The 115,343-nt window shown below is 69.2% G+C and carries 93 protein-coding genes and 6 pseudogenes (1 of these 99 running past the window's edge); 39 read left to right on the forward strand and 60 right to left on the reverse strand.

Annotated features, from left to right (window positions below; genetic code table 11):
* Positions 1-172 precede the first annotated feature (172 nt).
* From ABZ707_RS28505 to ABZ707_RS28520, 4 genes and pseudogenes are all read right to left on the reverse strand, one after another.
* A pseudogene (locus tag ABZ707_RS28505) lies at positions 173-1,492 on the reverse strand (site-specific integrase).
* On the reverse strand, positions 1,489-1,665 hold the full coding sequence (locus ABZ707_RS28510; protein ID WP_360180536.1) for a helix-turn-helix domain-containing protein: 177 nt from the start codon (positions 1,663-1,665) through the stop codon (positions 1,489-1,491). The pseudogene ABZ707_RS28505 and the gene ABZ707_RS28510 overlap by 4 nt, the downstream one beginning before the upstream one ends.
* 9 nt (positions 1,666-1,674) lie before the next feature.
* A pseudogene (locus tag ABZ707_RS28515) lies at positions 1,675-3,568 on the reverse strand (replication initiator).
* An 88-nt stretch (positions 3,569-3,656) separates the two neighbouring features.
* On the reverse strand, positions 3,657-3,977 hold the full coding sequence (locus ABZ707_RS28520) for a hypothetical protein (RefSeq protein ID WP_360180331.1): 321 nt from the start codon (positions 3,975-3,977) through the stop codon (positions 3,657-3,659).
* 583 nt (positions 3,978-4,560) lie between these two features.
* On the opposite strand from ABZ707_RS28520, the gene ABZ707_RS28525 reads away from it, so the two are divergent.
* Positions 4,561-4,887 carry a tyrosine-type recombinase/integrase gene (locus tag ABZ707_RS28525; protein ID WP_360180333.1) on the forward strand — a complete coding sequence of 109 codons (327 nt, stop codon included), beginning with the start codon at positions 4,561-4,563 and terminating at the stop codon, positions 4,885-4,887.
* A 134-nt stretch (positions 4,888-5,021) separates the two neighbouring features.
* On the opposite strand, the gene ABZ707_RS28530 is transcribed toward ABZ707_RS28525, so the two are convergent.
* From ABZ707_RS28530 to ABZ707_RS28550, 5 genes are all read right to left on the reverse strand, one after another.
* On the reverse strand, positions 5,022-5,462 hold the full coding sequence (locus ABZ707_RS28530; RefSeq protein ID WP_360180335.1) for a hypothetical protein: 441 nt from the start codon (positions 5,460-5,462) through the stop codon (positions 5,022-5,024).
* Between the two features lie 585 nt (positions 5,463-6,047).
* Positions 6,048-6,335, reverse strand: coding sequence for a hypothetical protein (locus ABZ707_RS28535; RefSeq protein WP_360180337.1), 288 nt, complete (start codon positions 6,333-6,335; stop codon positions 6,048-6,050).
* Positions 6,328-6,696: a hypothetical protein gene (locus ABZ707_RS28540; protein WP_360180339.1), complete on the reverse strand. Its 369-nt coding sequence runs from the start codon at positions 6,694-6,696 to the stop codon at positions 6,328-6,330. The genes ABZ707_RS28535 and ABZ707_RS28540 overlap by 8 nt, the downstream gene beginning before the upstream one ends.
* Before the next feature lie 127 nt (positions 6,697-6,823).
* A complete protein-coding gene (locus ABZ707_RS28545) occupies positions 6,824-8,071 on the reverse strand; it encodes a helix-turn-helix domain-containing protein (protein WP_360180341.1) in 1,248 nt (415 codons plus the stop codon).
* A gap of 577 nt (positions 8,072-8,648) precedes the next feature.
* Positions 8,649-9,500, reverse strand: a complete 852-nt coding sequence (locus ABZ707_RS28550) for a GntR family transcriptional regulator (protein ID WP_360180343.1) — start codon at positions 9,498-9,500, stop codon at positions 8,649-8,651.
* A gap of 155 nt (positions 9,501-9,655) precedes the next feature.
* On the opposite strand from ABZ707_RS28550, the gene ABZ707_RS28555 reads away from it, so the two are divergent.
* From ABZ707_RS28555 to ABZ707_RS28585, 7 genes are all read left to right on the forward strand, one after another.
* The gene (locus ABZ707_RS28555; RefSeq protein ID WP_360180345.1) at positions 9,656-10,009 is read left to right on the forward strand and encodes a hypothetical protein; all 354 of its coding nucleotides are present in this window, start codon (positions 9,656-9,658) and stop codon (positions 10,007-10,009) included.
* Positions 10,006-10,362, forward strand: coding sequence for a hypothetical protein (locus ABZ707_RS28560; RefSeq protein WP_360180347.1), 357 nt, complete (start codon positions 10,006-10,008; stop codon positions 10,360-10,362). The genes ABZ707_RS28555 and ABZ707_RS28560 overlap by 4 nt, the downstream gene beginning before the upstream one ends.
* Before the next feature lie 90 nt (positions 10,363-10,452).
* A complete protein-coding gene (locus tag ABZ707_RS28565; protein WP_360180349.1) occupies positions 10,453-11,409 on the forward strand; it encodes a hypothetical protein in 957 nt (318 codons plus the stop codon).
* A 35-nt stretch (positions 11,410-11,444) separates the two neighbouring features.
* Complete coding sequence (locus tag ABZ707_RS28570; protein WP_360180351.1) at positions 11,445-12,191, forward strand: DUF2637 domain-containing protein; 747 nt, start codon at positions 11,445-11,447, stop codon at positions 12,189-12,191.
* A gap of 149 nt (positions 12,192-12,340) precedes the next feature.
* The gene (locus ABZ707_RS28575) at positions 12,341-13,786 is read left to right on the forward strand and encodes a replication initiator (protein WP_360180353.1); all 1,446 of its coding nucleotides are present in this window, start codon (positions 12,341-12,343) and stop codon (positions 13,784-13,786) included.
* Entirely contained in the window at positions 13,786-14,010 is a 225-nt protein-coding gene (locus tag ABZ707_RS28580) for a helix-turn-helix domain-containing protein (protein WP_360180355.1), read from the forward strand. Before ABZ707_RS28575 ends, ABZ707_RS28580 begins: the two co-directional genes overlap by 1 nt.
* Positions 14,010-15,293, forward strand: a complete 1,284-nt coding sequence (locus tag ABZ707_RS28585) for a tyrosine-type recombinase/integrase (protein ID WP_360180356.1) — start codon at positions 14,010-14,012, stop codon at positions 15,291-15,293. The genes ABZ707_RS28580 and ABZ707_RS28585 overlap by 1 nt, the downstream gene beginning before the upstream one ends.
* Positions 15,294-15,829: 536 nt before the next feature.
* Here the strand turns inward: ABZ707_RS28585 and ABZ707_RS28590 are convergent.
* Entirely contained in the window at positions 15,830-23,632 is a 7,803-nt protein-coding gene (locus ABZ707_RS28590) for a ricin-type beta-trefoil lectin domain protein (RefSeq protein ID WP_360180358.1), read from the reverse strand.
* Positions 23,633-24,121: 489 nt separating this feature from the next.
* Here ABZ707_RS28590 and ABZ707_RS28595 point away from each other — a divergent pair, with 489 nt between their 5' ends.
* The 6 genes and pseudogenes from ABZ707_RS28595 (at position 24,122) to ABZ707_RS28620 (ending at position 31,568) form a co-directional block, all read left to right on the forward strand.
* The gene (locus tag ABZ707_RS28595) at positions 24,122-27,307 is read left to right on the forward strand and encodes an FG-GAP-like repeat-containing protein (RefSeq protein ID WP_360180360.1); all 3,186 of its coding nucleotides are present in this window, start codon (positions 24,122-24,124) and stop codon (positions 27,305-27,307) included.
* 379 nt (positions 27,308-27,686) lie between these two features.
* Positions 27,687-28,043: a DUF2637 domain-containing protein gene (locus ABZ707_RS28600; RefSeq protein WP_360180362.1), complete on the forward strand. Its 357-nt coding sequence runs from the start codon at positions 27,687-27,689 to the stop codon at positions 28,041-28,043.
* 164 nt (positions 28,044-28,207) lie between these two features.
* Positions 28,208-28,444, forward strand: a complete 237-nt coding sequence (locus ABZ707_RS28605) for a hypothetical protein (protein ID WP_360180364.1) — start codon at positions 28,208-28,210, stop codon at positions 28,442-28,444.
* A 149-nt stretch (positions 28,445-28,593) separates the two neighbouring features.
* A pseudogene (locus ABZ707_RS28610) lies at positions 28,594-30,039 on the forward strand (replication initiator).
* A complete protein-coding gene (locus ABZ707_RS28615) occupies positions 30,039-30,263 on the forward strand; it encodes a helix-turn-helix domain-containing protein (RefSeq protein WP_360180366.1) in 225 nt (74 codons plus the stop codon). The pseudogene ABZ707_RS28610 and the gene ABZ707_RS28615 overlap by 1 nt, the downstream one beginning before the upstream one ends.
* Positions 30,263-31,568, forward strand: a pseudogene (locus ABZ707_RS28620) (site-specific integrase). Before ABZ707_RS28615 ends, ABZ707_RS28620 begins: the two are co-directional and overlap by 1 nt.
* Before the next feature lie 95 nt (positions 31,569-31,663).
* On the opposite strand, the gene ABZ707_RS28625 reads toward ABZ707_RS28620, so the two are convergent.
* From ABZ707_RS28625 to ABZ707_RS28640, 4 genes and pseudogenes are all read right to left on the reverse strand, one after another.
* Positions 31,664-31,954 carry a barstar family protein gene (locus tag ABZ707_RS28625; RefSeq protein WP_360180368.1) on the reverse strand — a complete coding sequence of 97 codons (291 nt, stop codon included), beginning with the start codon at positions 31,952-31,954 and terminating at the stop codon, positions 31,664-31,666.
* Between the two features lie 4 nt (positions 31,955-31,958).
* Positions 31,959-32,372, reverse strand: coding sequence for a ribonuclease domain-containing protein (locus ABZ707_RS28630; protein ID WP_360180370.1), 414 nt, complete (start codon positions 32,370-32,372; stop codon positions 31,959-31,961).
* Positions 32,373-32,543: 171 nt separating this feature from the next.
* Positions 32,544-32,765 (reverse strand): annotated as a pseudogene (locus tag ABZ707_RS28635) (helix-turn-helix transcriptional regulator); the annotation flags it as partial.
* Entirely contained in the window at positions 32,672-33,091 is a 420-nt protein-coding gene (locus ABZ707_RS28640) for a hypothetical protein (protein ID WP_360180372.1), read from the reverse strand. The gene ABZ707_RS28640 and the pseudogene ABZ707_RS28635, both read right to left, overlap by 94 nt.
* Positions 33,092-33,344: 253 nt before the next feature.
* Here ABZ707_RS28640 and ABZ707_RS28645 point away from each other — a divergent pair, with 253 nt between their 5' ends.
* A complete protein-coding gene (locus tag ABZ707_RS28645) occupies positions 33,345-34,421 on the forward strand; it encodes a hypothetical protein (RefSeq protein WP_360180374.1) in 1,077 nt (358 codons plus the stop codon).
* Positions 34,418-35,146: an SDR family oxidoreductase gene (locus tag ABZ707_RS28650; protein WP_360180376.1), complete on the forward strand. Its 729-nt coding sequence runs from the start codon at positions 34,418-34,420 to the stop codon at positions 35,144-35,146. Before ABZ707_RS28645 ends, ABZ707_RS28650 begins: the two co-directional genes overlap by 4 nt.
* 347 nt (positions 35,147-35,493) lie before the next feature.
* On the opposite strand, the gene ABZ707_RS28655 is transcribed toward ABZ707_RS28650, so the two are convergent.
* The 4 genes from ABZ707_RS28655 to ABZ707_RS28670 form a co-directional block, all read right to left on the reverse strand.
* Complete coding sequence (locus tag ABZ707_RS28655; RefSeq protein ID WP_360180378.1) at positions 35,494-35,880, reverse strand: DUF5958 family protein; 387 nt, start codon at positions 35,878-35,880, stop codon at positions 35,494-35,496.
* A gap of 5 nt (positions 35,881-35,885) precedes the next feature.
* Entirely contained in the window at positions 35,886-42,656 is a 6,771-nt protein-coding gene (locus ABZ707_RS28660) for a polymorphic toxin-type HINT domain-containing protein (protein ID WP_360180380.1), read from the reverse strand.
* A gap of 262 nt (positions 42,657-42,918) precedes the next feature.
* Positions 42,919-47,217 (reverse strand): LamG domain-containing protein, encoded by a 4,299-nt coding sequence (locus tag ABZ707_RS28665; protein ID WP_360180382.1) that lies wholly within the window; start codon positions 47,215-47,217, stop codon positions 42,919-42,921.
* A gap of 487 nt (positions 47,218-47,704) precedes the next feature.
* Positions 47,705-48,175 (reverse strand): SseB family protein, encoded by a 471-nt coding sequence (locus tag ABZ707_RS28670; RefSeq protein WP_360180384.1) that lies wholly within the window; start codon positions 48,173-48,175, stop codon positions 47,705-47,707.
* A 457-nt stretch (positions 48,176-48,632) separates the two neighbouring features.
* On the opposite strand from ABZ707_RS28670, the gene ABZ707_RS28675 reads away from it, so the two are divergent.
* Positions 48,633-49,049, forward strand: a complete 417-nt coding sequence (locus ABZ707_RS28675) for a CBS domain-containing protein (RefSeq protein WP_360180386.1) — start codon at positions 48,633-48,635, stop codon at positions 49,047-49,049.
* A gap of 322 nt (positions 49,050-49,371) precedes the next feature.
* Entirely contained in the window at positions 49,372-49,764 is a 393-nt protein-coding gene (locus ABZ707_RS28680; RefSeq protein WP_360180388.1) for a hypothetical protein, read from the forward strand.
* 71 nt (positions 49,765-49,835) lie between these two features.
* Here the strand turns inward: ABZ707_RS28680 and ABZ707_RS28685 are convergent, their stop codons facing one another.
* From ABZ707_RS28685 to ABZ707_RS28695, 3 genes are all read right to left on the reverse strand, one after another.
* The gene (locus tag ABZ707_RS28685) at positions 49,836-50,384 is read right to left on the reverse strand and encodes a hypothetical protein (protein WP_360180390.1); all 549 of its coding nucleotides are present in this window, start codon (positions 50,382-50,384) and stop codon (positions 49,836-49,838) included.
* Between the two features lie 182 nt (positions 50,385-50,566).
* Positions 50,567-50,965: a RidA family protein gene (locus ABZ707_RS28690; RefSeq protein WP_360180392.1), complete on the reverse strand. Its 399-nt coding sequence runs from the start codon at positions 50,963-50,965 to the stop codon at positions 50,567-50,569.
* Positions 50,962-52,071 carry an acyl-CoA dehydrogenase family protein gene (locus ABZ707_RS28695; RefSeq protein WP_360180394.1) on the reverse strand — a complete coding sequence of 370 codons (1,110 nt, stop codon included), beginning with the start codon at positions 52,069-52,071 and terminating at the stop codon, positions 50,962-50,964. The genes ABZ707_RS28690 and ABZ707_RS28695 overlap by 4 nt, the downstream gene beginning before the upstream one ends.
* Positions 52,072-52,171: 100 nt before the next feature.
* Between ABZ707_RS28695 and ABZ707_RS28700 the strand changes: the two genes are divergently transcribed.
* Positions 52,172-53,794 carry an AMP-binding protein gene (locus ABZ707_RS28700; RefSeq protein WP_360180396.1) on the forward strand — a complete coding sequence of 541 codons (1,623 nt, stop codon included), beginning with the start codon at positions 52,172-52,174 and terminating at the stop codon, positions 53,792-53,794.
* 43 nt (positions 53,795-53,837) lie between these two features.
* Positions 53,838-54,662, forward strand: a complete 825-nt coding sequence (locus tag ABZ707_RS28705; RefSeq protein WP_360180398.1) for a PaaX family transcriptional regulator C-terminal domain-containing protein — start codon at positions 53,838-53,840, stop codon at positions 54,660-54,662.
* On the opposite strand, the gene ABZ707_RS28710 is transcribed toward ABZ707_RS28705, so the two are convergent.
* Both ABZ707_RS28710 and ABZ707_RS28715 read right to left on the reverse strand, forming a co-directional pair.
* Positions 54,637-56,967, reverse strand: coding sequence for a bifunctional salicylyl-CoA 5-hydroxylase/oxidoreductase (locus tag ABZ707_RS28710; protein ID WP_360180400.1), 2,331 nt, complete (start codon positions 56,965-56,967; stop codon positions 54,637-54,639). The genes ABZ707_RS28705 and ABZ707_RS28710 overlap by 26 nt on opposite strands.
* Before the next feature lie 2 nt (positions 56,968-56,969).
* A complete protein-coding gene (locus ABZ707_RS28715; protein ID WP_360180402.1) occupies positions 56,970-57,797 on the reverse strand; it encodes an enoyl-CoA hydratase family protein in 828 nt (275 codons plus the stop codon).
* A gap of 286 nt (positions 57,798-58,083) precedes the next feature.
* Between ABZ707_RS28715 and ABZ707_RS28720 the strand changes: the two genes are divergently transcribed.
* A complete protein-coding gene (locus ABZ707_RS28720; protein ID WP_360180404.1) occupies positions 58,084-58,551 on the forward strand; it encodes an ATP-binding protein in 468 nt (155 codons plus the stop codon).
* Positions 58,552-58,573: 22 nt separating this feature from the next.
* On the opposite strand, the gene argF is transcribed toward ABZ707_RS28720, so the two are convergent.
* The 11 genes from argF to ABZ707_RS28775 all read right to left on the reverse strand — a co-directional run bounded on the left by argF (position 58,574) and on the right by ABZ707_RS28775 (position 72,328).
* Positions 58,574-59,602, reverse strand: coding sequence for an ornithine carbamoyltransferase (gene argF, locus ABZ707_RS28725; protein ID WP_360180406.1), 1,029 nt, complete (start codon positions 59,600-59,602; stop codon positions 58,574-58,576).
* A gap of 109 nt (positions 59,603-59,711) precedes the next feature.
* Positions 59,712-60,944, reverse strand: coding sequence for an arginine deiminase (locus ABZ707_RS28730; RefSeq protein WP_360180408.1), 1,233 nt, complete (start codon positions 60,942-60,944; stop codon positions 59,712-59,714).
* Between the two features lie 96 nt (positions 60,945-61,040).
* Positions 61,041-63,668, reverse strand: coding sequence for a polynucleotide kinase-phosphatase (locus tag ABZ707_RS28735; RefSeq protein ID WP_360180410.1), 2,628 nt, complete (start codon positions 63,666-63,668; stop codon positions 61,041-61,043).
* Positions 63,665-65,290 (reverse strand): 3' terminal RNA ribose 2'-O-methyltransferase Hen1, encoded by a 1,626-nt coding sequence (locus tag ABZ707_RS28740; RefSeq protein WP_360180412.1) that lies wholly within the window; start codon positions 65,288-65,290, stop codon positions 63,665-63,667. The genes ABZ707_RS28735 and ABZ707_RS28740 overlap by 4 nt, the downstream gene beginning before the upstream one ends.
* 27 nt (positions 65,291-65,317) lie before the next feature.
* Positions 65,318-66,244, reverse strand: coding sequence for a homocysteine S-methyltransferase (gene mmuM / locus ABZ707_RS28745; RefSeq protein ID WP_360180414.1), 927 nt, complete (start codon positions 66,242-66,244; stop codon positions 65,318-65,320).
* A gap of 40 nt (positions 66,245-66,284) precedes the next feature.
* A complete protein-coding gene (locus ABZ707_RS28750) occupies positions 66,285-67,208 on the reverse strand; it encodes an LLM class F420-dependent oxidoreductase (protein ID WP_360180416.1) in 924 nt (307 codons plus the stop codon).
* Positions 67,209-67,361: 153 nt separating this feature from the next.
* A complete protein-coding gene (locus tag ABZ707_RS28755; RefSeq protein WP_360180538.1) occupies positions 67,362-67,895 on the reverse strand; it encodes a DUF6099 family protein in 534 nt (177 codons plus the stop codon).
* Positions 67,896-68,038: 143 nt separating this feature from the next.
* A complete protein-coding gene (locus ABZ707_RS28760; RefSeq protein WP_360180418.1) occupies positions 68,039-68,389 on the reverse strand; it encodes a nucleotide pyrophosphohydrolase in 351 nt (116 codons plus the stop codon).
* Complete coding sequence (locus ABZ707_RS28765) at positions 68,386-69,528, reverse strand: ATP-binding protein (protein ID WP_360180420.1); 1,143 nt, start codon at positions 69,526-69,528, stop codon at positions 68,386-68,388. Before ABZ707_RS28765 ends, ABZ707_RS28760 begins: the two co-directional genes overlap by 4 nt.
* Before the next feature lie 55 nt (positions 69,529-69,583).
* Positions 69,584-69,979 carry a cell division protein SepF gene (locus ABZ707_RS28770; protein WP_360180422.1) on the reverse strand — a complete coding sequence of 132 codons (396 nt, stop codon included), beginning with the start codon at positions 69,977-69,979 and terminating at the stop codon, positions 69,584-69,586.
* A gap of 225 nt (positions 69,980-70,204) precedes the next feature.
* On the reverse strand, positions 70,205-72,328 hold the full coding sequence (locus tag ABZ707_RS28775) for a glycogen debranching N-terminal domain-containing protein (RefSeq protein ID WP_360180424.1): 2,124 nt from the start codon (positions 72,326-72,328) through the stop codon (positions 70,205-70,207).
* Positions 72,329-72,453: 125 nt separating this feature from the next.
* On the opposite strand from ABZ707_RS28775, the gene ABZ707_RS28780 reads away from it, so the two are divergent.
* The 4 genes from ABZ707_RS28780 (at position 72,454) to ABZ707_RS28795 (ending at position 76,951) form a co-directional block, all read left to right on the forward strand.
* Positions 72,454-73,503, forward strand: a complete 1,050-nt coding sequence (locus ABZ707_RS28780) for a LacI family DNA-binding transcriptional regulator (RefSeq protein WP_360180426.1) — start codon at positions 72,454-72,456, stop codon at positions 73,501-73,503.
* A 117-nt stretch (positions 73,504-73,620) separates the two neighbouring features.
* On the forward strand, positions 73,621-74,865 hold the full coding sequence (locus ABZ707_RS28785) for an extracellular solute-binding protein (RefSeq protein WP_360180428.1): 1,245 nt from the start codon (positions 73,621-73,623) through the stop codon (positions 74,863-74,865).
* A 5-nt stretch (positions 74,866-74,870) separates the two neighbouring features.
* Positions 74,871-76,016, forward strand: a complete 1,146-nt coding sequence (locus ABZ707_RS28790) for a sugar ABC transporter permease (protein WP_360180430.1) — start codon at positions 74,871-74,873, stop codon at positions 76,014-76,016.
* On the forward strand, positions 76,013-76,951 hold the full coding sequence (locus tag ABZ707_RS28795) for a carbohydrate ABC transporter permease (RefSeq protein ID WP_360180432.1): 939 nt from the start codon (positions 76,013-76,015) through the stop codon (positions 76,949-76,951). The genes ABZ707_RS28790 and ABZ707_RS28795 overlap by 4 nt, the downstream gene beginning before the upstream one ends.
* Positions 76,952-77,037: 86 nt before the next feature.
* Here ABZ707_RS28795 and ABZ707_RS28800 read toward each other — a convergent pair whose 3' ends face one another.
* The 3 genes from ABZ707_RS28800 to ABZ707_RS28810 all read right to left on the reverse strand — a co-directional run bounded on the left by ABZ707_RS28800 (position 77,038) and on the right by ABZ707_RS28810 (position 79,398).
* Positions 77,038-77,463 (reverse strand): hypothetical protein, encoded by a 426-nt coding sequence (locus ABZ707_RS28800; RefSeq protein ID WP_360180434.1) that lies wholly within the window; start codon positions 77,461-77,463, stop codon positions 77,038-77,040.
* 103 nt (positions 77,464-77,566) lie between these two features.
* Positions 77,567-78,256 carry an HAD family phosphatase gene (locus tag ABZ707_RS28805; RefSeq protein ID WP_360180436.1) on the reverse strand — a complete coding sequence of 230 codons (690 nt, stop codon included), beginning with the start codon at positions 78,254-78,256 and terminating at the stop codon, positions 77,567-77,569.
* 224 nt (positions 78,257-78,480) lie between these two features.
* Positions 78,481-79,398, reverse strand: coding sequence for a ScbA/BarX family gamma-butyrolactone biosynthesis protein (locus tag ABZ707_RS28810; RefSeq protein WP_360180438.1), 918 nt, complete (start codon positions 79,396-79,398; stop codon positions 78,481-78,483).
* 107 nt (positions 79,399-79,505) lie between these two features.
* On the opposite strand from ABZ707_RS28810, the gene ABZ707_RS28815 reads away from it, so the two are divergent.
* Entirely contained in the window at positions 79,506-80,159 is a 654-nt protein-coding gene (locus tag ABZ707_RS28815) for a ScbR family autoregulator-binding transcription factor (protein ID WP_360180540.1), read from the forward strand.
* Positions 80,160-80,192: 33 nt separating this feature from the next.
* On the opposite strand, the gene kdpC is transcribed toward ABZ707_RS28815, so the two are convergent.
* The 6 genes from kdpC to ABZ707_RS28845 form a co-directional block, all read right to left on the reverse strand.
* Entirely contained in the window at positions 80,193-80,822 is a 630-nt protein-coding gene (kdpC, locus tag ABZ707_RS28820) for a potassium-transporting ATPase subunit KdpC (protein WP_360180440.1), read from the reverse strand.
* A gap of 96 nt (positions 80,823-80,918) precedes the next feature.
* Positions 80,919-83,051, reverse strand: coding sequence for a potassium-transporting ATPase subunit KdpB (gene kdpB / locus ABZ707_RS28825; RefSeq protein WP_360180442.1), 2,133 nt, complete (start codon positions 83,049-83,051; stop codon positions 80,919-80,921).
* Complete coding sequence (kdpA, locus tag ABZ707_RS28830; protein WP_360180444.1) at positions 83,051-84,715, reverse strand: potassium-transporting ATPase subunit KdpA; 1,665 nt, start codon at positions 84,713-84,715, stop codon at positions 83,051-83,053. Before kdpA ends, kdpB begins: the two co-directional genes overlap by 1 nt.
* Before the next feature lie 12 nt (positions 84,716-84,727).
* Positions 84,728-84,817, reverse strand: a complete 90-nt coding sequence (gene kdpF / locus ABZ707_RS28835; protein WP_360180446.1) for a K(+)-transporting ATPase subunit F — start codon at positions 84,815-84,817, stop codon at positions 84,728-84,730.
* Positions 84,814-84,978: a hypothetical protein gene (locus ABZ707_RS28840; protein WP_360180448.1), complete on the reverse strand. Its 165-nt coding sequence runs from the start codon at positions 84,976-84,978 to the stop codon at positions 84,814-84,816. Before ABZ707_RS28840 ends, kdpF begins: the two co-directional genes overlap by 4 nt.
* A 182-nt stretch (positions 84,979-85,160) precedes the next feature.
* The gene (locus tag ABZ707_RS28845) at positions 85,161-86,249 is read right to left on the reverse strand and encodes a glutamate--cysteine ligase (protein WP_360180450.1); all 1,089 of its coding nucleotides are present in this window, start codon (positions 86,247-86,249) and stop codon (positions 85,161-85,163) included.
* A gap of 311 nt (positions 86,250-86,560) precedes the next feature.
* On the opposite strand from ABZ707_RS28845, the gene ABZ707_RS28850 reads away from it, so the two are divergent.
* The gene (locus ABZ707_RS28850; protein WP_360180452.1) at positions 86,561-86,803 is read left to right on the forward strand and encodes a DUF6158 family protein; all 243 of its coding nucleotides are present in this window, start codon (positions 86,561-86,563) and stop codon (positions 86,801-86,803) included.
* 120 nt (positions 86,804-86,923) lie between these two features.
* On the opposite strand, the gene ABZ707_RS28855 is transcribed toward ABZ707_RS28850, so the two are convergent.
* Positions 86,924-87,421 (reverse strand): hypothetical protein, encoded by a 498-nt coding sequence (locus ABZ707_RS28855; protein ID WP_360180454.1) that lies wholly within the window; start codon positions 87,419-87,421, stop codon positions 86,924-86,926.
* A gap of 400 nt (positions 87,422-87,821) precedes the next feature.
* Between ABZ707_RS28855 and ABZ707_RS28860 the strand changes: the two genes are divergently transcribed.
* Complete coding sequence (locus ABZ707_RS28860) at positions 87,822-88,778, forward strand: SDR family NAD(P)-dependent oxidoreductase (RefSeq protein WP_360180456.1); 957 nt, start codon at positions 87,822-87,824, stop codon at positions 88,776-88,778.
* Between the two features lie 33 nt (positions 88,779-88,811).
* On the opposite strand, the gene ABZ707_RS28865 is transcribed toward ABZ707_RS28860, so the two are convergent.
* The 6 genes from ABZ707_RS28865 to ABZ707_RS28890 all read right to left on the reverse strand — a co-directional run bounded on the left by ABZ707_RS28865 (position 88,812) and on the right by ABZ707_RS28890 (position 94,346).
* Complete coding sequence (locus ABZ707_RS28865; protein ID WP_360180458.1) at positions 88,812-88,991, reverse strand: hypothetical protein; 180 nt, start codon at positions 88,989-88,991, stop codon at positions 88,812-88,814.
* Positions 88,992-89,151: 160 nt separating this feature from the next.
* On the reverse strand, positions 89,152-90,327 hold the full coding sequence (locus tag ABZ707_RS28870; protein WP_360180460.1) for a zinc-dependent alcohol dehydrogenase: 1,176 nt from the start codon (positions 90,325-90,327) through the stop codon (positions 89,152-89,154).
* Positions 90,328-90,391: 64 nt separating this feature from the next.
* Positions 90,392-91,318: an SRPBCC family protein gene (locus tag ABZ707_RS28875; protein WP_360180462.1), complete on the reverse strand. Its 927-nt coding sequence runs from the start codon at positions 91,316-91,318 to the stop codon at positions 90,392-90,394.
* Positions 91,319-91,591: 273 nt separating this feature from the next.
* Positions 91,592-92,470 carry a serine hydrolase gene (locus tag ABZ707_RS28880; RefSeq protein ID WP_360180464.1) on the reverse strand — a complete coding sequence of 293 codons (879 nt, stop codon included), beginning with the start codon at positions 92,468-92,470 and terminating at the stop codon, positions 91,592-91,594.
* A gap of 150 nt (positions 92,471-92,620) precedes the next feature.
* On the reverse strand, positions 92,621-93,340 hold the full coding sequence (locus ABZ707_RS28885) for an SDR family oxidoreductase (RefSeq protein WP_360180466.1): 720 nt from the start codon (positions 93,338-93,340) through the stop codon (positions 92,621-92,623).
* Positions 93,341-93,467: 127 nt separating this feature from the next.
* Positions 93,468-94,346: a LysR substrate-binding domain-containing protein gene (locus ABZ707_RS28890; RefSeq protein ID WP_360180468.1), complete on the reverse strand. Its 879-nt coding sequence runs from the start codon at positions 94,344-94,346 to the stop codon at positions 93,468-93,470.
* 274 nt (positions 94,347-94,620) lie between these two features.
* On the opposite strand from ABZ707_RS28890, the gene ABZ707_RS28895 reads away from it, so the two are divergent.
* The 3 genes and pseudogenes from ABZ707_RS28895 to ABZ707_RS28905 form a co-directional block, all read left to right on the forward strand.
* Complete coding sequence (locus tag ABZ707_RS28895) at positions 94,621-95,718, forward strand: hypothetical protein (RefSeq protein ID WP_360180470.1); 1,098 nt, start codon at positions 94,621-94,623, stop codon at positions 95,716-95,718.
* Between the two features lie 490 nt (positions 95,719-96,208).
* Entirely contained in the window at positions 96,209-99,685 is a 3,477-nt protein-coding gene (locus tag ABZ707_RS28900) for a phosphodiester glycosidase family protein (RefSeq protein WP_360180472.1), read from the forward strand.
* 123 nt (positions 99,686-99,808) lie between these two features.
* Positions 99,809-99,939 (forward strand): annotated as a pseudogene (locus ABZ707_RS28905) (zinc-binding dehydrogenase); the annotation flags it as partial.
* Positions 99,940-100,059: 120 nt separating this feature from the next.
* Here ABZ707_RS28905 and ABZ707_RS28910 read toward each other — a convergent pair.
* Entirely contained in the window at positions 100,060-100,698 is a 639-nt protein-coding gene (locus ABZ707_RS28910) for a helix-turn-helix domain-containing protein (RefSeq protein ID WP_360180474.1), read from the reverse strand.
* A 189-nt stretch (positions 100,699-100,887) separates the two neighbouring features.
* On the opposite strand from ABZ707_RS28910, the gene ABZ707_RS28915 reads away from it, so the two are divergent.
* Entirely contained in the window at positions 100,888-101,850 is a 963-nt protein-coding gene (locus tag ABZ707_RS28915; RefSeq protein WP_360180476.1) for a zinc-binding dehydrogenase, read from the forward strand.
* A 116-nt stretch (positions 101,851-101,966) separates the two neighbouring features.
* Here the strand turns inward: ABZ707_RS28915 and ABZ707_RS28920 are convergent, their stop codons facing one another.
* Positions 101,967-102,482: a MarR family winged helix-turn-helix transcriptional regulator gene (locus ABZ707_RS28920; protein ID WP_360180478.1), complete on the reverse strand. Its 516-nt coding sequence runs from the start codon at positions 102,480-102,482 to the stop codon at positions 101,967-101,969.
* A 153-nt stretch (positions 102,483-102,635) separates the two neighbouring features.
* On the opposite strand from ABZ707_RS28920, the gene ABZ707_RS28925 reads away from it, so the two are divergent.
* Both ABZ707_RS28925 and ABZ707_RS28930 read left to right on the forward strand, forming a co-directional pair.
* The gene (locus ABZ707_RS28925) at positions 102,636-103,571 is read left to right on the forward strand and encodes an alpha/beta hydrolase (protein WP_360180480.1); all 936 of its coding nucleotides are present in this window, start codon (positions 102,636-102,638) and stop codon (positions 103,569-103,571) included.
* A gap of 55 nt (positions 103,572-103,626) precedes the next feature.
* Positions 103,627-104,376, forward strand: coding sequence for an SDR family oxidoreductase (locus ABZ707_RS28930; protein WP_360180482.1), 750 nt, complete (start codon positions 103,627-103,629; stop codon positions 104,374-104,376).
* A gap of 89 nt (positions 104,377-104,465) precedes the next feature.
* Here ABZ707_RS28930 and ABZ707_RS28935 read toward each other — a convergent pair whose 3' ends face one another.
* The 3 genes from ABZ707_RS28935 to ABZ707_RS28945 all read right to left on the reverse strand — a co-directional run bounded on the left by ABZ707_RS28935 (position 104,466) and on the right by ABZ707_RS28945 (position 107,280).
* Positions 104,466-105,401 carry a sigma-70 family RNA polymerase sigma factor gene (locus ABZ707_RS28935; RefSeq protein WP_360180484.1) on the reverse strand — a complete coding sequence of 312 codons (936 nt, stop codon included), beginning with the start codon at positions 105,399-105,401 and terminating at the stop codon, positions 104,466-104,468.
* Positions 105,402-105,531: 130 nt separating this feature from the next.
* Positions 105,532-106,296, reverse strand: a complete 765-nt coding sequence (locus ABZ707_RS28940; RefSeq protein WP_360180486.1) for an enoyl-CoA hydratase/isomerase family protein — start codon at positions 106,294-106,296, stop codon at positions 105,532-105,534.
* 153 nt (positions 106,297-106,449) lie between these two features.
* Positions 106,450-107,280, reverse strand: coding sequence for a maleylpyruvate isomerase N-terminal domain-containing protein (locus ABZ707_RS28945; protein WP_360180488.1), 831 nt, complete (start codon positions 107,278-107,280; stop codon positions 106,450-106,452).
* Between the two features lie 188 nt (positions 107,281-107,468).
* On the opposite strand from ABZ707_RS28945, the gene ABZ707_RS28950 reads away from it, so the two are divergent.
* A complete protein-coding gene (locus ABZ707_RS28950) occupies positions 107,469-108,368 on the forward strand; it encodes a LysR family transcriptional regulator (RefSeq protein ID WP_360180490.1) in 900 nt (299 codons plus the stop codon).
* 61 nt (positions 108,369-108,429) lie between these two features.
* On the opposite strand, the gene ABZ707_RS28955 is transcribed toward ABZ707_RS28950, so the two are convergent.
* The gene (locus ABZ707_RS28955) at positions 108,430-109,029 is read right to left on the reverse strand and encodes a hypothetical protein (protein ID WP_360180492.1); all 600 of its coding nucleotides are present in this window, start codon (positions 109,027-109,029) and stop codon (positions 108,430-108,432) included.
* Positions 109,030-109,228: 199 nt separating this feature from the next.
* On the opposite strand from ABZ707_RS28955, the gene ABZ707_RS28960 reads away from it, so the two are divergent.
* The gene (locus ABZ707_RS28960) at positions 109,229-109,732 is read left to right on the forward strand and encodes a hypothetical protein (protein WP_360180494.1); all 504 of its coding nucleotides are present in this window, start codon (positions 109,229-109,231) and stop codon (positions 109,730-109,732) included.
* Between the two features lie 188 nt (positions 109,733-109,920).
* On the opposite strand, the gene ABZ707_RS28965 is transcribed toward ABZ707_RS28960, so the two are convergent.
* A complete protein-coding gene (locus tag ABZ707_RS28965; RefSeq protein ID WP_360180496.1) occupies positions 109,921-110,793 on the reverse strand; it encodes a 2-dehydropantoate 2-reductase N-terminal domain-containing protein in 873 nt (290 codons plus the stop codon).
* 70 nt (positions 110,794-110,863) lie between these two features.
* Here ABZ707_RS28965 and ABZ707_RS28970 point away from each other — a divergent pair, with 70 nt between their 5' ends.
* The gene (locus tag ABZ707_RS28970; RefSeq protein WP_360180498.1) at positions 110,864-111,493 is read left to right on the forward strand and encodes a TetR/AcrR family transcriptional regulator; all 630 of its coding nucleotides are present in this window, start codon (positions 110,864-110,866) and stop codon (positions 111,491-111,493) included.
* Positions 111,494-111,496: 3 nt separating this feature from the next.
* Here the strand turns inward: ABZ707_RS28970 and ABZ707_RS28975 are convergent, their stop codons facing one another.
* The gene (locus ABZ707_RS28975) at positions 111,497-112,345 is read right to left on the reverse strand and encodes an NAD(P)H-binding protein (RefSeq protein WP_360180500.1); all 849 of its coding nucleotides are present in this window, start codon (positions 112,343-112,345) and stop codon (positions 111,497-111,499) included.
* A gap of 310 nt (positions 112,346-112,655) precedes the next feature.
* The gene (locus tag ABZ707_RS28980) at positions 112,656-113,537 is read right to left on the reverse strand and encodes an SDR family oxidoreductase (RefSeq protein ID WP_360180502.1); all 882 of its coding nucleotides are present in this window, start codon (positions 113,535-113,537) and stop codon (positions 112,656-112,658) included.
* A gap of 87 nt (positions 113,538-113,624) precedes the next feature.
* Here ABZ707_RS28980 and ABZ707_RS28985 point away from each other — a divergent pair, with 87 nt between their 5' ends.
* Entirely contained in the window at positions 113,625-114,203 is a 579-nt protein-coding gene (locus tag ABZ707_RS28985) for a helix-turn-helix domain-containing protein (RefSeq protein ID WP_360180504.1), read from the forward strand.
* Positions 114,204-114,282: 79 nt separating this feature from the next.
* On the opposite strand, the gene ABZ707_RS28990 is transcribed toward ABZ707_RS28985, so the two are convergent.
* The gene (locus ABZ707_RS28990; RefSeq protein WP_360180506.1) at positions 114,283-114,576 is read right to left on the reverse strand and encodes a RidA family protein; all 294 of its coding nucleotides are present in this window, start codon (positions 114,574-114,576) and stop codon (positions 114,283-114,285) included.
* Between the two features lie 629 nt (positions 114,577-115,205).
* On the opposite strand from ABZ707_RS28990, the gene ABZ707_RS28995 reads away from it, so the two are divergent.
* Positions 115,206-115,343: the start of an alpha/beta hydrolase gene (locus tag ABZ707_RS28995; protein WP_360180508.1), read on the forward strand. 597 nt of this gene lie beyond the right edge of the window; only the first 138 of its 735 coding nucleotides appear in the window; its start codon is at positions 115,206-115,208; its stop codon lies beyond the right edge, outside the window.

The raw sequence follows: 115,343 nt of genomic DNA on the forward strand, positions 1-115,343 counted from the left end.
GAAAGGGCAGCCACTTCCTTGCCTTCCTCGGCCTCGCCGCAGCCCTCACCTGCTACAAAAGACTCGCGAAGCTCGCCACGTGAGACATCCTCTAATTGCATAGCGCGGCGCCCCGCCGGGGTCTCCTCCGGCGGGGCGCTGTCACGTCTGACGGCAGTAGTTGACGGCAACGTCAGCGGACGGGGGCTGCACAAGGCGGCGGTTCGTCGCCGTCGTCGCCTTCGGGCCGGTCGCCGAGGGCGCAGCCGAGGAGGTCGATGGCTTGGCGTTGGAGGCGGAGTCGGACGTGTGCGTACACCGTTGCTGTCACGCCGATGTGGGCATGTCCCAGCAGTTCCTTGATGACGACGAGTTCGACGCCCTGTTCCAGGAGCAGGGTCGCCGTCGAGTGGCGGAGGTCGTGAAACCGGATCGGCCGCAGGCGGGCTTCGCGGAGCAGGGCGTTGAAGTGCCGGGTGAGGGTGGCGGGCTCGATCGGGTGCCCGTTCGGTCGCGTGAAGACGTGCCCGCTGCCCTGTCAGCGCGAGGCCGCCTCCTCCTTCTCCTGCGCTTGCCGGGCGCGGTGCGCGCGAAGCGAGGCGACGCAGGAGACTGGCAGCGCGATGCGCCGCTCGGAGCTGATGGTCTTGGTCGGCAGGGTGGCCAGACCACGGCTGTGGGTGCGTTGGAGGGTGCGGCGGATGCTGGCCGTGCCGCTGTCGAGGTCGAGGTTTTCCCAGCGCAGGCCGAGGAGTTCGCCCTTGCGCAGTCCGGTGCGCAGGGCGAGTTCGAACAGCGCGGCGAGCCGGTGCCCGTGGGCAGCGGCGAGGAAGCGTCGGGCTTCGTCGGTGGTGAGGGGGTTGAAGCGGCGGGGGCGGGGTGTGCCGGTGCGGACGTTGCGGGCAACGTTGCGGGGGATCTCCTCCTCGCGCACGGCATGTTCCAGGGCGGATTTGAGTACGGAGTGGATGTAGGCGAGCGTCAGCGGTGAGAGGCGCTTGCGGCAGCACTGGCCGATGGCGCAGCAGCGCGGGCGTCGGCTGGCTTGCGCGTCGGGGTCGCGTCGGGCGTCGGTGTCGCGTGCGCAGCACTGGCAGACGGTCCGCAGATCGTTCAGCCAGGTCCGGACGTCCTTGGCGGTGAGTTTCGCGAGCTTCTTCCGGCCGAGGCCCGGTATGAGGTACTGCTCGACGACGGTGGTGTAGCGGGTGTGGGTGGTCTCGCGGAGGTGGTGGACGGCGACGTTCTCCAGCCAGTACGTCAGGTAGGCAGCAAGGCTGCCCTGGTTGCTGACGACGGGGACGCCGCGGTTGCTGGCGGCGATCTTCTCGGTGAGCTTGGCCAGCGCCTCGGTGCGTGTGCTCCCGTAGACGCGGACGCGGCGACGGGTGTTGCCGGGGGCGAGGACGTATCCGGCGGCTTCCCAGCGGCGGTCCTTGCGCTGGTAGACGGTTCCGTCGCCGTTGGCTCGGGTGCGGCGGGAGGCTGGGGTGTCGCGGGGTGTGGTCGTCATGCGGCTTCCTGGTCGAGGCGGGTGTGGATGAAGTTGGTGAGGGCGTGTGCGGGGATGCGGCGGGCGCGGCCGAGGGTGATGGAGGCGAGTTGGCGGGTGCGGATGAGGTCGTAGACGGCGGTGCGGCCGAGTTGGAGGCGTTCCATGACCTGGGGGACGGTGAGGAGTTCGATGCCGGGCGGTCACGCGACGGCCCCCGCCCGGACGGCGCTGGCCAGCGGATCAGTGGGGTGACCGACCGGGTGACCGGCGCGGTCACCTGGGTGCTCCGAGTGCCGGGTTCGGGTTGGTTGCTCCGGTCGGGTCTGCCGTGTTGTGGCCAGAAGGTCGGCGAGGTGTTCGAGTTCGGGCAGGAGGCCGGTTCCGGCGTACTGCCAGTGGGAGATGACCAGCGTGGTGTCCGAGTCCACGCGCTGACCGGCGGTGTTGCCGTGACCGGGACGGTGACCGGAGGCCAGGTCAGCGGAGTGTTCGGCGCGGTCACCGACCGGACTGCCGTCCGTCTGACCGGCCGGCGTCTGAGCCGATGCCGGGGCTGTGGTCTGGGTGTCGGGTCGACCAAGGCGCCAGGCGGTGCGTTCGGCTCGGAGGTGGGTGAGGGTGGTGGAGTAGTGGCGGGTGCGGGTGGAGAAGTGGCCTCGGAAGCCGAGCATGTGGGCCCATTGGCGCAGGCGGCGGTGGGCGTGCTGAGGTTTGGTGGCGAGGTGCCAGGCGGTGTGGATCATGTGGCGGGCGTGGTCGGTGATGTCGTGGCCGGCGAGTTCGGCGAGGAAGCGGAGTCGGCGGTCGAGGGTGCCGGTGGTGGTCTCGGCTCCCTTGGTGGCGTACTTGGCGATGTAGGCGGCGACGTGCCGGTCGGTGACGGGGCCGTCGCCGGTGAAGTCCGTGCTGCGGATCGCGCGGACGTCGATCTGCCGCCCGAACCGGAACACCAACCGCCCTGCCCGATCTGAGTCTTGGGGCGGGGAGGCGGGGACGTGTCCGGCGGGCTGCGGTTGCTTCGGCGGTTCGCCCTCGTGGTGGACGCGGGTGCGTCTGGCGGCGGCGCGGACGGCGTGGTCGAGGAGCTGGGTGGTGGCCCAGGCGGGCGGGGTGCTGGTGGGGCCGGTGGGTCCGTCGAGGCGGACGACGGCGTGGAAGTGGACCTGGCCCCGTTTCTGGTACTCGGCGACCTTGGCGTAGGAGAGCGTGGCGTGGTGCCGCAGGGCCCGCTGCGTGAGCCCTGCAGCCTTGGCGATCTCCCGACGCAGGTGGGTGGTGAAGCGGGCCCACAGGGCCGGGGCGTGCGCGTTCCACAGCACCGCGCCCGCGTAGTTGTACCGGTCGGGGGTCGATCGTGGTGCCGAGGATCGGGTCGTCGCCCGGGTGGGTGTGGCCGCAGTGGCAGCGGCCGGTGTCGGGCTGGTTGTGGACGGGCCCGAAGCCGGGTGCGGTGAGGGTGGCGAACACGCGCGGGTGCGCGGCGACGCTTGCCGGGACGGTCTTGCCGCCGCGCAGTCCGGCGGCGATGAGTTGGTAGGTGTCGTAGCGGTAGACGGTGGAGCAAGCGGGGCAGCGGGTGGCGCGGCGGTTGCCGCAGCGGACCAGCAGTTCGCCCGCCGGGAGCTGGCGGGTGTCGAAGTGGTCGAGGATCGCACCGGTAACGGTGTCCAGGCGCGTACGGTGCCCGGTCAGGCGGATCGGGTGCGCGCAGCCACCGAGCGTGTTGATCTGTCGTGCGAGGGGTGCGAGTCGGCCGGTGGCGGCGAGCTTCGCCAGCCTGGCGGTGAGCCGGGCGCGACGCTCCGGCGCCGACCCCCTGCCGCCGTCGAGGCTGTGGCGGTGGCGTCTGTCGGGCAGGTCGACGTCGTGAACGCCGACGACGGACGCGAGGCGGCTGGAACGGTCGCGGGATACGGGAGTTGAAGCTGTGCGGGCATGCGGAAAGCGGCCTTTCGGCGGGAGCGCGGAAGCGGTACAGCACGGGGCGACGTAGGCAGGCCGAAGTAATCGGCTCACAGAGGAACGGGAGCGCCTCGAAGTTGGGCGCGGGGGCCGGGCCAGGGGGCCTGGTCGGCGGGGCGCGGTGGTGATCACCGGCGGGTGTGGACCACTAGAACCAACGATCCCGGCGGGGCTTCACGTATGCCATCACGTGCTCGGCTGTGATCGAACCCGAACTGATTCAGCTCTGACCGCTGCTCCCAGAGGCCCAATCAACCAGCTTCTCGAACTCTGCCCTCAACTGGTCGGGATGCACGTCGGACAAGTACTTCTCGCAGGGAGAAAGGTCGACCTCATAGTCGATAGTCGACACCTGAACCTCGCCTGAATTCCAGACTGTCAGGTAGAATCCCCTCCCCTCTTTCTCCACATAAACCCCGAAGGACTGCTTCTCCGAATGCTCTGCGGAATCGAACACCTCAAGCGTAATTCCTGCTCCTTCAAGCCGCGGACGAGACTCATGGATTCTCACCCTGAGCAGGTCAGGCAGAGCTTCATTCATTTTCTGTCTACAATCCTGAGGTTCTCGAATGAAGGCATTTCCGGCGGCGGAAGGCCACGCTTGGCATTGAGTTTCGCGTAAATCGGATGCTGCGGTCCGGGTATCTGAGCCCACCCGGGTTCACCAGCAGGCTTCAGACAGGAACACGGCACATCGAACTCCGCGTAGATCGACCCTGGCGCAGCCTGCTTCCGGTAGGCATCAGAGTTAGCGGGATGCGCTACGTACGTGGAAGTGCCGCCACTTCCCGCTTGCACCTTTCCCGTGTCGCTCATCGCTTGATACTCATCTTCCGACATCCATCGACCCACGGTGGTCTTGCAATTGTGAACGAGGACCGGCGTGGCCCCGGCCAGCACATAGTACGTGTGTTACGCGACCCCTCTCTATCTGCGTATTCGCAGATCAGCGCCGGTTTCGGGTTCCGCTGGTGTCCGTGGTCGTACGGGGGGAATCCGCGGGTGTTGCCGTCGCTACTGCCGTCAGGGGTACGGGAATTATGTCGTGCTGGTGCTGGTGCTGGTGCTGGAGCGGCTGCGACGCACGAGGACCTTACTGCCATGCGCCAAGTTCGGCACGGAGTGTGGCGCGGGTGGTCTGCTCGTACAGCTCATGGCCGGTGCTGACACCACCGCACCCAGCGGAGGGCCCCGAACACCGCCCGATCGACCCCACCAACCTCACCCGCACCTTCCTCACGCTCCTCCGCAAGGCCAGCCTCCGCCGCATCCGCTTCCACGACCTCCGCCACTCGACCGCCACCCTCCTCCTGGAACAAGGCGTCGACCTCGTCGTCATCAAAGAACTCCTCGGCCACGCCCACATCGGCGTCTACGCCCACGTCCGACTCCGCCTCCAGCACAACGCCATCGACACCCTTGGCACTGGCTCGGCAGCCGGAGAGCGCTGAGACAGTCAGCTCCGACAGCAACGAACCGCCGCCCTGCACCGGTCTCGTCCGCTGACGTTGCCGTCAACTACTGCCGTCACCCCACGCTGAAGCCCCGCCAGGACACACCTGACGGGGCTTCAAATTCACTATGGCTACTGATCCGCCCGCACCCGGAAGACCTTGCCGCCCTTGATTGCGTCAGAACTAGGAGATTCCTGCATCAGGGGGCTTGGCTCTGTGGCGAGGATAAAAACTTCAGCCCAGAAGATATATCCCGCAACGATATAATCAAGCGGATTATCCTCGGAGACTCGAAAAAGTTTACTCTCTCGCCATCTACGCCGGGCCCTCCGCTCTTCAGTTCGCAAAACATCTGGGCCCGCATCCGACACGCTGAGGCCTGAATACTGATCGGCCAGCGAGATCCGGGAAACATCCTGGAATAGGACATCGAAAATCCTAGGGACGCCCCCTTCCTCGCCATCCAAGAATCCGCGAAGCAGGATCTTGCTGTGGCCTACCTCAATAGCCCACGGTTTGAAGATTCCCCGCAGCTCCAGAGGGAGATGACCATCTACCAGTTGGTATGTCACTTGAACTTGACCCCAGTCCAGTTTTCAGCACGTCGATTCCATCGATAGAAGTCCACTTTCCCCATGAGGCCGGCTGCATCAACCTGCATCAACTCCCACTGAGTATGCAAACGCTGCGCGGGGGCCGTCTCCTGTGCGAGTTTCAGAGCCTTTGCCGGTCCCTGACTCGCGCCGGGGAGACCGTCGAGCATGAAGGATATTCGCCCTTCACCCCTCCCCGTCCTAGCAGTTGCGCCCAGAACCTCATCGCGCCAAGTTGCATCCGTTGCTCCGAGGAGGTGACGAGCTTCAACGATCTCTGCGAATCCCTTCAGATCGTGAGCTCGCATACCAAGGGCGACATGATCAACTGGCCCTTCTGTGTTGCAGTTGTGAACCAGGACGGGCGTGGCCCCCGCCAGCACATAGTACGTGTGCTACGCGACCCTGCTCTACCTGCTTCTTTGCAGGTCAGCGCGTGTTTCGGGTTCCGCTGGTGTCCGTGGTTGTGCGGGGAAATCCGTGGGTGTTGCCGTCGCTACTGCCGTCAAGGGCTCGGGCCGCGCGGTCGCGTTGCTGCTGGCGTGCTGTCGGCGCAGGGGGACTCTACTGCCACGCACTGGGCTCGGCCCGGACGACGGCGCGGACGGTCTGTTCGTACAGTTCGTGGCCGCTCTGGGCGCAGTGCTCGGCGATCCAGCGGGTCAGCTCGTCCGGGGTGTGCAGCGTGCCTGACGTGGCGCCGCAGTTGTGCTCTTCGCCGGTGACGCAGACCGCCTCGAACTTTGGCAGCGCCAGAGGGTCGGGGACGGTGGTCACGTGGTACTCGCGGAAGCGGTAGCGCCCCCGAGGGGCATCGCGTACTGGTGCGCCGGCGTTCGGAGAGTCAGGCATCCTCGGTCGCCTCTTCCTGATCCGGGATGCGCTGTCCGCGCGAGTCCGCGACCCTGAGCGCGTCCGTCAGGGCTTCTGTCAACCGGCGGGCCAGCCAGCGGTATTCGGTCGCCGACAGGGTTTTCGCGCCGGGCGCCGTGGCGTCGCGGGCGTACTCCAACACTTCCTGGCCCATGCTGAGCTGTACCGTCTCGATGCTGTCGGCGAGGGCGGAGAGGTAGCCCCGGCCGTCGGTGCTCAGGTAGCAGGGCTTCCCCTCCGGGCTGGTCCACGGCAGTAAGCGGGGTCCTCCCGCACCCGACGCGGCCTCGTACAGCTCTCTGCCACATATGCGGTCGGCTTCGCTCCTGGGCTGGCTCACTGGGTACCCCCGGCCTGGGTCACTGATGGTGGACACAGTGACCGTAGGCACTGACTGATCGTCACCCCAGGCTGTAGCCATGGCAGTTCGCGACTCTTGGTTCACGAACTGCCACGCTGCGTGGCAGCTACCCGACAACGCCCAGGTAGTCGGCCATTTCGCGCATCTCTGTCGTGAGGGTGCGCTTGCGCTTACCCAGGATCTCCTGCATGGTCTCGGCGGCACCGTTCTGGTGCCGCAGCCACTGCGGGGCGGCTTCCCTGGCGCGGGTCAACTCGTCCATGGCGGCGGACAGGTCGCCGGTCCGGGTGTGGGCACGCGCCACATCGAGGGTGAAGCGGTTCCCGTCGTTGGTGCTGGGCCTGCCCAGGCGCTTCCACGCCTTGGGCGACAACTCCTCCTGCTCGCCTGCCTTGCGCACCACCGCGCGGGCGTCGCCGACGACCATGTCGTCTTCGAGTGCCTTGACCGCGACGGTGACCGGCCCGAAGACGGACCAGTGCCGGGAGACGTTGCGATGCGCCGTCCCGACCGCGGTTGCCGCGACCCGGGCGGCCTGACGGTACTCCTTCGCCTCGTCAGGACGGTTGTTCCTCGCGGCTGCGGCGGCGGCCTCCATCGCCAGGCCGCCCCACACCGCGTAGTGGTCCGGCTCGGCCCCGGTGATCTTCGGCTCCACCGCGTCCATGCTCCGGGCTGCGACCTGTTCCGCCTCGTCCAACCGGCCCTGGCGCACCAGCAGCCAGCACATGCAGCCGACACCGGAGCCCGCCGCAAGCATGTCTCCGGCCTGACGGGCGTCCATGATGGCGCCGCGCACAGCGGCATACGCGATGTCGTACTGCCGTACCTGGGTGAGGTAGGTGCCGGCCAGACGCAGCGCCTCTGCGCGGGCCAGCAGGGCCTGCCGGTGCTCGTCCCCGCTGTCGTAGTAGGCGACGGCCTGTGCGGCATCACGCAGCAGGCCCGGCAGTTGGGCCGCCACGCTCTTGTAGCTGTCGGAGAAGTACAGCACCCGTGCGTCTTGCAGCGTCCGCCGGAAGGTGCGCAGGTTCGGTTCTTCACCCACGGCTTCGGCGCCTTGGTCCACAAGTGCGACGGCCGGGGTGAGGACGGCGCGGAGCTGGATCAGATTGACGCGGTTCGGTTCCTCGCTCCGCCCGACGGGCTCCGGGGCATCGGACGCCATCAACGCGGCCGTGGTCACCCCCAGCGCGCGGGCGAGCGCATGCAAGGTCTCCATGCGGATGGTGCCGCCCTGCTCGGCCTTGCGTACCGTGCCCGGCGATACGCCTGCGGCATGGGCCAGTTCCTCCTGGCTCATCCCCGCGCGACGCCGGTACTTGCGGACGTTGTCGGCCAGCTCCGTAGTCATCAAGTCACCACCTCCCACTCCACGGTACGCCCAGCCGGCACATCAGCCGGGGGCGATCCGGCAGACACCAACCCTCATGAGTGCCCGACCACGTGGCGAGCTCCGGAGCACCGGCAGAATCGGGGCCTGAGCGGGTGGGGGTCCCTCGTCGGTCGGGCAGCTTCGCCGTGCCAGGGTTCCCCGGGGGCCGCCAAGGCTCACTTCGTGACGCGGGCGCTCGGCCTTGGCGGCCCCCGGGGGTTCCTGGTACGCCTCCGGTGACCGGGCGGCGAGGGACCCCTCTCGCGCCCCGACCTCACACCACGACGAAGCCGCACCCGTAAGTCGGCCCCCTGCCCCTCAGAGGGAAGGCCGGGGTCTGGGGCAGCGCCCCAGGTGGTTCGCTGTCCTGGCTGTTGCGCGCCCGGACCGGCGGGGTCGTCGCCCGCGGGGCGGAGACAGGAGCGGGCGGCGGCCCCGCAGGGCCGGAGCGCGCGCGGGCCGCGTCAGCGGGCCGCCTTGATCAAGTAAAGAAACTCTGAACAGCTCACCCACTGCGACGGCTGGACAGGGCCGCCTGATGGGATGTGGACGCTTGTCAGCGGCGCTTCTTCGCCTGGGAGAGCTTGTCTTCGAGTTCCTTGCGGGCTGCTGCGGGGTCGTCGTGGAGCGGTGGCGCGAGTTGGCCTCGGCGGGCCAGTTCTCTGGTGATTTTCCGCCCCTTCTCGACCGCCGCCTTGTAGGCGTCGCGGGTTCGGTTGAGCTCGTCGTGGAGTTGGCTGGCGAGCGCCTTGAGCTCGGCGTCGGAAAGGTGTGAGAACTCGCCGGCCGTACTCCGGGCCTGGCGTTCGAGCTCCTCGCGCTGGAGGTGCTGAACGACTTTGGAGCTGTAGTGCTTGCCCGGCGTGGGGGCGGTGCGGACGAAGACGCCACGTCCCTTGACTGCGTAGATCAGCCCCTCGCTCTTCAGGAGGCGGAGGGCGTTCTGCGCGGTGGAGTTGGCGATGCCGAACCGCTCTTGCAGCTCACGCGCCGAGGGAAGTTGACTGCCCGGAGGGAAGACCCCTTCTTCGATCTCTTCGCGCAGGGTGTCCGCTGTTCGGGCGAAAGGAGGACGGTTGTCCTCAGCTCGGGCCGAGCGCCACCCGGGCGGGAAGGGGCCATCCTCTTCTGCCTCCCCATCGGCCTCTCGCCCCTCGATGTCCTTCTCGTCGAGAGGCAGGCTGACGTAACTGCCCCGGCCGAGCACGGAGTAGACCAGCCCCTCCTGCCGCAGGACGCGCAGGGCGTTCTGAACCGTGGAACTGGCGACGCCGAACCGCTCTTGCAGGTCACGTGCCGACGGCAGGCGCTCGCCGGGCTGGAGTTCGCCGCTGAGGATGGCGGCCCGCAGCACTTCGGCAGCCTGGAGATAGGGGGGCCGCGGGTCCTCGTCCAAAGGCAGTGTCATGAGCCAACCGTAGCGGCCGTAGCGCCTACGACGCATGCCCGCGTGGCCGACCTGATCGACCGTCCCACCCAATCGAGCGTTGCGCCTGTATCGCCGTAGCGCTACGGTCAGGGCGAGTCGATCAAGCGACTCCATCGAACAAGGGGTGTGATGGCATGGCCATGACTCGAATTCGTGTTGCTCTGCTTGCGTCGGCGGTGTGCATCGCGGGCACCGACCCGACGCTGAAGATCAAGGACCAGCAGACCGGGGAGGTCGCCACCGACCGGGAGACCGGGGCGTCGCTGTACACGGTGACCGTGATGCTCATGGAGGACGGCCGGGCCGAGGTCCTGAAGATCACCGTCCCGGAAACCGGCCTGGCCGCCGGGCTCAAGCCGGGCGCGATGGTGCGGCCCGTCGAGCTGTTCGCGACCCCGTGGGCGCGGATCTTCAACGGTCAGCTCTCCGACGGCGTCGCCTACCGGGCCGCCCGTCTGGAGCTGGTGACGGTGGAGGCGTCCCAGTGATCCGCTTCGGAAATTCCGTGCCGGAATGCGCGCCGGACGCGCTGCTGGCCGTGGCCGTCCTGGTCGGTGTGTGGCTGCTGGTGACGGTGGTGCGCTACGTGCGGGCCGACCGGGGCACGCGGGTCAGCATGTGGCAGGCCGTGCGGGTGCGGTGGGGCTGGGTACGGCTCGCGCGGATGGCCGGGCTGACGGTCACCGACAAGACCCCGGGACTGCTCGCGCAGATCGCCGCGCAGAAGGACGGCCCCGCCCCCGCGCCCCGAGTCCTGACGCCGAAGATCAAGGTGAAGCCGGACCGGTTCGGGGTGATCGTGCGAGCCAAAACGCTGCCGGCGGTCGGCGTGGAGGAGTAGCAGAAGTCGGCGCGGTTCCTCGCCGACGCCTGGCGGTGCACGCGGGTCTCCGTGCTGCCGGACGGCCCCGGGCGGGTGGTGATCCGGGGCGTGCGCTCCGACCCGCTGACCACGCCGACGACGCACCGGCCCACCGGCCTCCCGCCCGTGGACCTGACGCGCTGGGAGCTGGGCATCGACGAGTACGCCGCGAAGGTGTGCGTGTCCTTGGCCAACGTGCCCGGGGTGACGGTGGCCGGCGTCCCCGGTGCGGGCAAGACCTCCGGGGTCAACAAGTTCGCCTGTGACTTCGCGCCGTCTCCGTCCGTGCAGATCGCGACTGCGGACGGCAAGGTGTCGCGGGCCTCGGAGGGCGACTACGCCGACCTGGTCAAGCGGATGTTCGCGTTCTGCGGAGACGACCTCGATGAAGCCAACGCGCTGTTCAAGCGCCTGGTGGAGCTGCGCAAGCGGCGCTCGGCGACCATCCGGGACGTGCTGGGCGTGAAGAACATGTGGCACGTCGGCCCCTCACCGCAGTGGCCGCTCACGGTCCTGATCATCGATGAGGCGCACACATACTTCCGCGAGTACAAGGGCAGCGACGCCACCACCAAACGGCTGGCCGCGTTGACGGCGGAGAACGCCCGGCTGGTGGAGGACCTGGTCAAGAAGGGCCGCAGCGTCGGCATCCTGGTGATCCTGATCAGCCAGAAGACCACCGGCGACGCCATCCCCACCTTCATCCGCGACGTGTGCCCCATCGGGCTGTCCTTCGCGCAGAAGACCGTGGAAGCCGCGGTGGCCGCACTCGGTGACGACATCCGCAACTGGCCTGATGCCAGCCCGGTCACCTTGCAGGACCCCGTCTACGTCGGCGTCGCGGTGATGGCGATGCAGGGCCGACCCGGCTACACCCGCATCCGCACCCCCTACGTCTCCGACGCCGACGCGGCCCGCGTGGCCGTAGCCACCTCGCACCTGACCGCCGACCCGGACCTGTGCCTGGACGCCCTCCTCGCCTCGACCGGCCGGACTACGGCACCCCTGCCGTTGCTCACCAAGTAGCCCCGAAAGCGCACACCGGAAAGGAGGTTGAGGACATGGCGGAGGAACGGTTCACCCGGCGCACCGTGACCGTGGTCATGGCGGTCATCGCGGCTCTGGCCTTCGTCTTCTCCTTCGGTAATGTCTGGGCGCTCGCCCTGCGGCTCGGCGTTCCCCGCCCGATCGCGCCGCTGATCGCTCCCATGGTGGACCTGTCAGTCGTCGGGCTCCTGGTCGCGCTGCGGTTCCTCGCCCTGCGCGGCGTCCCCAAGGCTGAACTGAGGGCCGGCACCCGGCTGCTGCACCTGTGCGGCCTGCTCACCCTCGCGCTGAACACCGCTGAACCGCTGCTGGCCGGACGCTACGGACGGGCCTGCCTGGACACCGTCGCTCCGCTCCTGCTCCTCGGCTGGGGCCACGTCGGCCCCGCCTTCCTCGCCCAGTTCCACACCCACACCCGCCCCAATCAGCACCTGGAGGCCCCCGCCGCCACTCTTGCCACCGATTCGGGGCCCGACGTCGCGCCATCACCCGAATCGGCACCCCCGACGCCCGCCCCGGACATCGTCGCCTCCCCGATCGAGGAGCTGGAGTCCGCTCCGGCCGCCGCTCCGCCGGTCGCCGTCACCACGACGGGCCGACCTGCTTCCGGCCCTGCCCTTCCGGCCGCCCTGCTGGGCGCGGCCCGGCGTATCGCGGACACCCACCGCGCCGAGCACGGCCAGCCCATCACCGCCGCCCACCTGGGCACACGCATGGGCGTCGCCCTGCCGGTGGCCACCGCCGCACTCGCTCAGCTCTGAGCCCCGGCCTCACCGGCCACATCCCCCTCGCTGAAGCCACGCCCGCCCCCGGGCCTGGTTCGTCATGCCCCGAGTAGCACCAACACGCTTCTCAGCCTGCCTGGTGGCTACTCGGGGCCACCCACCCGAACAGAAGGGACACGCCCCGAATGGTCACCCTGGGCCTGCGCCACGTGGCAAGCCCCGCCGTACGGGACCTGCTCCACCTCGTCAACCACCCCGACTTCGACCGCGCACAGCAGCAGATCGAACACCTCGGCGGCTGCACCGAACCCGTCCGCCTCACCGGCCACACCACCACCGTCGACAGCAAGACGGGTGAGGTACTGCGCTCCTACACCTCCTCCGAGGAGCCCACGGGCAGTCTGCTCACCGCGTGCGGCAACCGCCGCGCCTCCCGCTGCCCGGCCTGCTCACGCCGCTACGCCGCCGACACCTACCACCTCATCCGCGCCGGCCTCTCCGGCGGCAAGACCGTGCCAGACACCGTCCGCACCCACCCCCGCGTCTTCGCCACCCTCACCGCACCCTCCTTCGGCCACGTCCACAACCGCCCCACCACCCCCGGCGGCGACACCAGGCCCTGCCGCTGCCACCAGCTCCACGAACCCACGGACGCCCTGCTGGGCACGCCGCTGAACCCTGCGACGTACGACTACGCGGGTGCGGTCCTGTTCAACGCCCACGCCGGAGCCCTGTGGGCCCGCTTCACCACCTACCTGCGCCGCGAACTCGCCGCCCGGCTCGGCCTCACCCAGAAGGCCGCCCGCGCCGTGCTGCGGATCTCCTTCGCCAAGGTCGCCGAGTACCAAAAGCGCGGCCTGGTCCACTTCCACGCCGTCATCCGGCTCGACGGCCCCGAGGGAAGCACCACGCCCCCACCCCCGTCTGCGACCGTCGCCGTGCTCACGGACGCCATCCGGGCCGCAGCCCTCCGGGTCCGAGTGGCCGTCGCGTCGGACGCGATCGGGGAGCGCGAACTCACCTGGGGCACACAGCTCGACGTGCGCGAGATCGCCGCCTTCGGTACCGACGCCGAACTCACCGACCAAGCCGTGGCCGCCTACGTGGCCAAGTACGCCACCAAGTCCGCCGACGCCTCCGGCACCCTCGACCACGCCCTGTTCTGCCGCCCGTGCCAGGGACGCGGTGCCACTCTCCTGCCCCACGGAACCCCGCTCCCCTGCACCGCCTGCGACGGCACCGGACAGGCCCGGCCCCTGCCCCGCCTCGCCGTCCCCCGCCACGTACGGCAGATGATCCGCACCTGCTGGGAGCTGGGCAGGCTGCCGGAATTCACCGGCCTCAAGCTCTGGAAGTGGGCGCACATGCTCGGCTTCCGGGGCCATTTCTCCACCAAGTCCCGCCGCTACTCCACCACCCTCGGCGCGCTGCGCGACGCCCGCCGCACCTGGCGCACCGAACAGGCCCACGCCCACGCCGGCCTGCCCGAACCCGACCCGACGACCACGCTCGTCGTCGGCCGCTGGGACTACCTCGGCTCGGGCTACAGCCCCGGCGCGGCACTCCTCGCCGCCGGTGTCTGGCATCGCAAGGAACTGGAACGGCAGTTCGCGGCCGAAGGGGGCTGCTGATGACCTCGCCCCCGCTCGCCGTCCTCCGCACGGAGGTGTCCCCGGCGCTGGATCTGCTCACGGTGCCCCAGGTCATGGCCCGCCTCCAACTCGGCCGCTCCGCCGTCTACGACCTGCTCCGCACCCGGCAGCTCGCCTCCATCACCCTCGGCCGCGCCCGCCGCATCCCCACCCACGCCCTCACCGACTTCATCCGCACCCGCCTGGAACAGGAAGCCGCCTGATGACCGCACCCCGCTCCGCTCCGCCTCGCCGCTCCCGTGCTCGCGCGAACGGCGACGGGACCGTCTACCAGCGCAAGGACGGCCGCTGGGAAGCCGCCGGCTACGTCCTCGCCGCCAACGGCACCCGCAAACGCGTCCGCGTCTACGGCACCACCCGCAAGAACGCGGCCGACAAGCTCGCCGAGAAGATCGCCGACAGCAACCGCGGGCTGCCGGTCGCCACTGCTGACAGCACGCTCGGTGACTACCTGACCTACTGGCTCAGCAGTGTCGCCGTTCACCGGCTCCGCGAGAACACCCACACCCGATACGCCGCCTGCGTCCGCCTCCACCTCATCCCCGGCCTCGGCACCAAGAAAGTCGCGCGACTCACCGCCAAGGACGTACGCACCTTCCTCGATCGGCTCCGCACCACCTGCCAGTGCTGCACCCAGGGACTCGACGCCGAGCGGAAGAGGTGCTGCGCGGTCGGCGAGTGCTGCCAGAAACGGCTGTCCGCCTTGACCGTGACCTACGTGCATTCGGTGCTCAAGTCCGCCCTCGAACATGCCGTCCGCGAAGACGAGCTGCCCCGCAACGTCGCCCGGAACGTCAAGACCACCGCACCCCGGCCCAGGCGCTTCCGGCCCCTCACGGCGACAGAGGCTCGCCAGTTCCTCGACGCGGCTCGCGCCGACCGGCTCCACGAGCTGTACGAACTCGCCCTGCGCACCGGACTCCGTAAAGGTGAACTCCTCGGCCTCCACTGGGAAGACCTCGACCTCGACGGTGGTACGGCCAGCATCCGCAGCTCACTCCAACGCACCCGGAGCAGCGGTCTGACCCCCCTGCCCACCAAGACCCGCGCGTCCGAACGCCACATCGCCCTTCCCACCGAGTGTGTCCACTCGCTGAAGAGCCACCGGCAACGTCAGGAGGTAGAACGCAAGGTAGCCGGGGTGGGCTGGAAGGACAGCGGGCTCGTCTTCACCACGCCGGCCGGCGGACCGCTCGACCCGGCCAACATGACCCGCCGCTTCGGCCAGCTCCTCAACCGAGCCACCCTCCGCCGCATCCGCTTCCATGACCTGCGCCACTCGACGGCCACCCTGCTCCTGGAGCAAGGCGTCGAACTCGTCGTGATCAAAGAACTCCTCGGCCACGCCCACATCGGGGTCACCGCAGGCGTCTACGCCCACGTGAGACTCCGTCTCCAGCGCCAGGCCATCGACACTCTGGGTAACGCCCTCAGTCCGACGAGCGGCCGACGGGACGACCCGCCTGCCGCAGCAGCTGTCCGCTGACGTTGCCGTCACCGTTGCCGTCAGACACCCCGGAAGCCCCGCCGGAATAAAGACTCCGGCGGGGCCGCCTTCAGGTTTGAACGCTGGCGCCAAACTTGGTTGACTTAGTAAGGTACAAGGATGACACAACGGTTTGCCGATATCTTGCAGGGCCTCATGGACAACCGCGGACTATCACCCCGGGCTGTTAGCCGCGCATCGGCACGGGCTGAATCGACCGTTCTGCAATTGCTCCATGGGAGCGTTCCACCGTCACCGGAAATAATGAAAGATATCGCGCCAGTATTGCAGATCTCCGAAGCCGATTTGCTCGTAATTGCTGGCCTTGCGTCAACGCCAACCGCCAGCACCCCCAGGCCCTACCGCAATTCGACCGAGATCGGCGAGCTAGTTTCGATTGCGAGCTCGCTATCGGATGGACGATTTCGGCGATTGATCGACGTTGCCCGCAACCTGAAGTCGGAAGATCATAACTAACCCACAAGTCCACCCCCCGCCCGTCCACTTGGACGGGCGGGGGGTGGACTTGTGAGAACTCAACCGAAGTTGAAGGGATCCCACCTCGCTCCACCCACGTTAAAGCCATTTCTGTTCAGAGCATCTCGCGCCACCGACTCCATCCCAGATCCATTCGGCCTATAGTGGCCGGAGAAGTTACCGAATTCTGTGATGGATCCGTTTGATACGTCAAACGTGCCGGCCATGGTCACAGGCCTACCTCCAGAGAGGCTTGTATGCCCCGCCCATATGCCCTCATCGAAGACGCTCTCGTGAAACGTTCTCACTGAACCACCCGGCATCACGACGTAATGGTAATTGCCGTCTTGCAGATTTCCTCCCCTAGTCACCACTGCACTCTCGGGGAGGGGGGCCTGCGGGGTGGCGTCCGTGCCAGGGCGTCCCGCAACGTACATCCTGCTCTGAACAGTGCTTGGACTGCAATTGTGCACAAGCACCGGAGTTTTACCCGCCAGCACATAGTACGTGTGGAGGTCACTGACGGTGAGGTTGTGGACCGTTTCGTCCGGGGCCGTCCAGTGTTCGACCGCTGTGATCTGGACGAGGGTGCCGGCGCCGGTGCGGAGCCACTGGCCTGGGCGGAGGTCGGTGGCGTCGATCCATTCGGCGAGTTCGGGGACCCAGAAGGGGTGGCCGTCCGTCGCCGTTACCCCGGCTGTTGCGGTGCCCTTCTCGCCGTCGGTGTCGATGACGACCTTGACCAGGTGCTTCAGACCCTGGCCCTTGATCTCCGCGGTGACCGTCTCAACGCGGGTCTCGCCCGTTCCCGGGTCGGTCGCGACGACCTTGTCGCCCGGCTTGACCTGGTCGATCGGCTTCGTGGTGCCATCGGCCATCAGGACCTTCGTGCCCGCCACGAAACTGTTGTCGGGCGCCTCGCAGGAACCACCCCCGCCCGCCTTGCCCGAACCGCCGCTCCCGCTGGAACCGCCCCCACTGGTGCGGGCCGTACCGCCCGAAGTACCGCCCGGCTTGGCACCACCGGCCTTGGAGGCGCCCCCGCCTCCACCGGACGCCTTCTGCAGGGAAACCTTCGGAGCAGCCTTCGCCTGGGCCTGTTTCTGGACCGCGTTACCGGTCTTCTTGGCCTGCGCCGCGGCCCGGTCAGCGATCCTCTTCGCCTGTTCCGCCGCCTTCTTCTTCGCCCTCTGAGCGGCTTCCCTCTTCGCCTTCTCGATCGCCGCCTTCTTGGCCCGAAGCGCCGCCGCCTCCGCCGCCTTCGCCGACTTCAGAACCAGCTCCGCCGCCTTCTTGGCCACACGGAAGGACTGAATGGCACTGATGGTGCGGTCGACCGCCCTCAGCACCGAAGGAATCTTGCCCAGCTTGCTCCAGGGAATCGCCCCGACGATCAGGCTGCCGCACGACCACATGTCCCCGCCGAAGCAGGACAACGCGTCGTTGATACCGATGAAGTCCTTCAGGGTCTCCCACGCCACCGCGAGGATCACCGAGGTGAGGGACTTACCGCTCATCGCCTGGGCCTGGGAGACCTGGGCCGCCGAAAGACCCGCACCGGCCAGGGCCGCCGCACGCTCCGACGCCGTCAGGGAAATCGCCAGACCCGTCGGATCGGACATCGTGACAGGGTTGTTGTGCGCGTAGGCATAACCATTGGACTGAAGGACATCGTTCAAGTCCAGAACCGGATCCGCCGACAAGAAGCGGCCCACCAACGGGTCGTAGAGCCGTGCTCCCAGAGGCTGGAAGCCTGAGGAGTCGTCGCGTGTGGCGCCCAGGAAACCTGTGTGTGACTGGAAGTTGACGCCGACCGCGCTCGTGCCGCGCTGGTTGCCGAACGGATCCTGCTTGCGGATGCGGACCGAGTTTGTGCTGTTCAGTGCGACTTCGGCGTAGGTGCTGCCCTGATGGTCACCCGCGAGCGCCACCAGTTGCTCGTCGTTGCCCTGCCCGTATCCGTAACGCATGACTGCGCCACCGGGTGCGGAGTACGTGCGTTGCGTACTGATCAGCGCGCCGCCCCGCGCGGTGGTGACCTCGGTGTCGCCGAGGGAGAGCGTGGCCTGCTTGCCCTTGATGGTGAGCAGTCGGGAGCCGTCGGGGCCGTAGATGTACCGGGTGTCGTTCTGCGGCAGCCACTGCTGTTCGGCCTTGCCGGTGGCGCAGGCGGCCAGGACGACAGGGGTCGAGTTCGCCGAGCCGGCGTCCTTGACCACCAGGCACAGACCCGACGTGACATGGGTGAGCTGGCCGGACGCCGTCCGCTTCAGCTCCTGCGCCGCACTGCCGTCGCACTTCTGGAGCTGCGCCGGCGACCCGGCCGTGTTACCGGCCGGCTGGAGGCACCAGTCGTCATAGACACCGAGCGTGCCCCGGTCCGGGTCGTTCTGGGCGGTCCCCGGAGTGGGAGTGAACCGCCAGGTCTGGCCCGGGGTCGCGTTGCAGGCGTAGAGGTGGATGACCTGCGCGGCGACCGGCAGGCCGCCCTTCAGGTCCAGGCACTTGTCCGCCAGGCCGACGTACGGGGTCTTGCCGCCCGTGCCCTGGCCGGTGATGCGCTCGACCTGACCGTCGTAGGTCCAGGACAGTTCCTGCTTGTCGCCGTTCTCGGACGAGGTGATGGACTTGGTCTCGCCCGTGAGCTCGTACAGGCGCTCCGCCTCGGCCTTGACCTGGGCGCCCGCCGGGGTGGTGTAGGTCTTCGAGACCTTGGTCAGGGTGTGCGGCTGGGTGCCGCCCTCCTTGCCGTACGCGTACGAGGTGACCGCGTCCTTCGCCGTCGCGCCGGTCAGGTCCTTCTCGGTCAGCTTCTTGCGGTTGCCGACCAGGTCGTACTCGTACTCCTGCCAGTAGCCGGAGTTGTCCTTGCCCGCCGCCACGTTCAGCGATCCGTCGCTGTTCTTCGGGGCGGTGCAGGCGGTCTGCTCCTTGGCCGTCCAGGCCGTCGTGAGCTGGCCGAGCGGGTCGTAGGAGAAGCACTGGCGCTCGGCGATGCCGGTGGAGTGCTCGCGGATCGAGGTGACATTGCCGGACGGGTCGTAGGTGTACGCCCGCTTGGAGACGAGGTTGCCGGTGACGACGCTCTGGTCGCCGGTCTGCTCGCGGTAGACCGACTGCTCGGTCAGTTCACCGCCGGACTCGTCGTACGTCGCCTGCGTCCACACCCGGTACGGCTGCGCGCCGAGAGTGGAGCGCAGGACCTGGCCGTACGCGTCGTAAATCGTCTCGGACCCGTACCAGTCCTTGCCGGAGATGGAGAGCGGCTTGCCGTCCTCGTTGTAGCGGACGACGAGCTTCTCGGAGTCGAAGCGGCCGGCCTTCGGCAGCGTCGCTTCCTGGAGCATGCCGGTGTCGGTGTAGGAGTAGCCGTAGGTGTACGACGTGTCCAGGCCCCAGTCGGTCTTCAGCGAGTCCGGGAGGGTGAGGGTGGTCGAGGTCGGCTGGTAGTCCTTGGTGTAGCCGTCGACCTTCTGGGTGTACGCCTCGCCGTCCGTGTAGCGGGTCGCGGTGTACGGCATGCCCTTGCCGCCGGGCGCGCTGTCGTAGGCGAAGGCGGCCAGCAGCTTTCCGTCCGAGCCGTCGAGACGCTGCTCGGTGGGCCGGGACAGCAGGTCGTAGTTGTTCCAGACGGTGACGTTCCGGGCGTTCTTGGTGGTCCGGACGCGGTCACGGGCGTCGTACGTGGTCCTCGTGGTGCCCGTGTCCGGGTCGGTCGCGGTGAGCTGGCGTCCGCGGTGGTCGTACGTCCAGCTCCACGGGTGCTGGGGCTGGGCCGAACTGGTCGCCCTTTCCATGCGGCCGTGCTTGTCGTACGCGTACCGCGTCGAGGTGAAGCCGTCCGGGGCCTGCGGGTTGAAGGTGTCGACGCGGGAGGTGCGGCCGAGGGCGTCGGTGTAGACGCGGTAGTCGGAGGTGCCGGCCGGATTGACGACCTTCGACCAGTCCTGGCCGTACTCGTAGCGGGTGGCCCGCTCCTGGACCGGCTGTGAGGTGGCCTCGCCGGTCAGCGGGTCCGGGACCTTGAGGACCGGGGTCTCGGCCAGGACCCGGCCGAGGCCGTCGTACGTGTAGCGCGTGATGTTGGGTACGGCGGTGTCGGCGAGCGGGGTGAACAGCTCACCGAGCTTCGCCTCGTGGGTGAGGTAGGCGTTGTTGGTCTGCCAGACCTCACCCGAGGAGTTGTAGAGGGTGTCGGTGATCAGATGACCGCCGCCGTCGGCCTCCTCCTGTGTCTGCCGCTCGCGGCCGAGACCGTCGTAGAGGGTGACAGACGTCTCGATCCGGTCCTCGTGACCGCGGGCGTAGGTGGTGACGTACGGGGGCTTGCGGTCGGGGTTGTTCTCGTCGTAGAGCGGGATGGTGTAGGTCGCGCGGAAGTCCGGGACGGGCGAGGAGGACGGGGTACGCCCCGCTCCCCACGCCTCGGACATGCGGCCCAGCGGGTCGTACTTCGCCTCGCTGACCTGGCCGTTGGCGTCCGTGGTCCGGAGTGTCGTCGAGCGGCCCGGCTCCAGTTCCTGAATCTGGGAGTGCCCCGCCGCGTTGGTCTCTGTGACCGTGAAGACCTGCCCGGTGGGCGGGTCGTAGGTGATCGTGCCGAGGTTGCCGTCCGGGTCGTACTGCTTGATGACGCGACCGACCTCGTCGAACTCGCTGCGGCCGTCGGTCTGGAAGCCGGTGCCCTCGCCGTTCAGGGACCACGTCTGGGTGGCCTCGCCGAGGGCGCCGGCGGCGAGGGCGGTGCCGTAGCCCTGGCTGTCGTAGGCGGTGCGCGTCGCGCCGCTCAGCGTGGACAGGTCGGCGAAGTCGGCGGCGGCGCAGGTGGTCGGGGAGACCAGGACCTGTTTGGTGAGGCCGATGAGGTTCCTGGCGTCCTGGTGGAGGTACTCCAGCCTGGTGCAGGACTCGTCGCCGCTCTTGCCGGTGTCGCCGAGGGACTCGACCTGGGTGGGCAGTCCGTACGTCGTCTCGTAGGCCGTCTTGCTCCTGACGACCCGCTCGGTGCGGGTGTCGTCGCCGGTGCCGGAGGAACGTGTGTACGCGACCTCCTCGGGCTCGGTGACCCGCCAGGCACGCAGCGGGCTCAGGCCGTCGTCGCGGTCGCGCTTGGCCAGTTCGGTGGCTTCGGGGACGGTGACACTGCGCGAGAGCCAGTCGGTGTCCGCGTCGGAGGCGCTGGCATACGACAGTTCCTCGGCGATTCGGCCGGCGAAGGGCTCCCGGTCCTTGGCGATCTCGGCGCCGGTGATGTCGTTGACCGGGACCGTGTCACCCATGCCGCGGAAGTAGCGGGTGACGGACTTGGATTTCTTGCTGCCGATCGACGTCTCGTCCGCGCCCGTGATGACGGTGGTCTGCTCGAAGCCCGCGAACTGGGAGTACGTGCGGGTGGACTTCTTGGTGAACTCGGCCTCGGCCAGCTTCCAGCCCGCGTTCTTGTAGCCGTACGCCGTCTGCGTCGCGAACGCGCCGTCGACGTTGGGCAGTTCCTCAATGGTGTCCACCACGTACTTGTGGAACCAGTCGATGTCCTCGACCTCGGGGTCGGGGTTCCAGTACGACGGGTAGCACAGCCGGTCGTTGGCCTTCAGCGCCGCGGTGTCCTTCTTGCCGGGCAGACCGGTGCCCGAGGCGCACGCCCCTTCGGGCCGCTTGTACGTGACGACGGTCTCGCCGCCGTACTCGTTGATGACGCGCGCGATCCGCAGCCGGGAGAAGCCGGGACGCGCGTCGTTCTTCACGCGGTTCGGCATGTCCTCGGCGTTGGACTCGAAGCGCACCGGGTTCAGGGGGATGCTGTCGTCGGTCGAGCCCTTCCGGGCGTAGCCCGTGCGTTGGATCGACTCCAGCCACAGGGCCGTGTTGGCACCGGTCTTCAGGACCGGGAAGCTCTGCCGCAGGGTGTACTTGTCGACCACCTGGCGGGCGTCGGTGGTGGTGAGGCGCTGGGACGAGGTGGTGATGGTGGTCAGCCGCTTGCGGGTCCAGAACGACGGTCCGGCGTTCCAGCACTTCTTGCCCGCCTGGCAGCGCAGGTCGGCCGGGGTGTCGTACCAGATGCGGTACTTGCCCGGGTCCTTGTCGGCGAAGTTGTCGTCCGAGCAGGTCAGCGCGCCCTCGGCGAGGCAGCGCTCGGCGACCGTGAAGCCGACGCGTGCCGTGGCCGGGGAGGTGAAGACACTGCCCTTGACGTTGCGTTGGCCGTAGTCGATGTGGCCGAGCCAGCCGCCGCGGTCGTAGCGGACGGGGGCCTTGAAGTTGAAGTTGCGGGCGTAGTAGTTCTCTTCCTTGTTCCACCACAGGGACATCGCGTTGCCGTGGACGTCCTCGACGTAGTCGAGGTTCCAGCGCCATGCCTGGGTGCACCAGGAGCCGGCCCAGTCACCCGCCTTGTAGCAGTCCTCGCCGGAGTGGTTGCCGTACACCGGCACGGTCAGCACCGAGTCGGTGACCGGCTGGCCGGACGACCAGCCCGGGAGCTTGTGCTTGCCGAAGTGGTACCTGACGCCGTCCCGGGTGGTGACGCGCCAGTACTCGCCGTCCTTGGCGCCGTTGCCGGTGCTGTCGTCCTTGATCTGCTCGATCTTGGCGCCGTCGCCGTTGGCGGTGGTCCACTTGCCGTCGTCCCACACCAGCTCGGTGGTCGTGCCGCCGAGGGAGAGGGTGGCGTTGTTCGAGCCCCAGCACAGGTCCGCGGTGCGGTGGGTGGCGTTGTTCGAGCCGGACTTCTTGGAGTCCTCACGGCACGACGCGTACGTACGGGTGATCGAACCCGGGTTGTAGTCCCAGCCGTCGCCGATCCAGGAAGCCTGGTTGTTGGCCGCTGAGGTGCGGCCGTCCACCGACTGGGAGGAGTAACTGAGGTTGACCTTCGGCGTCAGACCGCCCGCGGACTCCGGGACCTGCGCCTGGTAGCCGTAAGTGAAGGCGCCGGAGGACGAACCCGCCGACCAGGCACCCGAGGAGAGCAGCGGGGTGGCGGTGTAGTCGCCGGAGGCGGAGGAGCCGGTGTCGAGGGCGCCGACCACCTGGGGGCCGGAGGCGTCGACGGCCGGGAGGACGGAGGTGGCGGTGGACGCCTTACGGGCGGAAGCACCGGAGGCGGACGCGCCCGCGTCACCGGACAGCAGTTCGGCGACCGGCACCGAGCCCGAGAGGACCTTGCGGGTCGGCGACTTCTTGGCGGCGGCGGTACGGGTCGGCGCCTCGGCGGCCGGGACCACCTCGACCGAGCTGCTCAGCCGCTCGGGCTTCTCCTCGGCCTTGCCGGACATGGTCGTGGTGCCCTCGGCGGCGCAGTCGCCGGTGTCGGGGGCGTCCAGGACGCAGTCGGGCAGCAGCATCAGTCCGAAGCGGTCGGCGGCCTGGGGCCCGTAGAGGTCGGCGAAGGCCGTGGTGTCGACGGCGAGCGCGACCTGGGCGGCCGGATCGGCGGAGGCGGGCGGGGTGACCCGCATGATCATTCCGGAGACGCCGGCGTCCTGGGACGTGGCCGGCGGCGCCAGGTCGACCTTCCAGTCGCCCGCGAGAGCGGCCGGGTCGGTGCCTTCGGGCACGCCGACCGCGATCGGCAGGTCGTCGACCGGGACGGTGGAGCCGGGCGCGGTGTCCTTCGTCAGCGTCGCGACGCCGCTGTCCTCCGTCCACGGCGTGACGGCGGTCGGCGTGTACGGGTCGACCGGGACCTCGGGCGCGGTGGTGAGGCTCTTGTCGGCCTCCTCGTCACCGTCGACCGAGGTGTTCTCCGGCAGTTCGGGCAGCTCGACCGACCGGCTCATGCCGGGACCGGGCACCGCGAACGCGCTGCCGCCCAGGCAGGTGACGGTCAGCGTCATGGACAGCAGGAGGACGGTCGCCATGCGGGCATGCCGCCGGCGCCGTCGTTGTGATTCCGTCCTGACCAGGCCTCTTCGACCCAGCCAGGACAGTGGACCTTGAACACGCATACGCGACGACCCCACCCAGGCGATGCAAAAAACAACAGAGGCGGTCCGCACCTTCTGTCATGAGCGCCGCAGGTTTCAAGGGCATTGTGTGAAGCACGGACCACGCTCTGTGATGCCACTCACGGGAGAATCACGGCCACATCACCTCTCGACGGTCCAATGGTTCATACCAACCGAGAATCATCACTAGCGCCACACATCCACCGACCAAGATCACCGGAATCCGACATTTGCGATGGACGGCCAAGAGCACACCAAGCCTCCGTCACAGATTCATAAATTCTTTACCTATGGACACACTGTGTGAGTCGTGTGATCGTTTCCGCGCCCGTGCCTTCATCCGCCTGGTTCACCCGGGAGTAGACCGCCGTGTCCGCGCCGCCCCGCCTTCTCAGCCCCTTCGTGCGCACACGCACCCGGCTGACACTCAGTCTCGGCCTGGTTCTGGCCGCCCTGACCGCTGCCCTGCTGCCCTGGTGGCAGGCCGACGAGCCGTCACCACCCCAAGCCCGCAAGGCACATGACCTCCGCAGGACGGCGACTGCTCCCCGCGACGAGGCCGCCGCGGCGGCCGACGCCCGGCGCACCGGCAAGGCGGTCGTCGTCGACACGGCCACCACCGCCACCGCCATGACCTGGGTCCAGCCGGACGGCCAACTGCGCACGCAGATGGCCGCACTCCCCCGGCGCGCGAAGAACGCAGAGGGGCGGTGGGCGCCGATCGACAACCGCCTGCGCCGCACCGCCGGCGCCACCGACGGCCTGGGGATCCGCCCGGTCAACCCGGCCGTACCGGTGCGGTTCGCCGACGGAACGTCCACCGCCGGAAAGACGCGCGCGAACCGGTCGTACGTCAGAGCGCTCTTGACCGACGATCAGATCCCGCCCGGGGATACGGTGTTGGCGGAGACGGTCGTCCATGGCCACGTCATCTCGTACACCTGGCAGGGCGAGTTGCCCGAGCCGGTGCTCGACGGACCGCGCGCCCTCTACTCCGAGGCGATGCCGGGCGTCGACCTGCTGCTGGTCGCGCGGGAGGAAGGCGGTTTCGCCCAACTGCTCATCGTCAAGGACCGTGAGGCCGCCCGGAACCCGGCGCTGGTGAAGATGTCATACGGACTGCGGTCCTCGACGGCCGTCTTCCGGTACGACACGACGGCAAGCCGGATCCTGGTGCTGGACCCCGACGGCAAGGAGATCGGGTCCGTGCCGACGCCGTTCGCCTGGGATTCCAGCGGGCGTGACCCTGAGGCGCCCGAAGAAGCGCCCGAGGAGACCGACGAGGGGACGAACGGGGAAACGGAGGCGGGCACGAACGAGCCGCGTACCTCGGTCGCCGCCCCGGAAGACGTACTGAAGCTGTCCGGACTGACCGGAATCGAGCCGGGGTCCCGGCAGGCTCCGGCCCCGATGGAACTGGCCGGAGACGGTACGGGGACGGCGCGGATCGACGTGAAGGTCGGCGAGACCGGACTGCTCAGCGATCCTGAGGCCCAATTCCCGGTGTTCGTCGACCCGACGCTCAACGCGGGCTGGCAGGCCTGGACCGTGGCCTACAAGCCGTACCCGAACACCAGCTTCTGGAACGGCACCAACTTCAGCTCGGGCACGTCCGACGCACGAGTGGGCCACGAGAACGAGACCGGCGGCACCGCCCGCTCCTACTGGCGGATGAAGTACAGCACCACGCTGAAGGGCGCGACGGTCACCTCGGCCGCGTTCAAGGTGCTCAACAACCACTCCTGGTCCTGCGCCGAACGGGAGTTCCAGTTCGGGCTGACCGGTGCGATCTCCTCGGGCACGACATGGAACAAGAAGCCGGGCTGGACGGGCACGGTCCTGAAGCAGTCGTTCGCGCACGGCTGGTCGTCCAGCGACTGCCCCGACGCCTACGAGTCGTTCGACGTGAAGTCGGGCGCGCAGAAGGGCGCGGACAGCGGCTGGTCCACCATCACCTTCGGGATGCAGGCCTCCAACGAGGGCGACACCCAGACCTGGCGGAAGTTCAAGGCGACCTCGGCGGAGCTGACCGTCGTCTACAACCGCAAGCCGGCCGTGCCCAGCAGCGTCACCTCCACCCCCGGCAGCACCTGCAAGACCACCACGGGCGGCGCGACGGTCGGCAAGAGCAACCTGGTCCTGTCGGCGAAGTCCACCGACCCCGACGGCAACCTCAAGGGGCTGCGCTTCCGGTTCTGGAAGTCGGGCGCCAGCACCCCGGCCGGCACGCTCGTCACCAGTCTGTCCAGCGGTAAGGGCACACTGACCATCCCGTCGAGCACCCTGGTGGACAAGGGCGTGTACTCCTGGGACGTACGCGCGGAGGACTCCGGCGGCCTGGTCTCCGCGTACTACCCCACCAGCGGAAACAGGTGCACCGTCACAGTCGACGGCTCCGCCCCGCCCCCGCCGACCGTCGAGAGCGATGCCTTCCCCGAAGCCACCGACGACGGCCTGACCTGGGCGACCGTCAGGTTCCCCGGCACCGGAGCCGTCACCTTCACCTCTCCGGACTCAGTGAAGTTCCAGTACGGCATCGACGGCCAGGGCTGGACCGATGTGACGGCGACCAAGGGCACCGCCACCATTCCCGCCCTGAAGCCCCCGCACTCGGGCCCCAACTCGCTCCAGGTGCAGGCTTACGACACGAACGGGAACAAGAGCGCCGTCACCAACTACACCTTCTACGTCCAGCCCGGCGACAAGGGCGACAGCCCCGGTGACACGGGCGGCGACGGCATCCCCGACATCCTCCAGGTCAATGGCGACGGCGACCTGTACAACTGCGTCGGGCTGCCCGGCGGCTCGCTGAACGACTGCCTGGGCGCCTCGTACACCTCGGACAAGCAGTTGCACCCGGCCAAGCACTGGTACAACCCCTCCACCGGCGAGGCCGCGCTGATCACCCATTACGGGGACGCGTATCCCGGTGACGGCATCACCGACCTCTTCGCCGTCACGCCGGACGGCACCTTCTGGCTCTACCCCGGCGACGGCTACGGCAGCTTCGACATCGGCAAACGGATCAGAATCCTGCTCCCCGCCGACGCCCCGGCCCCCGCCAACTGGACCCAGATCAAGGCGGTCGGTGACATCGACGGCGACGGCCTGCCCGATCTCGCCCTGCGGGCCGGCCCGGCTTTCTGGGTCCTGTCCGGCTACACCGGCGCCACGTTCCGGACGGCCACGCTGATGAACGTCGACGCGTGGGCCCGCCGCGACATCGTCAACGTCGCCGACATCAACGGCGACAGCGTGCCCGACCTGCTGTGGCGCAACCTGGACAACGGCAACATGTACGTCCGCCACGGCAAACCCGGCAAGGCCGGCGGCGTCGACCTCGAATCGCTCAAGCTGGCCGGGAACTCCGCCAACGGGGACGTCTCCTACGGAACGAACTGGACCGAGGTGAACATCTCGACGGCTCTCGGTATCCCCGACGTCAACAACGACGGCATCCCCGACATCTGGGCTCGTTCGGGCACCGACGGTCAGATGCGGATCTACTACCCGTCGAAAACCAACACGGAGGCGCCGGTCAAGGTAGCCCTGGCCAAGGACTGGAGATCGATGAAGGCGCTCGGCTGACACCGGCGCGGGCAGGGGTGGGGCTTTGGCGGCAGGCCGCAGTTTCTAGGGGTTTGTTCCAACACGTGGTCGGTCTGATCAGGCCGCGAGTAGCTTATGCAGGCGCTCGGCTGGGGTTTCCCAGTCGAGCGTTTTGCGTGGGCGGCTGTTGAGTTCTGCGGTGACGGTGCTACACCCGCATCCGCACCCCCTACGTCTCCGACACCGACGCGTCCCGCCTCGCCGAGGACACTTCCCATCTGACCGCCGATCCCGGCCTGTGCCTGGGTGCTCTCCTCGCCTCGACCAGCCGCACGATCCTCGATGACGAGCCGGACGACGCCATTGCATCGCTCGCCAAGTAGCCCCAAAAGCCCATGCCAGGAGGGAGGTTGAGCATATGGCGGAGGAACGGTTCACCCGGCGCACCGTGACCGTGGTGATGGCCGTAATCGCGGCCCTGGCCTTCGTCTTCTCTTTCGGCAACGTCTGGGCGCTCGCCCTGCGGCTCGGCGTTCCCCGCCCGATCGCGCCGCTGATCGCTCCCATGGTTGACCTGTCCGTCGTCGGGCTCCTGGTCGCGCTGCGGTTCCTGGCCCTGCGCGGCGTCCCCAAGCGTGAGCTGAGGGCCGGCACCCGGCTGCTGCACCTGTGCGGCCTGCTCACCCTCGCGCTGAACACCGCTGAACCGCTGCTGGCCGGACGCTACGGACGGGCCTGCCTGGACACCGTCGCTCCGCTCCTGCTGCTCGGCTGAGGCCACGTCGGCCCCGCCTTCCTCGCCCAGTTCCACACCCACCCCACCCCGCACCTGGAAGCCGTCCCGCTCACGCCCACCCCTGTACCGGTCTCCCCAATGCGGTGCCCCCGATCCCCGAATCGGCCCCGCCCGTCGCGCCCACCCTTGCACCTGCTCGGGCCGTGGCTGAGGAACCCAACCCCGCTCCCACCTCGACTCCGGCCGCCACGCTGGTCACCGTCACCAAGACGGCCACGACCACCTCCCGCCCGGCTCTGCCTACTGCTCTGCTGGATGCGGCCCGGCGTATCGCGGACACCCACCGCGCCGAGCACGGAACACCGATCACCGCCGCCCACCTGGGCACGCGCATGGGCGTCGCCCTGCCGGTGGCCACCGCCGCACTCGCTCAACTCTGAGCACCGGGCCACCCCGGCCGCATCGCTCTCGCTGAACCCACGCCCGCCCCTGGGCCTAGTTCGTCATGCCCCGAGCAGCACCAACACGCCTTCCAGTTCGGCTGGTTACTGCTCGGGGCCACCCGCCCGACAGAAGGGACATGCCCCGAATGGTCACCCTGGACCTGCGCCGGGTGGCAAGCCCCGCCGTACGGGACCTGCTCCACCTCGTCAACCACCCCGACTTCGACCGCGCACAGCAGCAGATCGAACACCTCGGCGGCTGCACCGAACCCGTCCGCCTCACCGGCCACACCACCACCGTCGACACCGCAACAGGTGAGGTGCTGCGCTCCTACACCACATCCGAGGAACCCACGGGCAGTCTGCTCACCACGTGCGGCAACCGCCGCGCCTCCCGCTGCCCGGCCTGCTCCCGCCTCTACGCCGCCGACACCTACCACCTCATCTGCGCCGGCCTCTCCGGCGGCAAGACCGTGCCAGACACCGTCCGCACCCACCCCCGCGTCTTCGCCACCCTCACCCTGCTATCCTCCGGCCCCGTCCACAACCGCCCCACCACCCCCGGCGGCGACATCCGGCCCTGCCGCTGCCACAAGCTCCACGAACCCACAGACGCCCTGATCGGGACGCCGCTGAACCCCGCGACCGACGGCTACGAAGGCGCGGTCTTGTTCAACGCCTACGCCTCCGCGCTGTGGGCCCGCTTCACCACCTATCTGCGCCGCGAGATCGCCGCCCAGCTCGGCATGGCCCAGAAGGCCGCCCACGCGATCCTGCGGATCTCCTTCACCAAAGTCGCCGAGTACCAGCAGCGCGGCCTGGTCCACTTCCACGCCGTCTTCCGACTCGACGGCCCGGACGGCAACAACCAGCCCGCGCCGCCATACGCCACCGTCACCGTGCTCACCGACGCCGTCCGTGCAGCCGCCGCGCGGGTCCGCGTCACGGTTGAGTCGGACGCGGTCGGGGACCGCGAACTCGCCTGGGGCGAACAGCTCGACGTACGCGAGATAGCCGCCTTCGGCACCGACACCGAACTCACCGACCAGGCCGTGGCCCGCCTACCTGGCCAAGTACGCCACCAAATCCGCCGACGCCTCCGGCACCCTCGACCACGCCCTGTACTGCCGCCCCTGCCAGGGACGCGGAGCCACCCTCCTACCCCACGGAACCCCACTCCCCTGCACCGCCTGCGACAGCACCGGGCAGGCCCGCCCGCTGCCCCGCCTCGCCGTCGCCCGCCACGTGCGCCAGATGATCCGCACCTGCTGGGAACTGGGAAACGCCCGGAGTTCGCCGACCTCAAACTCTGGAAGTGGGCACACATGCTCGGTTTATGCGGCCACTTCTCCACCAAGTCCAGCTTCTACTCCACCACCCTCGGCGCGCTGCGCGCCGCCCGCCGAGCCTGGCGTACCGAACAGGTGCGCGCCCACGCCGGCCTGCCCGAGTCCGACCCGACGACAACGCTCACCGTTGGCCACTGGGACTACCTCGGCTCGGGCTACAGCCCCGGCGCCGCACTCCTCGGCGCCCACGTGTGGCACAGCCAGGAACTGGAACGGCAGTTCTCGGCCGAAGGGGGCTCTTGATGGCCTCACCCCCGCTCGCCGTCCTCCACGCGGAGGCTGCCCCGGTGCTGGATCTGCTCACAGTGCCCCAGGTGATGGCCCACCTCCAGCTCGGCCGTTCCGCCGTCTACGACCTGCTCCGCACCGGCCAGCTCGCCTCGATCACCCTCGGCCGCGCCCGCCGCATCCCCACCTCAGCGCTCACCGACTTCATCCGCACCCGCCTCGACCAGGAAGCCGCCTGATGACCACACCCCGCGACACCCTTGCCTCCCGCCGGACCCGTGCCAACGGCGACGGAACCGTCTACCAGCGAAAGGACGGCCGCTGGGAAGCCGCCGGATACGTCCTCGCCCCCGACAACAACCGCAAACGCAGCCGCGTCTACTGCACAACACGGGCGGAGGCACTCACCAAACTCACCGAGAAGATCGCCGCCAGCAACCGCGGCCTCCCGCCCCCTCCGCGCAGGGCGGCCTGGCCGCGTACCTGACGTACTGGCTGGAGAACGTCGCCGTCCACCAGCTCCGCGAGACCACCCACACCCGCTACACCGCCGTCGCCCACCAGTACCTGATACCGGGCCTGGGCCGGAAGAAGCTCGCGAAGCTCACCGCGAAAGACGTGCGCACCTGGCTCAACGAGCTGCGGACCGTATGCCAATGCTGCGCACGCGGCCTCGACACCGCCCGCGACCAGCCCCAGTGCTGCGCCGTCAGTAAGTGCTGCTCCAAGCGGCTCTCCCCGCTGACACTGGCCTACGTCCACTCCGTGCTCAAGTCGGCCCTGGAGCACGCAGTTCGCGAAGAAGAGATTCCGCGCAACGTCGCCCGCAACGTCCGCATAGGCACCCCAAGGCCCCGCCGCTTCGAACCCCTCACAACCGAGGAGGCCCTCGCGTTCCTCACCGCTACGAACGGCCACCGGCTGAGCGCGCTATTCGGATTCGCCCTGCGCACCGGACTGCGCAAGGGCGAACTCCTCGGCCTGCGCTGGGAAGACCTGGACCTGGCCGGCGCAACCGCCAGCATCCGACGCACCCTTCAGCGCACGAATTCCAGTGGCCTGACCGCCCTACCGACCAAGACCCAAAGCTCGGAGCGGCGCATCGCCCTGCCCACCGAGTGCCTGCAATCCCTCGAACAGCACCGCGACCGGCAGCGCCAGGAGCGCGAAGCGGCGGGGCAGACTGGAAAGCAAGCGGCTATGTCTTCACTCGGCTCGACGGCAGCCCGATCGAGGGAGCAACCGTCACGCGGCACTTCAACACCCTGCTCCGCCAGGCCGCCCTCCGCCGCATCCGCTTCCACGACCTCCGACACACGGCAGCGACCCTCCTCCTGGAACAGGGCGTCGACCTCGTCGTCATCAAGGAACTCCTCGGACACGCCCACATCGGCGTCACCGCCACGGTGTACGCCCACGTCCGACTCCGCCTCCAGCACGACGCCATCAACCTCCTGAGCCGCGCCCTACGCGACCCCTCGGGGGCCGCCGATGGCCCTGACGACCGCGACGAACCGCCGCTTTGTGCAGTATCCGTCCGCTGACGTTGCCGTCAACTACTGCCGTCAAGAAGTCAAGAAGCCCCGCCGGAGCAGCATCCTCCAGCGGGGCTTCTTCGAATTCACGACCCGGCTATGCACTATTCAAAGCGCACCGTGAATCTTTCATCTAGCCCGAAAGATTCATCTTGATCCATAACCCTGATCAACACCGAAGAAAACCTCTCAAATACTTCGATACCCAAGGCGGCCTTGCTGGCCTCAGAGTGTTCCCAGATGAGCTCAACGGGACGCTCCACATCGGCGGAGAGACGATCCCACAAGGCATCGAGATTCCTCCCGTAGTATGGGCCGAAATCCAGTTTCCGCGACAGGGCATCATGGATGTCCGACTCGGATCTGATTTGCGACCCGTCGATGGTGACCCGCATTCTCCTACTTCCAGTTCGGCAGCTGATAGGCGGTCTCGTAGTGGTCAGATGTGACGTACGCTAGACCGTCATCCGAATAGAGAAGACGCCAGCCGGGTTGCTTCGCCCTTGACATCATGGGGTTGAGACCCAAGTCCGCTTCTTGCCAGGTGCGACCCGGAGCCCTGGGAACAACGCCCTTCGAATTCTCAAACACATCGCCACCTATCTGCCCACCAGGAATGCTGTTGCCTAGCGCCTTTCCAGGCTTCCAGCCCGCCGCCTCAGCCTGGGCCTTGGTCACATAGTTGGACGGAAGCTCACCCGTTTGCTGGAGGCTCTCAATCAGCGGATTTGCAGCCTCTCCGGTAGCAAGATTGTTCCCCAACTGAATGCATGTCGAGTTATGAACCAGGACCGGCGTATTTCCCGCCAGCACATAGTACGTGTGGGGGCGGGGTCGCCGTCATCTGCAACTTTGCTGGTCAGGCTCCGATTTGACAGCTATTCCACGTCCGTGCATGTGCGCTGAAGTCTGCCGGTGTTGCCGTCACTACTGCCGTCGACGGTCTAGACCGCTCAGGGGATCCTCGGGATTTCGAAGTCCATGTCAAGCGGCTTCGTCGTGCGGAGTGAGACTAATGGTCAAATCGGCGCCAAGGGCTCGGGCCAGGCGGCGCAACAGCGGAAGGGTGGGCACCGTGCCGCCGGCTTCGAAGCGGGAGATCTGCGGCTGTTTCATACCGCACCGCTCAGCCAGCTCGGCCTGGGACAGCCCGAGCTCGGTGCGCCGGTCGTCTGCCGCACCTGCATCGCCCACTCCCGCATCGAGGAGTGCTCAGGCTGCGGAGCCCGCCGAGAGCCGGCCAGCCGTGACGACCACGGCCGACCACTGTGTCCGAACTGCCTGGTCAACGCCCCGGCGAATCTGGAGACCTGCATCAACTGCGGCAGACGAAAGGTCGTCAGCACCCGCACGCCGGACGGCCCGCTCTGCTCGAACTGCCCCTCCCTGCCCACCGCGGCTTGCAGCATCTGCGGCGAGGAGAAGCCCTGCGGCACCTCCCGCATCACGGGCCAACCGTGGTGCCCGGACTGCCAGCGCCGCTCAGCACCGTGCTCGGCCTGCGGAAGCATCGCGGCGGTCGTCGCTGGCACGCTCGACCAGCCCCTTTGCGCAAACTGCACCGCCCCTGAGGTCTGGCACACCTGCCCCACCTGCAGCGATCCCGACTATCCGCACCCCGGTCAGTGCGTTCGCTGTCTCATCAACCAGCGTCTCAACGAGCTGCTGCGCCCTCCGTCTGATGCCCTCCATCCCGGTCTCGAAGCCCTCCGGCACAACATCGCCACCACCGACCACCCCACCACCGCCAGGCGGTGGCTGAACAAGCCGTCCGTCTCCCCGGTTTTGGCCGACCTCGCGGCCGGTCGACGGGCCCTGACTCACGAAGCCCTCGACGAACTGCCCGACAGCGCGCCCCTCACCCACCTCCGCCAAGTCCTGGTCGGTGTCGGTGCCCTGCCCGAGCGGGACGAGTACATGGTCCGCCTCGAACGCTTCCTCACCGGCCTTCTCGCCTCCCAGCAGGACCCCGGCCAGCGCAAAGTCCTCCACCGGTACGCGATGTGGCACTTGGTCCGGCGGCTTCGCCGACGCAACAACGGCCGTCCTCTTACCCCGCAGCAGTTCATATCCGCGCGTCAACGCACCCACGCGGCCGTCGCTTTCCTGAACTGGCTGACCGCCCACGACCTCACCCTGGACACCTGTCGGCAGGCCGACCTCGACCGGTGGCTCACCGACGACTCCGCCACCTACCACCAGACGGCCGGGCACTTCATCCGCTGGGCTCGCACCAACAAGCTCTCTACCGTCCATCTCCCCGCTATCCGCTGGAACGGCCCCACCCAGCCACTCGATGACGAGCATCGCTGGGAGGTCGCCCGCCGGCTCTTGCACGACGTCACCCTCAAGCCCGAAGACCGCCTCGCAGGACTCCTTCTCCTCCTCTATGCCCAACGGCCCTCGGCAATCCACCGGTTGACCATCGAAGACGTCGAGGTCGGCGCCCAGGAAGTACGGCTTCACCTCGGCAATGCTCCTGTCCAGTTGCCCGAGCCCGTCGCCGCACTGGCCCGTGCGGTCGCCACGAACCGCAAGGGCCACGCGACCATCGGTGCCTTGGCCCCGTCTCCATGGCTCTTCCCCGGCGGCCAGCCCGGACGCCCGATCAGCACCACCCAGCTGACACAGCGGCTGAACCAGATCGGCATTCGCCCCAACCAGGCCCGCAGCACCGCTCTCTTCCAACTCGCCACCGAAATCCCCGCCGCGATCCTCGCCCGCACCCTGGGCATCCACACCGACGTCGCCGTCGCCTGGCAGCGCCTCTCCGCGGGCGACTGGGCCACCTACGCCGCCGAGGTCAGCCGCCGCACTTCACCGCACCAACGGCCGGTCCACGAACAAGGAGCAAAATCATGAGATTCGACAACCACCGCGTCGTCATCACTGCTGCCGGCCGCGACTTCGGGCGAACTCTGGCAATCCGGCTCGCAGACCTCGGCGCCGAGGTCTTCCTGTCCGCACGCAGCCTCGCTGCCGCTGAGCGTGTCCGCGACGAGATCCGAGACCGAGGCCATCAGCGGGTCCACGCCTATGCCTGCAACCTGACGGATCCCGCCTCAATCAGCGACTTCGCTTCCAGCGTCACCCAGCACACCGACCACGTCGACATCCTGATCAACAACGGCTCGCGCTACCTCGAAGGGCAGGACCTCCAGTCAGCTTCCGACGCCGATGTCGTCGACACCATCGCATCCGGCGCCACGGGCACGGTCCTGACCGTGAAGAACTTCCTCCCGCTCCTGCTCAACTCGGACAAGCCGGATGTGGTGACGATGATCTCCGCATGCGGAACGGCCGGACATCACCGCTCGGACGCACACGACGCCTTCTACGCAGCCAAGCGCGCACAGGCCGGATTCACCGAGATCCTCTCCAAGCGCCCACGGCCCCAGGGAGTCCGAGTGATATCGCTCTACCCGCCAGACTTCGACAACACCGACCCGCTCTCCGAGGAGTGGAAGTCCACTCCTCGGGAGGCCAAAGATGCCCTCACCGCCCAGTCGCTCGCGGAGTGCATCCTCTTCGCAGTCGCCCAGCCCCGTGACTGCTTCATCAAGGCATTCCACTTCGAACAGGTCTGAGCGCTCGCATACTCAAGCAAGGCTGACGTCGGCTCTCGGGCCGCACACAGGAGGCTCCGGATCGGAGGCATTCGGACAGTTCCGATACCCGACGTCACCATTACACGTCCGACTCCGCCTCCAACGCCAAGCCATCGACACCCTCGGCAACGCCCTGAACGGCACCGAGGAGCCTCCCAATGATCCACCTGCCGCCGTGCTCGTCCGCTGACGTTGCCGTCACCGTTGCCGTCAAATGCCCAGGAGCCCCTGCCGAGTAACGACTCGGTAGGGGCTCCCAATGTGCGTCCAAGCGAGCTCAGAACTCTCCGGCAACTCCCTTTACGCCGCACCGGGGACGCCTGCGCCTACGACAGGTTGTGCCAGGCGTGGCTACAAGTTCCCTGGCACTCCGTTTCCCTTCGTCGCGCGTCAGCCACGGAGAACGTCGAGACCAGTACACGAAAGGCCTTCACGTTCTCAGAGTCCGGAAGATTGATGATTTTCGCCATCCTGTCGGGAAGCGGCTCTCGAACGATCATCACGGCCGGATTGGCTGTGGGTTTCACTCCTGATCTCGCAAGCCCTTTACGGCCGTCTTCAACGGTCGCGTGAGCTTGCATTGAGTAATTGACCACCTCGCGAAGCACGGCCTTCTGCTGGGCGGACTCAAGAGCGGAGAACCACCTAACCCCCTCTTCTAGCTGGACTAGGCCCTGAGCGATTTCATTAATAATCCGCTCCGATTCTTTCATCCGCCTCACTGTCCCCTCGGTAGGAATATGACGTGCGGCTTACTCGTGTCCAGTTCCGTATAGTACCGCGCGTTAGGGTTGTAACTCTGATAGAAGTCACGGCCACGACCGCTACCTTCTCCGGCCCCGGTTCCCCGGGGCAGAGAGTTCTGGACGCTGTGACGGGATCGCGATGGTCCACTCAGGATGTAGTCCCAGTCCGAGGTCGGATTAAGGTTTCCGTTCCCCGCTCGGCTCCCTACAACAATGATCGGCTGCCCCTGTTTATCTGCAGCATTCTGGATGCGCTTCGCGTCGGTCGGGCTTATACCTGCCTCGGACCATGTCCTAAGACCGCAATTTGCATTGTGAACGAGGACCGGCGTCTCGCCCGCCAGCACATAGTACGTGTGCAAGTCTTCGACCGTGAGGTTGTACATATCAGCCTCACCGACCCGCTTTGCAACGCGAAGCACTCGCGCATGGCCGTCGTCGGCTGTGTTCAGGGAGTCACCGGCCGCGAGCCGGTCGGCGCGCGTCCAGGTGTGCGTGGTGCCGTCCCAGAATGGATGCTTGGCCGTAGCATGAAGCGTAACAACCTTGTTATTCGCGCCAAGAATTGTCAGGTCGATGAGGTCATCATCACGGTGTTTGAACTGTGCAGCGACGGCTCTGCTTCCCTCGCGCTTTCCCGTTTTTGGGTCCGCTGCTGCGACCTTGTCGCCTGGCTTGATTTTCGCGATGGGCTTTGTCCGCCCATCCTTCATCAAGACGCGAGTGGAAGGAGTAAAGCTACACAGAGCTCTTTCTGCCCGACTGAGGGCACGGGCAAAGCGCACGGAGCCACTCACAATCGGGCCAAGATCAAGGGTGGATATGGCCTCACCCGTGACGTAGCACGCATGCTCGTCGTGAGTTGCCACACACTGCGCCCACGGGACCGCGACCGTCATGTCACCAAGTGCTGACAGCAGCTCCTTATCCGCCGCCTTCTGGGCATCCCACTCGGCCTGGGTGTGACAGACCGTCACACTCCCGTATCCGACTCCATTACATTTGTTAGGAGTGAAAAAATATTCATAGGCTTCTCTGATCTCTTCCTCTCTCTGTCTTGCAGCCCGCTTTCCCTTCTCATTTTCCTGCGCTTCTTCGTAGGCTGCGTCAGCCTTTTCCTTTTCGACCGACGGTGAAGTCTTGTGGCCGCTGCAGAGCTCGGGGTTCACGTCGCACTTGGTGCGGCCCGTGGGGTCGCTGTAGGTGACCGGGTTGTTCTCGGTGTAGCTGTACGCGTTGAGCTGCTGGGGGTCCGCCGTATCCAGGACTGAGTCGACGCTCATGAAGCGGCCGGTGTCGGGGTCGTATTCGCGGGCCCCGAGGTGAGTGAGCCCGGTGGTGGCGTCCTGGGTGCCGCCGACGAAGCCCTTCTGGCCGGGCCAGGTGGCGGGCGGGGTACCGCGAGAAGCGCCGAAGGGTGTGGAACGGCGTTGCTTCATGGCCAGGTCGGACGCCGCGATGGCAAGTTCTGAGGTTCCGTGGTGGTCACCGATGAGGAAGGTGAGCTTGTTGTCGTCGGTGCGAATGGCCTGGTTACCGCCGCCGAGGTCGTAGTAGCGAGTGGCCTTCGCTTTGGTCGCGCCCTTGGTGAGGGTTAGTTCGGTGGCACCGAGGTAGAGAGTGGTTTCACTTGCGGTCCGGGCGACCAGGCGATTGCCGTCGGCACCGTAGACGTAGGAGGCGAGGGTCTTGGTGCCGCCGCTGCCGTCGGGTGCGGTGACCTTGGCCAGGTGTCCTTCAGCGTCCCATTCGAGGGTCTGCTTGTCTCCGCTGATGGTGCGGGTAGCGGTATTGCCCGTGGCGTCGGGGGTGTAGCTGGTTCTCGATGTGCCGTCCGGGCCTGCCGTGTCGACCTGGGTGAGGAAGTGGGGATGGGTGGCGCCGGTGCCGGGGTAGGCGTAGGTGCGGTAGATGTCCTTCGCTGCCGAGCCGCTCGTGTCGTGGAGTGTCTCCGACTTCCGATTGCCGCTGAGATCGTAGGTGTAGGACTGCCAGTAGGGGGCGGGTCCGCCGAGGGCGGATGCTCCGGGTGTCGCGCAGGTGGTGGCGTTCTGCGCCCAGGCTTCGGTCAGGCGTGCGAGGTAGTCGTACTGGAAGCACTGGTTGTCGGTGCCGTCACGGGAGACGTCACTGATGGATGTGACGTTGCCGGCCTCGTCGTAGCCGTACGTGGAGGACTTGTCGGTGCCCGGCACGTCCTCGCGGTCGACCTGGGCCTTGTCCAGGCGCTGGGTGCCCCATTGGTACATGTTGCTGACCAGAGTCTTCTTGCCGCCGCTCTGGTAGGTGAACTGTAGCGGCTTGCCCGTGAGGCTGTACTTGGTGTCGGTGAGATAGGTGATTCCGCCAGTTCCGGTCAGCGTGACGGGGCGTAGCGTCTCGTCGTAGGTGGGGACGAGACCGTCCGCAGCGAGGGAGCCCGCTGCGGGATACCCGGTCGACTGGAGGGTGCCGTCGACGTTGTACTTGATGTTCGATTGGTAAGCGCCGGCCAGTCCCTCCTCCCCCGCGACCGCGGGGATGGTGGTAGTGATCCGGTTGGGCCGGTAGAGAGTGTCGTAAATGTTGTAGGTGGTGGTGTAGGCAGATCCGGTTGCCCCGCCCACGTAGCGAGTGGCCGAGGCGAGCTGGCCTTCGGCTCCGGAGGGGTCCCAGACATGCTTGGTCAGCAGGGGGCCGGTCGCGCCGCCGTCGTGGGTCTCGGTCTCGCGGCCGATACCGTCGTACACGTGCGTGACGGTCTGCTTGCGGGCATCAGTGGTGGAGGTGAGCACGTTGCGGTCGTCGTATGCCGAGGTCGCATCGCCCTTGTCCGGGTCGTGCACACCAGTCAGGTTGCCTCGCTGATCGTAGGTGTACGACCAGGTATTCCCTGAGGGGTCGGTGAGTTTCGCAAGTTTACCGGCGGGGGTGTAGTCGTAATGGGTGGTGTCGGCCGGCCCTGTGGGGTTGACCGCGTGGTACTGCAGCAGGTCTGTGGTGTTGCCCCGCACGTCGGAGACGGTGGTGGTGGGGGTGGCTCCATGGGGAGGCGTGACGTTGATGCGGTCGCCGCCGTAGGTGGTGCTGGTGGTGGCCAGTACGGTGCCACCGTCGCCGTTGCCCGCCACCTGCTGGGACTTGATTACGCGTCCTAGCCCGTCGTAGGTGTTCCACGCCTGGGTCTCAACCGCGAGCGCGTTGTCGAGTACGAGCAGTTCTGTCGAGGGTGCTCCAGTGTTGTAATACGTGGCGAAGGACTTCGCTGTCAGGCCCCGCTCGTCGTAGAACGTGTCGTCGACCAGCCGACCGCCGTCCGGGCCCGGAGCCTGAGTCTGGCGAGGGCGCAGGAATCCGTCGTAGAGGGTGTACGCGGTCTGCTGAGCGCCGGCGCCCTTGAGGGTCTTGGTGGCGATCGCGACCGGCTTGTTATCGGTGATTGAGTAGCTGAACTCGTAGTTCGGGGTATCGCTGTTGGCTTTGGACCGGTTGGGCAGCCAGCTCTTGAGGCTGCGGCCCAGAGCGTCGTAGGTGGTGTCGGTGCGCTTGTTGTTGGTGTCCAGGACAGTGACCGGTAGTCCGCGCAGCGTGTCGTAGGTGGTCTTGGTGGACTGCGCCGTGGCGGCGGTACCAGGGACGGCGGGTGGGCCGGTCACCGTCATTTCCGTCGGGAAGCCGGTGGTGGGGCTGTAGACGGTAGTGGTGGTCCGGCCGTCCTTGCGGTCGGTACGCACCGGGGCAGCGGTGCCGGTCGCCGTGACGATGCCGGTTATGTCGGTGGCGGTCAGCGGACGACCCGTGGCGGTGTCGTACGTGGCACCCGCCTCCGTATAGGTGGCGGTGGTTCCGTCATGCGACTTGAGCGTGGCCGTGTGGGTTGCGTCGCCCCGCGTGGGCGCCGCTCCATAGCCCTGTCCGTCGTAGGCGGTGCGGACATCAGCGATGACGTTCTTGGACCGGTCAGGGGTGGCGTCGCATGTGACCGCCACGGTCTCGACCCTGGCGACGGACTGCAAAAGCCAGGAGGTGGCATTGTCCGCGTACGTCGTGCGGGTGCACTGGTCGTCGCTTGAGGTGCTCTCGTCACCGAAGGCATCGGTCTGAGTGATGCGCCCGGCCGTGTTCTCGAACGTGTTAACCGTTTCGGTCCGGCGCCATTTGGCGCCTGCCCCGTCATCAAGAGAGGTCCAGGTGCGGGTTTCGGCGGCGCCGGTCAAGTTGGCGGTGGTGGTGCCCCAGTCACGCACGCGCTTGGCCGTCTCGTGATGCCACGGAGTGCTGACGGTCTTGTTCAGAACTCTGCCGCCAGGGCCGGTGTAATGCTCGGTCTTGTACTCGAAGCCGGCCGCGGAGTCGTGGTCAGTGATGGTGCTGCCGTTGTCATCGGAGACGCTCACCGACTTGGTCCCACCGGAGAGGGAGGACTTGTCCCCGTCCATGCCGCGGAGAAAGTAATGATCCGTCTGCGACTTCATACCGACCGGATCCTGGCCACCCGTCTGCTCCCGGACATGACCGTAACCACGCCAGGTGGACCAAGTCTTGTACTTCTCCTTGGTCAGCCCGTCATCGTCGTCGTAGTGCCAGGCAGCCCCGTCCAGATACGAGTAGCGTGTGACCATGTCCGGCGACGACTTGGTGCGGTCGGTCTGGGTGAGCGATTCGACGACGTACTTGTTGAACCATTGCTTCGACGGATTCTCGTCGCCCTGCTTGGTGAAGAAGACGGGGTAGCAGCGTGTGGTATTCGATTCGGGTGTCGGCAGGTGGTCAACATCGCACGCGGCGGCGGAATAGTTGACGTTGAGCTGACCACCGGACTCGTCCACGACTTGGGAAATGCGTTTTTTGATGAACGGTGCGGTGTCGTCTCCGGGGATGTCCAGCCGATTGGCGTGCTGATCGTAGCCGAAGGTGACCTTCGGCAGCGTAATGTTCGGGGTCGCTGACTTGCCGGTGTGCTGGATCGACGAGAGCAAGAGCTGGTAGTCGATGTCCGACATACCCCAGCCCTGGTCCAGGTGCCAGGTGTCAATTGGCGAGTAGCCGGTACCGTCCGGCTTGAGAACCTGGGTGGTGACGTCCGTCAGACGCGTGCGGGTCCAGAAGCTCGGCGCCGCGGACTTGGTGCAGTCGACCCCGGACCTGCAGTTCAGATCCCAGGGGGTGTCGTACCAGTAGAAAGCCTTGTCATTGATCGTGGCGGCGTCGCAGGTCACACCCGGCTCGGGCAGGCACCGCTCGGCCGAGGCGAAGTCGACGCGTGCGAGTGCCTTGGCCGAGTAGTTGGAGGTGCTGCGCAGCCCGTAGTCGATGTGATCCAGAGAACCGCCGCGGTCGTAGGAGGTCTCGTCCGCCGGGTTGAGATTGCGCGCGTACGCATTTGTCTCTTTGTTGTAGAAATAGCCGATGGAGTTGCCGTGTGCGTCGACGGCGTAGTCAAGGTTCCACCGCCATGCCTGCTGGCACCAGGAGTCGGCGAACGCAGTCGCGTGGCACGGCTCATTGGCGTCATCGCCGAAGACCGGCACAGTCCATGTGGAATTGGTGGTGGGGTTGCCCGATGCCCATCCCGCGAGGCGGTTGTAGCCAAAGTAGTAGCGTGTGCCGTCCGTGGTGGTCACTCGCCAGTATTCGTCGTTGCGAGCGCCATTAGCCCGTACATCGTTACTTGAACCGTAGATACGCTCGACCTTGGTGCCGTCGTCGCCCTTGATCTTGAAACTGTCGGCACCCGTCGGGATGAGCTCGCCCGCGTGACCGTTGAAAGAGATGGTCGCGTTGTCGTAGGCCCAGCACAGATCGCCCGGTTTCTGCCCGTCGGCATTCTTCACCCCGTCGTCCGCACACGACTTGTACGAGCGCTCGATCGAACCCGACCAGAGGTTGAAGCCGTCGCCCACCCATGTGGACTGGTTGTTACTAGTGGCGGTTCGGCCGTCGATGACACTGGACGAGTACGACAGATTCACGGACGGCGCGAACTTCCCCGGTATACCCGGGACCGGCATGTCGTAGGACCAAGAAAAGTCGCCCGTGTTGAGATCCGTGCTCCACGCGGCTGACGGAGACAACGATGTTGCCGTGTAGTCACCTTTGTCGCTCGAAGCACCTGCGGCCAGCGCGAACAGCGAAGCCTGGCCGGAGGCGGCCACGTTCACAGCATTCGCGGTGAGGATATGTGTGGCCGTGTCATTACGAGTCGTGACGGCAGTGTGAGTGGCGCACCCGTCCTTGGCCAGCGTGGTGGCCGCGCAGGCGGGAAGTTGCACCAGCTTCGCTCGGGCCGCGTATCCGCCACCGTACGCCTGGGCGAAGGCGGAGTAGTCCACGCTGATCCCTACAGCATCCCCTGTGGTGCCAGGCTGGCGCTCAAGGGAGAAGAGCATGCCGTCTACGCCGGCTCGTCGGGCAGCCTCATGGTCCAGCACCCGAACCGTGGCCGCACCCACAAGTGGTTTTGTTCTGTTGGCCTTTGACGTGGCGGGGGTGGTCAGTGAAACCGGGGTGCGTCCGGCTCGGGTGCGCGCGGTCCTTGTTCCCGGCTGGAGCGTCACATCTGCGGAGGCCGCCGCCGGCCAGGACCCCTTCGGAGCGTGCTGGGGCGTGCTCGGCGCGCCGTCCGTCCGGCGGGGCAGCATCTTCGCGCCGTGCCCGCTCAGAGGTTTCTCCGACACGGGTACCTTCGGCAGGTCATCGGCAAGCGCGGTCGGTGTGACCGCGCCCTGCAGCAGGCCACCGATCAGTACCACCGAGATCGTCAAAGCAGTCCTGCGCCGTAGCCGCGTCCGAACCCTCACTGCCATTCCTCACTCCTTTGCCTGCCCGTCCTGAGCCACGCGCGACGCACACGGCCCGCACCCCCGTGACGGGGCGTCCTGCTTGAAATGACCTTGATCCGGAGTAACTGCCGATCAGCTCCACCGCCGACCGGGAACTGCGTTGCCCGTCTCCGGGCGGTGCGCTTGTGGTGCGGTCGCCGTGGCGAAGAGGTCTCAGGGCGCAGCGCGCCCCTGAGGAAAGCGATTACGGTCCGGGGTTGGTGGGCAGTTCGTTGCCACTTGCCAGGTTGCGGATCTGTGTCTCGGTGAGCGCGCCCTGGACGGCCCAGACGTCGTCGATCACGCCGGGCCAGAACTCGCCCCACCTCCCTGCGACTTTGACCCGGCCGAGTTGCAGTCCTCCAGCAGCGTCGAAGGCCGACGGCACGTTGCTGTTCCAGGAGAGATGACCGGTGCACACCGGCTCGTTCTGCGTACCGTCTCCGTCATCGTCGGAGCACACGACCGCCTGCAACTCGCCATCGACGTACAGGCGCATCTCACTGGCGAAGGCGTCATACACCACCGCCAGGTGATTCCAGTTAGTCGTGTTCTGGAAGTTCGAATGCTCGGCGACGGGCCGACTCGCATCGGGCGCATCCTTGTCCGGCATCTGTAGCTGCCAGGTTCCGGCGTTCGCTGGGTCCTTCGGGTCGGGCACATAACGCACGATGAACGCCGATTCGCTGACACCCGGCTGGGACATCACCGCCACCGGATGGTCCGGACGGGCAGCCGTACTCACCCACGCGGCTGCGGTAAAGCTCTCCGAGGTCCGCAGGGACGGCAAGGTGGCAGCGGCAAAACCGCTGATGCCGTCCAGGACAAGTCCGCCGGGGCCCACATAGTTGGAGCTTCCGGAGATATCGATGGACGCCTGGCCACCCAGCGTCAGGGGACGATTCCCCGAAGAGTCGTCAGGCGATACCGCCGGACTACCCGTGGCCGAGTCAAGCCTCCATCGGCCCTTCACCACCGGATGCTGGTAGAAGAGATTCTTCACCTCCTCGTCGGAGAGGACCCGGTCATACATCCGCGCGTCGTCCACATCGCCCTTGAAGAAACCACCGGTACCCGTGGCGTACGGAGCCGCGCCCAGCATGACGGGGCCGGTCGCCAGCCATGGCGTGGTGAACGGCTGGGTCGAACGCAGGAAACCGTTGACGTAGAGACGTATTTGACCTGCGTCCAGGTCGTAGACGCCAACGACGTGTGCCCACTCGCCCAATCCCCCGGCGGCGCAGTTGCTGTGCTCGGGACAGACCGGATATGTGGCTCGCGCGAGGGGAGCATCGGTGCTGTCACCGCCGGCCCGCATGAAGACCCAGCCACCCAGAGACGAGGAGTGGTAGAGCTCAAAACCACTCTGTGTCTTGCTTCCTTGAGTCAGGACGGTCATCGCCCGGTCCTCTTTGTCCTTGGGCAAACGCGCCCACAAGGAGACAGAGAAGCTCTGGAAGGTGTCGAGGACCGGTCGGCCGGTCGACGCGTACCCGTCCGTGCCGTTCAGGTTCAGAGAGGTGCCGGAGGCTCCCGCACCACCAAGCAGCGCACCACCGTGCAGACCAGCACTGATCTTCTGCGCATGGCCGGCGACGGATGGGACCGAACCATCCTCGTCCAGTGACCACACCGCCTTCGCCGGGCGCCCGGTGGCCACCGGCTTCTTGTCGTGCAGCTCCGCCACCTGTGCATCACTGAGCTGGTAGTCGAACAACTGGGCCTCGTCCAGGTCACCGGCGAAGTAGTTGCTCGACGTTCCGTTGAGCGATGTCGCGCCCAGGTGCAGGGACCTGCGCGCGTCCCAGGGGCTGGTGAACGCGGTGGTGGCGACCAGCTTCCCGTCGACGTACAGCTTCAACTGGCCCTGGGTGTTGTCGAAGACACCGACCAGATGGGTCCACTGCCCCAGCCGGGCCGTCGTACAGGCGGTGTCCCCGGCGGCGCAGGCCGGCTGCGTCGCGCGCGCGGCGGCAGCGCCGCTCTCCACGTCCGCCGAATGCCGCAGGAAGTTCCAGCCGCCCAGTGCGGAGGAGTAATAGAGCTCGAACCCACTGTTGTGGTTTCCGGACTGCGCGGCGGCCACCAGGGAACGCCCCTGATCGGTGCCGGGAAGCTTGGCCCACAGCGATACGGAGAAGCTCTTCGCTGTGTTCAGGACCGGTGAGACTGTCGCGGCCTGCCCGTCCTTGCCGTCCAGGTGCAGACCTGTACCCACGACCCCTTCCCCGCCAGTCTTCGCGCCACCGGACAGATCCGCGGGCCAGGCACCGCCCTGCCCACTCACCGTGTTCGCCCCGGCGTTTTCGTCCAGGTCCCATGCCACTCGCTCCGGCTGACCGGCGCGCACCCGGAAGTAGTAGGTAGCGATGCTGCTGCCGTTGCCCGCCGCGTCGAACGCCTGCGCTGTGATGAAGTTGACCCCGGACTTCGTCGGCATGAACGTGATGGTCTTCGCACCACCACCAGACGTGTTCAGCGTGTGCGCGCTGCTGGGCTGAGCGTTGACACCGAACCAGTACTTCGTCACATCTGTCTGCGTCGTGTCGATGGTGAAGGTGCCGTAGCGGCCCACACCGTCCGCCCACGGGTCGTCTGGGTCCTCGGCGACGGAAGCCGGATACTCACCGGACGTCACGGACGGCTGGGGAGGCACGCTGGTGTCGTACAGCACAGCGCAGTCGGTCGCCGAACCCTCGAAGGACCATGGAGACCACTGCGCGCCATCGTACGAGCGGGCGTGCCAGCCGACTGCCTTATCTCTGGGGATGCTGGCCGGCATCGCAAGGGAAAAATCGGAGCCGGACTTCTTCGACGTCGATTTCGCCGAAGTCCAGCGTGCTATACGCCCCTTGCCATCACCGGCATCCCACGATCCCTGGAACTGCACGGCCACGCTGTCCCCGTCCGGGTCGGTGACATTGTCCGCACGCAACGTCGGCAGAATCCGTACACGCCGCACCGTCGAGGAGCAGGTTCCGCCGGGGTTCTGGGTGAGCTGGGACATCTTGATCTGGGCGGGCGGCTTGTTGTATTGCACGCGCAGGTAGGCGTCGTCGGAGAAACGCTTCCAAGCTTCCGGGTCTGTCTCACTCTTGGCACGCAGGCCGAAGGTAGTGGTGGACCAGCCGAAGGAGGCGGCCTGCTGCACCGCCCGCAGCGCCCAGAATTCCACATCGCCACTCGAACAGTCGCTGCTGTAGCCCTTGGCCTCCCTGCGCGTCTGCTGCAGATCTGCCCAGAAACCACTCGCCAGTTGGGAGTTCCAGGTTGTGGATTTATTGACGCCCTGGGTGCGCCACAGCTCCACGTCCGTCTTGACGCAGCTGTAGGAGTGGGTCTCGTGTGCCACGAACGTGGCATCCAGGATCGCTTTACCCGCAAACTTCTCTGTGGGAATCGAGTAAAAGAGACGCTTCACGTCCTCCGGAGCGCAGCGCGCATCGCCCGCGCAGTAGCCCGCTCCGGCGTCGGAGTCGCCATTGAAGTGCCATTGCGACGAGGAGGCCCAGTAGCGCGAGACCATGGTCCAGTTCGAGGCCTTCGGCGAGTACCACTGCGGGTCGATGTAGACCGGGTATGTGGCGTCCTTCAGAAGCTGCTGATCCGGGGTGAGTACGAGCTCGTCACCGCTGGAGGTGACCTCGACATCGAGGGGCGCCACCTGTGCCGCCTCGCCCGGCCCGCCGGATGCGTCCAGCTTGGCTGACGCAGCCTTTCGGGAAACGGACGTTCCCTCCGCAGTACTGGAATCCCACATCAGCGGCTGCGGCGCCTCGAACACCGGCCCACCGGCCCCGGTGTCCATCGCCCGCAGGCCGCCATCGGTCGTCTCCTGGACCGTCATGCCGTCGGTGTGCATACCAAGCCGCAGCTCAGCCAGCTGCGGATTGGCGGCTGCCTGCGGCGTCTTGACCACCAGCGTGTGCGAGACACCGTCGACATCGGCTCGCACCTTGAGGTCCACGTCCGGCAGGACGGAGGGGTAGGTAGCCGTGGAGCCGTCGATCACCGGCGTGGGCAGCGCGGTCGGCCAAGACAGAGACAGCTCCCGGCCGGCCCGCTCCAGCGCGATCAGCGGCGCACCGCCCCCGCCCGAAAAAGCGATACCCACGGATGCCGCTTCCGGAGTAACGGAACCGTCCGCTCGCTTCCGCAGCGAGGTGTCGATGTCCCGCCACTCACCATTCACACGGGTGCGGACCGGTCGCAGGTGCTCCAGCGCCTCCAGACGGCCATTGGGTTTGGCAAACACCTCACCCGTCTCCGTGCGCTCCGCAGTGACCTCGACATCCTTGCCTGTGCGCCTGGCCTCGGCCAGCGCCGCGTCCTCCGTACCAGCAACGGAACCGCCGCCGCTGGCCGCACTCCCGGCCTTCAGAGCCACGGAGGTGGGCGCGACTGCAGCCGCAGGAACCGCAGTCAGTACGCCTGCGAACAGCAACGCGCTGAGCAAGCCCCCCAGGCCCCGCACCGCCGGATATCCACGCAGACGTCCGCCCATCACGCACCCCTCCCCGAAATCTCCACACATCCAACACATGCAGGACGCACGGAAATCTAAGGCCGGACTGAGAGCACGTCCAGATCCATCAATCCGGGCAAACCCCAACCTTGATCACGAAAGCCCGAAGTTCACGTAACGTGATTAACACAACACTTGAACAATCGGAATTGCCCCAGCAGATTCTGATCATCCAAAGAGCAAACAGCCAGCAGATACACCCCTCAGCTCTTCCCGCGACCTTTGAGCTCCCCCTGAGGTCGTTCGTCTGACAGCCTGTCCTTGGCCAGGGACGAGCCACTCGTTGCCACCGCGGATGGGGGCCGCCCACGGATGCGAATGCCCCGCCGCACCGTTGAGCGCCAGATGCGAGCGGCCGTCGCCAACGCCCTGGACGGGTCACCACCGCGCCCGCCCACACCCCGTGTCATCACCCCCGTGTCATCACCACGGACACGGGTGCGCGGGGCGCGGGCCGTGCGCGTGGTCAGGTGTCCCGCTCGCCACCGGTCCGCCCCGAACGGCCGGCGTGACTGAAGCTGGGCAGCGCCCGCACCAGGTCGGAGGGGAGGGCGAGGCCCTCGTCGGTGGACGGGTTGACCGCCAGCCACAGATCGTCCTCCGGCCAGTTCTCGGCCAGCTCGACGACGGATATGCCCAGCGCGGTGTCGGGATCACCGCCCGCTGCCACCAGAGCGTCCTCGGACGTGAAGGCGGGGACGTATCGGTTGCCGTCCTGTTCGATCACCGGCAGAGCCACGGCGCCGTCGGGACGCTCCTCCTCGCCCTCGACGTGCGGCGCCTGCGGCAGCAGGGCCACGCTGTCCGCGAGATCGGTCAGGGTGGCCTGCGTGTCCGCCGCGGCCTGGCGCTCCGCCGCGTCGGCCGCGGCCCGGCTCTCCCCGGTGGCGGGTGCCTCGGTCGGGGGTGCGTGTTCGTCGGGAGTGGGGGTGGTCATGACGTGTCCTCTCGTCGGCGTTGCTCACGGGCCACCCGTTCGACACGGGCGGACACGAATTGCCGCAGTCGCCGCCGGATGCCGCCCAGCGGCACGGGGCCGGGGCAAGCGTGGCAATACACCCAGGCTATGCCGCCCCACGTACTGCGCGAAGTTTTCGCCGGCCCCCGAAGCGATCGTGGCCGTGGTCCGATCACCCGCGCCCCGGGATGTTCCGTCGGCGTTGGGTTTTCTCGGGCAACCGTCCCGGTAAAAACGCCTCGCGCCGAGCGGCGGACGAGCGCGTGGCTCCGCACGCTCTCAGCCGCCCGGTGACCGGGTGGTCACCAGCCCGCCGCCACCGGCCGTCGGCCCGCCCGCCCGCCCGCCCGCCAGGGGTCCCGCGCACGGATGCGGCCGGACACGGCCTGATCCACACTGAATGAGGGGCAGGTTCACCCGGCCGTTGGGAACGCTCATGCACCTCGTACGCGACTTGATGAGCACCGGACCCGTCACCGTCCCTCCGTATACGTCGATCACATCCGTCGCGTCCTGTATGCGCGACGCGGATGTGGGCTGCGTACTCGTCACGTCCGACGGCGCGTTGCACGGAATCCTGACCGATCGCGATGTCACGGTGCGTATCGCGGCCGAGGGCATGATCGCCGGGTCCGCCACGGCGCTGTCCGCAGTCTCGGGCGTCCCGGTCACCGTCTCCCCGGACGCCTCCGCGTGCGAGGCGGCTTCCCTGATGATGACGCACTCGGTGCGCAGACTTCCGGTGGTGGACGAGGGACGTCTGGTCGGGCTGATCACGCTCGGCGACCTCGCCACCACGGCGCACGCCCAGGAGGTCCTGGTCGCCCTGAACCGCGCGGAGCCCAATCACTGATCCGGCGCGCCCCGGGACACGACGACCCGCCGGCGGACGGCGGTCCGGGATCAGCCGCTGATCCGCTTCGCCACCCGGCGACACGCCGCGGGAGGGACCTTCACGGGCGTGTCGCGGAACGGCGGAACAAGCGGACGCGGGAGGCGGTCCGGCCCTCTCCCGAGAGCACCCGAAAGGCCCATCCACGGGCTGGGCCGGTTGGCGCAAGGAGAGGCCGTCCGCTGCGCCTATCGGGGTGAAGTCGCCGCGCATCGGGATGAAGTTCGGCGATTCACGGTATGGCGTGCACCACTGAGCGCCCAATATCCGCTACCAACGCGGCATGACTGAACGTTTCGACTTCAACTTCGAGCTCCGCGACTCACTCACCGCGCGCATCGGGCGCAAGGCCGAATGGCCCTACAGCATCCTCGTCGCGCGCGACCTTCTCGACCTGATCCACACCCAACTGGGACAGACGGACATGCTCCGCTTCCTGCGCTGCGCGGAGGCCGCCTCCAGGGCCTTCAAGGATCCTCGCAACCGGGCCAGTCTGTACAGCGACCATCTGTCCCAGGCCCTCGCCAGAGACTTCGCCACCGAGCACGACAGGCGGCAGGACGCCGTCTGGAACATCTTCCTGGCGGCACACCGGATCACCGGCCAGGAGCAGTGTGATCTGCTCGTCGGCTGCGCGATCGAGGCGCTTCAAGTAGATCTGGCCCTGGTCCCGTAGCCGCCGTCGGCGCGCTTCCCGCCGGAACGGGACGCCCTTGGTCCCTGAAGCGGGACCAGGGGCCCCGTCCGTCAGGCGTGGTGGGCCCGCCGTCCGACACCGGCGGGGACGCGGTCGGCGGCGCGCAGCGCCTCGTCCATGTGCCGGACACGGCTCAGATTGTGGCGGCGCGCGGAGAACACCCAACTGCCGAAGACCAGCCCGAACAGCAGCCACAGCACCGCCGTGGTCCAGACGCCCTGTACGGCCCACACGACCGGCAGCAGCACCAGCACGGCGAACAGCGGGACCAGCGTCCACGCGTACCTGGTCATCTGCCTCCGCCGGTACGCCACCAGCCTGCGCATGGACTCCCGCTCGCGGGGGTCCTCGGGGATCTGGCAGCGCCGCAGCTTGCGCTCGACCGAGACGTGTTCGCCGGCCGAGGCGCCGCCCATGGCGGAGCGGTCCTGGCGCCGCCGTATGAGAACGAACACCATGGCGAACGCGGTCCAGACCACGCTCTGGACCAGCCAGTGCGGAGTGGAGAGCTCCGGACGGATCAGTTTGGTCGCCCCCGCGACCAGCAGCAGGAGGAGTACGGCCTGGGCGGGCACACTCCGGTCCAGCCATCGCTTCATACCCTGCATCGTCGCGAACTCCCTTCGCCCGGTGAGGCGTTGTCCCCTCTCGGGTACCCCCACCGGGGACGGGCATGGCAGGCAGGTCATGCCAAGGACGGACATGGCCGTGATCGGCCCGATGAGTCCCGTACGGCTCCGGGCGGTTCTGCCCCGCGTACACCGGCCCCGCCACGCGGCCTTCAGGGCAGCACGGCGATCCCGTCCAGCTCGACCAGGGCCTGTTCGTCCCAGAGCCGTACGACCCCGATCACCGCCATGGCGGGATACTCACGTCCGGCCAACCGGCGCCATACACGGCCGAGTTGGGCCGCGTGGGCGCGGTAGGCCCCGACGTCGGTGGTGTAGACGGTCACCCGGGCGAGATCGGCCGGGGTGCCGCCCGCCGCCGCGAGAGCGCCGAGCAGATTGCCGAGCGCCGTCTCGAACTGGCCGGGAAGACTCCGCCCGACGATGTTCCCCTCCGCGTCCAGCGCGGTCTGGCCGGCCAGGAAGACCAGCCGGCCGCCGGTGGCGGTGACGGCGTGCGAGAAGCCGGTGGCCGGGGCGAGCCCGGCGGGGTTGATCCGCTCCAGGCTCATCCGTACAACTCCTTGGCGATGATGGTCCGCTGGACCTCGGTGGCGCCCTCGTAGATGCGCGGGGCGCGGACCTCGCGGTAGAGGTGCTCCAGCAGATGGCCTCGCTGGAGGGCGCGGGCGCCGTGCAACTGGACGGCCGCGTCGACGACGTACTGCGCGGTCTCGGTCGCGTAGAGCTTCGCCATGGCGGCGCGGCGCGGCACCCCGGGCGCGCCCGCGTCGTACGCGGCGGCGGCCGCGTACACCAGCAGCCGCGCCGCCTCGGTGCGGGTGGCCATCTCGGCGACCTGGTGCGCGACCGACTGGAGGTCCTTGAGCGGGCCGCCGAACGCGTGGCGGCTCGCGGTGTGTTCCAGGGCCGCGTCCAGCGCGGCCGCCGCCATGCCGACGGCGAAGGCACCGACGCTGGGCCGGAACAGGTTGAGGGTGTCCATGGCGACCCGGAAACCTCCGTCCACCTCTCCGAGGACGTCCTCTCCGGTCACCGGTACCGCGTCGAAGCCCAGCGCTCCGATGGGGTGCGGGGAGAGCATCTCGACCGGACGGCCGGTCAGTCCCGGGCGGTCCGCCGGGACAAGGAAGGCGGTGATCCCACGGGCCCGCGCGCCGCCGCCCGTACGGGCGAAGACGGTGTAGAAGTCGGCGTGGGGGGCGTTGGAGATCCAGGACTTCTCGCCCGTCAGCAGCCAGCCGTCGCCGTCCGGTACGGCCCGCAGGGTGAGCGCCGCGGCGTCGGATCCCGCGCCCGGCTCGCTCAGCGCGAACGCGGCCACCGCCCGTCCTGCGGTCACCTCGGGCAGCCAGCGGGCGCGCTGGTCCGCGGTGCCGGACCGGACGACCGGATAGGTGCCGAGGCCCTGGAGCGCCAGCGCGGTCTCGGCCTCCGTGCAGCCGTGCGCGAGGGATTCGCGCAGCAGGCACAGATCCAGCGCGCCCGAGTCGAACACCCTTGCCAGCAGGCCGTGTTCACCGAGAGCGGCGATCAGTTCCCGGTTGACCCGGCCGGGTTCGCCCTTGGCGGCGAGTGGTCGCAGCCGCTCCCCGGCCAGGGCGCGCAGCTCGGCGCACCAGGCGGTCTGTACCGGATCGAGTGAGAATACGGGCATCCGAGCCCCCACTTCGCCGCAGGTCTATCGCGGACCGTTGACTGTCGTCATCATCACGATACGCTCGATGGGCGACCCCACCACGACAAGGGGGCGGACCATGGAGCTGGCACCGTCGGCCCACCTCGACACTTTTCCGCGCGACAGTCTGCCGCCCCCGGAGCAGTGGCCACTGCTGCTCCCGATGCCTCCGGATCCGCCGTCCCCCGACCGCCTCAACTCGGCCGTGGAGCTGCTGGATCGCACCGTCGATCGCTTCGGAGCGGACCGTCCCGTCTTCCGGACGGCGGCGGGAGAGGTCTGGACGTACGGCGAGTTGCTCGGGCACGTCGACCGGATCGCCCATGTCCTGACCTCCGAACTGGGCGTGGTGCCGGGAAACCGGGTGCTGTTGCGCGGCCCCACGACACCGTGGCTGGCGGCCTGCTGGCTGGCGGTGCTGAAGGCCGGCGCGGTCGCCGTGACCGTCCTCGCCCAGCAGCGGGCCCCGGAACTGGCCGTCATGTGCGCGATCGCACGGGTCGGTCATGCCTTGTGCGACATACGGTCGGTGGACGATCTGATCGGGGCCGGCGTGCCGGGGCTGCGGATCACCACCTACGGCGGAGCCGCGCCGGACGACCTGCTGCGGCTCGCCGAGCGCGCGCCGCCAGAACCGTACGCGGCGGTGCGGACCGCGCCGGACGATGTGGCGCTCATCGCCTTCACCTCGGGGACGACGGGCCGGCCCAAGGGGTGCGCGCACTTCCACCGGGATGTGCTGGCCGTCGCCGACACCTTCTCGCGCCGGGTGCTGCGGCCGGAGCCGGACGATCTCTTCGCGGGCAGCCCTCCGCTGGGTTTCACCTTCGGACTGGGTGGGCTGCTGATCTTCCCGATGCGTGCCGGTGCCTCCGCGTTATTGCTCGAACAGGCCCATCCACGGGCGCTGCTGGCCGCGGTCGCGAAGCACCGCGTGTCGGTCCTGTTCACCGCGCCGACCGCCTACCGGCTGATGCTGGACGAGGCAGGCGCGTACGACCTCTCCTCGCTGCGGCGCTGTGTCTCGGCGGGCGAGAATCTGGCAGCCGAGACCTGGCACGCGTGGTACGAGCGGACCGGGCTGAGGATCATCAACGGCATCGGCGCCACCGAGCTGCTCCATATCTTCCTGTCCGCCGCCGACGAGGCGATCAGACCGGGCACGACCGGCGTGCCGGTGCCGGGGTGGCAGGCACGCGTGGTGGATCGTTCCGGCGCCCCGGTTCCCGACGGGGAGCCGGGGCTGCTTGCCGTCCGGGGCCCGGTGGGCTGCCGCTATCTGGCCGATCCGCGCCAGGGCGACTATGTGCGCGACGGCTGGAACCTCACCGGAGATGTGTACATCCGCGAGCCGGACGGCTACTTCCGCTATGTGGCCCGAGTGGACGACATGATCGTCTCGGCCGGTTACAAGATCGCGGGCCCACAGGTGGAGGAGGTGCTGCTGGCCCATCCCGATGTGCGGGAGGCGGCGGTCGTCGGCCGCCACGACGAGCTGCGCGGCCAGATCGTGGCGGCGTACGTGGTGCTCAGGGACGGGGTGGCGGGCGGGGAGGAAACGGCTGACAGGCTGCGGGAGTTCGTTGTGTCCCGACTGGTGCCGTACAAGTGTCCGCGCGCGATCACCTTCCTGACCGCGCTCCCCCGCACCCCGACCGGCAAACTCCAGCGGTTCCGGCTACGGGGCCCCGGACCCGTCTGACACGGCGGGACGCCCGTGGTGCCGCCTCCTCTAAAGTGATCACGTGGCCGAGCAGCACACCCCTCGATCCCTGATCTTCACCCTGTACGGCGCGTACGGCCGGGCGCCGGACAACGCACCGCTCCCTGTCGCCGAACTGATCCGTCTGCTGGGTGCCCTCGGTGTGGACGCGCCCTCGGTACGTTCGTCGGTCTCCCGGCTCAAGCGCCGTGGCCTGCTCGTTCCCGAGCGTACGGCGGAGGGCGCGGCGGGCTACGCGCTGTCGGCCGAGGCGCGGCAGGTGCTCGACGACGGCGACCGCAGGATCTACGCCCGTCCCTCGCCCCGGCTCTCCGACGGCTGGCTGCTCGCGGTCTTCTCGGTGCCCGAGGCCGAGCGCCACAAGCGCCATCTGCTGCGGTCGCGCCTTGGCCGGCTCGGTTTCGGGACGGCGGCGCCCGGTGTGTGGATCGCGCCCGGCCGGCTCCACGAGGAGACCGGCCACACCCTGCGGCGGCTCCAACTCGACCCGTATGTCGACCTGTTCAGCGGCCGGCACCTCGGCTTCGAACCGACGGCGGGGGCCGCGGCCCGCTGGTGGGACCTGGCGACGATCGCCGGGCAGCACCAGGACTTCCTGGACGCGCACGCGCCGGTGCTGCGGGCCTGGGAGGAACGCGGGGTGGTCTCGCCGGAGGACGCCTACCGGGACTATCTGCTCGCCCTCGGCGCCTGGCGCCGGCTGGTGTACACGGATCCGGGGCTGCCCGGGGAACTGCTGCCGACGGACTGGCCGGGGGAGCGTTCCGCCGAGGTGTTCGCCCAGCTCCACCGGCGCCTGCGGGACCTGGGAGCGGCGTTCGTCACGCGGCAGGCCGCCGCGGAGTGAGGCGCGGCCCGGGGCCGTCCGTGCGGCCGGCCGGAGGGGGGCGGCTGCCCGCGCGGTACGGCAGCGGCCAGGGCGCGCCGGGCCCTTCGTATCCCTGCGCGGCGGCGGCGTGCAGGGTCCACTGGGGATCGTGGAGATGCGGACGGCCGAGGGCGCACAGGTCGGCGCGGCCCGCCAGCAGCAGTGAGTTGACGTCGTCCCAGGAGGAGATGGCTCCCGCCGTGATGACCGGCACGGACAGCGTGTTGCGGATCCGGTCCGCGAAGGGCGCCTGGTAGGAACGGCCGTACTCGGGCCGCTCGTCGGGGACGACCTGTCCCGTCGAGACGTCGATCGCGTCGGCGCCGTGCGCGGTGAAGGCACGGGCGATCTCGACGGACTCCTCCCCGGTGGTCCCGCCCGGTGCCCAGTCGGTGGCGGAGATCCGGACCGTCATGGGCCGGTCCGCCGGCCAGTCGGCCCGTACGGCGTCGAAGACTTCGAGGGGGAAGCGCAGCCGGCCTTCGAGCGAACCGCCGTAGGCGTCGGTGCGCCGGTTGGTGAGCGGGGAGATGAAGCCGGAGAGCAGATAGCCGTGCGCGCAGTGCAGTTCCAGCAGGTCGAAACCGCTGCGCTGGGCCCGCCGCGCCGCCGCCGCGAACTCCTCACGGATGGTGCCGAGTTGCCGCGTCTCGAGCTGGTGCGGGAGCTGGCTGACGCCCGGCCGGTACGGCAGCGGTGAGGCGGCTGCCAGCGGCCAGTTGCCCGCCGGCAGCGGCTCGTCCATGCCGTCCCACATGAGGCGGGTGGAGCCCTTGCGTCCCGCGTGTCCGAGCTGCACACCGATGGCCGTGCCGGGCGAGCGCGTATGGACGAAGTCGGTGACACGGCGCCACCCGTCGGCCTGCTCCCGGGTGTAGAGGCCGGTGCAGCCCGGGGTGATCCGTCCTTCCGCGCTGACACAGACCATCTCGGTCATCACGAGTCCCGCGCCACCGAGGGCGCGCGCCCCGAGATGGACGAGATGGAAGTCGTCGGGGACGCCGTCCGTGGCGGAGTACATGTCCATGGGCGCGACCACCACACGGTTGCGCAGGGTGAGACCGCAGAGCCGGAAGGGCGTGAACATGGGCGGGGTGCCGGGCGGACAGCCGAAGTCCTCCTCCACGAGCCGGGTGAAGCCGGGGTCGCGCAGCCGCAGATTGCCGTGGGTGACCCGGCGGCTGCGGGTGAGCAGGCCGAAGGCGAACTGGCGCGGCGGCCGTCCGGTGTGGGTGGCCAGTTCCTCGAACCAGCGGAGGCTGGCGGCGGCCGAGCGCTGGGCCGACTCGACGGCCGGGCGGCGTTCGCTCTCGTAGGCGGCGAGCGCCGACGGCAGGTCCGGCTCCTCCTCGATCCGGGCGGCGAGCGCGAGGGCGTCCTCGACGGCGAGCTTGGTGCCGGAGCCGATGGAGAAGTGGGCGGTGTGCGCGGCGTCGCCGATCAGCACCGTGTTGCCATGGCTCCAGTGTGTGGTGACGACGGTACGGAACGCGGTCCAGGAGGAGGCGTTCGAGCGCAGCGGGCGCCCGTCGAGCGCGTCCGCGAAGATCTTGGCGCACAGCTCGGTGGACTGCCGCTCGTCGAGTTCGGGGAACCCGGCGGCCCGCCAGACCTCTTCGCGCATCTCGACGATGACGGTGCTGGCGCCGGACCGTGCGCGCGGCCCGCGGTCCCCGGCGGGTGACGGGCGGGCGTACGGATAGCCGTGGAGCTGCATCACCCCGTGTCCGGTCTCGGCGGTCTCGAAGCGGAACGCGTCGAAGGCGAAGTCGGCGGCGAGCCAGATGTAGCGGCCGCGATGCGTGGTGATCCGTGGGGCGAAGACCCCGGCGTGGGCATCGCGGGTGAGGCTGTGTACCCCGTCCGCGGCGATGACCAGGTCATGGGCGGCGGCGAGCCGGGCGGACGGCGGGGCCTCGGTGCGGAAGCGGAGCCGTACGCCGAGGGACGCGCACCGCCGGTGCAGGATCCCCAGCAGCTCCCGCCGCCCGAGCGCGGCGAAGCCGTGACCGCCCGAGGTGAGGGTGATGCCCCGGTGCACGATGTCGATGTCGTGCCAGCGGACGAGTTCGTCCTGGAGCGCCCGGTGGCCCACCGGATCGGCGTGCTCGATACCGCCGAGTGTCTCGTCGGAGAGGACCACCCCGAAGCCGAAGGTGTCGTCGGGGGCGTTGCGTTCCCAGACGGTGATCTCGCGCGCCGGGTCCCGGCGCTTGAGCAGGGCGGCCGCGTACAGTCCGCCGGGTCCGCCGCCGATGACCGCGATACGCGGTGCGCCGGCCATGGCTAACGGCCCTGCCAGGTCGCGGGCCGCTTCGCGGTGAAGGCCGCGTGGAACTCCGCGTAGTCCGCGCCCTTCATCAGCAGTGCCTGGGAGGCCGCGTCCAGCTCGACGGCGGCGGCGAGCGGCATGTCCAGTTCGGCGGTGAGCAGCGCCTTGGTCTGGGCGTGGGCCAGGGCCGGTCCGTCCGCGAGCCGGCGGGCCAGCTCCGCTGCCCCGGAGCCGGCCCTGCCCTCGTCGGTGAGCTCGCTGAGCAGGCCGATCCGTTCGGCTTCGAGAGCGCGTACCGGCTCGCCGAGCATCAGCAGCCTGGTCGCGTGGCCGAGGCCGACGACCCGGGGCAGCAAATAAGCCGCGCCCATGTCACCGCCCGAGAGACCGACCCGGGTGAAGAGGAAGACAAAGCGGGCGGAGGGATCCGCGATCCGGAAATCGGCGGCGAGCGCGAGGACGGCGCCGGCGCCCGCGGCGACCCCGTGCACGGCGGCGACAACGGGGAAGGGGCATTCACGGATCGCGCGGACCACCTGTCCGGTCATCCGGTTGAAGTCGAGGAGCTGGGCGGTGTCCATGGCGAGGGTCGCGCCGATGATCTCGTCGACGTCGCCACCGGAGCAGAAGCCCCGGCCCTCACCCGCGAGGACCAGGGCGCGTACGGAGCGTTCGCGGGACAGCTCGGCGAGCAGATCGCGCAGATCGGCATAGGCGCCGAAGGTGAGCGCGTTGAGTTTTTCCGGGCGGGCCAGGGTGACGGTGGCGACGCCGCCGTCCCGTGTCAGCCGTAAATGGCGCCATTCCCGGGTGCGGGGCGCGGAGCCGGAGAAAGGGCTCATGGAGTGCGGCCTCCTTCAGCGGATGCTGATCGCCGGCGGGTGCCTCTGTGCCGGTCGCACGGGCCGTCGTACCAGCCCTCACTTCGACGGTATCACCCATATATGACTTCCGTCATGAGTACGCGATAGCACTCCTGTAGGATCCGGGTGCCAAAAGTCCTGTCCGACATGTGGCAGAGGTCCCAAATGCAGCAGGCTGCCGCCTCTTGTGGAACCTTTCACGCTCAGTAAGGCTGGGGGGCATAGCAACACCAATAGGACTTGAACCCCGATCGGACCAGTCTTCGTGCCCGAAACCACACACTCCGTCTCCTGGCGCGTGGCGTTGCCGCACAGCCCGCGCGCCGTGCCGATGGCGCGCGCCCTGGTGCGTACGGCACTCGCGGAACTGGAGCAGGCGGCCGACAGTGACACCGCGGAACTGCTCACCGCCGAGCTGGTCGCCAACGCCGTGAAGCACACGAACGGCGACGGGCCCATAGAGCTGGTGGTGGAGCTGCTGCCGACCGGCTGCCAGGTCGAGGTGCACGACCGCGACCCGGCCCCGCCGGGCAATCTGTCGCAGCCGGGCCACGGCACCATGCCGGACCCGTGGCAGGAACACGGGCGCGGACTGCTGCTGATCCGCACGCTCAGCGAGGACTGCGGCCACCGCCCCACCGATCACGGCAAGGCGGTGTGGTTCACCCTCGCGGCGGAGGCGGCCTATTCCTCCGAGGACGGTCAATACGCCGCGGGCGAGGCGACCGCCTGAATCCGGCGGGCCGTCCGGCGCCTCACTCCGCGCGCACGCCGGAGAGGTCGTCGGTGGCGAGCGTGGCGACCAGCACGGCCTTGATGGTGTGGAGCCGGTTCTCCGCCTGGTCGAAGACGACCGAGTGCGCCGACTCGAAGACCTCGTCGGTCACCTCCAGCTCGGTGAGGCCGTGGCGCTCATGGATCTCGCGGCCGACCGCGGTGCCCAGATCGTGGAAGGCCGGCAGGCAGTGCAGGAACTTCACGGCCGGATTGCCCGTCGCGCGCAGGACGTCCATGGTCACGGAGTACGGCCCCAGAGCCGCGATGCGTTCGTCCCAGACCTCCTTGGCCTCCCCCATCGACACCCAGACGTCGGTCGCCACGAAATCCGCGCCGGCCGCGCCTTCGGCGATGTCCTCGGTGAGGGTGAGCCGGGCCCCGCTCTCCTCGGCGGCCTTGCGGGCCAGGGTGAGGATCTCCTCGGCAGGCCAGTAGGCGCGCGGCGCGACGATCCGTACGTCCATGCCCAGCAGCGCGCCGGTGAACAGGTACGAGTTGCCCATGTTGAAACGCGCGTCCCCCAGATAGGCGAAGGCGATCTCCGTCAGGGGCTTGTCGGTGTGCTCGGTCATGGTGAGCACATCGGCGAGCATCTGGGTGGGGTGCCACTCGTCGGTGAGGCCGTTGAAGACGGGCACGCCCGCGTACGCGGCGAGTTCCTCGACGGTCTCCTGCGCGTCCCCGCGGAACTCGATGCCGTCGAACATCCGGCCGAGGACCCGGGCGGTGTCCTTCGCCGACTCCTTCTTCCCGATGTGCGAACTCGCCGGGTCGATATAGGTCGTGGCCGCACCCTGGTCCGCCGCCGCCACCTCGAAGGCGCAGCGGGTCCGGGTCGACGCCTTCTCGAAGATCAGTGCGATATTCCTGCCACGCAGCCGCTGGATCTCGGTCCGCGCCTTCTTCGCGGCCTTGAGCTCGGCGGCCAGGTCGATCAGACCGCGGAACTCCTCGGCCGTGAAGTCCAGCTCCTTGAGGAAGTGGCGGCCTGCGAGGTGTATCGCCATGATGGCTGCTCCTGGGGCAGGAAGAGTGGGCTTCTCATATCGGGACTCCGGAACTATATACGACGTTCCGTATTGCTATACAGATTCTTCAGGGCCGTGCTCCCGTCCGCTACACGGCCGCGCGCTCGATCGGACAGCTCATGCAGCGCGGCCCGCCGCGGCCCCGGCCCAGCTCGCTGCCGCGGATCTCGATGACCTCGATGCCCTGTTCGCGCAGATGGGTGTTGGTGGTGACATTGCGCTCGTAGGCGATGACGACGCCGGGCTCGACGGCGAGCACATTGCAGCCGTCGTCCCACTGCTCACGGGCCGCCGAGTGGACGTCCTGGGTGGGGGTCAGCACCCGGATCCGGGACAGCCCGAGGGCCGCCGCGATCGCCCGGTGCATGTGCTCGGGCGGATGGTCGGTGACCTTGAGCTCACCGCGCCCGCTGCCCGGTTCGATGGTGTACGAGCGGAGCATGCCGAGGCCGGCGTACTGCGTGAAGGTATCGGCGTCGATCATCGTCATCACGGTGTCGAGATGCATGAAGGCCCTGCGCTTGGGCATGTCGAGCGCCACGATCGTGGTCGCGGAACCGGCCGCGAAGAGCCCGCGGGCCAGCATCTCGACGGCCTGCGGAGTGGTCCGCTCACTCATCCCGATCAGCACGGCGCCCTTGCCGATCACCAGGACGTCGCCGCCCTCGATGGTCGAGGGATAGTCGTCCTGCCCCTCCGACCAGTGGTGGAACGGCTCTGCCCCGGGTCCGGTGAAAAGCGGATGGTGCTTGTAGATCGCCTCGAAGTGCACCGTCTCGCGCTGCCTGGCCGGCCAGCGCATGGCGTTGATGGACACCCCGTCGTAGATCCAGGCCGAGGTGTCCCGGGTGAACAGATGGTTCGGCAGCGGGTCGAGAAGGAAGTCGTCCGGCTCCATCGCGTGGAAGCGGACGGAGGTCGGTTCCGCGTGCCGGTCCAGGAACTCCCGCTTGGTCATCCCGCCGACCAGCGCCTCGACCAGCTCGGCCGTCGGCAGCCGGTCGAAGACCGCCCGGAGATGGCCGGTGGCGAGCGGCCCGTACTCCTTCTCGTCGAAGACCCGGTCCAGTACGAGCCGCCGCGCCGCCGGAAGATCCAGCGACTCGCGCAGCAGGTCGCCGAAGAGATGGACCTCCACTCCCCGCTCGCGCAGCAGCTCCGCGAACCCGTCGTGCTCCTCCTGGGCGCGGCGCACCCAGAGCACGTCGTCGAAGAGCAACGCGTCCTTGTTGCCGGGAGTGAGCCGCTTCAGCTCCAGATCGGGCCGGTGCAGTATGACGCGGCGCAGTGGCCCGGCCTCGGAGTCGACATGGAATCCCATGCCCCCATCCTCACCGCACGGGGTGTGATTCACGCACCGGTCCCCCGCCAAGGGGCGCTCCGGTGCCGCGGACCGTACGGCCCGCGGCACCGCGGATCACAGCCTCGGGTCCACCGGCTCCGACTCCAGGGCCAGGACCGCGAAGACCGCCTCATGCACCCGCCACAGCGGTTCGCCCTCCGCCAGCCGGTCCAGCGCCTCCAGGCCGAGGGCGTACTCGCGCAGCGCCAAGGACCGCTTGTGGCCGAGGGACCGGTCGCGCAGCCGCCGCAGATTCTCCGGGCGGGTGTATTCGGGGCCGTAGACGATCCGCAGATACTCACGGCCGCGCACCTTGACGCCCGGCTGTACGAGCCGGTCCTTCTTGTCGCGCACAAGCGCCCGCAGCGGCTTGACGACCATGCCCTCGCCGCCTCTCTCCGTCATCTCCAGCCACCAGTCGACCCCGCTGCGGACCGACTCCTCGTCGGCCGTGTCGACGATCAGCCGCCGGGTGACCTGGAGCAGACCGGTGGGGTCGTGCTCGACCAGCCTGTCCAGCCAGGCGAGCTGCTGGTCGTGCGGGACTCCGGCGAGGCTGCGCCCCCGCACCGCCAGCACCTGGAACGGCGCGAGGCGCACGCCCTCCAGGCCCTCCGTGGCCCAGCAGTAGCGGCGGTACGCGTCGGTGAAGGCGGCCGCGTCGGCGGCGCGGTCGCGCTGCGCCGCCAGCAGGGCCCCGGTCTCCACGCCCCTGGCCGCGGCGGCTTCCAGCGCCTCGGTCACCGCCGGGAAGGCGGCGCCGGCCGCGGCGCCCACCGCGGCGTACTGCGTGCGCAGCAGGCCGGTCGCCTTGAGCGACCACGGCATCAGCTCAGCGTCCAGCAGCACCCAGTCCGTGTCGAGTTCCTGCCAGAGTCCGGCGGCGGTGACCGCCGCGCGCAGCCGCTCCAGGATCTCCTCCGTGACCCCGGGGTCGTCGAAGAAGGGCCGTCCGGTACGGGTGTGCAGCGCGCCGGTCGGTCCGTCCACGCCGAAGCGCGCCCGCGCCGCCGCCGCGTCCCGGCAGACCAGCGCCACCGCGCGCGAGCCCATGTGCTTCTCCTCGCACACGACCTGGCCGACGCCGTCCGTCCGGTACTGGGCGAACGCCTCGGCCGGGTGCTCCAGATACTCCCCGCCGGAGGTCGCGGTGGGCGCCATGGTGGGCGGCAGGTAGGCGAGCAGCCTCGGGTCGACCGCGAACCGGCTCATGACCTCCAGCGCCGCCGCCGCGTTCTCCTCGCGCACCGAGAGCCGGCCGAGGTGGCGGGTCTCCACGGTCCGCCTGCCCCGGACGTCCGCGAGGTCCAGCGGGCGGCCCTCCCTGCCGCCGGGCGCCTCGGTGGCCAGCGGCTTGACCGGCTCGTACCAGACCCGCTCGGCCGGTACGCCGACGAGCTCGCGCTCCGGCCAGCGCAGCGCGGTCATCCTGCCGCCGAAGACGACTCCGGTGTCCAGGCAGATGGTGTTGTTGATCCAGGAGGCGTTCGGTACCGGTGTGTGGCCGTACACCACAGCCGCCCGGCCGCGGTAGTCCTCGGCCCAGGGGTAGCGCACGGGCAGGCCGAACTCGTCGGTCTCGCCGGTGGTCTCGCCGTACAGGGCGTGTGACCGGACCCGGCCGGAGGTACGGCCGTGGTACTTCTCGGGCAGCCCCGCGTGACAGACGACCAGCGCGCCGCCGTCCAGGACGTAGTGGCTGACGAGGCCCTCGATGAACTCCCGCACCTGGGCACGGAATCCGTCGTCCTCCTTCTCCATCTGCTCGATGGTCTCGGCGAGCCCGTGCGTGTACTGGACCTTCTTGCCCTTGAGCCAGCGGCCGAGCTTGTTCTCGTGGTTTCCCGGGACGCACAGGGCATTGCCCGACGCGACCATGCTCATCACGAGCCGGAGCACACCGGGGCTGTCGGGGCCGCGGTCGACCAGGTCACCGACGAAGACCGCGGTGCGTCCTTCGGGGTGGACGCCGTCCGCGTAGCCGAGCGCGCCGAGCAGGGTCTCCAGCTCGGACCGGCAGCCGTGGACGTCCCCGATGATGTCGAAGGGGCCGGTCAGATGCGCGAGGTCGTTGTAGCGGCGTTCGCGTACGACATCGGCGTTCTCCACCTCCCGCTCCCCGCGCAGGAGGTGCACCTTGCGGAAGCCCTCGCGCTCCAGTCCGCGCAGTGACCGGCGCAGTTCGCTCCGGTGGCGCTTGATGACATGCCGGGGCATCCCGGCCCGGTCGGGACGGCCGGCGTTGCGCGCGGCGCAGACCTCTTCCGGCAGGTCGAGGACGATCGCGACGGGCAGCACGTCGTACTCACGGGCGAGCCGCACGAGCTGCTTGCGGCCCTCGGGCTGCACATTGGTGGCGTCCACGACGGTGAGACGGCCGGCCGCGAGCCGCTTGCCGACGATGTAGTGGAGCACGTCGAAGGCGTCCCGGCTGGCGCTCTGGTCGTTCTCGTCGTCGGCGACCAGTCCGCGGCAGAAGTCCGAGGAGACAATCTCGGTGGGCTTGAAATGATTCCTGGCGAAGGTGGACTTCCCCGAGCCGGTGGCGCCGACGAGCACCACGAGGGAGAGATCGGGCACCGGGAGAGCGCGTCGGCCGGTGGTGGCCGCGGTGGGCACGGCTGTCGTGGCACCGGCCGTGCCGTCGGTGGTGGCCGTGCTGTCAGTGGTGGCCGTGCGGCCCGCCATGTCGTTGCCGGTCATCCGGTCCTTCCCTCCTTCGCGTATGTGGCAGCCGTGGCAGCCGTGGCAGCCGGAGTGTCTGTTGGGCCGGCCGGACGGCGGGCCGTGTCCGTCACGCCGCCGGCGTTCACGGCCCGCCGTCCCGCCGGTGCGGTCCGGATGTCCGTGGCCCCGTCGTCACTGAAGACAGCCATCTGGGTGGGCGGCCCCACCTCGGGGTCGACCGGTCCCACGGGCAGATGCGCCACCCGGTAACCGTGCCGCCGGCCGACCTCGTCGGCCCAGCCGCGGAATTCCTCGCGGGTCCACTCGAAACGGTGGTCCCTGTGGCGCGCGTGCCCGGCGGGCAGCGTCTCCCAGCGCACGTTGTACTCGACGTTGGGCGTGGTCACGATGACGGTCCTGGGCCGCGCCGAGCCGAACACCGCGTACTCCAGGGCCGGCAGCCGGGGCAAATCGAGATGCTCGACCACTTCGCTCAGCACCGCGGCGTCATACCCCTTGAGCCTCTTGTCGGTGTACGTCAGTGAGCCCTGCGTCAGCGTGACCCGGGCGGCCTGGCGCTCACTCATCCGGTCCAGCCTGAGCCGGCGCGAGGCGATGGTCAGCGCGCGTACCGACACGTCCACGCCCATGACATGGCTGAAGCGCAGGTCCTTCAGCAGTTCCCGGACGAGCCGGCCCTCACCGCACCCCAGGTCCAGCACCGTGCCCGCACCGGCGTCCCGCAGCGCCGCCAGGATCGCCTCGCGCCGCTGCTGGGCCAGGGACGGCTCCCGCTCCGGGTCCTCCGTGCCCGCCCCGGTCTCGTCGCCGTCCGGCCCCTCGGGGACCTCCTCCACGGCGTTGTCGATCGCCTCGACCTGGATGTCGTCGGCCTCGGCGAGCCGCACCAGTTCGAGCCGGTCCTGGGCCTGCCGGGTCAGACCCCAGCGACGGGCCAGATAACGGCTGACGATCAGACTCCGCTCGGGGTGTTCGGCCAGCCAGCCCTCGCCCGCCCGCAGCAGCTTGTCCACCTCGTCGGGCGCGACCCAGTAGTGCTTTGCGTCGTCGAGCACCGGCAGCAGGATGTAGAGCTGGCGCAGCGCGTCGGCGAGCCGCAGCTCGCCTTCGAGGACGAGCCGCACATAACGGGAGTCGCCCCACTGCGGGAAACGCTCGTCCAGCGCGATGGGCCGGGCGTCCACGGATGTCCAGCCGAGCGGCCCGAAGAGCTTGCGGACCAGCTCGGCGCCACCGCGCGCCGGCACGGCGGGCAGCTCGATCCGCAGCGGCAGCGGGTTCGCGGCCCGCTCGGGAAGCGCGGCGCAGACGCCGCGCAGCGCGCTCTTGAAGACCGCGCTCAGCGCGACCGCGAGCAGCGAGGAGGCCGCGTACGGACGGTCGTTGACGTACTGCGCGAGCGCCGCGTCGGGGGCGCCGCCCCGGCCCTTCCCCCTGCCCCGGCGCACCAGGGCCACGGGATCGACCTCCAGCAGCAGAGCCGCGGTGCAACCCGCTGACGCCTCGGGATACAGCACATGCGCCGTGCCGTGGGACGTGGAGAACGTCTGGGCCCGGTCGGGATGCTTGTGCAGCAGGAATCCGAGATCGGTCGCGGGACGTTCCGGGGTGCCGGTGGTGCTGATTGTCAGGAACACCCGGCCGAGTATTGTCCGTCCCGCCTGCTACGACCAGGGGTTTTCGTCCGCCGCCGCGCCTGTCAGCGCACGCAGCGCGGCGATGTCGGCGGGCCCGACCCGGCAGCATCCGCCGACCAGCCGGGCGCCCGCGGCCTGCCAGGCACGCACCCGGAGCGGATCGAAGGTGGGGTGCCCGTACCAGCCTCTCGCGGCCGCGTCCCACTGCTCGCCGCTGTTCGGATAGACGACCACGGGCTTGCCCGTGACCGCCGCCGCCACCTCCACGGCGTGGTCCGCGTCGCCCGGCTCACAGCAGTTGATCCCCACGGCGATCACCTGATCGTTGTCGGCCGCCGGAGCGAACGCGTCGGCGAGCGGCTGTCCGGCCCGGGTGCGCTCCCCGGCGATGGAGTACGAGAGCCACACGGGCACCCCGGAGCCTCCGGCCGCCCCCAGCAGCGCCACCGCCTCGTCGATGTCCGGCACGGTCTCCAGCGCGAGCACATCGGGACCGGCCGACGCCAGGATCTCGATCCTCGGCCTGTGGAAACGCTCCAGCTCCCGCACCGACAGCCCGTACCGCCCCCGGTACTCACTGCCGTCCGCCAGCATCGCCCCGTAGGGACCGACCGAGGCCGCCACCCACACCTCGCCCTCCCCGGACTCGGCCGCCCGGCGCGCCAGATACACACTGCGGGCCAGCAGGGTCCCCGCCCGGTCCCGAGACATCCCGCGCCGGGCGAAGCCCTCGTAGGTCGCCTGATAGCTGGAGGTGATGAGCACCTGCGCGCCCGCCCGCACATACGCCGCGTGGGCCGCCTCGATCTGCTCGGCGCCGTCGACGAGGAGGCTCGCCGACCAGAGGTCGTCGGACAGATCGCAGCCCTGGGCGCTCAGTTGGTTGGAGAGGCCGCCGTCAAGGACGACGGTCCCTGCGGCGAGGGCCCCGGCGAGTGTGCGGGCGGGTTTCACGGTTGCTCCATTACTCCGGTCCGAGGCGCCGGGGCCCGGCTCAGCCGAGCTGGGACTGAACCTGCGTGGAGATCAGTTCCAGATGGTCGAGGTCGTCCAGATCCATGACCTGGAGGTAGATCCGAGAGGAGCCGACCGCGCCGTACCGTCCGATCTTGTCGACCACCTCGGCGGGCGAGCCCGCCAGCCCGTTCGCCTTCAGCTCCTCCACCTCCCGTCCGATGGCGGCCGCCCGGCGGGCCACCTCGGCGTCGTCCTTGCCCACACAGACGACCAGCGCGTTGGAGTACACGAGATCGTCCGCCTTGCGTCCGGCCGTCTCGGCGGCGGCCCGTACCCTGCCGAACTGCCTCTCGGTGTCCTCGATCGAGGCGAACGGGATATTGAATTCGTCGGCGTACTGCGCGGTGAGCCGGGGAGTACGCGTCGCGCCGTGCCCGCCGATCAGGACCGGCACCTTGGCCTGGGCCGGCTTGGGCAGCGCGGGCGAGTCGGTGAGCTGGTAGTACGTGCCGTCGAAGGAGAAGGTCTTGCCGGTCTCCGTGGCCCACAGACCGGTCACAATGGCGAGCTGCTCCTCCAGCCGCGCGAACTTCTCCTTGGGGAACGGGATCCCGTACGCCTTGTGCTCCTCCTCGAACCAGCCCGCGCCCAGGCCGAGTTCCACCCGGCCGCCGGACATCTGGTCGACCTGCGCGACCTGGATGGCGAGCACACCGGGCAGCCGGAACGTCCCGGCGGTCATCAGTGTGCCGAGGCGGATCCGCTTGGTCTCACGCGCCAGCCCGGCCAGGGTGATCCAGGCGTCGGTGGGACCGGGCAGCCCGTCGGCGGCCCCCATGCGCAGGTAGTGGTCGGAGCGGAAAAAGGCGTCGAAGCCCAGGTCCTCGGTGGCCTTGGCCACCTTCAGGAGCGTCTCGTAGCTCGCCCCTTGCTGGGGCTCGGTGAAGATTCGAAGATCCATGCCCCCATCCTGCACCTTCGGCCGGCCCTCCTCGACACCGTCCCGGCCGGCGGTCGATGCCCCGTCGGCCCACCGCGCGGCGAAGCCCGGCCACCCGCCGCCCGGCCACCGGCCAGGTCTCCGTGGTGTCACCGCCGTGCCGGCCCGCCGGTCTCACCGGCGAAGAGCGCCGGGCGGCCCGTCCCGCGCCTGTCCCCGCTCGCGTGGCTCCCGTTGTGCCCGTTCCCGTGCCCGCTCACTCTCCCGGTCCATCGCCACGAGCCGGCGCAGCATCGCGCCCACCCGGTCGTTCGACTCGTCGGCCGCGTCGATCGCCTCGATGCACTGCCAGTACAGCCCCTCCTCGTCCGTCTCACACGCCAGCGCCACCAGCGCGATCCCGACCTCGCCCAACAGCTCCCCGAGTCCGGTCAGGGCGCTCCGCGGGTCCGCCACTCCGGAGAGCCGCCGCGCCCGTATCCCCGCGCTGCCCGGTCCCGGCTGATCGGGCAAGCCGCAGCCGCGTCCGCCCGCCTCACTGAGCTCTCGCGCCTCGCCCTTCAGCTCCTGCGGCCCCGTCTGCACAAGCTGGTTACCGATCACCTGCGCGAGGGCCTGGGCCTGCCATGCCTCCGCGATCACATCCAGCGCCTCAGCGCTCCCGGTCAGGGCATGCCGGCTCAGTCCAATGAGCCGCTCCGCGTCCATTCGCCGCCCCCGTTCGTACGACATCCTGCCCACTCACTCCACTACCCAGAGTGAGTGACCGGCGACTGAAAAGCCAGAGGTATGCGGAAATCTGGGGACAGCGGGCTCATTGTGCATAACTCCGTCACTCCACAGAGTGACGATCATGCCGAACTGGGCGGATCCGAGGGCGGTTTGGGGGGAAAGCGGTCCTCATTCCGGTCAATCTTCGCCGCGAGCGCGGCCAGCGCGTCGATCCCCAGCACCTCGCAGAACTGAAGGAGATACGCCAGCACGTCGGCGACTTCGTCCGCCACCCGATGAGCCGACTCGGGGTCCTCCATCACCCGTGCCGACTGCTCGGGCGTCAGCCACTGGAAGATCTCCAGCAGTTCCGACGCCTCCACGCTCAGCGCCGCCACCAGATTCTTGGGCGTGTGATACCGCTCCCAGTCCCGTGCCGCCGAGAACTCGGCCAGTCTGCGCTGCAGTCCCGCTACATCCAGTTCCGTCACGGGTCCAGGTCTACCACCGTCACTCCCGCCGCCGCGCGCGCGTAGGAGGCGTCCCCGACCGACCCCAGCAGCCTGAGATCGCCCTCCGCGCAGACCGCCGCGGCCAGCGAGAGCAGCTCCTGTGCCTGCCGCCGGTCCAGGCTCCGGTCGAATCCGTCGGCGAGGACCGTGAGCGACCGCAGTTCCTGAGGCACCTCGCCCACCCGGCCCGCCGCCAGCACCCCCGGACCGGTGAGCAGCACCAGCGCCAGCGCCAGATACCGCAGCTCGCCCTCACCGAGCCGTTCCACGGGGGTCGCCGCCCTGGCCCCGGAGGGGTCCCTGGCGAGCAGCGCCCGTACGGTGCCGTCGGCGAACCGCTCCACGGCCAGCTCCGTCACCGGTCCCGCGCATCCCGCCCGGACCGCCGCGGCCAGCCGGGCGTCCCGCCCGGCGCACCGGTCCCAGGTGCGCTCCAGTACCGCCGCCAGATTCTCGCAGTCCCGCCGCAGCCGCTCCTGTCCCATGGCCACCGGCCGCCGCATGAGCTGCGGTTGCGGATCGCAGACGAAGAGGGACCGGAGCGCCACCACGGTCTGTTCGGCGGCGGCGAGCACCTGCCGCTGTCCCTCCGTCCGGCCGGCGACCCGCAGCGGCAGCAGCGCGGTGGCCAGCCGGTCGTCGGGCAGCGGAGCGCGGGTCACGGGCACGGCGCCGGCCGTGTGCCAGGCCGCCTGTACGGCGCGGCGCCCGGGATCGCGCAGCGCGGTGGTCAGCAGCGTCCGGCCGCCGCCGGTCAGGCGTTCGCCGACGACACGCAGTTCGGGTTCGGCCTGGACGGCGAGATCGAGCCGTACGGGTCCGGCCGGGCCGTCGACGGTGCAGCCGATCCGGAAGCCGCGCCGCCCCTGTGCGTCGGCGGCGGCCCGTTCCGGAACGCAGGCCACCGGATCCGGGAAGACCTCCCGGAGCGCGGCGCCCGCGCCGAGCCGCGCGAGGGACTCGTATGCCCGCAGCGCCGTGGTCTTCCCGCTGCCGCTCGCCCCGGTGAAGAGCGTCATCGGTCCCAGCGGGAAGGCCGCGCCGCGGTGCGAGGTGAAGGCGGAGAGCCGCAGTTCGGTGACGGTGGGACGGGGGCGGACGGCTCGGATGTCTTCCATGGCCGGACCGTATGCGGGACAAAAGGCGCCGAACCGTTCCGCCTGGCCGTCCTTCCTACGATCGGGGGACGACGTCCGCCGCGATGCCCTCCACCTCCGTGCCATGCGGGGCCAGCAGGAAAACATTCTTGTCGACCCGGTGCATGCCGCTGCCCAGACCGAAGACCACACCGCTGCTGAAGTCCAGAATCCGCTTGGCCACATCGCTCTCGGCGCCGGTCAGGTCGAGCAGGACCGGGATCTGGGCGATGAGATGGTCGGCGACCTCCCGCGCGTCCGCGAAGACCTGCACCCGGAGGACGATGAAGCGGCGATTCTCCACCTCGTAGTCCCGGGGAAGCGCCCCGTGGTCGACCCGCGAGGGCCATTCGTTGCGGCCCCGCAGCGGGACGACCTGGGCCAGTCCCTCCCACTGCTCGTCGGTGACGTCGTACCCGTCGTACCTGCTCACCGGACCACCTCGCCCGCGCGCTGTGTCTGCATCGGGCCATCCTCCCGCCCCTCACCCGTTCGGCCCATCAGCGACACGGCTCCGCGGTGAATCCGGCCGAACACCGGGACGGACAACGGCCCATATCCGCCCACATGCACACACGGTCGTCCGCCCGAGTGCCCGGCCGCCGGCGGCGGAGCCACCGCCGGGGCGCGGTAGCCCGACCGTACCGGGCACGGCCCGTCACCGGGGCGTCGCGTGCTCCCTCTTCACCTCCAGGCCCGCCGGCGCCTCGATGTGCGCCGTACCGTCCGCGTCGACGGCGATGTCCAGACGGCCGCCCGCGATGTCGAACCCCTCCACCCTCAGCGGCCGGTACGCCTCCGCGAAGGCGGGCGCGACCGTGATCGTGCCGCCCGGGACATCGGCGGTGAGTCCCAGCACCGACTGGAGGACCACCACGGAGGAGGCCGCCGCCCACGCCTGCGGGCGGCAGGACGCCGGGTAGGGCGACGGAGAGGCGCCGCTCGCCGCGCCATGACCGGCGAAGAGCTCGGGAAGCCGCGCGCCGAAGCCCGCCGAGGCGGTCAGCAGGCCCTCGGACAGCGATGCGGCGGCGGCCGGGAATCCGGCCCTGACCAGCCCGTGGACCGCGATCGCGGTGTCGTGCGGCCAAATGGAACCGATGTGATAGCCGTACGGGTTGTAGCCCACCGAGTCGCTGCTCAGGGTCCGCAGACCATGGCCCGAGTCCAGGTCGGGCGTGCTCAGCCGGGCGGCCAGCAGGGCGCTCTCGTCCCGGTCGAGCAGACCCGTGCCCAGAAGATGGCCGAAGCCCGACGTGACCGAGTCCACCGGCCGCTTGTCCCGGTCGAGGGCCACCGCGGGGTAAGGACCGCGCTCGTCCTCCACCCAGAAGCTGCTCCGGAACCGGTCGCGCAGCCGGCCGGCCCACTCCTCCCACTCGTCGGCGCCCGGCCGGCCGAAGGCGCGCAGCAGATCGGCGCCGCCGCGCGCCGCCTCGTACGCGTACGCCTGGACCTCGCAGAGCGCGATCGGCGAGGCGGCGAGGCGGCCGTCCCGGTGCCTGATGGAGTCGCCCGAGTCCTTCCAGCCCTGGTTGGCCAGGCCCCGCCCGGTGTGGTCGATGTACTCCAGGAAGCCGTCGCCGTCCGCGTCACCGTGGTCGCGCATCCAGGCGAGGGCCGCTTCGGCGTGCGGCAGCAGCTCTTCGACCTGGTCGGGAGCGAGACCCCAGCGCCAGGAGTCGTGCAGCAGAGTGACCCACAGCGGGGTGGCGTCGACCGTGCCGTAGTAGCGGGCGGGCAGCGCGAATCCGTCGCTGAACCGCTGGGTGGCGCGGCGCACCTCGTGCAGGATCTTGCCGGGCTGCTCCTCGGTGTCCCGGTCGGAGACCGCGCCCTGACGGCGGGCGAGGGTGCGCAGAGTGCCTGCGGCCAGGCCGGTGCCCAGCGGCAGCAGCATCCGGGCCGCCCACAGGGAGTCCCGCCCGAAGAGCGTGAGGAACCACGGGGCTCCCGCCGCCAGGAACTGGTCGCCGGGGCGCTCCGGGTCGGCCAGCCGCAGCCGGTCGAGGTCGGCCGCCGACTGGCTCAGCCAGTGGTCGAAGCGCCGGTCCGCGCTGCGCAGCCGGGGGGTGCGCCAGGGCACACCGCCGGCCGGCGGCGCGGGGAACTGGTCACCGTCCTCGTGAGCCGCGTCACAGCTCAGTACGGCCGTCCACGCCGCCCCCGGCGCCAGCTCGATCTCGTACTCCAGCCGTCCCGTGTCCGGGTCGACGGCCGCGGGCGCCGGTGTGCTCGTGAGGCGTACGGCGAAGGAGTCGCGGGACCAGCCGAGCCCGTCCTCGGTGGCCGTGGCGGCGGCGGGCGGCTGCGCCTTTCCCAGCTTGACGCGCTCCATGGGCGCGAGGTCGGTGACGGCGGTGACGATCAGCCGGGCGCGGACGTGCCGGCGTCCTGCGTTGCCGACTTCGAGGGTCTCCTCCAGGTGTCCTGGGGTGACATGGCGCCGACGGTACAGCGTGACCGCCGGGTCCGGCGTCTCCTCGCCCAGCCCGCGCAGCACACCCCGGAAGGCCGCCCGGTCCGCGCCGTCGAGCGCTCCGTGTGCCGGGGCGATCGTGATGCCGTCGGCCTCGACGGTCAGCCGGGCCAGGGCTCTGCTGTCGCCGTGGTAAAAGCCGTCGGCGCCGCCGGTGATCTGCCCGTCCGGCCGCGAGACCGCGAAGCTCGGCGCGTACAGCGTCACGACGGCGTCGTGCAGGAATGGCTGGAGGCCCTCGGCCGCGGGGCCGGCCCCCGCGACGGAGTTCGTTATCTCGTGGGTCTTGACAGTCGTATCCAAAACAGCAGAACCTCTCAGGCATTGGAGCGTTCCAAGAAGCCTAACGACGACTTCAGGTCGTTGACAATGTCATTGGAACGCTCCAATCAACTCGTCCATACGCCGCACCGGTTCCGGAGACTGCCATGCCCCGCTCCCCCAACTCCCCCTCGCCCAAGGCGGGTCCGGTGACCCTGGCCATGGTCGCGAGGCGGGCCGGGGTCTCTCCGCAAACAGTCTCAAATGCCCTTAATTCGCCCGATCTGCTGCGACCCGAGACCCTGGAACGGGTCCGCCGCACCATCGAGGAGATGGGCTATCGCCCGCATCGGGCCGCTCAGACCCTGCGCACCCGCTCCAGCAAACTCATCGGCTACGGGATCCGTCCCACCGCCCCCGGCACCTCGGCCCCGGTCATGGACCGCTTTCTGCACGCCCTCTCCCAGACGGCGGACGAGGCCGGTTACCGGGTACTGCTGTTCGCCTCACCGCCGGGCACCGCCGGTCTCGACGGCTACGAGGAACTCCTCGACCTGCACCATGTCGACGGTTTTGTGCTGAGCGGCACCGAACGCGGCGACCAGCGCCAGGCGTGGCTGGAGAAGCGCGGTGTGCCGTTCGTGGGCTTCGGCCGGATGTGGTCGGGCCGGCAGATCGGTGACTGGGTGGATGTCGATGGCGCCTCCGGTACGGACGCGGCCGTCGAGCATCTCGTGGGCCAGGGCCACCGCAGGATCGCGTTCCTCGGCTGGCCGCGCGGCTCCGGGGTCGGTGACGACCGTGCCGAGGGCTGGCAGCGCGCCATGCGGCGGCACGGCCTTCCGGTCCGCGGCCGGCGGGCGCAGAGCGTCGACGACCTCTCCTCGGCACGGGCCGCCGCGGGACCGCTGCTCGACGCGGGCGCCACGGCGGTGGTCGCCGCCAGCGACATGCTGGCGCTGGGCTGCTACCACGCGCTGCGTGAGCGGAGCGCCGTACCGGGCAGGGATCTCGCGGTCGTCGGCTTCGACGACTCCCCCACCGCGTCGCTCCTCTCCCCCGGCCTGTCCACCGTCGCCCAGCCACTGGAGGCCGTCGGCCGCGAATGCGTCCGTCTCCTGCTGGCACGGATGTCGGAGCCCGGCGCTCCGCCCGAGCGCGTCCTGCTCGAACCGTCCCTCGTCGTCCGCGACAGCACGCCCGCACCGGGCCACTGAGCACCCCCTCTGCCCGCCCCGGGCGCCCCGGCACCGCCGCCGCCCCGGGCCCGTGATTCACGGCACGCCCTTCTCCGGGCTGCTGAGCCGCACGTCGTATCCCTTCTGGAGGAATTCATGGTCACCCGCACGACCGTCGCCGCCCTCGCCACCTGCGCGGCGCTGCTGGCCGCCACCGGCTGCTCGTCCAGCTTCGGCGACGCCAAGGAGCCCGAGCAGGACAAGAGCGGCAAACAGGAGCTGACGGTCCTGATCGCCACCTCGGGGGACGCCGAGACCCAGGCCGTCAAGGCCGCCGCCGCCGCGTACGCGAAGGAGTCCGGCAACGCGGTCACGGTCTCGGTCGCCAAGGACATGAACCAGCAGCTCGCCCAGGCGTTCGCCGGGCACAAGCCGCCGGACGTCTTCTACGTCAACTCCGACCAGTTCGCGAACTACGCGAAGGGCGGGTCTCTGTACCCGTACGGAGACCGGATACCCGACGCCTCGGACTTCTCCGAGCAGCTCAGGACCTCCTTCACGTACGACGGCAAGCTGGTGTGCCTGCCCAAGGACACGTCCACCCTCGGTCTCGCCGTCAACTCCGATCTCTGGAAGAAGGCCGGGCTGACGGCGAAGGACTACCCGAAGAGCTGGCAGGAGCTGCGGAATGTCGCGGACAAGCTCACCGGCGGCGGTGTCACCGGCCTGGTCACCAGCGACGAGTACCAGCGGCTCGGTGTCTTTATGAAGCAGGCCGGCGGCTGGCTGACCAGCACGGACCAGAAAAAGATGACCGCCGCCACCCCGGAGAACGCCGAGGGCCTCGCCTTCGTCCAGTCCATGCTCACGTCCGGCTCGATGAAGTACGCGAAGCAGGTGGACACGAGCTGGGGCGGCGAGGCGCTCGGCAAGGGCAAGGCAGCCATGACCATCGAGGGCAACTGGCTCGACGGCGGGATGAAGCTCGACTACCCGGATGTGAAGTACGACGTGGTGCCGCTGCCCGCGGGACCGGCCGGCCGGTCCACGCTCGCCTTCAGCACCTGCTGGGGCGTCGCCGCCGAGAGCGCGCACCGGGCGGCGAGCGTCGATCTCGTCACGTACCTCAGCTCCGCCGACCAGCAGCTCGCCTTCGCCGACGCGTTCGGTGTGATGCCGTCGCGGACGAGCGCGCTCACGACGTACGCCGAGCGGCAGCCGCGCGCCAAGGCATGGGTGGAGGGCAGCGCGTACGCCCAGGGCCCGGTGACCATCGCCGGCTTCGACAAGGTGCTGAGCCAGTTCAACACCGATCTCCAGTCGCTGCGTACGGCCGACCCGAAGAAGATCCTCGCCGACCTGCAGCGCAACGGCGAACAGGCGATCGCGAAGGGCAATTGAGCCCCATGCGCATCCGCACGACGCCCGCCGGCCGTACGCCTCTCGAAGGCCGTACGCCGCACGCACCCGGCGGGACCGGCACCACCGGCACCACCGGCACGACCCGCGCCCGGCGCGCGGCCCGGCGCCGGGAAGGCGCCTGGGGCTGGCTGTTCGTCAGCCCCATGGTGCTGATCCTCGGCCTGTTCCTGGTACTTCCCATCCTGATGGCGCTGTGGGTGAGCCTGCTCCACTGGGACGGCCAGTCCAATCCGTTCAGCGGCCAGGCCGACTTCGTGGGCCTGGACAACTACCGGACGCTCTTCACCCAGGACGGTCTCGACCGCACTCTCTTCGCGACCGCACTGCGCAACAACGCCTACTACGTGCTGCTGACCGTGCCTCTCCAGACCGGTCTGGCACTGGGCCTGGCCCTCATCCTCAACCAGCGGCTGCTGCGTGGGCGCGGCGCGCTGCGTACGACGTTCTTCCTCCCGTCGGTCACCAGCTCCATCGCCGTCGCCACGATCTTCCTCTTCCTCTTCCAGGGAAGCGGGGCCGTCAACGCCCTGCTGTCATGGATCGGAGTGAAAGGACCGAACTGGTTCGCGGACCCGCGCGGGGTGCTCTCCCTGATCCTGGGCGGCCTGGGGATCGTCGATCCGGACCACCCCACCGGGGTGCTGGCCGACCATTCCTTCATGGGCCTCTCGTGGTTCGAGTGGCTGTCTGGACCCTCCGTCGCAATGTGCACGATCATCCTGCTGGCCGTGTGGACCACGTCCGGCACCTTTATGCTGATCTTCCTCGCCGCGCTCCAGGACATCCCCCGTGAGCTGGAGGAGACGGCGGCCCTGGAAGGGGTCAACCGGCGTCAGCTCCTGCGGTACGTGACGCTGCCCGCGCTGCGTCCGGTGCTGTTCCTGGTGCTCACGCTGGGGCTGATCGCCACCTGGCAGGTCTTCGACCAGGTGTACGTGATGGGCCAGGGCGCGCCCGGCAATACGACTCTGACGCCCGCCTTCCTGTCGTACTCCTCGGGCTTCGACGACGCGGACTTCGGCCAGGGATCGGCGATCGCGTTCGTCCTGCTCGTCCTGATCCTCACTCTGACCGCCTTCCAGCGCTGGGCGCTGCGGGAGCGCGGCACACGTACCAGGAGGAACCGATGAGCGCCGCCGGTACGGCCGTGGGCGACCGGGCCGAGCGGGCCCGGGCGCGCCGCGCCTCACGCGAGCGGGCCCTCCCCGTGCTGGGCCGCTTCCCTCTTGCGCTGCGCGTGCTGGGTTACGCCCTGGTGACCGGGCTGGCCCTGCTCTATCTGCTGCCCTTCGTCCTGCAGTTGGTGACCGGGTTCAAGACGGACCCGGACGCCGCCGCGAACCCGCTGTCGCTGCTGCCCACCACTCCGACGACAGCGGCCTACCAGCGGCTGTTCGGGCTGAGCGAGTCCGCCGACGGGGTGCCCTTCCTGCGCTGGCTCGGCAACTCGGCACTGGTGGCGGTGGTCGTCACCGCGGGACGGGTGCTCTTCGACTCGATGGCCGGGTACGCGCTGGCGCGGCTGCGGTTCCGGGGCCGTTCCGTGCTGTTCGTCTTCGTGGTCTCGGTGATGGCGGTGCCCGGTGTGACACTGCTCATCCCGAAGTTCCTGGTGCTCAACACCTTCGGGATCTTCGACACCTACACCGGCATGATCCTGCCGCTGCTGGTGGACGCCGCGGGCATCTTCATCATGAAGCAGTTCTTCGAGTCGGTGCCGCGTGAGGTCGAGGAGGCGGCGCGGGTCGACGGGGCCGGTGTGTTCCGGATCTTCTGGTCGATCGTCCTGCCGATGGCCAGACCCGCGCTGATCACTCTGACCATCCTGTCGTTCCAGGGGTCCTGGAACGAGTTCACCCACTTCCTCGTCGCCACCCAGTCCAGCCAGTACGAGACGCTCACCACGGGCCTGTCCCGCTTTGTCTCGGGCGGTCTCGGCGGCGGCACGCAGTATCCGCTGAAGCTTGCCGCGGCCCTGCTGTCCACCCTTCCGGTGGCCGCGCTGTTCTTCTGCTTCCAGCGGTACTTCGTCAACGGCGCCAACTCGGGGGCGGTCAAGGAGTGACGCGACGCGCGACCGGAGCGCGCGACGGACGTCCTGGGCCCGGCCGGAATCCCGGCCGGGCCCGCCGGGCACCCCCGCCGGCTTCTTCACTGCTCCGGGCGCCGGGGCAGCCAGGGAAAACGCCGACCGCGGTGGCGGGCCGGGATCGGAGCCTCGGCGGGACCGGCCCCGGGCCCCGCCGGGCGCGCGGTCTCCTCGCCGGGGCGGCCGGGGCCGTCCGTGGGCGGGTGCAGCCCTTCCTTGTCATAGGTGGTGGCCGCGATCACCGCCATGAGCTGTTCCTCGGTGAAGTCCTCCGAGCCCGGCACATGGGGGACATAGCCCATGAGCACGCCGTCCTCGATGACCTCGGCCCGCAGTCCCACGCCTTCGTCGAGGTCCCAGACCGCCTCACCGCCGTCGGCGAGCACGATCTGCACGCCGAACTCGTAGACACCCAGGTGGGCCAGATGGGCCATGACGCCGCGGGCACGCAGCGACGAAACGAGACGGCCGGCACGTTCCTCATCCATTCGGACGACCAACTCTCCGCACGGCGACTTATGAACCGATATGTCCGCTGCGGTCATGGTAGGCGGACCCGCGCCGCACGATCAACGGCACGGCCGTCCCCCGTCAGCCCGGCCCGTGCCCGGCACGCCCCTCCGCCCAGCCGGAGAGTTCGGGCTCGTCCAGCGAGCGAACCCACAGGTCGACCAGATCCGCGACCTGCTCGCCGGGCCAGGGGCCGACCCCCAGGACGCGCGTGCCCGCCCGGACGGCGGCCTGGATACCGCAGAGGGAGTCCTCGACGGCCAGGGTGTCCGCCGGTGCGGCACCGCAGAGCCGTGCGGCGGTGAGGTACACGTCCGGATGGGGCTTGGGCCGGATCTCGCCCCCCGGTACGACGACATGGTCGAAGCGGCCCAGCAGGCCGGATCTGCCGAGTGAGGACTCGACGACCTCCCTCGGGCAGTTGCTCGCGACGGCCAGCGGCGCGAACTTGGCGCACGATTCCACCAGTTGGCGGGCGCCGGGCATGATTATGGGGTTGCCGGCGACCAGTACCCGGAAATGCGCGAGAAGCCGGCCGGTGATCTCACCGGCGAGTTCCGGCCGGCCCGCTTCCTCCGCCATGAGGCGTCCGCATTCGGTGTAGTGCAGTCCTTTGGCGCGCTCCGCGAAACCGGCGCCCGGCTCGCATTCGTACTCGCGCAGCGCGCGAATTCGCGCGTCCTGCCAGTGCCGTTCGGTGTCCATGAGGGTGCCGTCGCAGTCGAAGACGACCGCCGCGGGAGTCCAGGAATGGATGCGATGAAGTGTCATCCGATTGCTTTCCGTTCAGGAGAGCCCGGAAAGCGGCGGCACTCGCCGCCACGACGGCACAAAACACCGCGTGCGCGTTGGTCAGCCACTCTCGGGCGGGTGCGGTCCCGGGCGGGCGCAGCCTTTGAAGGCCGTTTTCGGCGTCCGCCGAAGACATAACGATCGCTACGCTAGAGAGGAAAACTCCTGGTAGTCAAGTGACTGCGGATAGTATTTCTAGCTGTTTAGCTGTAGCCGAGGATGCCGAAAGCCTTCTGTTCACCGTCCTGGAAAAACCGAAAGACGCAGGTCGCGTGGTGCGGCACGCACAAGACCCGGGCGGGCGGGCCGAATTCGACAAAGCGCGCGGCTTTCAGCCGTCCGGACGCAGGACGCAGCAGGGTTCCCCCGCTTTCCACGGCCGCGGCCTGACGGGCCGCCTCCAGCAGGACCATCCCCGGCACATGGTCCGTGACATGGTCGAAGAAGAAGGGATGCGCCGGATCGGCCGGGGCCACCAGGACTCCGCCGCCGTCGAGCCCGATGACGACATCGCCCTCCCCGGCGACGCCGACACTCCGGGCATCGGGGCGGGTCATTCGCGCGGCCTCCGCCCCGGGGACAACGGACTCCGTACGCCCTTCCCGCCGGGCGGCGTACTGATCTCCGTCCAGGAAGCGCGCGCCGCCTCCGGCCTGCGCGAAAGGCACGCCGTACGCGCTGAAGCGCACATGCAGCCGCAGTCCGGTGACCGCGTCGTCCGGCCCGCGCCGGACCTCGCTCACCCGCACCAGACAGGTGACAGAAGTGGCGCCGGTGACGGCCCGTGGTTCCACCGACGGATCGATCCCGAAATACAGATCACTGATGAGCGATCGTGACGACATGGGGACCGCGAAATAACGCAGCGGAATATAGATGCCGAGCTGCCGCAGTGTCTCGACGATCACCAGGGGGCTGTGCAGTCCCGCCCCGTCACGCGGAAAGGTCGGATGAGATCTCGACCATGAGGCCCCGGCCTCGAAATCGCCGCTTTCGAGCCTGCGTACATCCGTGAGAAGCACCTCCGCGACGGAGCTCCGGTGCACCATTTCCCGGGCGACCGTACGTGACCAGGTCAGTGGCCGCACGTCGCCGGCGATGTCGCCAACCGATGTATCCATGCGATAAGAACATCGTAATTCTTGTGAAGATGCACCTGGTCCGCACCCGGTCCGTGAAAGCACTACATTGCGTGATGTCATCGGCGGCACGGGAATCCGGGGTGCATATGCGGGTTGGGGCGAAGCGGGTACGTGCGGAAACAACGCGCAGGTTTCTCCTGGAGGCGGCGGCACACCTGTTCGATGAGCGGGGTTACGCCGGCACCAGCATCAGCGACATCAGCGCGCGGTCGGGCCGTACCAGCGGGGCCATCTACTTCCATTACGCCAGTAAGGAGAATCTGGCCCTGGCCGTGGTCGAGGCACATTTCGCGGCCTGGCCGAAGCTCATCGACCAGCACAGATCGGCCGGACTTCCGGCGCTCGAAAGACTGGTCGGGCTGAGTTTCGCCGTAGCCAGGGCATTCCGCGACGATGTCGTCATCCGGGCCGGATCCCGTCTCTGGGCCGAGCGCAAGGCCATCGACGTCACACTGCCGCGCCCTTTCGTCGGCTGGATCGAGACGGTCACCGAACTGCTCGAAGAGGCCCACAGGGAAGGCGAATTCGCCATTGGCGTCACTCCCGAGGCGGCCGCCCACGGCCTGGTGTCCGCGTTCTTCGGACTGCACACCGTCTCCGACGCGCTGGAGGGCCGCCGGGGGATCGAGGACGGTCTGCGCGATCTGTGGCTGCTGCTGCTGCACGCGCTCCAGACGGATCCCGATCCCGCCTCGCTGCTGGCCCGGGTGCGGGAGCGCGAGAGGGAGGCCGCCACCTGAGGCGGCCCGTCCTCACCCGTACCCGGCTCGCGGTCACCTCACCGTGCTGAGGGCGTGGTTCAACTCGACGACATTGACGCCGTCCTGGCCCAGGAAGCCGATGTCCCGGCCCTCGGCATGCTCGGCGACCAGCCGTCGTACCACCGCCGGACTCAGTCCGCGCGCCCTGGCCACCCGGTTGACCTGCTGGTCCGCGTACGCCCGCGAGATGTCCGGATCGAGGCCGGAGCCCGAGGCGGTCACCGCGTCGACGGGCACGCTGCGCGGCGGGACACCGTCGAAGGCGGCCACGGCGGCCCTCCGTTCCCTGATGGTCCTCACCAGTACGGGGTTGTTGGGACCCAGATTGGAGGCTCCCGAGCCGGCGGCGTCATAGCCGGCGGGCCCGGCCGCCGAGGGCCGGGGCTGGAACCACCTGGGGTCCGGCCGGCCGGCGCCCCGGCCCGCCCGCTCCGGCAGGACGAAGTTCTGGCCGATCAGGCGGGAGGCCACCGGTGCCCCGTTCTCCTCGATCAGCGAGCCATTGGCCTGGTACGGGAAGACGGCCTGGGCGATACCCGTGATCAGCAGCGGATACCTGGCACCGGTGATCACGGTGAACACCAGCAGCATCCGCAGCGCCGACAGATGACGGCGGATTACGGGACGGAGCACAAGGGGCACGGCGGTCGTCTTCTCCTGTGAGTCGGCGTGAGCCCGGCCGGCCCGGACGACTGGCCGGCAGGACGGTCGGCACGGTCGGTCGGCACGGTCTGCCGGTCAGCGCAGACCGGGAATGAACTGGACGATGAGGTCGATCACCTTGATTCCGGCGAACGGAAGGATCAGACCGCCCACTCCGTACAGCCAGATATTGCGGCTCAGCAGCGCGGACGCCGACGACGGCCGGTACCGGACACCGCGCAGGGCGAGCGGGATCAGCGCCACGATGATCAGCGCGTTGAAGATGATCGCGGCGGAGACGGCCGAGGCCGGGCTGTGCAATCGCATGATGTTGAGGTGGTCCAGGCCGGGATAGACCACCGCGAACATCGCGGGGATGATCGCGAAGTACTTCGCGACATCGTTGGCGATGGAGAACGTCGTCAGCGCACCACGAGTGATCAGCAACTGCTTGCCGATCTCCACGATCTCGATGAGCTTCGTCGGATTCGAGTCCAGATCCACCATGTTCCCGGCCTCCTTGGCGGCCGAGGTACCGGTGTTCATCGCCACACCGACATCCGCCTGCGCCAGCGCCGGGGCGTCATTCGTCCCGTCACCCGCCATCGCCACGAGCTTGCCGCCCGCCTGCTCCCGCCTGATGAGGGCCATCTTGTCCTCGGGCGTGGCCTCGGCGAGGAAGTCGTCCACCCCCGCCTCCTCCGCGATCGCCCGGGCCGTCAGCGGATTGTCACCCGTGATCATGACCGTCCTGATGCCCATCCGGCGCAACTCGTCGAACCGCTCCCGCATCCCCTCCTTGACGACATCCTTGAGGTGGATGACACCCAGCACCCGGCTGCTCCTCGTGCCACCGCGCCCCGTCAGCTCGGCGACGACCAGCGGAGTACCGCCGCTCGCCGAGATGCCGTCCACGATGCCGCCGATGTCGGCGCCGGTCCCCCCGCCGTTCTCGCGCACCCAGCGCATCACCGCCGCCGCGGCGCCCTTGCGCAGCGAACGAGGACCGTCCGGTCCTGTGAGGTCGACGCCGCTCATCCGGCTCTGCGCGGTGAAGGGGACGAACACGGCGCCCGCCAGCTCTCCTTCGCTCCGGCCGCGCAGCGCGTACCGCTCCTTGGCGAGAACCACGATCGAGCGGCCTTCCGGCGTCTCGTCGACGATCGACGAGAGCTGCGCGGCATCGGCCAGTTCCTCGATCCCGACCCCCTCGGCCGGCAGGAACTCGGCTGCCTGTCGGTTGCCCAGGGTGATGGTGCCCGTCTTGTCGAGCAGCAGTGTGTTGACATCACCGGCGGCCTCGACCGCGCGTCCCGACATGGCCAGCACATTGCGCTGGACGAGCCGGTCCATGCCCGCGATTCCGATCGCGGACAGCAGGGCCCCGATGGTGGTCGGGATCAGCGCGACCACCAGGGCCACCAGGATCACCAGTGGCTGCTCGGCCCGCGCGAAGACCGCGAACGGCTGCAGCGTCACCACGGCGATCAGGAAGACGATGGTCAGCGACGCGAGCAGGATGTTCAGCGCGATCTCGTTCGGTGTCTTCTGCCGGGCCGCGCCCTCGACAAGGGCGATCATCCGGTCGATGAAGGTCTCGCCCGGCCGCGAGGTGATCCGTACGACGATCCGGTCCGACAGCACCTTGGTGCCGCCGGTCACGGCCGAACGGTCGCCGCCCGACTCCCGGATCACCGGCGCCGACTCGCCCGTGATCGCCGACTCGTCGACGGAGGCGACCCCTTCGGCCACATCACCGTCCCCCGGGATGGTCTGTCCGGCCTCGACCACCACCAGATCGCCGGGGAGCAGCTCGTTCGCCGGCACCTCCTCCTCCGCCGTGTGCTGTGCTCCCGGCCGCCAGTCACGGGCGAGCCGGCGGGCCCTGGTGTCGGTCTTCGTCCGGCGCAGGGTCTCCGCCTGCGCCTTGCCCCGGCCCTCGGCGACCGCCTCGGACAGGTTGGCGAAGACACTTGTCAGCCAGAGCCAGGCGGTGATCACCCAGGCGAAGACGCTGGGGTTCCTGATCGCCGAGAGGGTGGTCAGCACCGCGCACACCTCGACGACGAACATCACCGGGTTGTGGACCATCACCCGGGGATCGAGCTTGCGCAGCGCGTCGGGGAAGGAGCCGGCGAGTTGTCCGGGATCCAGCAGTCCGCCCGAGATCCGGCGGCTGTTCACCGCCGGCGGGTCCTCGGGGGCCGGGGACCGGCCGGTCGCGGACATCAGCGCAGCCCCTCCGCGAGCGGGCCCAGCGCGAGCGCGGGGAAGTAGGTGAGGCCGACGACAATGAGGATCACAGCGGTGAGCAGGCCGACGAAGAGCGGCCGGTGCGTCGGCAGTGTTCCCGCGTTGACCGGGACCGGCTGCTGCTCGGCGAGGGATCCGGCGAGCGCGAGTACGAACACGATGGGAAGGAACCGGCCGATGATCATCGCGAGGCCGAGGGCGGTGTTGTACCAGTCCGTGTTGGCGGCGAGCCCGGCGAAGGCCGAACCATTGTTGTTGGCGGCCGAGGTGAAGGCGTACAGCACCTCCGAGAAGCCGTGCGGCCCCGGGTTGAGCATCGCCGCCCGCTCCCCCGGCAGCGCCATCGCGACACCGGCGCCGGCCAGGACGACGGCGGGCGTGGTGAGGATGTACAGCGACGCGAACTTCATCTGCCGGCCGCGCAGCTTCTTGCCCAGATACTCGGGCGTGCGACCGACCATCAGACCCGCGACGAAGACCCCGACGACCGCCAGCACGAGGATGCCGTAGAGACCGGAACCCGTACCGCCGGGAGCAATTTCACCCAGCATCATGTTGAGGATCGTCATCCCGCCGCCGCCGGGCGAGTACGAGTCGTGGAAGGAGTTGACGGCCCCGCAGGACGTGAGTGTGGTGGCCACCGCGAAGAGCGCGGAACCCCAGACACCGAAGCGCTGTTCCTTGCCTTCCATCATCCCGCCTGCCGCGTGCCCCGCCGTACTGCTCACGCTGTGCAGCTCATTGGCCGTGACGACGGCGACGGAGGCCGTCCAGATCAGGGCCATGACGGCGACGATCGCGTAGCCCTGGCGGCGGTCGCCGGTCATCGTGCCGAAGGTGCGGGGCAGCGAGAAGGCGATCACCGACAGCAGATAGATCTCCAGCCAGTTGGTGAAGCCGTTCGGACTCTCGAACGGATGCGCGGAGTTGGCGTTGTAGAAGCCACCGCCGTTGGTGCCCAGCTCCTTGATGGCCTCCTGGGAGGCGACCGGGCCGCCGGGGATGTTCTGGCTGTCCCCCGCGATGGTGGTGACCGGCTGGAAACCGTGGAAGTTCTGGATCACACCGGCCGCGACCAGCACGATCGCGAAGACCACGGACAGCGGCAGCAGGACACGCAGGACGATCCTGGTGAGGTCCACCCAGAAGTTTCCGACCCGGTCCGTCTTCTTCCGGGTGAATCCGCGGACGAGCGCGGCCATCACCGCGATGCCGACCGCGGCCGAGACGAAGTTCTGGACCGCCAGTCCCGACATCTGCACCAGATGGCCCAGCGCCGACTCACCCGCGTACGACTGCCAGTTGGTGTTCGTGACAAAGGACGCCGCCGTGTTGAACGACTGGCCGGGATCCATGGCGGGGGTGTTCAACGACAGCGGCAGAGCGCTCTGGAGACGCAGGAATCCGTAGAGGAACAGCAGCGAGACCAGCGAGAAGGCCAGGACGCTGCGGAGAAAGGAGGTCCACGGCTGGTCCGCGTCCGCGTCGACTCCGCCGGCCCGGTACAGCGCCCGCTCCAGGCGCCAGTGCCGGGGTGAGACAAGGACATACGCGATGTAGTCGCCCAGCGGCCGGAAGGACAGCGCGAGCGCCGCCACCAGGGCGAGGATCTGAAGCCATCCCGCGAGAGTGCCGTTCATCGGGGAAGCACCCTAGAACCGCTCGGGGAGGATCAGACAGACCACGAGATAGCCGGTCAGGATCACCGCGACGGCCAGTCCGACGATGTTATCGACGCTCACAGCCGGCTCACCCCCCTCGCGACCAGGCCGAGGAGAGCGAAGACAGCGACGATCACCACGAGGTGGATGAGGTCGGGCATGGTGGAGACACCCCGTGGGATCGGGCGGGACAGGACCTGGTCCGCGGCCGGGCGACGCGGACCGGGCGCGACGCCGGCCACCGGACCGGCACCTGTGGGCAGCGGGACTCCGACGCTATCGCCCGGCGCCCCGGCGGGCCCTTGCCACGCCGGAGCCAATCGAGTGGCACCCGGCCCCCCGGCGGCGCCCGCGGTACCGCGCCGGCACGCGGCGCGGCGCGGAACGGAGGCCGCCGGGGCGGGCACTCACCGTCCGGGGGGCGTCACCCGGTGGTCAGGCGCGAGCACTCGGCGACCACCTCCCGCAGGCTCCCCGTCCGCCGGAACACTTCACGCTGCACACGCGCGCCATTGCCGCGCCGCAGCAGCTCGGTGATGGCGTCCTGCACCGGTATGAGATCCCCGCTGTCCTCCAGAGCGTCCCGCACATGGTCGAAGAGGGCCCGCACCGCGGCCTCCGCGGGCACGGGCCGCATGGTGGCGGGATGGATCAACTGCCGCTCCAGCCCGGACCGGGCAGCCGACCAGGCCGCCAGCCGCAGCAGCCCGACGCCCTGGCGGGCGGGCGGCTCACCGGCCTGCCACTCCCGGGCCGCGGTTTCCACCAGAGCACGCGCGAGGGTCGCCAGAAGCACCGTGTCCGAGGCGTTCAGACAGACGTCGGCGACACGGACCTCGACGGTCGGATAGGTGTTGGAGAGCCGGGCGTCGAAATAGATCATGCCGTCGTCACGCAGTACGCCGGTCTCCACCATGGCCTGGACCTGCGCGTGGTAGCGGTCGGCGGAACCGAAGATCTCCACGGGCCCGGCCGAGGGCCAGCGGCCCCAGACCCGGCTGCGGTAGCTGCTGTAACCGCTGTCCTCGCCCTGCCAGTAGGGAGAGTTGGCGCTCAGCGCCAGCAGGACGGGCAGCCAGGGCCGGATGCGGTCGAGGACCGCCACGCCCTCCTCGTCCGAGTCGACCGACACATGGACATGGCAGCCGCAGGTGAGCTGTTCCTGCGCGGTGAGCCCGAACTCCTTCTCCAGCCACTGGTAGCGCTCGTCCGGGGTGATCGACGGGCTCACCGGCAGCGGCGAGGTCGCCAGCGCGGCCACCGCGGCGCCCACCTCGCCCGCGTGACGCCCGGCCTCGGCGCGCCACCGCTGGATCTCCGCCGCCAGTTCGCCCATCCCGGTCTGGGGATGCGTCGCGAATTCGAGCTGCTCGCGCTGGAGCTCCTTCTCGAAGATCTCACCGTGCCGGCCGTCGCGGGAGGCGACGGCCAGCACAGCGGTGGACAGGGCCCGGGGTTCGTTGGTCTCCATGTCCACCAGGAGGAGTTCCTCCTCCACTCCGACACTGCGCACGGGGACTGCCTTTCCGTCTCGGCCCTGTCGCTGCCGGTCCTCCGGCAGCGATGCCGGGTGCGGCGGAACAGAGGAACTCCTACCAAAATGATGATTGCCGTAGTGCGGCGTGAGCCGCCGTGCCGCACCGCCGTGCCGCTGTCGGCTGACGTGGACACGGCCCTTCGCCGCGCTGTCTGTCGTGTACTCCTTCCCGCGCGTTTCATGCGGAGGGATGACAACACCCGGTGGGCGACGGAGTACGAATTCCTTGCGATCCGGGTATTTTCGGCAGAGGGGGCCGACAGGGGGCGAACCGGAGGGAGCGAGCCGTGACCGACCACGAGAGCGGGGTACCGCCGGAGCAGCTCGACGACGCACTGCTTCTGAAGGAAGTGGAGACCTTGCACCGGACCCGCCACGAGACGCTCCTGCACGGACCCGAGGACGCGCTGGCCACACACACCGCCCGGATGACAGCGCTGGAGAACGAGTATCTGCGGCGCCATCCGCACCGGGTGCCGGACGCGGGCCGCACCCGCGCGGGCGCCCGCGCGCGCGGCACGGACGGTTAGGGCGTACCGGACAGTCGGGACGGAAAAGAGGCCCGCTCCCGGAGAGGCGTACCTCTCCGGGAGCGGGCCTCGGTGGTTCCCCGTCCGGACCGGTCCGGACGTGCATCACCGCGTCGGGCGTCAGGGCCTGGCGTTGTAGTAGGTGACATCCCAGTGGCTGCCCTCGCGCGCGTATACGTTCCCGGCCGGGGACTTGTACGTCCGGGCCCCGTCGCCGCGCTTCCCGGCGTACCTGAATGTGCCGGTGATGTAGGTGTTGAGGCAGGTGGTCAGCGCCATGTCGACCTTGTAGCCGTTCCGGTGGCTGTACGTGCCCGCCGCATGCCCCACCTCGGTGCCGCCGGTGATGTTCACCCGGCATCCGGTGGCCCTCGTGAACGCGATCGCGCCGGAGACCGTCGCCTTGTTGATGTTCGTGAAGGACGTGCAGGTGCCCCTGTTCCAGTTGGAGCAGCCTCCGCTGGAGGACCAGGTGACGCCGGCCTTCCTGAACTGCGCCGCCGCGTGGTTGTGGTTGGCCCACTTCGCGGGCGCGGCGTCCGCGGCGCCCGCCGTGAACAGCACCGCGCCGATGGACGCGATCGCGGCGAGGGCGGACAGGGGTCCGGTCTTCTTCATGCGCACTCCTCTTCTTGTCCGGCACGGGTCGGCCGCGAGGTGTCCGTGCGGGCAGCCCCCGCACGGACCTCCCCTTCGGCCTTTCCCTTCGAGCCAGCAAGATGGTGGCAGCGATCCATGCCAGGGGCATATCCCCTGAAAGGGGTAAAGGGCCCGGCTGCTTTCGGAGCATGACATACGGGCCCATGACGCGAGCCGCCATGAGGGGCACTGCCGGACCCCCGGTCGCCGGGGCCCCCGGTGGAGGCGGGCCCCTTTACCGGGCCGTCGGAAGGCGCTGCCGGTGTTGGCTGAAGAAGCACCACCTGAAGCGTCAGAAGTGCTCCGCCCACCGCGGCCAGGCGCCGGCATCACGGCCGGCGCAGGCAACCGGACCGGAGCGTCACAGAGAAGGCATCCCATGACCGAGAAGACCCGCATCACCACGCCCTTCACCGCCCAGTCCACCGCCGCCGAGGTCGTGGACGGCATTGACCTCACCGGCCGGCGGGCCGTTGTGACCGGTGCGACCTCCGGCATCGGCGTCGAGACGGCCCGCGCGCTGGCCGGCGCCGGCGCGGAGGTGACGCTGGCGGTACGCGATGTGCGGAGCGGCGAGCGGGCCGCCGAGGACATCACCGCGACCACCGGCAACAAGAATGTCCTGGTCGCCCCGCTGGATCTGGCCGATCAGCGGTCCGTCGCCGCCTTCACCGCCGCATGGCACGGCCCCCTGCACATCCTCGTCAACAACGCCGGTGTGATGGCGACCCCCGAGACCCGGACGCCGGAGGGCTGGGAGCTCCAGTTCGCGACCAACCACCTCGGCCACTTCGCGCTCGCCACCGGGCTGCACAAGGCGCTCGCGGCGGCCGGCCGCGCCCGCGTCGTGTCCCTGAGTTCGGTCGGCCATCTGCGGGGCCCCGTGGACTTCGACGACATCCACTTCCACAAGCGCGCCTACGACCCCCATGTGGCGTACGACCAGTCCAAGACGGCCAACGCCCTGTTCGCGGTCGAGGCGCACCGGCGCTGGGCCGACGACGGGATCACCGTCAACGCGGCGCATCCGGGCGGCATTCTCTCCAACCTGACACGCCACCTCCAGCCGGAGGTACTCGACGGCCTGGTGGCGTCCGGCGCCTATGTGTTCAAGACCCCGCAGCAGGGCGCGGCAACCTCCGTACTGCTCGCGACCTGGCCGCCGCTGGAGCGCGTGGGCGGCCGTTACTTCGAGGACTGCAACGAAGCTCGCCGTCATGAGCCCGGCACCGATGGCGGTGTGGCCGACCACGCGCTCGACCCGGTCGCCGCCGAGCGGCTGTGGCGGGTCTCGCTCGACATGATCGCCGGAGGCCGGGGCTCGAACGCCGCCTGAGCGGTGTCCGCACGGAACCGTACGGGCCGGCTCTCAGGGAAACAGCATGATGCCCAGGATGACCACCGCGACGATGATGATGACCACGGTCGTGGTGGTCCGCAGACCGCGGTATCCCGCCGGTGCGCCCTTCGGGCCTCCGCCGCGAGGCCGGTCCTCCGGGAGGCGTGGATTCTTGGGGCGGTCACGTGTGTAGAACTCGGAGTCGGTCATGGCATACACCTCCTTGCAGAGGTCGAGCGGTCCCTACCCGGCCCGGGAAGGTCCCCCGGTAAGCACTCTATGACGATTTGCCCATGAATTGGGCAAAAAGCATAGAATAGTAGATTTCTATCCCCGGTGAGCCTGCCCGTGGATCCTGCGGATCCGTGGCTCAGGCGGCAGACAGGACGACCTTGTTGCACTCTTCCTGCTTGTTCTTGAAGATCTCGTATCCGTGGGGCGCCTCGTCGAGCCGCAGGTGGTGCGAGATGACAAAGCTGGGGTCGATCTCCCTGTTCCTGATCCGTTCCAGGAGCGGCTGGAGATACCGCTGGACATGGCACTGGCCGGCCCTGAGTGTCAGCGACCGGTTCATCAGTGACCCCATGGGGAACTTGTCGAGCAGTCCGCCGTAGGCGCCGATGACGGACACCGTGCCGCCGCTGCGGCAGGCCAGGATCGCCTCCCGCAGCGCGTGCGGCCGCTCGGTCTCCAGTCGGCTCGCCTGCTTGGCCCGGTCGTAGGCGTGGATGACCGAGGTGGGATGGTGCGCCTCGAGACCGACGGCGTCGATGCACGAGTCGGGTCCGCGCCCGGCCGTCATCTCCTTGAGGGTGTCCAGGACGTCCACCTCCTCGTAGTTGATGGTCTCGGCCCCGGCCCTCTCCCGCGCTATGTCCAGCCGGTAGGGAAAGCGGTCAATGGCGATCACCCGGTCCGCCCCCAGCAGATAGGCACTGGCGACCGCGAACTGTCCCACCGGCCCCGCGCCCCACACGGCCACGGTGTCACCCGGCTTGATGTCGCACATCTCCGCGCCCATGAAGCCGGTGGGGAAGATGTCGGAGAGGAAGAGCACCTGGTCGTCCGGCAGATCATCTTCGATCTTGATGGGACCGACGTCGGCGAACGGCACCCGCGCGTACTCCGCCTGGCCGCCCGGATAGCCGCCGAGCATGTGGGAGTAACCGAAGAAGCCCGCCGGGGCGTAGCCCATGAGCTTCTCCGCCAGACCCGCGTTGGGATTGGAGTTCTCGCAGACCGAGTACATCTCGTTCCGGCAGGCGGTGCAGTGCCCGCAGGCGATCGGGAAGGGCACCACCACACGGTCGCCGGTCTTCAGGTGCCGCACGGCGGGTCCGGTCTCGACGACCTCGCCCATGAACTCGTGGCCGAGGACGTCGCCCTTCTCCATCGTCGGGATATAACCATCGTAAAGATGCAGGTCGGAGCCGCATATGGCGGTTGAAGTGATCTTGACGATGGCGTCCTGGGCGTTGAGGATCTGGGGATCGGGCACGGTCAGCACCTCGACGGAGTTCCGGCCCATCCAGCAGTTGCCTTTCACGATGCCGCTTCCTTTCCGGCCGCTGTCCCCGTCCGGACGCGCCGGCGGGACATGACGGGCTGCCTCAGAGCTTCTCGTGGTGCGGCTGCGCCGGGTGCTGCCTGGCCAGACGCCGGGTGCGGGTGCCTTCGGGGCTGCCCTCCGAGCGGACCACCTCGCCGACCTCCATGACCTGCTTGAAGCGGCGGAGGTCGTCACGCATCTGCTGTTCGGGGTGTTCGCCGAGCAGCCTGGCGACGGCCGCTCCCGCCTTGCCGCCGGGCGGGGCGAAGTCGAGCTCCACCCGCACTTCGGTGCCCTGGCCGCCGGGAGCGTCCCGGAAACTGACCGATCCGGCGTTGTCCACCTGTGCGCCCGTGAGCGAGTGCCAGGCGATCAGCTCGCCCGGGCGGTCGAGGACCACCTCCGCGTCCCACTCGACCCGCTTTTTCACCGGGGCCCTGGCGACCCAGTGCGAGTGCCCGTCACCGTCCGCCCGCACCGCCTCCAGGTGGCTCATGAAGTCGGGCAGGTTCTCGAAGGCGTGCCAGTACCGGTACACCTCGTTCCGTGGCCGGTTGACCGTGACAGCGGCATGCGTGTGCATGCTGTCGCTCCTCCTGGTGCCACCCCTGACGAGCGACCGTACCGCCACGTAGAGGTCGAAGCCGGTGATCGCCGAGACGGCGGCGGTGGCGGTCATGATCTTGAGTTGCCTGCCGGCGCTGCGGTTGCGCAGCGCTCGGACCAGCAGCGTCAGGTCGACCGCGTCTCCGGCGATCCTGGCCCAGACCCAGGGCGCGGGCCGGCGGCTGCCCAGCAGCATGGCGCCCTGGCCCAGCTCCCGTACGCCCAGCAACGGCATCAGGGTCCGGGCCCAGGCGGAGTCGTCGACCCCGCTGATCCGGCAGACGGCCTGCGGCGTCGTGGTCTGCGCCAGGCCGAGGGTGGTGCTGAACCATCCCAGCCCCCGGGCCAGACGATCCGCCGAGTCCTTGTTGTGGTGGGTCATGGCGTCCTCACCTCGGCTGTCCTGTGATGCGGCCGGATGGCGCGGCAGGCGACCCGCGCCGGTCCCTCCCCTGCCCCGTACCCATCAACAAAGACGGACACACGGAACATATGCCGCAATTCATAGGCCCTGAACGGCTGGTACCTATGGCCGGAAAGGCCCCACGGACAGAACGGGCCGTTGAATGTGCCGGCCTCCGGTGTGAACCCGCCACATGACAAAGGGCCTGTTCACGAGTGATCGCGAACAGGCCCTCTTCCCGTGCCGGACTGCCTACTTCTTGAAGCCGTAATCCATCAGCTTCTTGGCGTCCGCGGTGCGGTTGGCCTCCGAGGAGGAGGCGAGGACCGTACCGATGACCGTCTTGCCGCTTCTGGTGGCGGCGAAGACCAGGCAGTACTTGGCCTGCGGGCCCGAGCCCGTCTTCAGGCCGATGGTGCCGGTGTAACTGCCCAGCAGCTTGTTGGTGTTGGTCCACGACATATAGCGGTAGCCGCCGTTCTTCGTCGTGACCTTCTGCTTGGTCGACTTCGTCTTCACGAGCGTGCGGAACGTGGCGTTCTTCATCGCGCTGCTCGCGAGCTTCGTCAGGTCACGCGGCGTCGAGTAGTTCGCGGCGTTCCCTATGCCGTCGAAGGAATCGAAGTGCGTGTTCTTCAGGCCGAGACTCTTGGCGGTGGAGTTCATCTTGCCGATGAACGACTTCACACGCGCGGCCCGGGTGGAACCGGCGCCGTACTTGTCGGCCAGCGCGTACGCGGCGTCACAGCCGGACGGCAGCATCAGCCCGTACAGGAGCTGACGGACGGTGACCTTGTCGCCGACGATCAGACGGGCCGACGACGCGTTCTTCGAGACGATGTAGTCGCTGTACGCCTTCTGGATCGTGACCTTGGAATCCAGATTGAGGTTCTTCTGCGCCAGAACGACCTGGGCCGTCATGATCTTGGTGGTGGATCCGGTGGGACGACGGGTGTCGGCGGCCTTGCTGAAGAGCGCCTTCCCTGTCCCGTTGTTCATCACGAAGCCGCCCTTGGCGACGATCGTGGGCGTCTTGAGTGTGGCGGCCTGCGCCGGGGCGCTGAATGCCCCGGCCGCCAGGACGACTCCCGCGGTGACGGTGACCGCGGACGCGCGACGCATGTCCTTCATCCCGGTTCTCAAAATAAAATCTCCAAATATCCCTACTGCGCGGCCACATGACGATACCGCTTGAGCACGCACCGAATAAGACACCTGGAACGAGTGACCGGATGCACGCCGGACGAAGATCATCGGGATTGCGGGACAGCCCCGAGGCGATCAGACCAGCAGGGCGCCGCCGTCGACCGTCAGGACATTGCCGGTGGTGTAGGGCTGGGTCATGCAGTAGAGATACGCGGCCGCGGCGTCCTCGACCTCGCCGACGCGTCCGACGGGCAGGGCCCCGCCGAGGTCGTCGTACATGGCCTCGCGGTCGGCCTCGCTCATGCCGGACCACAGCGGGCTGCGGGTGACACCGGGGGCGACGGCGTTGACGCGCACCGGCGCCAGTTCCAGCGCCATGGCCCTGGTGAAGGAGTTCATCGCGCCGCAGACGCTGGCGCCCAGGGCCCAGCCCGGGCCGGGGCGGTCGGCGGCGGTGCCCGAAGTGAGGGTGATGGAAGCCCTCGTGGCCAGGTGGGGCAGAGCCGCGTGGACGGCGTTCAGCGCGCCGAAGTAGCGGACTTCGAAGAAGTCACGGGCGCCGTCGAGGTCGAGACCGGCGATCGGCATCATCGACAACGCGCCGCCGGCGGTGTAGACGAGATGGTCGATCTCGCCGGAGCCGCGCAGGAACGCGTCGAGCGAGGCCCTGTCCAGGACATCGACGGCGCTGCCGGTGGCATCGCCGCCCAATTGCGCGACCGCCGCGTCCACTCGCTCCTGCCTGCTGGACGCCACACTGAGCCGGGCGCCGGCCGCGGCGGCGGCGCGGGCGACGGCCAGGCCGATCCCGGATGTGCCGCCGATGACAACAACGCGCTGGTCCCGCATGTTCATGTGCTGTGCTCCTGTGTCAGGCCGGTGGTCCTTGTGGGACCAAGCCTGCGCCGTACGGCGGGTACGCGTCCAAGACCCAGATCGCGCGCCGCGATACCCGGCGGGTATCGCGCCCGGGAGCGCGCGGTCAGGGACAGCCGGCCTGCTCGGCGTGGGCGAGCGCGACGAATTCGCTGATCAGACGGCTGTGGCGGCCCGCGCGCCAGGCCAGGCAGACCCGGTTGGGACCGATGTCGGAGATGGCGACCTGGGCGACATCGGGACGGCGGTAGAAGGTGGCGGTGGACAACGGCAGGACGACAATGCCATGGCCGATGGCCACATGCTCCAGCTTCTCCTCGACGGTGGCGAGGGAGGGAGCGCGACGGACGGCGCCGCGGCCCCGCAGTTCGATGGCGATGTCGCGCCACTCCGGTACGGCGCCGGGATCCTGGAGCAGATGCTCGTCGGCGAGCGCGGCGACGGCGATCTCGCCCGCCCCGGCCAGCGGATGCTCGGCGGGCAGCACCGCCACGCGGGGCTCCTCGAAGAGCGGCTCCACGGTCAGCCCGCGCTGGTCCACCGGCAGGCGGATGTAGCCCACGTCGACGCGGCCGTCGAGGATGACGGCCACCTGGTCGTCCCATCCGGTGCGCCGCACCTCGACGGTCAGGTCCGGGTGGGCGGCGCCCAGCGACCTGACCGGGCCGGTGACGATCAAGCCGGGCATGAAGCCGACGGCGAAGGTGCCGGAGCCACGCGCCGCGCGGCTGACACGCAGCCGGGCCGCGTCGGCCTCGGCGAGCAGTCCCGGCGCGTCGGTGGCGAGTTGCCTTCCGGCGTCGGTCAGTTCGACATGGCGCTGGTCACGGTCGAAGAGCCGCGCGTGCAGCTCCTTCTCCAGGGCGCGGATCTGCCGGGTGAGGACGGGCTGGGCGATATGCAGAGCCGCGGCGGCGCGGCCGAAGTTGAGGTGTTCGGCCACGGCCAGGAAGTACCGCACCTTGCGCAAGTCGAGATCGGCCATGGGCCCATTGTGTCTCGGCCTACGCCTCGGACATAAAAGGACGAACCAGACCGCCTTGGTCCACCCGGCGGGACTCTCCGGTGGGCCGTCGCCACCCGGCCGTACGGTCCGGCAGGCCGCCGCGTGACGGTCTTTTCGCGCCCTTGCGCGTTCGGGGGTTCGTGGCCGGACATGCGCTGCTTGTGTTCATTTCGGGGCGGCCGAGCTGTGTGATGATGCACGGATATGGACCGGCCCCGGGGAGATCCGGGGCCCGTAAGAGGGGGAGCACGGCGTGCGCAAGGACGGGGAGTCCATACCGGACGAGGAATGGGAGCGCTTCCTCCGGGAGGCCGAGGCCGGGACTCAGGGCGCCCCCGAGGAACCGTCGGCACGGGCCCGGATGGTGACGCGGCGCCTGCGGGAGGAGACCGGCCCGCCGACGGGGTGGCGTACTCACCAACCGGCCCGACGGCGGCGGGGCAAGGGCTGGTACATGGTCGGCCTGTTGGCCGCGATCGGCTTGCTCGTCGTGGCGCTGGCTCCGGGACGGGTGGTCGGATGGTTCGGTGGCGGAGACGGAGACAGCGCACCGCTCGCCGCGGAGTCGGAACGTCCGGATCAGCCGCCCGCGACCCGGGCGGCCGCTCAACCGCCCACAGTGGACCAGCCGTTCAGGGGTTCACCCGCGGCGCGGTGGAACGACGGGGCGGCCGGAATCAGCCTGCCCGCGGCCCGGGCGACCGGCTGGATGAGCAGGGAGCAGGTCGCGCAGGCGCTCGACCGGACCCGGAACTTCCTCGTCGCGTCCAGTCTGGATCCCGGTGTACTGCGCGGGGAGCGGCCGGGCGAGGCGATCGCGTTGATCAATCCGCGGCAGCGGGACGTCCAGGACTACCTGGCGAACGCCTTCCGCGCGCCCAGCCGGGAGAACGATCCTCTGCTGCTGTTCAGCCGTTTCAGGAAGACGGAGGTGCGGCTTGCCGGCGACGTGGTCAAGACACGAGGACGCGTCACGTACCGGGAAGGCGAGCGCGGCGCGGTCGAGGTGACGGCCGATGTCACGTATGTCTATCCGGTCGTACGCGCCGCGGCGGGCAGCGACGAGGTCGCGCGTACCATCGTGCGCCGCGAGACCGTGATGAGCTGGGACAACCCGGCGAAGGTGGTCATCGAGCCGGGAACATTTTCCCTCGTCTCCTACAAGGTGGACACCACCAACGGCGGTTGCGGCACCTTCACCGGCTATTTCACCCCCACGTTCAGCGCCGAGCGCGCGGCCACGGGCTCGGGAGACGGCCCCGAGGTCGACCCGTACGACCGGAGCACGTCGATGGACGCGCGCATGCGGGAAGCCGGCGAAGCACAGTGCGGGACCGCCACACGATCGTGAGCGGCGGTGGCTTACGCGGCGCTCCGTCGAGTCGCCGCGAAGCCGACGCCGGGAACCGGCCCGTCCACGGTGCGTAACCCGCACGCCGGCGAGTGGCGGGCCCCTTTCCCGATGCCCGCGAATCAGCCCGGAATACGAGTCCCAACTCCCGTGGGACAAAGGCCCGTTACCGAAAAGGCAATGGCGTCGAGCCGTGGTCCGGATCCGGTCGGTCACCACACACCCACCGCCTCCGACCAGGCAATAGTCCAGACCATCCCATCACCTCGCGGAGGGGCGCGGCGAGATCTTGCGGCCCGTCACAGAAATCTTGCGGCCTGTCACAAAGACAGAAAGCGATTCCACAGCGAGGGTTCATTGCAATCTCTCAATGGCGTCATCCGCGCTTCTCAGTCGATCTTTCTAATCGGGTACGCGCCCGCGATCGAAGTGGGCGTAGCGGGGGCGTTGCCTCCGTGTCGTCTCCTGACCCGAGGTTCCAATGAAATTGATGGTCTTGAACCATCGGTGTACGAGGCCACTGCTCGTGGTGCTCGCCACGGCGACCGCGCTGGCGGCCGCACCCGCCGTCGCGATGGCGGACAGCGGCCGGCCCGCGCCGGTCACCGGCGGAATTCCTTTGATCAACACGGCCGAGAAGATCGGTCCGGGGATCAACCTGCAGCATGTGAAGGCGCTCGACCAGAAGGGCTGGTACGACGCGCAGTTCCTGACCGTGGACCTGTCCGAGCGCGCGGTCGGCACGGACTTGCTGACCTCAGGACCGGTCGCGTCCGGCGGGCCGCTCAGCGACGCCGTCAAAAAGGCCGGGGCCGTCGCGGGTGTCAATGGCGATTTCTTTGACATCGGCAACTCCAACGCGGCGCTCGGTGGCGAGGTTCAGGACGGGCAGCTCGTCAAGACCGCCGACATCACCGGCGGCCGCCAGCACGTCGGCGTCAGCGACAAGGGCATCGCCCAGCTCGTGGACCTCACGGTCAACACGGCGGCGAACTTCGCCGGCACGGACCACCCGGTCCTGTCGATCAACGCCGCGAACGGCGGCGGCATCCCCGCGGACGGCCTGGTCGCGTTCACTCCCGCCTGGGGCGACTACAGCCGCAACGGCGGCCTGACGGGCGTACCCAACGACCAGATCGCCGAGGTCCTGGTCAAGAACGGCTCGGTCGTCTCGGTCACACCGAACGGGCCCGCGGGCTCGGGGACGATCCCGGACGGCGGTTTTGTACTCGTGGGGCGCGGCGCCGCGGCGACCGCGATCCGCGCGCTGCGGCCCGGCGACCCGGCGAAGCTCAGCCACACCCTCGCCAACGACGCGGCCAAGAAGCTGAAGTTCGCGATCGGCCACGGGGGCTCCGTCGTCTCCGGTGGCAAGGTCGTCAACGGCCTCGACACCTCGATCGCCCCGCGCACCGCGCTCGGCTTCAAGGACCACGGCCGGACGCTCGTGCTCGCCACCTGGGACGGTCCGGGCGGCACCGGCAAGGGCGGGGTCGGGATCGACAAGGAGGCACGTGACCTGGTCGCGATGGGCGTGGAGACCGCGGTCAATCTCGACGGCGGCGGCTCGACCACCATGGTCGCCCGCGCACTCGGCGAGGACGAGGCGACCGTCCGCAACGTCCCGTCCGACGGCCACGAGCGCAACGACCCGAACGGCGTGGGGGTGTTCGTCGCGAAGGGCGACGGCAAGCTGGACCAGCTCCTCCTCAAGCCCGCGCCGGGCGCGGCGTCGGCCGACGGTGGCGTGAAGGTCTTCCCGGGGCTGCACCGTGCGCTCGTCGCGGCCGGCGTCGACAACCACCAGACGCCGGTGACGGTCGGTGCGAAGTCCGTGCAGTGGTCGGCGCGGGGAGCCTCCGTCAAGGGCGGCGTGCTCACGGTTCCCGCCAAGGCGCACGGCGGCATCACGGTCAACGCGCGGGCGGGCGGCAAGAAGGCGCAGGAGAAGGTCACCGTCCTCGGTCCGGTCCACAGCCTGGAGCTGTCGTCCCAGCTCCTGTCGATCGCCGACGCGACGCCCGAGGACGCGGCCACCGTCGCCGTGACCGGCCGTGACGAGCAGGGCTACACGACGCCGATCGATCCGCGGGACCTCTCGCTCGACTACGACCACAACGTCGTGGACATCCAGTCCGTGGACGGCAAGCTGAAGATCACACCGCGCACCAGCGCGAGCACGATCCTCACGGTCTCGGTCGGCGGCACGTCGGTCCAGCTCCCCATCACGATCGGCGTGCAGACCAAGACGCTCTACGACTTCGATGACGACGTGCTCGCCCGCTGGAGCAACAACAGCACCGCGGCCACGAAGTTCTCGGTGGACCCGGACGGCCTGCGCATCGACTTCGACGCGATGCGCAACGTGGGCGTCGCGGCGGCGGCGACCCGGCGCATCGCGGTGCCCGGCCAGCCACTGCGCCTCCGGGTGCGGATCAAGTCGAGCATCAGCGTGCCGAGCGGTCTGACCTATCTGGGCTACACCGACGCGGCCGGCAAGAGCAACGGCATCTACGGCACCGCCCTCACCGCGAGCCCCGACTGGCAGTACGCGACGTTCACACTGCCCGCGACCACGGCGTTCCCGATCTCGATCGCCAGCTTCCAGGGCATCAACACGAACGTCGCCCAGCAGAAGGCGGGCACGTTCGTCCTGGACCGCGTCGAGGCCGACGTCCCGACGCCGGTCGACCTGCCCGCCCAGCGGGACCTGGCGCCCGATTCGCTGGTCTCCGACGACGGCTCGCTGCCCGAGGGCCGCGACACATGGCGGTTCGCCACCCTGTCGGACGTGCAGTTCACGGCCGACAACCCGGCGCTGACCCAGGTCGCGACGGCCGCCATCCAGCGGATCCGCAAGACCCGTCCCGACCTGATCGTCCTCAACGGTGATGTCACCGACCGCGGCCTGCCGCAGGACCTCGCGCTGGCCCGCCAGGTGCTCACCGACGCCGGGTGCGATCTCATCCCGGTCGGCCAGGAGCCGTCGGAGAACAGCACACCGAACCCGAAGGCCGGCTCGGTCCCGTGCTACTACGTACCGGGCAACCACGAGTCGTACGGCCTCAACAACGTCCAGAGCGACTTGACGAACTTCACCGCCGAGTTCGGCCGGCCGTACCGTACGTTCGACCACAAGGGCACGCGGTTCATCCTGCTCGCCAGCTCTCTCGGCTCGCTGCGCGCCACGTCGTGGGACCAGCTCCCGATGGTGCGGGAGGCGCTCGCCGACGCCAAGAAGGACCGGTCGGTGCACAACGTCGCGGTCTTCGCCCACCACCCGGTGGACGACCCCAGCGACGCGAAGTCCAGCCAGCTCGGCGACCGCGACGAGGTCGCGCTCATCGAGAACATGCTCACGGACTTCCGTGACTCCACGGGCAAGGGCGCCGTGATGGTCGGATCCCACGCCCAGGTCGCCCATGTCCACCGGGTCGAGGGCGTCCCGTACATGGTGCTGCCGTCGTCGGGCAAGGACCCGTACGGCACACCCGACCGCGGCGGTTTCACCGGGTGGGTCGACTGGTCCGTCGACTCCGGGCGGAACGCCGATCAGCAGTGGCTGGAGGCCGATGTGCGCGCCTTCGCGCAGTCCATCACGCTCAACACCCCGGACTCCCTCGAAGTGAGCAGGACGGCGCAGCTCTCCGGCAGCATCGTGCAGCCGCAGGGTGTGGGGACGGGCACGCGGGTGGTGCCGCTGCGGTACCCGATGTCGGTCGACTGGAGCGGCTCGTCCACCCTGGCGATCGGCAGCGGAAAGGCGGCCGTCGACAACGCACGCAGCCATGGCAAGGTCGCGATCCTCGACCCGCGGACCCGGACGCTCACCGCGCTGCACCGGGGCACCGTGACCGTATCGGTGACGAACGACTCCATGCGCGCCTACACCGACAGCAGTTCGCTCGCACCGATCACGACCTCGAAGACCATCCGGGTCGTGCCGGGCAAGCACGGCGGCAGGTGACGGTCACCACCACCGGCGGGCAGCCGCCGCGGACCGGCTTCTGAGCGGTCCGACGCGGGCGGCGGCCCGACTGAGGGCGAGCACCTGGGTGCTCGCCCTCAGTGCTGTCCGGTCGCGGTGCCGGTCGCGGCGCTCGTCGACAGCGGCGTGCTCACCACCCGGGTCGCGGACACCTACCCCTTGGCGGACGTGGCCAAGGCGCACCACCGACTCGCCGGGGCGGGACGCGCGGAAGAGTCGTCCTGGTGCCGTGACCTCCGGCCACGTCGGGGCCCCTTCGGACGGTGGGCGTCACCGCGTACACCTCAGGCGGCCGGGTCCGTCCGCAGGCCGCGGTGATCACGGCGGGGGCCCGGACGCGGTGAATCCGAGCGTCAGCGCGGCGCGTTGTGCGGGGCCGCGGACGCCAGTCGTGCCGCCGGCGGTAGTGGTGCGTGTCGAGGGGAGGCTTCGAACGCCTGGATCACCAGCCCCGCGAAGCGTCGGGAGGCCATGACCTGGGTGGCGGTCGATGTGGCGTGGATCCCCTTGTTGGCCATGAGGACAAGAATGAGGTCGTCCAGGACGAAGTCGGACCGCAGGTGCCCCGCCGCCTTGGCCCGCTGGGCCAGTCCGGCGACTGCCTTCACCGTGTGCTCACGGCCCGCCGCGACGTCGGCCACCCCCGGGAAGGCCGACAGGAAGGCTTCGGTGAAGCCCCGATCGCGTGCGTGCAGCTCACAGATCTTCTCGATCACCAGGCACAGGCCGCGCCATGGATCAGGATCCGCGCAGCCCTCGTCGACAATGTCGCGGCATGCCCGCAACTGGTCCGCGAAGGCAGCGCCGAGCAGCGTCTGCTTGGTCGGGAAGCGTCGGTACAAGGTGGCGGGTCCCACCCCGGCACGCCGCGCGATCTCCCGCATCGGCACGTCCAGGCCGTCGGCGGAGAACAGCGCCCTGGCCGCGTCCAGGATCCGTTCGCGGTTGTCCAGCGCGTCGGAACGCAGGGCGTGAGGCACTTGGTCGGTCACCACTCTCACTTTACTCAAACGGACGGGGCCGTCCCTTACGGTCCTGGCGTAGAAGCTCACCGAGATCATCGGGGCACCCGGGACCGGTCCCCGGCCGCGGCGTGACGTTCCTTCCCGTCAGGCGGCGATCGGTGGCGCGGGTGAGAAGCAGGGCCGTCGTCGGGCGGTCCGGGAGCAGGGGAGACGGCAGTGAAGGCAATCGTGATCCGGACGTTCGGAGGCCCTGAGGGTCTGGCTGTGGTCGACCTGCCGGTGCCCGCGCCCGCCGCCGGGCAGGTGCTGATCGCCACCGAGGCGGTGGGCGTCGGTGGTGTCGACACCGTGATCCGGAGCGGGGCCCTGGCCGCCTACGGCTTCAAGGAGGGCCTGATCCCGGGTGGCGAGGTGGCGGGCACCGTGACCGCGGTCGGTGACGGCGTCGACACCTCGTGGATCGGCCGGCGGGTCTGGGGCTTCACCGGCACCGGCGGAGGCTACGTCGAACAGGCCGTCGCGCCCGTCGAGGAGATCCTTCCCCTGCCCGGTGGCCTGTCCGCCGTCGACGCGGTGACACTCGGCAGCTCCGGCGTGGTGGGCCACTTCGGGCTTCGCCACGCCCGTTTCGCGCCCGGGGAAACGGTCCTGGTGCGCGGCGCGGCCGGCAGCATCGGGATCATGGCGGTACAGCTCGCGGCGCGCGGTGGTGCCGCCGCGGTGGCGGTCACGACCTCGTCGGCCGAGCGCGGCGAGCGGCTGCGCCGTCTCGGGGCGACCCATGTGCTGGACCGCTCCGGCGACGGAGGGACAGAGGCTCCCCCGGGTTATGACGTCATCATCGATGTGGTGGCCGGCAGGGACATGCCGTCGTTCTTCGACAGGCTGAACCCGAACGGCCGCCTGGTGGCCGTGGGCGCTGTCGCGGGTCAGCCGCCCGCTGACTTCGGTACGAAGATCATGGCGGCGTTCCAGAAGTCGTTGTCCTTCGCCGCTTTCAGCGCGGCCACCGTCACCGGAGCCGACCGGCGTGCCGTACGCGGTGAGCAGTTCGCCGCAGCGAGTCGCGGCGAGATCGAAACGGTCGTGCACGGGCTGCTGCCCCTGGACGGAGCCGTGCTGGCCCACCAGAAGATGGACGCGGGTGAGGTCTTCGGCAGGATCGTGCTGACGCCATAACCCGCGCTCCCCATTTCGCCGCGACGGTTCCCCCGCGACATTTCCGCGCGACATTTCCGCGCGATCCGGTCGCCCCCGCGGACGGATGGCCGGGGCGCGGGCGCGCTCGTGGTCGATCACGGCATGGTGTTCCGGCGACCGTCCGGTACGTCCGCGCCGGCTTCCAGCTTCTGCCAGATCCGGGTGAGCGCGGCGACGTCGTCGGCGTCGAGGGCATCGGCGAAGAACGTTTTGACCGACTCCTCGAAGGTTCGCGCCACGGTCTGGATGTAACGGTGCCCCTCCTCGGTCAGACTGATCAAGGAGATCCGGCCGTCACCCTGGCTCGCGCCGCGCACGAGGTATCCCCCGTCGATCAGGTCCTGCACCAGCCGGGACGCCCGGGTGGGGCTGACCGTCACGAGTTCGCTCGCCAGGACGCGGACGGGCTGGGGTTCACAATCCTTGAGGCGGCACAGGATCTCGAAGGCGCTGAACGAGAGACGGTGGCGCTCCATCAGCACGGCTTCGATCCGGGTGCGCATGGCGGCCTGGGCGTACAGGAGCCCGTACCAGCCGTCCTGCTCCGCCTGGGAGATAACCGTCGATGTCGTCCGGGGCGCCTTCATGGCATCCACACTACCAGGATGCATGCCCCCGAATTTAGGTGCACGCGCACGCATCAAGTACTGTGTCGATGTGAGTCGGCGGGCGCGGGGTTTTCGCGGAAGCCGACAACGTCGGTTTGCCCGGTTCCGGACGATCAGCGGCCCGGGACGACACCCCAACACCACCGGAGGATCACAGTGCTCAGCATCGACGGCGAACTTTCCGAAGCGGTCGCCGCCATCGCGGCCGCCATTCCACCGCCGGCTGTCGTCGGTGACTGGAAGAGCCGACGGACGAACATCGACGGCCTCTACGCCGGGCTCGCTGCCGCCGCGACACACGACGACCGTGTCGAAACGGTCGACTTCACCGTGACGGCTTCCGACGGGCACACCGTCCCCCTGCGCCTGTACAAGCCGCCGAACGTGCCGGACGTCCTCGTCGTCCATCTCCACGGCGGTGGTCTCATCGCCGGAAGCATCGACGGATACGACCATGTCTGCCGGCGCTACGCGGCGGAAGCCGGGGTGGCGGTCATCGCGGTCGACTACCGCCTGGCGCCCGAATCGCCCTTCCCCGCGGCCCTCGAAGACTGCGTCGCGGCGGTCGGGTGGGCGGCCGAACACGTCCGGGAGCGCGTTCCCGGGGCCCGCGTCGCGCTCATGGGCGACTCCGCCGGCGGCGGCCTCGCGGCCGCGGCGGCGCTCGCCTGCCGCGATCGGGGGATCGGGCCGGTGGCCGCCCAGATCCTGGTCTACCCCATGCTCGACGACCGCACCGCGGCCGTCCCGGGAGCCGTCGAGCCCTTCCTGACGTGGTCGGTCGGCGACAACATCACCGGCTGGCGGGCCTACCTCGGCGACACGTACGGCACCGACAACGTGCCCGCGCTCGCTTCGGCCGCCCGCGCGGACACGCTCCAGGACCTGCCCACGGCCTACCTCGAAGTGGGCCAACTGGACCTTTTCCGCGCGGAGACCGTCACCTACGCGACGCGTCTCATGGAGCACGGCGTGGCGGTGAACCTGTCGGTGCGCCCCGGCGCTTTCCACGGCTTCGACCAGTTCGCACCCGACTCGCGGCCGGCCCGGAAGGCGTTCGCCGACCGGATCGCCTTCCTTCAGAGCCTGTGACCACTCACCACACCGGCCACCACTGTCCGCAAACCATCGGATCAAGAGGATTCTCGTGAACATCAAGACTGCCCTCGTCACCGGCTCGACGAGTGGGATCGGGCACGCCACCGCGCTCAAGCTCGCCCAGGACGGCGCCCGCGTCGTGGTCTCCGGCCGCGACGCCCGGCGAGGAGGAGAGGTGGTGGAACAGATCCGCGCCGGCGGAGGCACCGCCCATTTCATCGCAGCCGATCTGTCCGACGCACAGTCCGCGGCAGAACTCGCCGCCCGGGCCACCGAATTCGCGGAGTCCGCCGGCGGATCCCTGGACATCCTGGTGAACAACGCCGCGATCGGGGCCGGCGGACCGACGGCGGGCACCGAGGAGTCGACTTTCGACGCGGTCCTGTCCACCAACTTGAAGGCGCCGTTCTTCCTGGTCGCGAGCCTCGCGCCCGCGATGGCCGCACGCGGCAGCGGGGCGATCGTCAATGTGTCGACCCTGGCAGCCGCACGCGCGCTCCCCGGCCTCGCGGTCTACGGAGCGAGCAAGGCCGCACTCGACCTGCTGACCAAGAGCTGGGCGGCCGAGTTCGGCCCGGCCGGAGTGCGGGTCAACTCAGTGAGCCCCGGCCCGACCCGCACACCGGGATCCGAGGCGGGGCTGGGAGAGGGGCTGCGGCAGTTGGCGGAACAGGCCCCGCTGGGTTTCGTCGCCGATCCGGAAGACATCGCCGCAGTGATCGCGTTCCTTGTCAGCGACGAGGCTCGCTTTGTCACCGGCACGGTGCTCGACGTCGACGGTGGCCGCACGGTCGTCTAACGCCGTGGCGGCGGTACGAGAGCGCCCGAGGCCACAGGCCGGAGGGCTCGGGCCTACCCGGGTGGCGACTGGACGAAGGCGCCCTCCGCTCAACGGAGGGGGGCGGCGTGGAAGAGCCGCAGTTGCTGCATCCGGCCGTCTTTCATGGACATGACCCAGGCGACGGCCGGCGGACAGTGGTCCGGCCTGTCCGGCGGGTTCTCCAGGTCCATCTCCCAGATGACCGTGTCCCGGCCGACGACGGCAGTGCGGAACCGCTGCCGCACACCCGCCTCCAGATCGCAGGCCATGCCACGGATGAGGAAGTCCCGGTCCCCCACCTGTCGCCGTCCCACGTAATAACCGGCATCCGGTGTCCACCGTTCGGCCGTCAGCTCCGCGAACCGCCCCCGACCGGCTGCGGCCAGCGTCTCCACCGCCTCCCGGCCACTCGCCAGGGAGAGCGCGCCGGCGTCCTCGTGCGCCAGGTCCGCGGTCGCCGCCATCGCCCCGGCCAGTTTCGTCCGGGCCTCGCTGAGCCTGCTGCGCACCGTGCCGACCGGCACTCCGCACAGCGCGGCCATCTGCTCGTACGAGGGGGTGCGCGGGCTGAAGTAGCGCAGCATCACCGCCATCCGCAGGACCGGGGACAGTTCGTCGACCGCCCGCCACAGCCAGTCCCGCATCGCGTGCCGGTCGATGATCTCCTCGGGACCCGTCGCCGTACCGAGCACCGCGAGATCCGCGAACGGCGTGGTGTACAGGGCCGAGCGCAGCCGGGCACGGCAGACGTTGCGCACGATCGTGCGCAGCCACGCGCCGACGGACTCCGCCTGCCGCACATCGCCGATGCGCCGCAGAGCGATCAGCGACGCGTCCTGCACCGCGTCCTCCGCCTCCGGTCCGTGGCCCAGCACACTCAGTGCCACCACGCGCATCGCGGCCCGGTGCCGCTCGATCAGCGCGCCGAGCGCGGCGGCCTCGCCGCTCTGCGCGGCACGCACCAGTTCCCCGTCCGGGGGGCCTTCGGGCATGACGCCTTTCATCGGTGCAAGGGTACGCACAGCGGACGCGGCGAACGGCGGAGGGGGAGCCGCGCAGGGGCCGGGGCCCCCTCGGAGGGCCCGGCCCCGGGCCCCGTCGCCGGGGAGTCCTGCGGCGACGGGGCCCGATGGGTCAGCCCTGGTGGGCGAGGTCGGCCGCGGTCAGGCCCTCCAGCGCCATGCCGACCTGAAGCCCCTCGGCCATCCGGCGGCTGACGCGCTGGCGCAGGGTCACCGCGAGATAGCGGGTGAGGAGCTGGGGCTTGGCGGCCAGGTCCTCGGCGAGTTCCCCGGCACGGGGCAGGACCTTGTCCAGGGGGTGGACTTCGGCGACCGCGCCCCAGCGTTCGGCGTCCTGAGCGGTGAAGGACCCCTGGGTGAGGGTGAGGTAGCGGGCGCGGTTGAGGCCGAGGGCCTCCTCCCAGACGATCTGGATGCCGTCGCCGGGCACGATGCCGAAGGTCAGGTGGGGAAAGTCCGAGAAGACAGTGGTGTCGGCGGCCACCACGATGTCGGCCAGCAGGGCGTACTCGCTGTGCACACTGGCCGGGCCGTTGACCGCCGCGATGATGGGCATCTCCAGGTCGGCCAGACGCTGCATGACCCGGCGTCCCTCGCCGATCGTACGGTCCCACTGAGCGGGCTTGGTGATGTCGCCGAGGCTCGCGCCGTCGATGTCGGTCATGAAGCGGTCGCCGGTGCCGGTGAGGATGAGCACCTTGTTGTCGCGGTCCTCGCCGATCTCGTACAGGGCGCGGGGGAAATCGGTGTGCAGCCGGCCGGTGAAGGTGACCGGCCCGTCGCCGGTGTGGAAGCGGACAGTGAGCACGCCCGACTCCGTGCGGTTCATGGCGATGTTCTCGAAGGCGGTGAAGTAGGCGGGGGTGGGATTCGACATGATCAGTTCATTCCTTGCTGTGTGTGCGGTGTGGTGCGGGCTGTGTGGTCCGGGCTGTGCCTGGTCCGGGCACCCGGGTTCGGTTTCGGGGTGGCCCGGGTTCGGGGTGGTGAGTGCGGCCGTCACGCGTGGTTCTGGCGGCGGGCCGGGGGGTCAGAAGCCGGGGAAGAGGCCCTGGAGATCCGCCAGGGTGACGGAGCCGGTCACGGTGATCCCGTCGGCGGGGCGGCTGCGGCCGTAGACCATGCGCAGGACGGCCTCCGCCGGACCGGCCAGCGCCCCGGCGGGCTCGGCGGGTTCGCAGGGGTAGAGGTGGAGCTCGCCGCCGAGGTCCAGCAGCAGTGTCCGCTCGGGATCGGTCAGGTGGACGGACAGTTGCCGCGGGGCCAGGCGCCGAAGGGTGTCACCGTCACGGAACCGGGTCGCCACCAGATCCAGCCGTTCCCACAGCAGGCGTACCTCGGCGGGCGGGATCGTCGCGGCCGTATGCAGGGCGGCTTCGATGTCCCAGGCGTGCACCGACTGCTCCGACAGCCGGTACCCGGCGTAGGCGGGCACGTCGAGGAGTCCGGCGAAGTACGGTACGCGCGCCTCGGCCCGCGTCCGCTCGTCGAGCGAGTCCAGCAGGGCGAGGTGGCGGGCATCGGCCTTCGTCCATGCCTCGCGCTGGGCCGGTGCGGAGAGCGCGTTCCAGCGTTCCCACACCGGCGCCACGTCCTCGCGCCGTACCCCGGTGGTGTCACCGGCCAGACCGCGCTGAAGCAGGCCGGCGCTGATCTCCGCGGCGCTGCCCAGGTGGGACAGCACCTGGGCGATGCTCCAGCCGTCCGCGAAGGACGGCCGGGACAGGTCCGCCTCGGACAGGTCGCCGACGAGCGCGGCGAGCCGGCCCGAGCCGGCGTGGAGCGCCTCCAGCCAGGGCGCGAGCCCGGCGGAAGTGGTGGGAGTGGCAGTGGCTGCGGACGTAGTAGTGGCGGAAGACATGCGGAAACTCCCCGGCTCAAAGGCTCACATCGGATGGCGGCTGCGAACGCCTCTTCAGCCAATCCCATCCGCGTCGCCACCGGCAGTCCCGCGCCAGACGGCCCGTCGAGGGCCGCCATAAGCGATGTCTATCGCCGGGCGCCGGCCGCCGATGGCCCGGGCCACCGCGGTCGTGATGCGATGCACGCATGGAACTCCGGGAGATGCGTGCGTTTGTCACCGTGGTCGAGGAGGGCGGGTTCTCCGCCGCGGCGCGCAGGCTGCACATCAGCCAGCCGGCCCTGTCCCACACGGTGAGCGGTCTGGAGCGGGAGTTCGGCGTGCAACTGCTGGTGCGCAGCAGCACCGGGGTCCGGCCCACCGACGCGGGACTGACTCTGCTGGCCGAGGCGCGCGGGGTGCTGGCCCGGCATGAGCGCGCGGTGACCGCGATGGCCGCGCACACCGCGTCCAGCGGTGGCGTGCTGCGCATCGGCATCCCGCTGGAACTCCCCGCCGAACTGCTCTCCCGTGCCCTGGCCCAACTGCGCGAGACATTCCCCGCCACCCGCGTACAGGCCCTGCACCTGTCCACCACCGCCCAGCTCGCGGCGCTGCGGGAGGGCACCCTCGACCTCGGTCTGCTGCGCGAACGCCCCACCGGACAGGACCTCGACGCCATGCTCGTCGTCGAGGAACACCTCGGAGTGCTGCTCGCCACAGATCTGGCAGCGCGGCTCGGCGAGCCCGGCGGCATCCGGCTGGACGCCCTGGCCGGGCTCGACTGGATCGGCTTCCCGCGCTCCGGCAGCCCCGCCTGGTACGACGCGCTCACCGCCGTCCTGCGCGGCCACGGCATCGACATCGGCGCCGAACCCCCCGAGGGCCAGGCGCTGATCGCCGAGGTCAAACTCGCCGCCGTCGGCACCGGAAGGGCCTTCACCCTGGCCCCGCCCCACTGGTCCCAGCCCCTTCCCGAGACCGTCTCCTGGTCGCCCCTCCTCGGCCACCCCCTCGTACGACGCACCTGGGCTGTCTGGCCCGCCGGATCACACCGCCGCGACCTGGGCCACCTCGTCGCCGCCCTGGAGCAGACACCCGCCTCATGACCGGGCGGGCCCCCGCGACCGGTGCCGCTCGCTTGATCCACCACGGATGACGGGACAGCACTCAGGGCCAGTTGCCGCGCCGGTCGTCCCACTCCCAGCCGTGCTCGAGATAGTCGTCCAGCGCCTTCTCCAGCCCACGCAGCAGGAGGCGGCTGAGCAGCAGGCCGAGGGCACACCCGATCGCCAGCGAGCCCGCGACGGCCGCCGGATGGTCGAGCAGCGTTCCCACCCAGGCGCCGCCTCCCGCACCCGCGGTGGTGACGATGCCGGGGAGCGCGGGCGGCAGCATCTGCGTCCGTACCAGACGGGCGACGGTGAGTCCGATCACGAAACTGCCGAAGGTCAGCCCGAGGAAGAAGCCCGCCATCGGCGGCAGGCGGTCGATACCCATCGTGCCGACCCAGTACCCGAGCAGGGCTCCGAGCGCCGCGCCGGTGCCGTAGCCGAGCCGGCCGATCCCCGCACGGCGCTTCTCGTCGTCGGTGTCCACCACTGCGCGGACGAGTCCGCTGCCGATGGTCGTCCCGCTGACGAAGCCGCCGTACGCGCCCACCAGGGCTCCCGTCCAGGAGCCGATCGGAGCACCGATGAACGCGCCCGTCACGGCACCGCACGCGGCGCCGAGGATCCGGCCGGCATGCAACTGCCAGTTCTGCCCCATCCGTTCACTGTAGGGGGCGTGACCCGGGCGGGACACCGGCCACACACCCCCTTCACCGACGCGACGACAAAGTCCTCAAGCACCGGCGCCTTCCCTCCCGGTTTTCCCGGTCGTCCCGGACGGTCGCGCCTGCCGGGAGCGATGTCAGTGCCTTTCGCTATCGTCCGATCCGGATCAGGAGTACGGAATCCTTCGAGGAGTGGTGAAGATGGTGGCGCTGTCCGGACTGTCGGAGCGCAATGAGTTCTCAGCCGTGGTCATCAGGACCGACTTCACGGACGAGGCCTCTTGGCGGGAGACGACGGCGGAGTTGGAGAGGTCCTCCCACTACGACGACGACCCCGCGGAGTCGTACGACGTGATCGACGCGCCGGAACTGGACGGCGCGGACACCAATGCGATCCTGGCGGCGATATCGGCCCACGAGGAGTTGTGGGAGCAGCTCAGTGTGGTGTTCATCGCCGACAGCGCAACGATGCGCGCCGATCACCACGCCCTGCTCGTGGTCACCACCATGACCCGGGAGGACTTCGAGGAAGAGGAGGATTACGAGGCCATGGTCGAGTTCGGGCGCGAGTTCCGCACGGTGCCGAGCGGGGTCCACTCGATCCACGCCAACCTCGAACTGGCCAACATGGACTTCGAGGAATTCTCGGCGAGCGCGCACGAAGACTCGGAGGGAGTCTTCCGCGCTTTCTCCTGACGGCTGACCGACCCGGCTGCTGGGACTTTCCCTGGCGCGGGAGTGGTTGCCTCCGCTCCCAGGGACGGCCCCGGCCTCACTCGTTTATGACGGTCCGTCGGTTTCTCCGGCGGACCGCTTCGGCTCTTCCGGCGGCCTACGGGCAGGTCGCCGGCGAACCGGCCCGGGAGGCACAGCCACCCCATCGCCTACCGGACCCTCGCAACGGCACGCACCTGCTCGGCCAGCCGCTCCAGTTCGGCCGCCACCGCGGGCGAGGCGCTGTCGAGTCCGCTGTTCACGGCCGTCGGGCTCCGCAAGAAGCGCCGCAGCACGGCCACGAGCAGCCCTTCCGGCAGAGTCCGCAACGCGGCGAACCCACGAGGGACCGGCGGCGTCGGCATGGCGGCCAGGTTCTGCCGCATGAGGCGGAGCATGCCGCGGACCGCGTCCGGATCGTCGGCCAGCGCCACCGGGCCGCCCGCCGCGTTCACCGCCTGCCCGAGTGGCACCTCGAACGCGGCGTGCGTCTTGAGCCAGGTATCCATCCGCGGCTCGGCCTTGGTGTTGATCCCGGCGGTGCGGAACTCCCGTACGATCCGTTCCAAACGAGGGGTGGTACGGCCGTCGGGTTCGCCGATCGGCATCGCGACCCGGCGGGTCATAAAGTTGGTCGCGCGATAGCGGACCACGTCGCCGTCCATCGTGCCGGCGGCCGCGGGAAAGCCGAGCAGCACTCGCTCGTGGCCGATCACCGCGCCCAGCGGTTTCGCGCCCGCCGCCCAGTTGTGCAGGAAGAGCACGTCGCCTTCGACACCGGCGAGTGACTCCAGCACCGCGTCCACCTGATGGGTGCGGACGAAGACGGCGATCAGGTCGTACCCGCCGGCCGGGTGCTCGACCACCGGTACCGGTATCCGCCTGACGTCCGGGCTGTCTCCCTCGGCGAGCTGCACCCCGTGCCGCCGCAGAGCGGCCAGGCGCTGGCCCCGGGCGAGGAGCGAGACGTCGTGTCCGGCCTCATGCAGACGGGCGGCGAACAGGCTGCCGAGGACCCCGGCTCCGTACACGAGCAGTTTCATGACAACCTCTTTCGCGTGCGCGTTTCACTCATACGTTCGTTTGATTCAAACGTCTGTACAGTATGCACACATGGCGCCGCCCGACACCCGCACCCAGATCCTTGACGCCGCCGAGCACCTCTTCGCCGAGCACGGTTACCGCGGCACCTCGGTCCGCGCGATCACCGACCTCGCCGGGGCGAACCTGGCGGCCGTCGGGTACCACTTCGGCTCGAAGGCGGAGCTCCTGGCCGCGGTCACCCGCCGCGTGATCGATCCCATCACCGCCGCGCAGCGCGCCGGACTCGACCGACTGCTCGCCCGGACCCCGGACCCGCCGGTCTCCGAACTGGTGGAGGCATTCGCGGGGCCGCTGTTCGACGAGATGCCGGCCGGCGACGAGGGCGGCGCCCGGACGTCCCGGCTGATCGTGACGATCATCAGCGACCCGGCCGAGGAAGTACGCAACTGGACCGGCCCGGCCGAGGACGCGGTCCGCGATCGCTACCTGGCGGCCTTCGGGCGCGCACTGCCGAACCTTTCCCCGGAGGAACTGTGGTTCCGGATGCGGGGAATCCTCGCCGTGACGGCAGTGGACCGCGTCGAGGTCTACAACCGGCACCCCCCGGCCAGCCTGTCCCCGGCAGCGGGCGAGGCGGCCCGGAGGTGGGCGATCACGTTCCTGACGGCAGCGATGAGCGCGCCACCGACCGGGGCCTGACGGTCAGCGGAAGTCGTCGGCGTGGTCGACGGCCCACTGGGCGTAGGGGTGCGCCGGCGCGCCGGTGATCTTTTCGGCGATGACGGAGGTCAGGGCCGGGATCCCATGGGCGGCGGCCCACTGACTCACAATGGCCTCGGCCACGACCGGGTGCATGGTGCTGCCCACTTCCGCGCGAGCCTGCTCGTCGGAGACGTGGTCGATCCGGATGCGGCGGCCGAGCGCCTGGCCGATGTACTCGACCTGCCGTTGCAGGGTCAGGGATTCGGCCCCGTAGATGGTGTAGGCCTGGTGCGAGTGGCCCGGTTCGGTCAGAGCGGTCACCGCGAGCGCCGCGATGTCCTTCTCGTGCACCGGTGCCGACTGCGCAAGCGGATAGGGAAGACGGACGACATTGTCCGTGCGGATCGATTCGGCCCACCAGGTGCGGGTGTTGGTGGCGAACGTCCCCGGCCTGAGGAACGTCCAGTCCATGCCGGACCGTTGGACGGCCTGCTCGATCGCGCGGTTCAGGCGGGGGACCGGATGGTCGGCGTCGGGGTTCAGGACCGACACCGACGAGAGCAGCACCACCTGCCGGATCCCCGCGGCTGTGGCCGCCGCAGCGACCTTCTCTATGTCGTAGGGCTTCCAGGGATCGAGCATTCCGTAAAGGAACATCGTGTCGGCACCGTCGAGCGCCGCGGGCAGCGTCTCGGGCCGATCCAGGTCGGCGGCGACTGCTTCCCACCCGGCCGTCGAGCCCGCGGCCGGGGTCCTGCTGACTGCTCTGACCTGCTCACCGGCGGCCAGCAGGCCATCGACCACATGACGACCGACGTTACCGCGAGCGCCGAAGACAACTGCCACCATGATGGGGCCTCCTGTTGGTTGTGTATGTGCGTGGGTGCACAGCCGGCGATGCCGTGGAGACTCGCTTTCGCCACGGACAGGCCGACCGTGCGGGACGTGTTGCCGCCACGCGGGTGGCGGTCCGGCGTCAGCGGAATGGGCCGTCGGCGACGATGCGGGGAACACGTCGAGAGCCGGAGCCGCGTCGACCGGGCGTGAACTGGCGCGGGCCATGGGTGCGCCGAGCCGGGCCACCGCGAGTGACGTGGATGAGGGGCGAGGGCCTGCCGTTGTCGGCGCGAGCACCGTCGGCGGGCCTCCTGGTCGCCGGTCAGGGCTGGATGTTCTCCAGATCCTCCAGGAGGCCGGGGCGCTTCGGTTCCCAGCCGAGTGTCCGCCGGGTGTGGGCGCTGGACGAGGGCTGGTCGTTCGAGAAGATCGGGCCGAGCGGGCCGTACGTCTGCGACGGCACCGACTCGACCGGCAGGCCCAGCCGTCGGCCGATGACCGCGGCGATGTCCCGCACCTGGTCTCCCTCGTCGGCCACGGCGTGCCAGGAGGTACCGGCTTCCGCCTGCTCCAGGGCGAGCCGGAAGAGGACCGCCGCGTCGAGCGCGTGGACGGCCGGCCAGCGCTGCGTGCCGTCACCCGGGTAGCCGGACACTCCGGTCCGGCGTGCGATGTCGGTCAGCAAGCCGGCGAACCCGCCCGCGCCCTGGTGGTGGACCGTGCGCGGCAGGCGTACGGCCGCGCTCCGGACCCCGCGCGAGGCAAGGCCCAGGACCGCCGTGACCGCGCGACCGCGGCCACCGACCGGCCCCTCGGTCGGCACCGGGTCGGCCTCGGTGGAGACACGGCCCGGCACCTGGGGCGTACCGGAGACGGTCACGAAGGGGCGGCCGGTGCCGACGAGTTCCTCGCCGAGGGTCGCGAGGGCCGCACTCTCCTCGGCGACATTCTTCGCGAGGGCCTCGGGACTGCTGAAGTCATTGCCGAATGCCAGGTGGATCACCCCGTCGGCCAGAGCGACGCCGGCACGAAGGACGTCCGGATCGGCGATGTCTCCCCGGAGCGGTTCGGCGCCGGCCGCCTCGACAGCGAGCGCGGACGCGTCGGAACGGGCGAGTGCGAGGACGGTGTGGCCGTTGCCGAGCAGTTCGGCGACGACGGCGGAACCGACCAGACCGGTGCCGCCGGTGATGAAGACGCGCATGGAAACCCTCCACAAGTGATGGGACTCTTGTCCCGTCACACGCTACCAGGGTTACGGGACAAGAGTCCCATCACATATGCTGACCCCATGGGTAGGTGGGAACCAGGCGCACGCGAACGCCTCGTCATGGCCGCAGTCGACCTGTTCACCGAGCAGGGGTACGACGCCACGACGGTCGCGCAGATCGCCGAGCGCGCCGGGGTCACCAAGAGCACCTTCTTCCGGCACTTCCCCGACAAGCGCGAGCTGCTGGTGGCCGGACAGGAGACACTGAGCCGACTGCTGACCGAGGGGATCGCCGAGGCCCCCGCCGGTGCCACCCCGCTGGAGGCGGTCGCCGCCGGTCTTGAGCGCGCGTCGAGCGCGATGGGCCCCATGAACCGCGAGCTCGCCCCGCGCCTGAAGGCGGCCGTCGCCGCCAGCGCCGAGCTGCAAGAACGTGACGCCCTCAAGACCGTCAGCCTCGCCGCCGCGATGACGGCTGCCCTGGTCGCCCGCGGCCTGCCCGACCCCACCGCGGCCCTCGCGAGCGAGCTGGGCGTCCTCGCCTTCAAGCGCGGGTTCGCCGAATGGTCCGAGGGCGACCGTGACGGCAGGGACGAGCTCGCCGGGTATGTCCTGGCGGCCCTGGACGAGCTGCGTACGGTGAGCGCGTCGCTGGGCTGATCGGACAGATCCACCCGCTCCGCTCGAATGCTCCCTTCCGGGCTGGGGTGTTCCCTTCCGGGCTGGGGGCCGACAGGCGTTACCCCGCGCTCGGTGCCACGGCCAACGCGTCGACCTCGATCCGGAAGTCCGGGTGAACGAGGCCGGCGACCATCACCAAGGAGCAGGCGGGCGGGTTCTCTGCGTCCTGGTGTTCGTCCCGTACTGTGCGGAACGCGCCCAGATCGCCCCGATCGGTCAGGTAGACCGTCAGTTTGACTACGTGCTCCAGGCCAGAGCCCGCTGCCTCCAGCGCGGTGGTCAGATTCGCGTAGACCTGCCGGACCTGGGCCTCAGCGTCCTCTTTACCGACCAGATTGCCTTCGCGGTCCACCGGCCCTGACCCGAGAGGCGTCGACGGGGCGGGGTTAAGTCGAATTCCATCCCCGCAAAAGGGTCCGGCTCCCCCGTCCATGGGTCGAAACCTTCGTCCCGAAGCCGCTTCTCATCCCTGAAGTTGAGGAAGCGGGCCGTTCCCTCACCCCACAGAGCCGTGTCGCTGAGGGGGCAGGCCGGGAAGTCCGCTCGCAGGAGCCGTACAAGGAACTCCGCCATACCGCAGTCGTGGACCGACCACCCGCCCCGCTGCCGCCCGGTCGCGGAACCCACACGAAGAAACTGTCGTGCAGCGAGCCGGCCCCGAACCGGGTCACGAACTCCCGGTAGTCGGCCGGAAACCCGGCCACACCGAGGCCGACCGAGGCGGCGGGGAATCGGTGGCGGACGTGCGCTTCCCGACCAGTGTCAGGCGTGACTGCGACGCCGTGATGTTCGGCCACAGAGCCTCCGCAAAAACTCGTTGGCGGAACCACGCCAGCCACTGCTAAGTTGCCGGAGGCCGTGCAAGAGAGCGAGGAGGTGGTACCCGTGAACGTATCGACATGGGTGCTCCCCTCCGGGGTCACGGTCGGGCGATAGGTCGTCCGGGAGCGCCGCTCAATGGCACTCCGGAAAGGCACGACCATGCAATTCACTTCTGAACAGCGTCTCGACGACGCTGTGCTCGAGCGCGAATTCACCCTCGGCGAGATCCCCGGCATCCTGTGGACGCCCGGATCCGCATCCGCACCGGCGCCGCTGATCCTGCTCGGCCCCCCTCCT

The organism is Streptomyces sp. NPDC006923 (assembly GCF_040635655.1).
Lineage (GTDB): Bacteria > Actinomycetota > Actinomycetes > Streptomycetales > Streptomycetaceae > Streptomyces.

Excerpts from the sequence above, each read along its gene's own strand:
- ABZ707_RS28815 (WP_360180540.1), top strand. The coding sequence starts at position 79,506 with ATGCGGGTTGGGGCGAAGCGGGTACGTGCGGAAACAACGCGCAGGTTT.
- ABZ707_RS28685 (WP_360180390.1), bottom strand. The coding sequence starts at position 50,384 with ATGAAGCGATGGCTGGACCGGAGTGTGCCCGCCCAGGCCGTACTCCTC.
- ABZ707_RS28615 (WP_360180366.1), top strand. The coding sequence starts at position 30,039 with ATGGCCTCACCCCCGCTCGCCGTCCTCCACGCGGAGGCTGCCCCGGTG.
- ABZ707_RS28690 (WP_360180392.1), bottom strand. The coding sequence starts at position 50,965 with ATGAGCCTGGAGCGGATCAACCCCGCCGGGCTCGCCCCGGCCACCGGC.
- kdpB (WP_360180442.1), bottom strand. The coding sequence starts at position 83,051 with ATGTCCGCGACCGGCCGGTCCCCGGCCCCCGAGGACCCGCCGGCGGTG.
- ABZ707_RS28715 (WP_360180402.1), bottom strand. The coding sequence starts at position 57,797 with ATGAGCCCTTTCTCCGGCTCCGCGCCCCGCACCCGGGAATGGCGCCAT.
- ABZ707_RS28535 (WP_360180337.1), bottom strand. The coding sequence starts at position 6,335 with ATGCCTGACTCTCCGAACGCCGGCGCACCAGTACGCGATGCCCCTCGG.
- ABZ707_RS28750 (WP_360180416.1), bottom strand. The coding sequence starts at position 67,208 with ATGGATCTTCGAATCTTCACCGAGCCCCAGCAAGGGGCGAGCTACGAG.
- argF (WP_360180406.1), bottom strand. The coding sequence starts at position 59,602 with ATGGCGATACACCTCGCAGGCCGCCACTTCCTCAAGGAGCTGGACTTC.
- ABZ707_RS28710 (WP_360180400.1), bottom strand. The coding sequence starts at position 56,967 with ATGGCCGGCGCACCGCGTATCGCGGTCATCGGCGGCGGACCCGGCGGA.
- ABZ707_RS28950 (WP_360180490.1), top strand. The coding sequence starts at position 107,469 with ATGGAACTCCGGGAGATGCGTGCGTTTGTCACCGTGGTCGAGGAGGGC.
- ABZ707_RS28755 (WP_360180538.1), bottom strand. The coding sequence starts at position 67,895 with ATGGACGCGGAGCGGCTCATTGGACTGAGCCGGCATGCCCTGACCGGG.
- ABZ707_RS28735 (WP_360180410.1), bottom strand. The coding sequence starts at position 63,668 with ATGACCGGCAACGACATGGCGGGCCGCACGGCCACCACTGACAGCACG.
- ABZ707_RS28700 (WP_360180396.1), top strand. The coding sequence starts at position 52,172 with ATGGAGCTGGCACCGTCGGCCCACCTCGACACTTTTCCGCGCGACAGT.
- ABZ707_RS28785 (WP_360180428.1), top strand. The coding sequence starts at position 73,621 with ATGGTCACCCGCACGACCGTCGCCGCCCTCGCCACCTGCGCGGCGCTG.
- ABZ707_RS28795 (WP_360180432.1), top strand. The coding sequence starts at position 76,013 with ATGAGCGCCGCCGGTACGGCCGTGGGCGACCGGGCCGAGCGGGCCCGG.
- ABZ707_RS28970 (WP_360180498.1), top strand. The coding sequence starts at position 110,864 with ATGGCGCCGCCCGACACCCGCACCCAGATCCTTGACGCCGCCGAGCAC.
- ABZ707_RS28765 (WP_360180420.1), bottom strand. The coding sequence starts at position 69,528 with ATGGAAGACATCCGAGCCGTCCGCCCCCGTCCCACCGTCACCGAACTG.
- ABZ707_RS28790 (WP_360180430.1), top strand. The coding sequence starts at position 74,871 with ATGCGCATCCGCACGACGCCCGCCGGCCGTACGCCTCTCGAAGGCCGT.
- ABZ707_RS28585 (WP_360180356.1), top strand. The coding sequence starts at position 14,010 with ATGACCGCACCCCGCTCCGCTCCGCCTCGCCGCTCCCGTGCTCGCGCG.
- ABZ707_RS28955 (WP_360180492.1), bottom strand. The coding sequence starts at position 109,029 with ATGGGGCAGAACTGGCAGTTGCATGCCGGCCGGATCCTCGGCGCCGCG.
- ABZ707_RS28890 (WP_360180468.1), bottom strand. The coding sequence starts at position 94,346 with ATGGCCGATCTCGACTTGCGCAAGGTGCGGTACTTCCTGGCCGTGGCC.
- ABZ707_RS28940 (WP_360180486.1), bottom strand. The coding sequence starts at position 106,296 with ATGTCGAATCCCACCCCCGCCTACTTCACCGCCTTCGAGAACATCGCC.
- ABZ707_RS28865 (WP_360180458.1), bottom strand. The coding sequence starts at position 88,991 with ATGACCGACTCCGAGTTCTACACACGTGACCGCCCCAAGAATCCACGC.
- ABZ707_RS28555 (WP_360180345.1), top strand. The coding sequence starts at position 9,656 with ATGGCCATGACTCGAATTCGTGTTGCTCTGCTTGCGTCGGCGGTGTGC.
- ABZ707_RS28935 (WP_360180484.1), bottom strand. The coding sequence starts at position 105,401 with ATGAAAGGCGTCATGCCCGAAGGCCCCCCGGACGGGGAACTGGTGCGT.
- ABZ707_RS28695 (WP_360180394.1), bottom strand. The coding sequence starts at position 52,071 with ATGCCCGTATTCTCACTCGATCCGGTACAGACCGCCTGGTGCGCCGAG.
- ABZ707_RS28675 (WP_360180386.1), top strand. The coding sequence starts at position 48,633 with ATGCACCTCGTACGCGACTTGATGAGCACCGGACCCGTCACCGTCCCT.
- ABZ707_RS28900 (WP_360180472.1), top strand. The coding sequence starts at position 96,209 with ATGGTCTTGAACCATCGGTGTACGAGGCCACTGCTCGTGGTGCTCGCC.
- ABZ707_RS28545 (WP_360180341.1), bottom strand. The coding sequence starts at position 8,071 with ATGACTACGGAGCTGGCCGACAACGTCCGCAAGTACCGGCGTCGCGCG.
- ABZ707_RS28680 (WP_360180388.1), top strand. The coding sequence starts at position 49,372 with ATGACTGAACGTTTCGACTTCAACTTCGAGCTCCGCGACTCACTCACC.
- ABZ707_RS28780 (WP_360180426.1), top strand. The coding sequence starts at position 72,454 with ATGCCCCGCTCCCCCAACTCCCCCTCGCCCAAGGCGGGTCCGGTGACC.
- ABZ707_RS28810 (WP_360180438.1), bottom strand. The coding sequence starts at position 79,398 with ATGGATACATCGGTTGGCGACATCGCCGGCGACGTGCGGCCACTGACC.
- ABZ707_RS28855 (WP_360180454.1), bottom strand. The coding sequence starts at position 87,421 with ATGAAGAAGACCGGACCCCTGTCCGCCCTCGCCGCGATCGCGTCCATC.
- ABZ707_RS28730 (WP_360180408.1), bottom strand. The coding sequence starts at position 60,944 with ATGGGATTCCATGTCGACTCCGAGGCCGGGCCACTGCGCCGCGTCATA.
- ABZ707_RS28655 (WP_360180378.1), bottom strand. The coding sequence starts at position 35,880 with ATGAAAGAATCGGAGCGGATTATTAATGAAATCGCTCAGGGCCTAGTC.
- ABZ707_RS28875 (WP_360180462.1), bottom strand. The coding sequence starts at position 91,318 with ATGACCCACCACAACAAGGACTCGGCGGATCGTCTGGCCCGGGGGCTG.
- ABZ707_RS28880 (WP_360180464.1), bottom strand. The coding sequence starts at position 92,470 with ATGAAGGACATGCGTCGCGCGTCCGCGGTCACCGTCACCGCGGGAGTC.
- ABZ707_RS28550 (WP_360180343.1), bottom strand. The coding sequence starts at position 9,500 with ATGACACTGCCTTTGGACGAGGACCCGCGGCCCCCCTATCTCCAGGCT.
- ABZ707_RS28625 (WP_360180368.1), bottom strand. The coding sequence starts at position 31,954 with ATGCGGGTCACCATCGACGGGTCGCAAATCAGATCCGAGTCGGACATC.
- ABZ707_RS28650 (WP_360180376.1), top strand. The coding sequence starts at position 34,418 with ATGAGATTCGACAACCACCGCGTCGTCATCACTGCTGCCGGCCGCGAC.
- ABZ707_RS28980 (WP_360180502.1), bottom strand. The coding sequence starts at position 113,537 with ATGCGCGTCTTCATCACCGGCGGCACCGGTCTGGTCGGTTCCGCCGTC.
- ABZ707_RS28800 (WP_360180434.1), bottom strand. The coding sequence starts at position 77,463 with ATGGATGAGGAACGTGCCGGCCGTCTCGTTTCGTCGCTGCGTGCCCGC.
- ABZ707_RS28600 (WP_360180362.1), top strand. The coding sequence starts at position 27,687 with ATGGCGGAGGAACGGTTCACCCGGCGCACCGTGACCGTGGTGATGGCC.
- ABZ707_RS28665 (WP_360180382.1), bottom strand. The coding sequence starts at position 47,217 with ATGGGCGGACGTCTGCGTGGATATCCGGCGGTGCGGGGCCTGGGGGGC.
- ABZ707_RS28975 (WP_360180500.1), bottom strand. The coding sequence starts at position 112,345 with ATGGTGGCAGTTGTCTTCGGCGCTCGCGGTAACGTCGGTCGTCATGTG.
- ABZ707_RS28985 (WP_360180504.1), top strand. The coding sequence starts at position 113,625 with ATGGGTAGGTGGGAACCAGGCGCACGCGAACGCCTCGTCATGGCCGCA.
- ABZ707_RS28965 (WP_360180496.1), bottom strand. The coding sequence starts at position 110,793 with ATGAAACTGCTCGTGTACGGAGCCGGGGTCCTCGGCAGCCTGTTCGCC.
- ABZ707_RS28885 (WP_360180466.1), bottom strand. The coding sequence starts at position 93,340 with ATGAACATGCGGGACCAGCGCGTTGTTGTCATCGGCGGCACATCCGGG.
- ABZ707_RS28805 (WP_360180436.1), bottom strand. The coding sequence starts at position 78,256 with ATGACACTTCATCGCATCCATTCCTGGACTCCCGCGGCGGTCGTCTTC.
- ABZ707_RS28945 (WP_360180488.1), bottom strand. The coding sequence starts at position 107,280 with ATGTCTTCCGCCACTACTACGTCCGCAGCCACTGCCACTCCCACCACT.
- ABZ707_RS28920 (WP_360180478.1), bottom strand. The coding sequence starts at position 102,482 with ATGCATCCTGGTAGTGTGGATGCCATGAAGGCGCCCCGGACGACATCG.
- ABZ707_RS28570 (WP_360180351.1), top strand. The coding sequence starts at position 11,445 with ATGGCGGAGGAACGGTTCACCCGGCGCACCGTGACCGTGGTCATGGCG.
- ABZ707_RS28520 (WP_360180331.1), bottom strand. The coding sequence starts at position 3,977 with ATGAATGAAGCTCTGCCTGACCTGCTCAGGGTGAGAATCCATGAGTCT.
- ABZ707_RS28670 (WP_360180384.1), bottom strand. The coding sequence starts at position 48,175 with ATGACCACCCCCACTCCCGACGAACACGCACCCCCGACCGAGGCACCC.
- kdpA (WP_360180444.1), bottom strand. The coding sequence starts at position 84,715 with ATGAACGGCACTCTCGCGGGATGGCTTCAGATCCTCGCCCTGGTGGCG.
- ABZ707_RS28860 (WP_360180456.1), top strand. The coding sequence starts at position 87,822 with ATGACCGAGAAGACCCGCATCACCACGCCCTTCACCGCCCAGTCCACC.
- ABZ707_RS28580 (WP_360180355.1), top strand. The coding sequence starts at position 13,786 with ATGACCTCGCCCCCGCTCGCCGTCCTCCGCACGGAGGTGTCCCCGGCG.
- ABZ707_RS28575 (WP_360180353.1), top strand. The coding sequence starts at position 12,341 with ATGGTCACCCTGGGCCTGCGCCACGTGGCAAGCCCCGCCGTACGGGAC.
- ABZ707_RS28590 (WP_360180358.1), bottom strand. The coding sequence starts at position 23,632 with ATGGCGACCGTCCTCCTGCTGTCCATGACGCTGACCGTCACCTGCCTG.